Origin of the sequence: Inhella gelatinilytica (assembly GCF_016093295.1) — a bacterium.
Taxonomy (GTDB): Bacteria; Pseudomonadota; Gammaproteobacteria; order Burkholderiales; family Burkholderiaceae_C; genus Inhella; species Inhella gelatinilytica.
In genome coordinates this window covers 1-114,317 of record NZ_JAEDAL010000008.1, presented here as the reverse complement: position 1 = coordinate 114,317, position 114,317 = coordinate 1, and the positions used below count along the sequence as shown (strand labels likewise).

At 61.4% G+C, this 114,317-nt stretch carries 103 protein-coding genes, 1 rRNA gene and 1 pseudogene (1 of these 105 running past the window's edge); 67 read left to right on the top strand and 38 right to left on the bottom strand.

All coding sequences use genetic code 11. The features are described from left to right. The 7 genes from I7X43_RS14175 to I7X43_RS14145 form a co-directional block, all read left to right on the top strand. A protein-coding gene (locus tag I7X43_RS14175; protein WP_198101609.1) for a hypothetical protein crosses the window boundary here: on the top strand, positions 1-679 show its 3' portion. Its footprint begins 5 nt before the window's first position; 679 of the gene's 684 nt are visible here — the last part of the coding sequence; its start codon lies beyond the left edge, outside the window; it ends in the stop codon at positions 677-679. 260 nt (positions 680-939) lie between these two features. Then, positions 940-4,194 (top strand): helicase-related protein, encoded by a 3,255-nt coding sequence (locus tag I7X43_RS14170; protein ID WP_198101608.1) that lies wholly within the window; start codon positions 940-942, stop codon positions 4,192-4,194. Continuing rightward, entirely contained in the window at positions 4,191-4,961 is a 771-nt protein-coding gene (locus I7X43_RS14165) for a DUF4391 domain-containing protein (RefSeq protein ID WP_198101607.1), read from the top strand. The genes I7X43_RS14170 and I7X43_RS14165 overlap by 4 nt, the downstream gene beginning before the upstream one ends. Then, on the top strand, positions 4,954-5,679 hold the full coding sequence (locus tag I7X43_RS14160) for a DUF6988 family protein (protein WP_198101606.1): 726 nt from the start codon (positions 4,954-4,956) through the stop codon (positions 5,677-5,679). The genes I7X43_RS14165 and I7X43_RS14160 overlap by 8 nt, the downstream gene beginning before the upstream one ends. 22 nt (positions 5,680-5,701) lie before the next feature. Continuing rightward, the gene (locus tag I7X43_RS14155) at positions 5,702-7,606 is read left to right on the top strand and encodes a site-specific DNA-methyltransferase (protein WP_198101605.1); all 1,905 of its coding nucleotides are present in this window, start codon (positions 5,702-5,704) and stop codon (positions 7,604-7,606) included. Further along, complete coding sequence (locus I7X43_RS14150; protein ID WP_198101604.1) at positions 7,603-8,661, top strand: hypothetical protein; 1,059 nt, start codon at positions 7,603-7,605, stop codon at positions 8,659-8,661. Before I7X43_RS14155 ends, I7X43_RS14150 begins: the two co-directional genes overlap by 4 nt. 38 nt (positions 8,662-8,699) lie before the next feature. Beyond that, the gene (locus tag I7X43_RS14145) at positions 8,700-11,786 is read left to right on the top strand and encodes a type III restriction-modification system endonuclease (protein WP_198101603.1); all 3,087 of its coding nucleotides are present in this window, start codon (positions 8,700-8,702) and stop codon (positions 11,784-11,786) included. Between the two features lie 427 nt (positions 11,787-12,213). On the opposite strand, the gene I7X43_RS14140 is transcribed toward I7X43_RS14145, so the two are convergent. The 3 genes from I7X43_RS14140 to I7X43_RS14130 all read right to left on the bottom strand — a co-directional run bounded on the left by I7X43_RS14140 (position 12,214) and on the right by I7X43_RS14130 (position 16,295). Next, positions 12,214-13,725: a DUF3482 domain-containing protein gene (locus I7X43_RS14140; protein WP_246480443.1), complete on the bottom strand. Its 1,512-nt coding sequence runs from the start codon at positions 13,723-13,725 to the stop codon at positions 12,214-12,216. After that, on the bottom strand, positions 13,694-15,166 hold the full coding sequence (locus I7X43_RS14135) for a DUF2868 domain-containing protein (protein WP_198101601.1): 1,473 nt from the start codon (positions 15,164-15,166) through the stop codon (positions 13,694-13,696). The genes I7X43_RS14140 and I7X43_RS14135 overlap by 32 nt, the downstream gene beginning before the upstream one ends. Before the next feature lie 247 nt (positions 15,167-15,413). Then, positions 15,414-16,295, bottom strand: coding sequence for a hypothetical protein (locus tag I7X43_RS14130; RefSeq protein WP_198101600.1), 882 nt, complete (start codon positions 16,293-16,295; stop codon positions 15,414-15,416). Between the two features lie 392 nt (positions 16,296-16,687). Between I7X43_RS14130 and I7X43_RS14125 the strand changes: the two genes are divergently transcribed. The 3 genes from I7X43_RS14125 (at position 16,688) to I7X43_RS14115 (ending at position 18,486) form a co-directional block, all read left to right on the top strand. Next, a complete protein-coding gene (locus tag I7X43_RS14125; protein ID WP_198101599.1) occupies positions 16,688-17,086 on the top strand; it encodes a hypothetical protein in 399 nt (132 codons plus the stop codon). A 269-nt stretch (positions 17,087-17,355) separates the two neighbouring features. Then, positions 17,356-18,027, top strand: coding sequence for a DUF8840 domain-containing protein (locus I7X43_RS14120; RefSeq protein WP_198101598.1), 672 nt, complete (start codon positions 17,356-17,358; stop codon positions 18,025-18,027). 102 nt (positions 18,028-18,129) lie between these two features. Next, positions 18,130-18,486 (top strand): hypothetical protein, encoded by a 357-nt coding sequence (locus I7X43_RS14115; RefSeq protein ID WP_198101597.1) that lies wholly within the window; start codon positions 18,130-18,132, stop codon positions 18,484-18,486. Positions 18,487-18,667: 181 nt separating this feature from the next. On the opposite strand, the pseudogene I7X43_RS16655 reads toward I7X43_RS14115, so the two are convergent. Continuing rightward, a pseudogene (locus tag I7X43_RS16655) lies at positions 18,668-18,788 on the bottom strand (helix-turn-helix domain-containing protein); the annotation flags it as partial. Positions 18,789-18,947: 159 nt separating this feature from the next. On the opposite strand from I7X43_RS16655, the gene I7X43_RS14105 reads away from it, so the two are divergent. After that, positions 18,948-19,583 (top strand): GIY-YIG nuclease family protein, encoded by a 636-nt coding sequence (locus tag I7X43_RS14105; protein WP_216860154.1) that lies wholly within the window; start codon positions 18,948-18,950, stop codon positions 19,581-19,583. Between the two features lie 915 nt (positions 19,584-20,498). Here I7X43_RS14105 and I7X43_RS14100 read toward each other — a convergent pair. After that, positions 20,499-21,104 (bottom strand): transposase, encoded by a 606-nt coding sequence (locus tag I7X43_RS14100; RefSeq protein ID WP_310737578.1) that lies wholly within the window; start codon positions 21,102-21,104, stop codon positions 20,499-20,501. A gap of 38 nt (positions 21,105-21,142) precedes the next feature. Here I7X43_RS14100 and I7X43_RS14095 point away from each other — a divergent pair, with 38 nt between their 5' ends. From I7X43_RS14095 to I7X43_RS14065, 7 genes are all read left to right on the top strand, one after another. Next, the gene (locus tag I7X43_RS14095; RefSeq protein WP_198101595.1) at positions 21,143-21,517 is read left to right on the top strand and encodes a DUF1810 domain-containing protein; all 375 of its coding nucleotides are present in this window, start codon (positions 21,143-21,145) and stop codon (positions 21,515-21,517) included. 22 nt (positions 21,518-21,539) lie between these two features. Continuing rightward, complete coding sequence (locus I7X43_RS14090) at positions 21,540-21,749, top strand: DUF1902 domain-containing protein (protein ID WP_198101594.1); 210 nt, start codon at positions 21,540-21,542, stop codon at positions 21,747-21,749. Positions 21,750-21,881: 132 nt separating this feature from the next. Then, positions 21,882-22,451, top strand: coding sequence for a thermonuclease family protein (locus tag I7X43_RS14085; RefSeq protein ID WP_310737577.1), 570 nt, complete (start codon positions 21,882-21,884; stop codon positions 22,449-22,451). Continuing rightward, on the top strand, positions 22,448-22,828 hold the full coding sequence (locus tag I7X43_RS14080; RefSeq protein ID WP_198101592.1) for a hypothetical protein: 381 nt from the start codon (positions 22,448-22,450) through the stop codon (positions 22,826-22,828). The genes I7X43_RS14085 and I7X43_RS14080 overlap by 4 nt, the downstream gene beginning before the upstream one ends. 378 nt (positions 22,829-23,206) lie before the next feature. Further along, complete coding sequence (locus tag I7X43_RS14075; RefSeq protein ID WP_198101591.1) at positions 23,207-24,067, top strand: hypothetical protein; 861 nt, start codon at positions 23,207-23,209, stop codon at positions 24,065-24,067. 264 nt (positions 24,068-24,331) lie between these two features. Then, on the top strand, positions 24,332-24,751 hold the full coding sequence (locus tag I7X43_RS14070) for a hypothetical protein (protein WP_198101590.1): 420 nt from the start codon (positions 24,332-24,334) through the stop codon (positions 24,749-24,751). 111 nt (positions 24,752-24,862) lie between these two features. After that, positions 24,863-26,503, top strand: a complete 1,641-nt coding sequence (locus I7X43_RS14065) for an NERD domain-containing protein (protein WP_198101589.1) — start codon at positions 24,863-24,865, stop codon at positions 26,501-26,503. A gap of 49 nt (positions 26,504-26,552) precedes the next feature. Here the strand turns inward: I7X43_RS14065 and I7X43_RS14060 are convergent, their stop codons facing one another. From I7X43_RS14060 to I7X43_RS14045, 4 genes are all read right to left on the bottom strand, one after another. After that, on the bottom strand, positions 26,553-27,032 hold the full coding sequence (locus I7X43_RS14060; RefSeq protein ID WP_198101588.1) for a thermonuclease family protein: 480 nt from the start codon (positions 27,030-27,032) through the stop codon (positions 26,553-26,555). Positions 27,033-27,176: 144 nt separating this feature from the next. Further along, the gene (locus I7X43_RS14055; protein ID WP_198101587.1) at positions 27,177-27,854 is read right to left on the bottom strand and encodes a hypothetical protein; all 678 of its coding nucleotides are present in this window, start codon (positions 27,852-27,854) and stop codon (positions 27,177-27,179) included. After that, positions 27,851-28,840: a helix-turn-helix transcriptional regulator gene (locus I7X43_RS14050; RefSeq protein WP_198101586.1), complete on the bottom strand. Its 990-nt coding sequence runs from the start codon at positions 28,838-28,840 to the stop codon at positions 27,851-27,853. The genes I7X43_RS14055 and I7X43_RS14050 overlap by 4 nt, the downstream gene beginning before the upstream one ends. 3 nt (positions 28,841-28,843) lie before the next feature. Continuing rightward, the gene (locus I7X43_RS14045) at positions 28,844-29,647 is read right to left on the bottom strand and encodes a hypothetical protein (protein WP_198101585.1); all 804 of its coding nucleotides are present in this window, start codon (positions 29,645-29,647) and stop codon (positions 28,844-28,846) included. Positions 29,648-30,003: 356 nt separating this feature from the next. Here I7X43_RS14045 and I7X43_RS14040 point away from each other — a divergent pair, with 356 nt between their 5' ends. Together I7X43_RS14040 and I7X43_RS14035 are read left to right on the top strand one after the other, a co-directional pair. After that, on the top strand, positions 30,004-31,215 hold the full coding sequence (locus I7X43_RS14040) for a GTPase (protein ID WP_198101584.1): 1,212 nt from the start codon (positions 30,004-30,006) through the stop codon (positions 31,213-31,215). Further along, positions 31,212-32,735 carry a GTPase family protein gene (locus I7X43_RS14035; protein WP_198101583.1) on the top strand — a complete coding sequence of 508 codons (1,524 nt, stop codon included), beginning with the start codon at positions 31,212-31,214 and terminating at the stop codon, positions 32,733-32,735. The genes I7X43_RS14040 and I7X43_RS14035 overlap by 4 nt, the downstream gene beginning before the upstream one ends. Positions 32,736-32,858: 123 nt before the next feature. Here the strand turns inward: I7X43_RS14035 and I7X43_RS14030 are convergent, their stop codons facing one another. After that, entirely contained in the window at positions 32,859-33,335 is a 477-nt protein-coding gene (locus I7X43_RS14030; RefSeq protein ID WP_198101582.1) for an SHOCT domain-containing protein, read from the bottom strand. 464 nt (positions 33,336-33,799) lie between these two features. Between I7X43_RS14030 and I7X43_RS14025 the strand changes: the two genes are divergently transcribed. The 6 genes from I7X43_RS14025 to I7X43_RS14000 all read left to right on the top strand — a co-directional run bounded on the left by I7X43_RS14025 (position 33,800) and on the right by I7X43_RS14000 (position 41,255). Next, positions 33,800-34,726 carry a hypothetical protein gene (locus I7X43_RS14025; protein WP_198101581.1) on the top strand — a complete coding sequence of 309 codons (927 nt, stop codon included), beginning with the start codon at positions 33,800-33,802 and terminating at the stop codon, positions 34,724-34,726. Between the two features lie 15 nt (positions 34,727-34,741). After that, entirely contained in the window at positions 34,742-36,655 is a 1,914-nt protein-coding gene (locus I7X43_RS14020; RefSeq protein ID WP_198101580.1) for a DEAD/DEAH box helicase, read from the top strand. Between the two features lie 80 nt (positions 36,656-36,735). Then, positions 36,736-38,283 (top strand): MotA/TolQ/ExbB proton channel family protein, encoded by a 1,548-nt coding sequence (locus tag I7X43_RS14015; RefSeq protein ID WP_198101579.1) that lies wholly within the window; start codon positions 36,736-36,738, stop codon positions 38,281-38,283. Positions 38,284-38,300: 17 nt separating this feature from the next. Continuing rightward, entirely contained in the window at positions 38,301-39,011 is a 711-nt protein-coding gene (locus I7X43_RS14010) for an OmpA/MotB family protein (protein WP_198101578.1), read from the top strand. 2 nt (positions 39,012-39,013) lie between these two features. Next, the gene (locus I7X43_RS14005) at positions 39,014-40,096 is read left to right on the top strand and encodes an HNH endonuclease signature motif containing protein (RefSeq protein ID WP_198101577.1); all 1,083 of its coding nucleotides are present in this window, start codon (positions 39,014-39,016) and stop codon (positions 40,094-40,096) included. 94 nt (positions 40,097-40,190) lie between these two features. After that, complete coding sequence (locus I7X43_RS14000) at positions 40,191-41,255, top strand: hypothetical protein (RefSeq protein WP_198101576.1); 1,065 nt, start codon at positions 40,191-40,193, stop codon at positions 41,253-41,255. Between the two features lie 139 nt (positions 41,256-41,394). On the opposite strand, the gene I7X43_RS13995 is transcribed toward I7X43_RS14000, so the two are convergent. Further along, positions 41,395-43,128: a DUF8808 domain-containing protein gene (locus I7X43_RS13995; RefSeq protein WP_198101575.1), complete on the bottom strand. Its 1,734-nt coding sequence runs from the start codon at positions 43,126-43,128 to the stop codon at positions 41,395-41,397. Between the two features lie 616 nt (positions 43,129-43,744). Here I7X43_RS13995 and I7X43_RS13990 point away from each other — a divergent pair. The 3 genes from I7X43_RS13990 (at position 43,745) to I7X43_RS13980 (ending at position 47,612) form a co-directional block, all read left to right on the top strand. Continuing rightward, positions 43,745-45,508 (top strand): exodeoxyribonuclease VII large subunit, encoded by a 1,764-nt coding sequence (locus I7X43_RS13990; RefSeq protein ID WP_198101574.1) that lies wholly within the window; start codon positions 43,745-43,747, stop codon positions 45,506-45,508. Further along, positions 45,505-45,771, top strand: a complete 267-nt coding sequence (xseB, locus tag I7X43_RS13985) for an exodeoxyribonuclease VII small subunit (protein WP_216860159.1) — start codon at positions 45,505-45,507, stop codon at positions 45,769-45,771. Before I7X43_RS13990 ends, xseB begins: the two co-directional genes overlap by 4 nt. Before the next feature lie 314 nt (positions 45,772-46,085). Further along, positions 46,086-47,612: an IS3 family transposase gene (locus tag I7X43_RS13980; protein ID WP_198101573.1), complete on the top strand. Its 1,527-nt coding sequence runs from the start codon at positions 46,086-46,088 to the stop codon at positions 47,610-47,612. Positions 47,613-47,789: 177 nt separating this feature from the next. Here the strand turns inward: I7X43_RS13980 and I7X43_RS13975 are convergent, their stop codons facing one another. From I7X43_RS13975 to I7X43_RS13950, 6 genes are all read right to left on the bottom strand, one after another. Then, on the bottom strand, positions 47,790-49,385 hold the full coding sequence (locus tag I7X43_RS13975) for a DUF3482 domain-containing protein (protein WP_246480439.1): 1,596 nt from the start codon (positions 49,383-49,385) through the stop codon (positions 47,790-47,792). Further along, positions 49,354-50,826: a DUF2868 domain-containing protein gene (locus I7X43_RS13970; protein ID WP_198101571.1), complete on the bottom strand. Its 1,473-nt coding sequence runs from the start codon at positions 50,824-50,826 to the stop codon at positions 49,354-49,356. Before I7X43_RS13970 ends, I7X43_RS13975 begins: the two co-directional genes overlap by 32 nt. A gap of 247 nt (positions 50,827-51,073) precedes the next feature. After that, positions 51,074-51,955: a hypothetical protein gene (locus I7X43_RS13965; RefSeq protein ID WP_198101570.1), complete on the bottom strand. Its 882-nt coding sequence runs from the start codon at positions 51,953-51,955 to the stop codon at positions 51,074-51,076. A gap of 1,604 nt (positions 51,956-53,559) precedes the next feature. Then, a complete protein-coding gene (locus I7X43_RS13960) occupies positions 53,560-54,354 on the bottom strand; it encodes a hypothetical protein (RefSeq protein ID WP_198101569.1) in 795 nt (264 codons plus the stop codon). Beyond that, on the bottom strand, positions 54,354-57,008 hold the full coding sequence (locus I7X43_RS13955; RefSeq protein ID WP_198101568.1) for a tyrosine-type recombinase/integrase: 2,655 nt from the start codon (positions 57,006-57,008) through the stop codon (positions 54,354-54,356). The genes I7X43_RS13960 and I7X43_RS13955 overlap by 1 nt, the downstream gene beginning before the upstream one ends. Next, positions 57,005-58,984 carry a hypothetical protein gene (locus tag I7X43_RS13950; RefSeq protein ID WP_198101567.1) on the bottom strand — a complete coding sequence of 660 codons (1,980 nt, stop codon included), beginning with the start codon at positions 58,982-58,984 and terminating at the stop codon, positions 57,005-57,007. Before I7X43_RS13950 ends, I7X43_RS13955 begins: the two co-directional genes overlap by 4 nt. Before the next feature lie 637 nt (positions 58,985-59,621). Here I7X43_RS13950 and I7X43_RS13945 point away from each other — a divergent pair. Beyond that, positions 59,622-60,284, top strand: coding sequence for a ProQ/FINO family protein (locus I7X43_RS13945; protein WP_198101566.1), 663 nt, complete (start codon positions 59,622-59,624; stop codon positions 60,282-60,284). Here the strand turns inward: I7X43_RS13945 and I7X43_RS13940 are convergent, their stop codons facing one another. The 3 genes from I7X43_RS13940 to I7X43_RS13930 form a co-directional block, all read right to left on the bottom strand. Then, entirely contained in the window at positions 60,285-60,491 is a 207-nt protein-coding gene (locus I7X43_RS13940; protein WP_198101565.1) for a hypothetical protein, read from the bottom strand. It abuts the gene before it with no gap. Positions 60,492-60,632: 141 nt separating this feature from the next. After that, positions 60,633-60,875 carry a hypothetical protein gene (locus tag I7X43_RS13935; protein ID WP_198101564.1) on the bottom strand — a complete coding sequence of 81 codons (243 nt, stop codon included), beginning with the start codon at positions 60,873-60,875 and terminating at the stop codon, positions 60,633-60,635. Between the two features lie 147 nt (positions 60,876-61,022). Beyond that, positions 61,023-61,784, bottom strand: a complete 762-nt coding sequence (locus I7X43_RS13930; RefSeq protein WP_198101563.1) for an enoyl-CoA hydratase/isomerase family protein — start codon at positions 61,782-61,784, stop codon at positions 61,023-61,025. Positions 61,785-61,879: 95 nt separating this feature from the next. Here I7X43_RS13930 and yajC point away from each other — a divergent pair, with 95 nt between their 5' ends. The 4 genes from yajC (at position 61,880) to I7X43_RS13910 (ending at position 67,566) form a co-directional block, all read left to right on the top strand. After that, positions 61,880-62,203, top strand: coding sequence for a preprotein translocase subunit YajC (gene yajC, locus I7X43_RS13925; RefSeq protein ID WP_198101562.1), 324 nt, complete (start codon positions 61,880-61,882; stop codon positions 62,201-62,203). 78 nt (positions 62,204-62,281) lie between these two features. Continuing rightward, positions 62,282-64,180, top strand: a complete 1,899-nt coding sequence (gene secD, locus I7X43_RS13920) for a protein translocase subunit SecD (RefSeq protein WP_198101561.1) — start codon at positions 62,282-62,284, stop codon at positions 64,178-64,180. 12 nt (positions 64,181-64,192) lie between these two features. Further along, positions 64,193-65,227: a protein translocase subunit SecF gene (gene secF, locus I7X43_RS13915; RefSeq protein WP_198101560.1), complete on the top strand. Its 1,035-nt coding sequence runs from the start codon at positions 64,193-64,195 to the stop codon at positions 65,225-65,227. 35 nt (positions 65,228-65,262) lie between these two features. Next, positions 65,263-67,566: a DUF1631 family protein gene (locus I7X43_RS13910; protein ID WP_198101559.1), complete on the top strand. Its 2,304-nt coding sequence runs from the start codon at positions 65,263-65,265 to the stop codon at positions 67,564-67,566. A 46-nt stretch (positions 67,567-67,612) separates the two neighbouring features. Here the strand turns inward: I7X43_RS13910 and I7X43_RS13905 are convergent, their stop codons facing one another. The 3 genes from I7X43_RS13905 to I7X43_RS13895 all read right to left on the bottom strand — a co-directional run bounded on the left by I7X43_RS13905 (position 67,613) and on the right by I7X43_RS13895 (position 70,342). Further along, complete coding sequence (locus I7X43_RS13905; protein WP_198101558.1) at positions 67,613-68,065, bottom strand: Smg family protein; 453 nt, start codon at positions 68,063-68,065, stop codon at positions 67,613-67,615. Between the two features lie 64 nt (positions 68,066-68,129). Next, the gene (gene dprA / locus I7X43_RS13900) at positions 68,130-69,203 is read right to left on the bottom strand and encodes a DNA-processing protein DprA (protein WP_198101557.1); all 1,074 of its coding nucleotides are present in this window, start codon (positions 69,201-69,203) and stop codon (positions 68,130-68,132) included. Beyond that, the gene (locus I7X43_RS13895) at positions 69,200-70,342 is read right to left on the bottom strand and encodes a LysM peptidoglycan-binding domain-containing protein (RefSeq protein WP_198101556.1); all 1,143 of its coding nucleotides are present in this window, start codon (positions 70,340-70,342) and stop codon (positions 69,200-69,202) included. Before I7X43_RS13895 ends, dprA begins: the two co-directional genes overlap by 4 nt. 209 nt (positions 70,343-70,551) lie before the next feature. Between I7X43_RS13895 and def the strand changes: the two genes are divergently transcribed. The 9 genes from def (at position 70,552) to pyk (ending at position 78,119) form a co-directional block, all read left to right on the top strand. Continuing rightward, the gene (def, locus tag I7X43_RS13890; RefSeq protein ID WP_198101555.1) at positions 70,552-71,085 is read left to right on the top strand and encodes a peptide deformylase; all 534 of its coding nucleotides are present in this window, start codon (positions 70,552-70,554) and stop codon (positions 71,083-71,085) included. Further along, on the top strand, positions 71,085-72,044 hold the full coding sequence (gene fmt / locus I7X43_RS13885; protein WP_198101554.1) for a methionyl-tRNA formyltransferase: 960 nt from the start codon (positions 71,085-71,087) through the stop codon (positions 72,042-72,044). Before def ends, fmt begins: the two co-directional genes overlap by 1 nt. A 67-nt stretch (positions 72,045-72,111) precedes the next feature. Further along, a complete protein-coding gene (gene htpX, locus I7X43_RS13880) occupies positions 72,112-72,963 on the top strand; it encodes a zinc metalloprotease HtpX (protein WP_198101553.1) in 852 nt (283 codons plus the stop codon). Positions 72,964-73,034: 71 nt separating this feature from the next. Beyond that, positions 73,035-73,382, top strand: a complete 348-nt coding sequence (locus tag I7X43_RS13875) for a hypothetical protein (RefSeq protein ID WP_198101552.1) — start codon at positions 73,035-73,037, stop codon at positions 73,380-73,382. A 149-nt stretch (positions 73,383-73,531) separates the two neighbouring features. Further along, a complete protein-coding gene (locus I7X43_RS13870) occupies positions 73,532-74,290 on the top strand; it encodes a head GIN domain-containing protein (protein WP_198101551.1) in 759 nt (252 codons plus the stop codon). A 65-nt stretch (positions 74,291-74,355) separates the two neighbouring features. Further along, the gene (locus I7X43_RS13865) at positions 74,356-75,072 is read left to right on the top strand and encodes an AzlC family ABC transporter permease (RefSeq protein WP_310737576.1); all 717 of its coding nucleotides are present in this window, start codon (positions 74,356-74,358) and stop codon (positions 75,070-75,072) included. After that, entirely contained in the window at positions 75,059-75,388 is a 330-nt protein-coding gene (locus I7X43_RS13860) for a branched-chain amino acid transport AzlD family protein (protein ID WP_198101550.1), read from the top strand. Before I7X43_RS13865 ends, I7X43_RS13860 begins: the two co-directional genes overlap by 14 nt. Before the next feature lie 39 nt (positions 75,389-75,427). Then, a complete protein-coding gene (locus tag I7X43_RS13855; protein ID WP_198101549.1) occupies positions 75,428-76,621 on the top strand; it encodes a phosphoglycerate kinase in 1,194 nt (397 codons plus the stop codon). 67 nt (positions 76,622-76,688) lie between these two features. Then, positions 76,689-78,119 (top strand): pyruvate kinase, encoded by a 1,431-nt coding sequence (pyk, locus tag I7X43_RS13850; RefSeq protein ID WP_198101548.1) that lies wholly within the window; start codon positions 76,689-76,691, stop codon positions 78,117-78,119. Positions 78,120-78,147: 28 nt separating this feature from the next. Here pyk and I7X43_RS13845 read toward each other — a convergent pair whose 3' ends face one another. Further along, positions 78,148-79,227: an acyltransferase family protein gene (locus I7X43_RS13845; protein WP_198101547.1), complete on the bottom strand. Its 1,080-nt coding sequence runs from the start codon at positions 79,225-79,227 to the stop codon at positions 78,148-78,150. A 199-nt stretch (positions 79,228-79,426) separates the two neighbouring features. Between I7X43_RS13845 and I7X43_RS13840 the strand changes: the two genes are divergently transcribed. From I7X43_RS13840 to I7X43_RS13825, 4 genes are read left to right on the top strand one after another with little or no spacing between them, the layout of a single operon-like run. Then, positions 79,427-80,551 carry a hypothetical protein gene (locus I7X43_RS13840; protein ID WP_198101546.1) on the top strand — a complete coding sequence of 375 codons (1,125 nt, stop codon included), beginning with the start codon at positions 79,427-79,429 and terminating at the stop codon, positions 80,549-80,551. Continuing rightward, complete coding sequence (locus I7X43_RS13835) at positions 80,548-82,206, top strand: vWA domain-containing protein (protein ID WP_198101545.1); 1,659 nt, start codon at positions 80,548-80,550, stop codon at positions 82,204-82,206. Before I7X43_RS13840 ends, I7X43_RS13835 begins: the two co-directional genes overlap by 4 nt. After that, positions 82,206-82,868 (top strand): hypothetical protein, encoded by a 663-nt coding sequence (locus I7X43_RS13830; RefSeq protein ID WP_198101544.1) that lies wholly within the window; start codon positions 82,206-82,208, stop codon positions 82,866-82,868. Before I7X43_RS13835 ends, I7X43_RS13830 begins: the two co-directional genes overlap by 1 nt. A gap of 19 nt (positions 82,869-82,887) precedes the next feature. Further along, positions 82,888-84,090, top strand: a complete 1,203-nt coding sequence (locus tag I7X43_RS13825; RefSeq protein ID WP_198101543.1) for a toxic anion resistance protein — start codon at positions 82,888-82,890, stop codon at positions 84,088-84,090. 30 nt (positions 84,091-84,120) lie between these two features. Here I7X43_RS13825 and I7X43_RS13820 read toward each other — a convergent pair whose 3' ends face one another. The 3 genes from I7X43_RS13820 to I7X43_RS13810 are packed head-to-tail and all read right to left on the bottom strand — an operon-like array spanning position 84,121 to position 87,618. After that, complete coding sequence (locus I7X43_RS13820; protein WP_198101542.1) at positions 84,121-84,879, bottom strand: hypothetical protein; 759 nt, start codon at positions 84,877-84,879, stop codon at positions 84,121-84,123. A 5-nt stretch (positions 84,880-84,884) separates the two neighbouring features. After that, positions 84,885-86,603, bottom strand: a complete 1,719-nt coding sequence (locus I7X43_RS13815; protein WP_198101541.1) for a putative bifunctional diguanylate cyclase/phosphodiesterase — start codon at positions 86,601-86,603, stop codon at positions 84,885-84,887. Beyond that, on the bottom strand, positions 86,596-87,618 hold the full coding sequence (locus I7X43_RS13810; RefSeq protein ID WP_198101540.1) for an STAS-like domain-containing protein: 1,023 nt from the start codon (positions 87,616-87,618) through the stop codon (positions 86,596-86,598). The genes I7X43_RS13815 and I7X43_RS13810 overlap by 8 nt, the downstream gene beginning before the upstream one ends. Before the next feature lie 99 nt (positions 87,619-87,717). Between I7X43_RS13810 and I7X43_RS13805 the strand changes: the two genes are divergently transcribed. Both I7X43_RS13805 and I7X43_RS13800 read left to right on the top strand, forming a co-directional pair. Then, positions 87,718-88,512 (top strand): enoyl-CoA hydratase-related protein, encoded by a 795-nt coding sequence (locus tag I7X43_RS13805; protein WP_198101539.1) that lies wholly within the window; start codon positions 87,718-87,720, stop codon positions 88,510-88,512. Continuing rightward, positions 88,505-90,007, top strand: coding sequence for a 3-hydroxyacyl-CoA dehydrogenase (locus I7X43_RS13800; RefSeq protein ID WP_198101538.1), 1,503 nt, complete (start codon positions 88,505-88,507; stop codon positions 90,005-90,007). The genes I7X43_RS13805 and I7X43_RS13800 overlap by 8 nt, the downstream gene beginning before the upstream one ends. On the opposite strand, the gene I7X43_RS13795 is transcribed toward I7X43_RS13800, so the two are convergent. Further along, positions 89,995-91,263, bottom strand: coding sequence for a glycerate kinase type-2 family protein (locus I7X43_RS13795; protein WP_198101537.1), 1,269 nt, complete (start codon positions 91,261-91,263; stop codon positions 89,995-89,997). The two genes, I7X43_RS13800 and I7X43_RS13795, sit on opposite strands and share 13 nt — an antisense overlap. A gap of 3 nt (positions 91,264-91,266) precedes the next feature. Further along, entirely contained in the window at positions 91,267-92,469 is a 1,203-nt protein-coding gene (pcaF, locus tag I7X43_RS13790) for a 3-oxoadipyl-CoA thiolase (protein ID WP_198101536.1), read from the bottom strand. Positions 92,470-92,544: 75 nt separating this feature from the next. Between pcaF and I7X43_RS13785 the strand changes: the two genes are divergently transcribed. From I7X43_RS13785 to I7X43_RS13775, 3 genes are all read left to right on the top strand, one after another. Then, positions 92,545-93,825, top strand: a complete 1,281-nt coding sequence (locus I7X43_RS13785) for a cyclic di-GMP phosphodiesterase (protein ID WP_198101535.1) — start codon at positions 92,545-92,547, stop codon at positions 93,823-93,825. After that, on the top strand, positions 93,819-94,151 hold the full coding sequence (locus tag I7X43_RS13780; RefSeq protein WP_198101534.1) for a DUF1840 domain-containing protein: 333 nt from the start codon (positions 93,819-93,821) through the stop codon (positions 94,149-94,151). The genes I7X43_RS13785 and I7X43_RS13780 overlap by 7 nt, the downstream gene beginning before the upstream one ends. A gap of 121 nt (positions 94,152-94,272) precedes the next feature. Beyond that, positions 94,273-95,190: a porin gene (locus tag I7X43_RS13775; RefSeq protein WP_198101533.1), complete on the top strand. Its 918-nt coding sequence runs from the start codon at positions 94,273-94,275 to the stop codon at positions 95,188-95,190. 84 nt (positions 95,191-95,274) lie between these two features. On the opposite strand, the gene ruvB is transcribed toward I7X43_RS13775, so the two are convergent. From ruvB to I7X43_RS13755, 4 genes are read right to left on the bottom strand one after another with little or no spacing between them, the layout of a single operon-like run. Then, complete coding sequence (ruvB, locus tag I7X43_RS13770; RefSeq protein ID WP_198101532.1) at positions 95,275-96,327, bottom strand: Holliday junction branch migration DNA helicase RuvB; 1,053 nt, start codon at positions 96,325-96,327, stop codon at positions 95,275-95,277. Next, positions 96,327-96,902: a Holliday junction branch migration protein RuvA gene (gene ruvA, locus I7X43_RS13765; protein ID WP_198101531.1), complete on the bottom strand. Its 576-nt coding sequence runs from the start codon at positions 96,900-96,902 to the stop codon at positions 96,327-96,329. The genes ruvB and ruvA overlap by 1 nt, the downstream gene beginning before the upstream one ends. After that, positions 96,899-97,552: a response regulator gene (locus tag I7X43_RS13760; RefSeq protein ID WP_198101530.1), complete on the bottom strand. Its 654-nt coding sequence runs from the start codon at positions 97,550-97,552 to the stop codon at positions 96,899-96,901. The genes ruvA and I7X43_RS13760 overlap by 4 nt, the downstream gene beginning before the upstream one ends. Before the next feature lie 11 nt (positions 97,553-97,563). After that, the gene (locus I7X43_RS13755) at positions 97,564-98,337 is read right to left on the bottom strand and encodes a sensor histidine kinase (protein WP_310737575.1); all 774 of its coding nucleotides are present in this window, start codon (positions 98,335-98,337) and stop codon (positions 97,564-97,566) included. A gap of 54 nt (positions 98,338-98,391) precedes the next feature. Between I7X43_RS13755 and I7X43_RS13750 the strand changes: the two genes are divergently transcribed. Together I7X43_RS13750 and ybeY are read left to right on the top strand one after the other, a co-directional pair. Further along, complete coding sequence (locus I7X43_RS13750) at positions 98,392-99,348, top strand: PhoH family protein (RefSeq protein ID WP_198101528.1); 957 nt, start codon at positions 98,392-98,394, stop codon at positions 99,346-99,348. Further along, the gene (gene ybeY, locus I7X43_RS13745) at positions 99,345-99,809 is read left to right on the top strand and encodes an rRNA maturation RNase YbeY (protein WP_198101527.1); all 465 of its coding nucleotides are present in this window, start codon (positions 99,345-99,347) and stop codon (positions 99,807-99,809) included. Before I7X43_RS13750 ends, ybeY begins: the two co-directional genes overlap by 4 nt. Here ybeY and I7X43_RS13740 read toward each other — a convergent pair. Then, positions 99,788-100,852: a magnesium transporter CorA family protein gene (locus I7X43_RS13740; RefSeq protein WP_198101526.1), complete on the bottom strand. Its 1,065-nt coding sequence runs from the start codon at positions 100,850-100,852 to the stop codon at positions 99,788-99,790. The genes ybeY and I7X43_RS13740 overlap by 22 nt on opposite strands. Position 100,853: 1 nt before the next feature. Next, positions 100,854-101,858 carry a porphobilinogen synthase gene (gene hemB, locus I7X43_RS13735; RefSeq protein WP_198101525.1) on the bottom strand — a complete coding sequence of 335 codons (1,005 nt, stop codon included), beginning with the start codon at positions 101,856-101,858 and terminating at the stop codon, positions 100,854-100,856. Between the two features lie 381 nt (positions 101,859-102,239). Here hemB and I7X43_RS13730 point away from each other — a divergent pair, with 381 nt between their 5' ends. The 8 genes from I7X43_RS13730 to lipA all read left to right on the top strand — a co-directional run bounded on the left by I7X43_RS13730 (position 102,240) and on the right by lipA (position 107,861). Further along, a complete protein-coding gene (locus tag I7X43_RS13730; protein WP_198101524.1) occupies positions 102,240-102,668 on the top strand; it encodes a CopD family protein in 429 nt (142 codons plus the stop codon). A gap of 71 nt (positions 102,669-102,739) precedes the next feature. After that, entirely contained in the window at positions 102,740-103,837 is a 1,098-nt protein-coding gene (locus I7X43_RS13725; protein ID WP_198101523.1) for a VanZ family protein, read from the top strand. 9 nt (positions 103,838-103,846) lie between these two features. Continuing rightward, positions 103,847-104,173 (top strand): (2Fe-2S) ferredoxin domain-containing protein, encoded by a 327-nt coding sequence (locus tag I7X43_RS13720; protein ID WP_198101522.1) that lies wholly within the window; start codon positions 103,847-103,849, stop codon positions 104,171-104,173. Further along, positions 104,170-104,787 carry an alpha/beta hydrolase gene (locus I7X43_RS13715; protein ID WP_198101521.1) on the top strand — a complete coding sequence of 206 codons (618 nt, stop codon included), beginning with the start codon at positions 104,170-104,172 and terminating at the stop codon, positions 104,785-104,787. Before I7X43_RS13720 ends, I7X43_RS13715 begins: the two co-directional genes overlap by 4 nt. Positions 104,788-104,800: 13 nt before the next feature. Next, complete coding sequence (locus I7X43_RS13710) at positions 104,801-105,967, top strand: D-alanyl-D-alanine carboxypeptidase family protein (RefSeq protein ID WP_198101520.1); 1,167 nt, start codon at positions 104,801-104,803, stop codon at positions 105,965-105,967. Positions 105,968-105,972: 5 nt separating this feature from the next. After that, positions 105,973-106,239, top strand: a complete 267-nt coding sequence (locus tag I7X43_RS13705) for a YbeD family protein (RefSeq protein WP_198101519.1) — start codon at positions 105,973-105,975, stop codon at positions 106,237-106,239. After that, entirely contained in the window at positions 106,240-106,902 is a 663-nt protein-coding gene (gene lipB / locus I7X43_RS13700; RefSeq protein ID WP_198101518.1) for a lipoyl(octanoyl) transferase LipB, read from the top strand. Continuing rightward, positions 106,899-107,861 carry a lipoyl synthase gene (lipA, locus tag I7X43_RS13695; protein WP_198101517.1) on the top strand — a complete coding sequence of 321 codons (963 nt, stop codon included), beginning with the start codon at positions 106,899-106,901 and terminating at the stop codon, positions 107,859-107,861. The genes lipB and lipA overlap by 4 nt, the downstream gene beginning before the upstream one ends. A 47-nt stretch (positions 107,862-107,908) precedes the next feature. Here the strand turns inward: lipA and I7X43_RS13690 are convergent, their stop codons facing one another. Genes I7X43_RS13690 through I7X43_RS13680 form a run of 3 tightly spaced genes read right to left on the bottom strand, consistent with a single transcriptional unit; the run spans position 107,909 to position 110,816 of the window. Further along, positions 107,909-108,418, bottom strand: coding sequence for a TlpA disulfide reductase family protein (locus I7X43_RS13690; RefSeq protein WP_310737574.1), 510 nt, complete (start codon positions 108,416-108,418; stop codon positions 107,909-107,911). A 29-nt stretch (positions 108,419-108,447) separates the two neighbouring features. Continuing rightward, positions 108,448-109,560: a response regulator gene (locus tag I7X43_RS13685; RefSeq protein ID WP_198101516.1), complete on the bottom strand. Its 1,113-nt coding sequence runs from the start codon at positions 109,558-109,560 to the stop codon at positions 108,448-108,450. A 17-nt stretch (positions 109,561-109,577) separates the two neighbouring features. Beyond that, complete coding sequence (locus I7X43_RS13680) at positions 109,578-110,816, bottom strand: CaiB/BaiF CoA transferase family protein (protein WP_198101515.1); 1,239 nt, start codon at positions 110,814-110,816, stop codon at positions 109,578-109,580. A 24-nt stretch (positions 110,817-110,840) separates the two neighbouring features. Between I7X43_RS13680 and I7X43_RS13675 the strand changes: the two genes are divergently transcribed. The 5 genes from I7X43_RS13675 to I7X43_RS13655 form a co-directional block, all read left to right on the top strand. Then, complete coding sequence (locus I7X43_RS13675; RefSeq protein ID WP_198101514.1) at positions 110,841-111,392, top strand: hypothetical protein; 552 nt, start codon at positions 110,841-110,843, stop codon at positions 111,390-111,392. A gap of 10 nt (positions 111,393-111,402) precedes the next feature. Continuing rightward, a complete protein-coding gene (locus I7X43_RS13670) occupies positions 111,403-111,777 on the top strand; it encodes a PTS sugar transporter subunit IIA (RefSeq protein ID WP_198101513.1) in 375 nt (124 codons plus the stop codon). 35 nt (positions 111,778-111,812) lie between these two features. Next, positions 111,813-112,082 (top strand): HPr family phosphocarrier protein, encoded by a 270-nt coding sequence (locus tag I7X43_RS13665; RefSeq protein ID WP_198101512.1) that lies wholly within the window; start codon positions 111,813-111,815, stop codon positions 112,080-112,082. A 23-nt stretch (positions 112,083-112,105) separates the two neighbouring features. Beyond that, the gene (gene ptsP / locus I7X43_RS13660; protein WP_198101511.1) at positions 112,106-113,866 is read left to right on the top strand and encodes a phosphoenolpyruvate--protein phosphotransferase; all 1,761 of its coding nucleotides are present in this window, start codon (positions 112,106-112,108) and stop codon (positions 113,864-113,866) included. A 367-nt stretch (positions 113,867-114,233) separates the two neighbouring features. Beyond that, positions 114,234-114,317: ribosomal RNA gene (locus I7X43_RS13655) — 16S ribosomal RNA — on the top strand; the annotation flags it as partial.

Genomic DNA, 114,317 nt, shown 5'->3' with positions numbered 1-114,317 from the left:
GGTTGAATTGCTGCCAAAAGAGGGGGCGGGGCGACGCAGCCTTTATTACCCTTGCGCCGGACTGGACTGGCTGGCAGTGACAGAGGTTCTCGGGCAATCCTTCGATGTCTTGAAATTTTGCGACCTTCATTACAGCTTCGCCTCACTGCCTGCTGTGTTGCCCAACGGCTGGCGGTACGAGGCCGATAGCTGGTCCCTAGACGGTTCGGCTCATGGCGCGGTGAGCGCTCTGGCTGTTAACGGTAGGTTTGTACGAGACGTGGAGACCGCGACGGCAAGATTCAAGCTGCGGAATGAGAGCATGGGAAAGTCAGTTGAAATATGGCTGAGGCGTGGATTTGGTCAGTATGGGCTCCACGAAATTAAAGATGGAACGCTTGATTTGTTCTTGCATCGCGGCGACAGCTCAGGGGAGGGGGGCAGCAATGTTTGGTTCTTCTCAAATTGGCGCGCACGCCACCAGCCACTCTCCCGCCTTTTCGACGTGGTCAAGGAAAAACTTCGGTATCCAGCGGTCATAGGAACAGATGGGTCTAACTGCGAATTCCGGGAGGTGCGCCTCGCCGCTGGCGTGATAGGGCGCGCCGAATTCGCCTGTCAAGGGCTTCATTGGCGACTCATCGGATTCCTGCCTGGCGGCCCAAGTTTGACGGCGCTTTGGCAAGTGGAGCCAGCCTGAAATGGCACGCTGGTTTGCGCCCCTCCTCTGGTGTGAGTCTTGCTGCGAAAGGCGCGTTGCAGTCGTGAGGTGGTGCAGACGCGTCGCCGCCAAGCTCGGGGCCGGCAGGAGTGCTGCGGGTAGGGGTCTTTGACCTCTCCTCTTTTCGATGTGAAAGCTTGAACAGCTTTTATATAAAAGAGGAAGCTTGATTCCGTCGATCTGTCAGCGGCGGGATGCATGTCCGCTGCGTTAAATTGGCAGCAGGGAGACAGATATAAATGAAACTGGTTCGGAATGCTGGGGGAGATCGCGTTGTCGATCTCATCGAATCGACCATCGTTGCTGGTGGGCAGCTGGATCTACTGACCGGCACCACCTCATTATTCGGGTTTGAAGAGCTGCAGGGGCGAATCGGAGACATCCGGAGCGCACGCGTGATCGTTCCTGCTGATTCAGCGCAGACAAGTTTGCTCGGTAATGATGCCGATAGGCCAGCTCGCAATCGACTTACTGCTCCTTATCTGGCGAGGCAATTTGCGAGTTGGCTGCTTGAGCGTGCCGCACTTCGGTGCGCCCCCGGCACGGTTCCTCAAGGTCTGGCGGTACTCCGCGGAGTAGAGGGCCAGCCCTTGCAAGCTGTTCATGGATCCTTCGGTTTGTCGACCGATGGGCTTGGCATCACACCCGGGAATCCACTGAATTTCATCCAAGCCTCCGAGACGCCGTCTGAAGCCGAGATGTTGGCGCAGTGGTTCGATGCGCAGTGGTCGGGGCTGGGTGCGCAGTCTGAAGGCAAGGCCGCAATCCTGGCGAGCCTGGAGGCGCTGGCACAAGCCCGCGATCCGATGAGCATTTACACCGCCGTGCTCTTCAACCTCTTCCAGTCCGAAGAGCAGGACATGGACGAGGAGCGGATCGTCAAGTCCGCCACCGGCATTCGCAACACCACGGTCTGGAAGAAGCTCTACAAGTTCCAGCGGGATGGCGTGGTCGGTGCCATCGACAAGCTGGAGCGATTCGGCGGCTGCATCATTGCCGACAGCGTGGGCCTGGGGAAGACGTTTGAAGCGTTGGCCGTCATCAAGTACCACGAGCTGCGGAATGACCGCGTATTGGTTCTGTGCCCCAAGCGGCTGCGCGAGAACTGGACCCTTTACAAGGCCAATGACCAGCGGAATGTGTTGGCTGCAGATCGTTTCAATTACGACGTCCTGAATCACACCGACTTATCACGCGATGGTGGATTTTCGGGCGACATCGATTTGGCGAATGTGAACTGGGGCAACTACGACCTAGTGGTAATCGATGAGTCACACAACTTCCGGAACAAGAAGGCCCCGAAACAAGGTGGGGAGACACGCTACGACCGGCTGATGCGCCGCATCATTCGTGAAGGGGTCAAGACCCGGGTGCTGATGCTTTCGGCCACGCCGGTGAACAACCGGCTTGCCGACCTGCGCAACCAGATTGCCTTCGTCACCGAAGGCGACGACACCGCGCTGAGCGAGCACGGCATCGCCAGCATCGACAGCACCACGCGCCGGGCGCAAAAGGCCTTCAACCGGTGGCTGGACCTGGCTGAAGAAGAACGAACCCCGCAGCTCCTTGTCGAGATGTTGGGTTTCGACTACTTCAGCCTGCTGGATCACCTCACCATTGCCCGCTCTCGCAGGCACATCGAGAAGTACTACGGCACCAGCGAGACTGGCCGCTTCCCGAGCCGCCAGCCGCCGATCAACATCAAGGCCGATGTCGACACAGCGGGCGAGTTCCAGTCGATCAAAGAGATCAACCTGGAGATCCGTCGTCTGAAGCTCGCCAGCTACGCGCCGCTGCGCTACGTCAAGGAGAACCGCCTGGCGGCCTACGACGAGAAGTACAGCACAGCCATTCGAGGGGGAGAGAGCATCTTCCGGCAGGTGGACCGTGAAGAGAGCCTGATTCACCTCATGCGGGTGAACCTCCTCAAGCGCATGGAAAGCTCGGTGTCTTCCTTTGGGTTGACGGTGGGGCGCCAGCTCAAAGACGTGGAAGCGACCCTTGCTCGCGTGCAGTCCTACAAGGCTGGCAGCCATGGCGTAGAGGACGAATTCGACGAGATCGACATCGCCGACGTGGACATCGACGATCCCGCCTTCGAGCCCTTGCTGGTGGGCCGCAAGGTCAAGGTCCTGCTCAGCGACATGGACCTGGCTCGCTGGCGACAAGACCTCACCGAGGATCGGAACCGCCTGGCCACCTTGCACGCCGCCGCCAACCAAGTCGGTGCCGAACGCGATGACAAGCTCTGCAAGCTGCGGGCCCTAATCGCTGAGAAAGTGCGCAACCCGATCAACGCCGGCAACCGCAAGATCATCGTCTTCACAGCCTTCGCGGACACGGCCAGCTACCTGTATGAGCACTTGCACCACTGGGCGCGCAGTGAGCTGGGTATCGAGTCAGCCCTGGTGACGGGGGCGGGCTCTAACAGAACGACCTTGGGCGGACTGCGCAAGGACCTGTCTTCGATCCTGACCTCGTTCTCGCCCCGTTCCAAGGAACGTCCAGCCGCACTGGCTGAAGAAGGCGAGCTGGACCTCTTGATCGCTACCGACTGCATCAGCGAGGGCCAAAACCTTCAAGACTGCGACTGGCTTGTCAACTACGACATCCACTGGAACCCGGTTCGCATCATTCAACGTTTCGGCCGGATCGATCGTATCGGGTCCCAGAACACCAGTATCCAGCTCGTCAACTTCTGGCCCAACATGGAGCTAGAGGAGTACATCGGCCTGGAGCAGCGTGTCAGCGGCCGCATGGTCTTGCTCGACATCTCCGCTACTGGCGAAGAGAACATCATTGAGCAGCAGTCCGGCGACCCGATGAACGATCTGGAGTACCGCCGCACGCAGTTGCTCAAGCTGCAGGACTCGGTCATTGACCTGGAAGACCTATCCAGCGGCGTTTCCATTACCGACCTCACGCTGACAGACTTCCGCATTGATCTGGCACGTTACGTGGCGGCACATCCAGGCAAGCTAGAAGCCATGCCCTTGGGGGCCATGGCCGTCACCTCCACCCAAGAAGCTGACATTCCGCCGGGCATCCTGTTCTGTCTTCGTGGTGTTGGCGAGGCGGCGCAGAAGGCCATCGATCCGAGCTACCCCTTGGCGCCGATCTACTTGGTGCATGTCGGTGATGACGGCTCCGTGCTGCTGCCTTACTCCCAGGCCAAGCACACATTGGATCGCTTCAAGCGCCTCAGCGTGGGCCGTGAATTGCCGGATGCCGGCTGCGTGGCCCGTTTCGGCAAGCAGACCCGCCAAGGCCAGGACATGCGCCACGCGCAAGACCTGTTGGCCGCTGCCGTAGCCTCGGTCGTGGGCAAGGGTGAAGAGCGCGCGGTTGCCAGCTTGTTCTCGCCGGGCGGCACACACGCCATGAAGGGCGAATTCGCTGGCATGAACGACTTTGAGGTGCAAGCCTTCTTGGTCGTGCTGCCGGGAAATGGCACCGTGCCGCATAGCCCGTCGATCGAGTCTGAGGCCGCATGAGCCTGGAGCGGGTTGTTTCGGCGCTGGAGTTGCCAGCATCCACGCGAGTCGATCAGAGGGTTCCAAAGAAGCTCCTGACGGAGCACGCCGCGGCCACGGCCGCCGACAAGCGCCAGATTCAGGATGGGGTCGCTGAGATCCAGTGGTTGGCGTCCCTGAAGCCGCACCTGGTCGGTGTGCCGATGTTCAAAGACGAGCATCGTGAGTACGTAGAAATTGCGGTGCTCTCTCTCGCCTTGAAACCCGGCGCCAAGACGGTGCGCCTGGTTGAGCTGCTGCATCGGGCGGTGCCGTACCCCATGCTCCTCATCACCCAGTCGGACGCTGGAGTGAGCCTCTCGCTGGCACATTTGCGTGCTGCTCAGAACGAGCGCGACAAGGTGGTGCTCGATGGCCCCGTGCACACCGTGGCGCTCGATCTTGAGGCAAATGCGACGGCTCCGCTGGCTGCGCTCTCACTCAGCCGGCAGCGGCGGGACGATCTGCGGTCCTTGTACGAAAGCTGGATCCACACCCTGCAAGCCTTCGGTATTGCGTACGAGGTCGGTCAGTTCCGGCTGAGTGGCTCGCCCGAACAAGCTGGCGAGCGCCACGAAGCCGCCAACCGCGTGCGGGCGCTGAAGCAGCAGCTGGCTCAGCGGCGCGCAGAGGCAGGCAAGGAGAAGCAACTGCCAAGGCAAGTGGCCTTAAACGTCGAGATCAAGCGCCTGCAGTCTGAGATCCAGCAGCAAACCGCCCGCATGCTCGGAGAGGCGAACCATGGCTGAAGCCCAAGCCGACGCAGACTTGGCCGCTTTGGAACGCGCCCTGCAACGAGCCGATTCACTGGAGCAAGCCCTGATACAGGCGCTGGACGCCGAGAACTACCGTCCCTTCGATCAATCCAACCGCATCTTGACCAGCGTGGCGGCGGCGTCTCTCGCCATCGAACATGGCCGGGCGATGCGCGTCTTGGTGGCCGAGGGCATGCTGACCGCCGCGCTGAGCCTGCTTCGGGTTCAGCACGAGGCCCTGGTCCGCGCCGTGTGGCTGCTCTATGCCGCCAGCGACGTGGCCATCGGCAAGCTCACCGCCCCACTGAGCAAGGACGCCGAAGCGGCGGCCAATAAGCTCCCCATGATGGCCGACATGCTCAAGCAGCTGGAAGGCAAGCCGCAAGCGGTTGCCCCCCTTATTGCGCTGCGGGCCTTCAAGGAAAACAACGCCCCAGCCTTGAACTCGTTTGTGCACGGCGGCCTGCACGCGCTGACGTGCAGCCGATCCGGCTACCCCGTGCCGCTGCTAGTTGCTGCCCTGCGCAACGGAAATGGCCTGATGCTGATGGCTGTCATGATGTTGGCCATCTTGGCTGGGCGTCAGCCACTGGTTCACGCAGTGAGCCACCTGCAGGCTACCTTTAGTGCTGACCTACCGCCGCCCATGCCCACCACGGAGCCGCCGGCTGGCATAAGCGGCAGCACTTCGGCATCTAACGCCCCAGTTTGAACCTTTAGAAGAAGCTTTCCCCATGACCATTGAACCCATTCAGCCCGGTGCACCCGAGACGCAAAGTGCCAACCTCACCGCCGAAAACATCGCGCGGCTGAAGGCGCTGTTCCCGGAGCTGGTGACCGAAGGCGCGCAAGGTGCTGCCATCAACCTGGACGTACTCAAGGCTCTGGTGGGCGATGCCACCGTGACCGATGTCGATGAGAAGTACGGCCTGAATTGGCACGGCAAGCGCACCGCCCGCCAGTTGGCGCTGACGCCCAGCACGGGCACGCTGCTCCCCTGCCCGGCAGACAGCGTGGACTGGGACACCACGCAAAACCTGATGATCGAAGGCGACAACCTGGAGGTGCTCAAGCTCCTGCAGAAGAGCTACGCCGGCAAGGTCAAGCTCATCTACATCGACCCGCCCTACAACACGGGCAAGGACTTCGTGTACCCCGACAACTTCCACAACGGCATCCAGAACTACTTAGAGCTGACGGGACAGGTGGAAGGCGGACGCCGGATCAGCAGCAACACCGAGGCCAGTGGTCGGTTCCACACCGACTGGTTGAACATGATCTACCCGCGCTTGAAGCTGGCGCACAGCCTGCTCAAGGACGACGGCGTCATCTTTGTCAGCATCGCGGACCACGAGATCCACAACCTCAGGGCCGCAATGAACGAAGTCTTCGGTGAAGAGAACTTCATCGCTTCGGTCATCTGGCAGAAGGTCTACTCGCCAAAGAACTCTGCGAGGCACTTTTCAGAAGACCATGACTACATCGTCGTCTACGCCAAGAACGCGGAGGTCTGGCTGCCAAGGCTGTTGCCTCGCACTGAGGAGATGGAAGCGCGCTATCTAAACCCAGACAACGATCCAAGAGGCCCCTGGAAACCTGGCGATCTGTCGGCCCGCAACTACTACGGCGAAGGAACCTACCCCATCACCTGTCCTTCCGGTCGTCAGCTTTCAGGTCCGCCACCGGGGACCTACTGGCGCGTATCGAAGTCCAAGTTTGACGAGCTGAACGCCGACAACCGCATTTGGTGGGGAAGTGATGGCAGCAACGTTCCAGCGATCAAGCGCTTTCTTTCGGAGGTGAAAGACGGCCGCGTCCCTCAAACGCTATGGACCTACCAAGAGGTTGGTCATACGCAGGAGGGAAAGAAGGAGCTGATTGCTGCCGTTGATTTCCCGAACTCCGACGTCGTCTTCGATACGCCAAAGCCGACTCGCTTGATGCGCCGGATCCTTCAGATCGGCACCTCGCCAGATGGCGATGACATCGTCGTGGACTTCTTTGCGGGAACAGGCACCACGATGGACGCCCTGTTTGCCCAGAACGCAGAGGACGGAGGCAAGCGGCGCTGCATCCTCGTGCAATTGCCCGAGCCTTTGGCTGGGGCTGAATCCGCAGGGTGGACGACCATTGCCGACATCACGCGCGCTCGCATCAAGAGTGCAGGCCAGCGTCACAAGGATGCCGACCCAATGTTCGCTGGGGATGTGGGGTTCCGTACGTTCCGGCTCGACAGCTCCAACATCACGGCCTGGGCACCCAAGCGCGATGAGTTGGCGCAGTCGCTGTTCGACCACCTCGAACATGTCGCGGGCGACCGCAGCAACGACGATGTCCTCTACGAACTGCTGCTGAAGCTGGGACTCGATCTCTGCGTCCCCATCGAGTCCAAAGTTGTGGCGGGCAAGACCGCGCAAAGCATCGGTGGCGGCGTTCTCCTAGCCTGTTTGGATGAGTCGATCAAGGCTTCCGAAGCGGAGGCCTTGGCCCTCGGCATCGTGGCCTGGCATCGGGAGCTTCAAACAGCCGGTGACGTGACCTGCGTGTTCCGAGACAGCGCATTCGAGAACGACGTGGCCAAGACCAACCTGGCAGCCATCCTGGAACAGCACGGCATCGCCAAGGTTCGCAGCCTATGAGCCTCGATTTCGACGAGTACGCGGACGGGCCACCGAACCTGCTTCAGGATTTCACGGCTGTAACAGCTGCCCTTCGAACCCAGGCACGTATCGCGAAGCTGGCCGTCCAGATGGATGAGGCCATCAGTTCGCGTCCCACCGAGCAGTTGTGGATGTCTATCCAAAACACGCTCTTGGAGCGAGCGCTGCTGGGCGAGACCTCGGCCTTTATGCCGCTCCGCTCAGACATGGGCGTCCGCCTAAAGGACCTGGGCTATCGACTCCGGTTTCATCGCCGGGATCTGGAGCAGGAGACCTATCTACGGGAGCGGGTGACGGAAGACGGCCATCGTTTCGCACGCGCTTTGGAAGTGTTGGATCAGCGTTCTGATGTGATCAAGGCGCTGTTCAACCAAACGCCGCAATCTTGTCCTGCATTCATCCAGCAAGTGGACGCGTGCTTGCAGGAGCCTCGTGCGAGTGAAGTGCTGATCGGGCGCTTGTCGGGCTATCAACTAGCGAAGCATCTAACACTGAGCCGATTCGAGTACCTCTTCGAGGACGCGATTCAGGCGCGTCGGAGCATGTTTGCCAATCGCGCCCGTTTGAATGAAGCCGTTGAGCTGAGTGCGTACATGCCTCCAGACGTGGCAGAAGGCTACATCGTGGACTGGGAGGACATCCAGCCCAAGTGTGAGCGGGCGCTGTCGGACTTTTGGTTGGCCAGTCACATGGCCTATGTCGCTGAGATCGCACCAGGTTTGGTGGAAGACCTGGCGAATGCGATGCAAGCCGCGGGCCATGAGGGCCTTTCGCATGTAGCGCTTTACCTGCTCCACAAAGAAGGCGAGTGGTTCTTGTTGTGGGATGGCTCTCCTGAAGTCTTGAGCTCACCCTCATTGGCCCCCCCAGCACTGGCTTTTGTGCTGCGCTGTGCGGGATACGGCGTGCTTGAGAAACCGGTATTTCCGTTCGGAAAGCCCAATCAAGCAGCCGCCAGTGCGCAGCACACCGTCATTCTCTATTGGCAGCCAGCTAAGCAGGATCGGCGGCACCTGCTTTACAGACACTTTTGACAGCGCCTTGTTCGCCCGGAACGCGCGGAATCAGAACAATGAAACTTCACTTCGAGTCAGATCTCACGTACCAGACCGATGCCGTGCAGGCGGTCTTGGACCTGTTCAACGGTCAAGAAATTTGCCGAACCGAGTTCACCGTCACGATGCGTGCCGCCAGCGACGGCACATCGCCCTTGCAAGGGATGTTGGAGGGCATGCAGGCCACCGATCAAGGCGGAATTGGAAATCGACTCACGCTGCTGGATGAGGAGATTGAAGGCAATCTGCGAGCGGTTCAGTTGCGCAATGGCCTGCCGCCCACGACGCAGCTGTCGCCCGACTTCACGGTGGAGATGGAAACGGGAACCGGAAAGACTTACGTTTACCTGAAGACCATCTTTGAACTGAACCGAAGCTACGGGTTCACGAAGTTCGTCATCGTCGTGCCTTCAGTGGCCATCAAAGAGGGCGTCAATAAAACGCTGCAGATCACGCGCGAGCACTTTGAGACGCTGTACCCCTCCATCAAAGGCTACGAGTTCTTCCAGTACGACTCGGCCAAGTTGGGCCAGGTGCGCAATTTCGCTACCAGTCCGAACGTGCAGATCATGGTCGTCACGGTTGGCGCGATCAACAAGTTTGGCGATGAGCAAGCAGCTGAGGCTGAAGAGGCTGATGAATCTTTGCGCCGTGAGAGAAGCAGAAACGTGATGTACCGGGCCAGTGAGAAGACGGGCGGTGAGAAGCCCATCGACTTGGTCCGGGCAACGCGACCCATCCTCATCGTGGACGAACCGCAGAGCGTGGATGGCGGCATGGATGGCCGTGGCAAGAAGGCCATGGCGCGCATGAACCCGTTGTGCACCCTGCGCTACTCAGCCACCCACGTCGACAAGCACAACATGGTCTACCGCCTGGATGCGGTGGATGCCTACGAGCAGAAGCTGGTCAAGCAGATCGAGGTAGCAGCTGCCACGGTGGAACAAGGCTTCAACAAGCCCTACGTGAAGCTGCTGGCCGTGAAGAGCACGCGCGGAACGATCACCGCCACGGTGGAGCTGGATGTGATGACCCGCACCGGCGCGATCAAACGCGAGGAGCGCCAGGTGCAGGACGGCTTTGACCTGGAGCAGGAGACTGGCCGCGACATCTACGCAAATCTGCGCATTGGCTCGCTGCGCGTGGCAACCAAGAGTCCCAAGTCAGAGGCTCTGATGGAGCTTCATGTGCCAGGTGGCCAGGAGTTCTTGCGGGTGGGCGATGTGTGGGGCGGCGTGGAGCCGTTGGTCGTGCAGCGGGAAATGATTCGCCGAACCATCAAGGAACATCTGGACAAGGAGAAACGCCTTCGTCCCATGAAGATCAAGGTGCTCAGTCTTTTTTTCATCGATGAGGTCAGCAAATACCGCATCTATGACGAGCAAGGCAACGCGCAAAAGGGCGTGTACGCGCAGATCTTCGAAGAGGAGTACCAGCGTTGGGCGCGCCACCCGGACTACCAGAGCTTGTTTGGCGAAGTGGACCTGCGCGCGGCAGCACATGAGGTGCACAACGGCTACTTCTCCATCGACAAGAAAAAAGTGGCAGGAAAGGTGGTCGAGGTGCTCAAAGACACCAGCGGCAGCACGGCCGCTGACGACGACACCTACAACTTGATCATGCGCGACAAGGAGACACTGCTGAGCTTTGCGTCGCCGCTGAAATTCATCTTCAGCCACTCGGCACTGAAGGAAGGCTGGGACAACCCGAACGTCTTCCAGATCTGCAACTTCAGCACGCGGGAAACGGAGCGTTGGCGCCGCCAGACCATTGGTCGTGGCCTACGACTCTGCGTGAACCAGCATGGGGAGCGCGTGCGTGGTTTTGAGGTGAACACGCTGACAGTGATCGCCAACGAGAGCTACGAACAGTTCGCTGATAGCTTGCAGAAGGAGATTGAGGCCGACGGCTATCAATTCGGTGTCGTACCAGACCACCTGTTTGCCGGCATTCCCGTGCAACAAGCGGACGGCACCCAGCAACCGCTGGGTTTTCAGGCGTCTAAGGTGCTGGCTGAACACCTGAAGTCGGCCAATCTGATTGATGCCAAGGGGCGTGTGCAAGATGCGCTCAAGCCGCTTATCAAGGACGGTTCGCTGCCCTTGCCATCCGCCTTGGAGGCGCACCGTGCTCAAGTGCTGGCCCTGCTCAAAAAGGTGGCCGGCCGCTTGGAGATCAAGAACGCCGACGAGCGCCAAACCGTGCCGGTGCGACGCGCCGTGCTGGACAGCGAGGAGTTCAAAGCACTCTGGGATCGCATCAAGTTCAAGACGACCTACCGTGTCGACTTCGACAACGACAAGCTGATTGACGATTGCACCAAGGCGCTGAAGGAAATGCCGCCAGTGAGCCGGACCCGACTGCAGTGGCGCAAGGCGGACATGGAAATCGGTCAAGCGGGCGTGTTGGCACACGAAAGACGTGGGGCCGAGCAGGTCGCACTGAGCGAGGACAACATCGATTTACCCGACGTACTGACCGAGCTGCAGAACCGCACTCAGTTAACCCGTCGAAGCATTGCCAGGATCTTGGTGGACAGCGGTTCACGCTTGAACGACTTCAAGCGCAACCCGCAGCAGTTCATTCATACCGCTGCCGAAGCGATCAACCGATGCAAGCGAACGGTCCTGGTCGAGGGGATCCGCTACCAGCGGCTGGGCGATGACGAGTTCTATGCGCAGGAGCTGTTCGAGCGGGAGGAGCTGACCGGCTACCTGAAGAACATGCTTCTGAACACCGAGCGGTCGGTCTATCAGCACGTGATCTATGACTCCGAGGTGGAGCGTGATTTCGCAGACCAATTGGAGAAGAACGACGCCATCAAGGTGTACGCGAAGCTTCCGGGATGGTTCAAGGTGCCTACCCCCCTAGGAACCTACAACCCGGACTGGGCGGTACTGGTCAACACCTCGGAGGGGGACAAGCTGTACTTTGTTGTTGAGACGAAGGGCAACCTTTTCGAGATGGCACTACGGCCTGAGGAGGTAGCCAAGATCGCCTGCGGAAGTGCCCATTTCGCAGCCTTGTCGAGCGAAGACGCTCCTGTGATTTACGACAAATTCAAAAATGTAGATGGACTGATCGCGCGTGCTCAAGCTGAGTGAACCGTTGCGCGTTCACCCGATTTGGAGAACGACCAGCCGTTCGAACTTCTAAGGTGGCGCTGCGCTGCCTCAAGGACCGAGATGGATCTGGAAGACGAAACGGCGGCCCTGGACTGGCTGTCGAAGGCCTAAGCCAGCAGCGGTGAGCTGCTGGCAATGGTTGCAGAGATTAGCGGCCGGGCATCCAAAGGGAGTTCACCTTGAACTTCGATGGATAACGTAGACCATCAAATAGGCAGGGCGAGCGATGTGGCTCGCCCTATGAGTCACCCGCCCGCTAACTTGAACCGTGTCAGCGCGCAGATCCCTTCGCTCTGGGCTCGCGCGGGCAGTGTGTTCTATCGATACTGCTGGCGCCGATCCAATTTTTTGTCCGCACCCCCCGGAGGTCAAAATTGGATCGGTGCCAAAAAGATCAGGGACTATCTCATTTCGGGCCCTCGGATTTCAAAGCAACACTCTCGTTTGGGTAGAGGTGAATCAAAACTTCCTGCAGTAAACCCCGTACCACCAGTGTGTACTCTCGCCGATCACTCTGCGCATTCGCCATCAAGCCGTCAGCGCTACATAGTTGATCTAAGCGATATTGGTAGCGTCCTCTTGCATGGAGTACGGCCGATGACCATTGCGATGGGGCATCCTTCTTCCGCCAGTCTCCCTGACCCCGACCGAAGTGGGCGACGCTTAAATACAGCAGGATGGAGTTGTCGAGCGCGTCGAAGATGGATTTGGGGCTCCAGCGGATCACCTTCTTGTCCTTGCTCGTGAGCACGTTGTACCCCTGGGCGATCACTGCGCCGCCCAGAGCACCCATTACGCCGCCAACCAGCGCGCCTGTGCCAAGGGTCAAGCCGCCGGACATCAAGTCCGCGCTCAAACCGGTCAATACCCCGGAAACTACGCTACCGACTAGTGATACGGTCGATGCATTCAACGGGCCATCCACGCGCATGTGCGTCGCTGCTACGCGGAGTACGTCTGCGGAGGTCACGCCATTTAGGCGATTGATCTCGACCAACCGATTGGCGAGGTCGCTAACGCGCGTTGCCAGTCTTTGCGCTAAATCCTCCATGGCGCGCTCCTGCGGGCGTTGCTCTTTGGATTTCCCCCAGGGCAGCTTGTTGCGAACTAGATCTATCGCTTCGGCCACGCCGCTAAACCATGTTGTGTCCAATTCGGCGCGATCTCCAGCGGTCTGCATCAGGTGGTCAACGATGGCGGCGATCGATTCATCGAATCGTTTCAGATGCTCGCTTGATAGGACTTTTGCAAGTCGCTGGTAACTCTGATGCGATGTATCGGGAAGCAGGCGACCGATCTCCTCGAAGAGCTTCAGCTCTTGAAGCCAGCACCGTGTGAATGCATCAAGGTCAATCACTGACCTCACGGCAGGGAAGCCACCCAGAAACTCCCGCCACTCGGCGATCCTGCTGATGGTGTCACCTCTTGAGCCGCCTTGATTCAGGATTGCAACCACTGGCTTTCCGGTCCAGCTCAGCACTTCAAGTTCCGGGGCAACATAGACAGCTTCAGCAGGGCGTTCTAGCAAGTTCACGGGATAGAGAACGATGTCCGCCTGCTTCTGCAGGTCAAGCACAAGTCGCTGGCTACGCCAAAGGGATGGCTGGAACCTTCGGTCCCATACTTCGCACACCAGCCAAGTTAGCCACCGATATCGAAACCGAAATCTGCGAGCCAGTCGAAAGCTGTCGCCAAAGCCTGGCGAATCCCAGATCAGCAGTGCGCTTCCATCGGCATCTACCGCAAGTTTGTGGGACGCCGTTACGGTCGTGACATCCGGGGCATCTTCAATGACGCCGACATCCTTCCCAAGGATGGTGCGCAGCAGTGCAGTCTTACCAACATTGGTGTGCGCTGCGATGAAGATGTGGATGCTCTTGTCCTGCTCAACTTGGCTGGTGCTGCCGGGTTGAATCATCACGGTTCATCCTGATGTGGAAGGTGGAAATATCACCTTCGGTGCCACTCTCGAGATCCAGAAAAAGTGGCTCTGCATGCGCTTTGTCCAGAATCCGTCTCCACTGCGCTTGGCGCTCAGGGAGACGCCTAGGGTCCTCCTGTGTGAAAGCCGCCGTATCAACGATGGGGACCAGGGGAGTTTCGGCGTCGATTGCAGATCGCAATCGAGTCAAAAAGACCCCATGAGTATTGGATTCGGCAGTGGCGGCGACATTGAAGACTGGAATGACGGCAACGTGGCCTTGTTTGTTCAGCGACTGCTTCCAGTCGGCTGGGTTGTCTCCCATCAGTACCGGTTGCTGAATCGAAATGTCAACCGAGAGGCCGAAGCCTCGTTCCAACATCTTTTGGAGGTTAAGTCTTGCCTGCTGTGACATCTCGTATCGAAAGGGGACGATCGACACGGCGATCTTTTGACCGCGCCAAACGGATCGAAGCGCGGTGAAGTAGGCAGCAGTGATTGGTAGGGGAAACGCTCGGCGTAGCCGCCAAAGATTGATCAAACTGATGAGGGCCAGTAGGGTCCGTGGAATCAGAACCCACACCGCCAAAGAAGCAGCATGCAGGTGAAATAGTCCCCGGGCTAGCTCGAGGCTGTTTTCGTTGGCGTGCAGCGTTGCCACATCCTCGGGGCTGGGGATCTGAAGGCCAAACAGTCGTGCGCCAGGAGTGACGATGAATGTGAAGACTTGGTAGGTGACCTCGATATCTAGCCAAGTGCTGCCGGCGACACTAGCTTGGTACTGCGTAGGCAGACCGCGCCAATACAACATAGCCAAGACCCCTAACGCAAAGCAGACGGCTGCTCCGTGGAATGCAGCGTTCGTTCGGCAGGTGCTCAATGTTCGCGACAGCTGAATCCAGCGTTCCTGGCACGCCAACAACCAACCGCGCGTCCGCTGGCCGCTGATCTTGAGCGCTGACCTGAAGCGGAGTTTTGCGATCGATTCGCTGATCACACTGGGTGACCTAGGGGCACCGAGAAGCAACGTGCGTGCGAGGCCAGCGAGAACAAAAAAGTAAACGAAGATATTCCAGAGGAATAAACCGACGAGACTGTATTCAACGACGTTCACTTGCTTACCTGATGCAAGGTGGTCCGTCGCGCAACCGGCGAGAAACGCAGCAGCGCAAAGGAGCCATGCGGCGGCGCCAAGCCACTTGGGATCTTTAATCCGAAGAGCCTGTTCGGGTGAGCGCTGTGCCAGATGATTGATCGCCCACTGTGCTCGGCGTGCAAGCATCTCACTAAAGCTGGCGCGTGCCTCCGTGAGGTCCAGGGCTGCCTGGGTAGCCTTCGTGGCTTCAGTCTTTGTCCAAAGTCCGCTGCTTTGAGCGGACTGCTCGATGCTTCGAACGACACAGATCGCCAGGGCTTCTTGTTCTGAAAGTCGTGCCATGTTTCGTGGACCTCACGGCAAGCTCATGAAGCCTGCCTTTGGCGAAAGAACCCTGCCAACTGATAGCAGTCGATACGCCATCCGCTTCTCCCCATTCAGTGCGGCCGAACTAGATGCGCTGCCTTGGAGACAGCGGATGCGCATTTTCGGAGCCTGCTTCGACGGTGTGCTCCATTCGCTGATGCTGGACTTGATCTTGTCGGGGGCGGCACCAGAAGACACCGACGCATATCTTGCTGGGAACTGGTTAGGAAATATGTGCCGCCTGCGGCGGGCGAGTGGGCTCGCGAGCGCTACTCGGCTGTGCGAGCGTCGACGCTATCTTGTAGAGCGTCCAAAGCAACAGAAGGGGGATGATGATGGTTTGCATCAGAAAGACGACGATCAGCTTGAGGACTCTCTCGGGGAGTTCCTCAACCGTTTTTTTGATTGCTTGTAGATCGATGCTTGGCGTTTTGATAGATGCTTTTGCACGCTCTTTGAACCGATCAAAGAGCCCCTTCTCCTCGCTTGGGTCTTCTGGGGGAGGCGTCACAGGAGCGGCGGACGGCGGCGTCTGCTTGCTCAAGTTCCCATTGGTTTCATTTAGGGCGACTTGGTTCTGGTCGTAATCCTTGACCAGGAACTGATGAAAGGCCCAATCGCTCCCCACCACGACAACCGGGATGGCGAACCGAATCATCAGAAGGATGACCAGCATGCGTGACAGCCATGAAGGTGCCTTTTCTCGGTAGAAGAAAGGGGCCCAAATCAATGCCATGCCGGTGACTGCAATCGAAATGGCGGAGTGAGATCCGATGGCGAGAAGCGTCTTTTGCACGCCAAACGCTACGCTGGCGAGCAACATGATGCTAGAGAACTGCTCGACCAGATCATTAACCGGATCGAGGATTTGACCTGGCGTCAAAGTGACGCCAACACCAAGCGGTTCTATCGAGAGCTCGGTGCCTTGGAAGACCGAAATCACCGCGTTAAGTGCGCGGGCCGATGCGAAGCTAATCAATGCACGCTTCAGGCCGGCATCGACTTGAGCGTCGGCAATTTCTTGAAGTGGTCTGTACCACGCGGTAAGTGCAGCTAGAACTACAAGTATGGCGATCACAAGCCGTTGGATGCTCCGCAGCTTCATATCTTCTCCCTTTGTTTTCAGCCTCTACCTCTCGAGCCAGCGCCTGACGGTGCGGTTCAATTGGAGGGCGCATCCTAGGGTGTTGCCAGGCAATTCCCACACGTCTGGCAATTTAGGTCCTGCGCATTGAGGAAAGCGCTCATGAGGCCTCTCGCATCAGCCGCGATCTAGATGCCTCGAATGCTCGGGCTTCTCGTTAGATGACGATGGGGAGGATTTCCAGTGCAGGAGCACCTTAGCGCGCGCCGGAACTAAGAACGCGCAGGATTCTCGAGATGGCTCGCGCCATGAGCCACCAGGACGATATCTTGAGTCTTACCAGTGCACTTGATTCCTCCACGAGAGTAGTGCGTTGGCAGGTCATTCCATCGATACCGACTCAGGAGGTGAATGTGTTTCGTGCGTCTAAGTTCTTGGCCGTTGTGCCTGTCTTGTTGTGCTCCCTGATGGCCTCTGCACAAGTCTGTCCCTATGACAGCCGTTGCCTTAGCAATCCCTACGGCGCGGGCAACCCCTACAAAGCGGACGGTCTGATGAATCCATACAGCCGCTATGGCAGTGCCTATAGCAATCAGTCATGGCGCAATCCCTACGCCACCGACGCGCCGCGTCTCTATGACGCCCAAGGCAATTACCGAGGCCGATTGAGCGCCAATCCGTACGACGCCGACTCCACCTCCAACCGGTATGGCCGTTATGGCAATCCGTACTCGCCAGACAGCATCAACAACCCCTATGGGGCCGGCAACCCCTATGCCGGACGTCCGATCTACGTGGTGCCTGCTCGCTAATGCCTGTCCCGTCTTCACGGCCAGCCTTGGGCTGACCCATTGAGGTGAGGTCACCGCGACGGGGCGTGCGCGAGCGGTGACCCATGTGTCGAGGTGTGGTCCGTCGCTGACGACGGGCTTCATCGACTTGAGCGCGCACGGGATCCGCCACGTGGCGGACCAACAAGGGAGCAAATATGTACAAGATTGAGTCAGAACCGATGAGCTCGGCGTTTTTCGGGTGTTGGAGCGCCGCGGGGAAACATTTGGATCGCCAGGTCATCGGGGGCATGCAGTCATGGATTCGGTCACACCCCCATCCGCCTTACCAGGAGCATCTGTCGTTCCGACTGGGCAATCAGCTGTTCTTTGTGCGCGTCATCGATGCGGATGACGAGGTTGCCGGACTGGGCAGCGTGCGGGGACTGTTTTCGGTGGCGGAGCAGGCCAGCGGCCATGCGTGCACCATGGGTATGCGGCGGCAGGGGCTCGCCGGCCGCTGGCAACCTGTCGATCCAGGGTGGGGGCTGCGTAATGCCACCACCGGGGCGTTGGTCGACCCCGTGGCTTTGGTTTCAGATGAGTCCACACCCATGAGCGCTTGGGAAATGCACCACCTGGCTGTCCAAGTCGTGGAAGAGAACCTCATCGCCGATGGCTACTCCGAGGTCTCCATGCAGCCCAACCCCCGGGTGAGTCCATCGATTTGGTTTGTGGGCGATTCCGGGGAACTCGAATGGGTGGTCGTACGGTGCACACACGATCTCCGCGCTGATCCGGTTCGGCCGCACGATTGGGACGCTATCGCGGAGGCGTGCGCAGCCAAGAGTGAGGTCGGCCACTTTGCATGGGTGGTGGTCCAGGAATCCGCCCCGGATCGTCCGGGCATCGAGGCGGGCCTGTCGCGACCACGTCGCGGGCATGAACTGAGCGTGATCTATTCGGGATTTGAAGATGAATGAGCGGTCGGAACCCGTCGACGCTACCTTCAGCTTGTGACACCCTGGACTCCTATGGCTAAGCATCCTTCAGCACTAGAGACACCGGCCCAACTGTCTTGCTTCATGCTGCAACAGTTGATGGTCACGAAGTACTCGGACGCAACGGCCGAGGCGCGTCGTGTGGCGAGCCATCTACGCTACGGACACATTCGGGACTTTGATGTCCAGGGTGCCTGGGATCAGGAGGACCCGACACCATTGGCAGACAGCCCGGCCGGCCTTAGTCGATCTTTGCTGAGTGCGCTATTCGATCCGACTTACTGGGAAGATCAGGTGGAGGCAACTCAGGATGCCATGCCGGGGCTCGATGTGGTGGAACTACCCGCAAGTGCCTGGCCCAAGGAAGCAATCGACACCCATGGGCGCGACCTTGATCCGACTGAGTCGTCGGATGGGGCGACACCCATTCAACGTTTGTGAAAGCCAGCGAACCTTTGCCATGACGGACCCTCACGAGGCGATCTGCTGGGGCGAAGAGAGCCAGCCCAGCATGTGGCTGACGACGGACCAAAGCGGGCCATACGGGATGAGCTGGGGAAGTGGCCGTTCGCACAGCAACACTGTGCGCAAGACTGCTGCGAAGAATGTCCTGCCCCGCCGCCATTGCGCCGGACTTCGGGACTCAGGGTGCTCGGACTGCGCCCCAACTGCTTGGCAATCTGGCGCAGACTGTGTCCCTGCAACTTCAGCGCGGCCAAGGCCACGCGCTCTTCAGCGGCCAACTAGTGGAAACTTCTGGTCATCTCGACACCTTACAGGGGTGGCGAGGTGTTGCACTTCAATCTTGAATCCGCCCAGTGTATTCTGATGCCAAGGGTTGCAAGCAAGGCCCTGAATACCGATTCTGCAATGTTGTGCCTTGCCAAGAACTGCAGCGCACCATGACCGACGAGGTGAATCGTTTGAAAAACCTAAGCATCGTCTACGTTCTTTCTAATCCCGCCATGCCGGGTCTTATCAAAATCGGAAGAACATCTCAGGAAGACGTAGCCGTTCGTTTGGCGCAGCTCTATACAACCGGCGTCCCGGTTCCTTTTAAGCTTGAATTTGCGTGCAAAGTTGAGAATCCAGAGGAGGTTGAAAATGCGCTTCACATTGCCTTCTCTTCATCCCAGCCAAATCCCAAGCGTGAGTTTTTCGCGATTGACCCTAGTCAGGCCATTGCCATTCTGAAGTTACTTCACACTGAGGATGCCACGCAAGAGGTCGCAATGCTTCCGAGTGGCATCGATGTTCAATCAATTGTTGCTGGTGAAAAGCTTAAATCTAAGCGTCCACCCCTAAATTTCGAAGAAATGGGTATACCTAGTGGTGCGAAACTGGATTCGACTAAAGCAGACATTTTTGTTTCCGTCGTCGGACCAAAAAAAGTTTCGCTCGACGGCGAGGAATTGTCGCTTACTGCAGCCACGCGCAAGGTCCTCCAGATTGATTACAGCGTTGCGCCAGGCCCATTCTGGACTCACAATGGCAAGCTAATTCAGGACATTTACAACGAAACCTATGCAGAAAGCTAGTGCATATCCAGATGCACACTGATTCAAAGAAGGCAACCTTGATTGGGGCCTGGCGCCAATCAATTTGATACCCGGCTCAGAAAATTGCAGCCTAATCAGCACTCGGTCATTTAAGATTTTTTATGGAAAACACTCCGCAACATTGGTCAACAGATCCATACTGGGCCGAAGCACTAGAAAAATACTACGAACTACGTGAGAGCGGTCTTACGGAAATAACGCTTGACGTCAGTGCGCTTGAGGAGCAACTATTCACGGGAGATGGCCCTGCTTATAGGCTTATTAATGCGATGTGTTCCGTGAAGGAGCACGAGCGTTTTGAAGGATATCGAGGCGCCCCTCGTTTGATTTTAGCACTCATAACAAAACTAAGCGAGAACCCTGCAAGCCATGATAAATGACTCTTCTCGTTCAGACTGGTACGGTTGGGATGGTGCAGATTAACGCAGCCGTACCGTGTGCCAGATATAGGGCGGAAATGCTATATTTTCCGAGGCTTCAACGCCGCGCATCACTAGGGTTAAAAGCCCAGGTCCTGGGGATGTTCTGCAAATCGGACTGGTTTACGCGTATTGCCACCTAAAGTGATCCGCAATGGAAAGCTGAAGCCAGTCGCAGAGGCTGCGCAAGGACCACATCGAGGATGGCCTTGGCCTTGGCCCTGGGCGGTCAGGAGCCATGGAGCAAAGTCTCACAGGAGACGCCAAAGCATCTCCTAACGCCAAAGGATTGCGCACAAGGGACGCTAAAGGGCACTTCGCGTAACCCCGTTTTCGCAAACTGACCTTGCCTGATCTCGTCCAATGCCGCCAGATCGGGCATTTCGAGCCCTGCCGGACACGCACGCGAGACCTTTCGTGGCGCTCGGCGCTCTGCAAAACCCGATTTCCGGGCTCTGCGGACGCACCTCGGCTCTCATCGCGCCCATTCCAGCGGGTCGTTGCCCACCAACCAGACCAAACGCTTGGCGTTGTACGCCGCGCACTTGATCAGGATCGCCAACTCGTTCCGGGCCAGCGTCAGTGCCCGCACGCATTTGCCGCCGAGTTGTTCCAGCCCCGCGAACACATGTTCGCCTCTGGCGCGGATGCGGTTGATCGCTTTGTTGCGCGCGTCCAGGCGCTGGCGCCGCTCTTGGCCGGGCTTGGCACGGCGCGCGATGCCGTCTTTGATTTGCCCGGCCTCAAGCAGGTCGCGGTTGGCCTGCGCGTCATAGCCTCGATCCGCCAGCAGACGGTTGCAGGTGTTGCTGCTGTCCAGCATGTCCTTCAAGGTCTGGCCATCGTCGACGTTGGCTGCCGTGACCTTGACCCGGCGGATCAGCTTGTAGCGTGCGTCGGCATTGGCATGCAGCTTGTAGCCGTAGAAGCTCTTGCCATGCTTCTTGGTCCAGCGCGCGTCGCGGTCGGCGTGCGTCAAACGCTTGGCGCTCCAGCCGTCGGGCGCCTGGCCTTCGTTGAGGGCCTCTCGCTCCGTGCTCTTGGTCTGGGTGATGGGCGCCTGCACGATGCTGGCGTCCACGATCTGCCCCCCGCGCGGAATGTAGCCATGAACAGGCTTTGGCGGAGATCCGTGCGGGCCGCAAGCAGACCCACTGGATGTGGTTCGTGTTCCCGCAGATCGATGGCTTGGGATTCAGTACCACAGCCCGCTACTACGCCTTGGGTGACTTAGAAGCCGCCCGCGCCTTTCTGGATCACCCTGTTTTGGGTGTTCGCTTGTTGGCATGCATGGACGCACTGATGAGGCACCGGGGGCGTAGCGCGTTTGAGATCTTTGGCTCCCCTGACAACCTCAAGCTCCACTCCTGCACCACGTTGTTCGCCCAGGTCGCCGGACCGGGGTCGGTGTTCCATGCCGTGTTGGATCGATATTTCAGTGGCAGGCTGGATACCCAGACCCTGCAGATCCTCAAATTGCCAATGCCACGTTGAGCCCAATCACTGGGGGAGTTCGATGAGTCGATACGTTTGCGTGCGCGTGCAGTGGGACGCAGAGGCGAGGGTCTTTGCCGCAATCTCGAATGAGGTGCCGGGTTTGGTCACGGAGGCTGAGTCACTCACTCAGCTCGAAGCGAAGCTTCAAATCATGGTGCCCGAGTTGCTGGAGGCCAATGGCTTCCCGGCCACAGGCGAGCGGGTTGCCATCAAGCTGTTGACCGAGTGAGTCGCGCCAAAGAGCGGTGATGGGCCAGGGCCTGTCTAACCAAGAAATTTTCATTTGGCCCGTTCAGGCTCACGTGATGAGCCACGGTGGGCCTATGGTTCTTCCCATCGTCACATCTCGCTCTAGGTCGCCATGACATTCAGAAACGTCCATCGATACGACACACCAGCCCCTAGTCGGACATTGAAGTGGGCTTCAACGGCTTGGCAGATGTGTGTTGTGGCTTGCCTAATTGGGGGCGCCCAAGCGAAGGCCGGCCCTTTTGAACTACAGGGCCGCATCGTGGGTGTTCATGACGGCGACACAGTCACCCTGCTGGACGCAGACAACCGGCGGCACAAGATACGGGTAGACGGGATCGACGCCCCCGAACTGGGGCAAGCATTCGGAAAGGCGGCGAAGGTGCGACTATCTGAGCTCGTGGCTCGTCGCAATGTCGTTGCCACCTGCAGCAAGACAGACCGATACAGGCGTGAGGTCTGCCTGGTGCAGGTAGATGGGGTCGATGCCGGCGGAGAGATGCTCCGCCATGGGATGGCTTGGTACTTCAGGCGCTACGCGAGAGAGCTGTCCCAAGACAGGCGCACCCAATACGCCTTCCTGGAGGAGCAAGCCAGGATCACGCACCGAGGTCTGTGGGCCGAGACGGCTTCGATTCCTCCCTGGGAATGGCGCGCATCAAAGAAACAGGAGCACTTATGAGCCGACTCTTGGATGTTCAGCCCAAGTCGTACGTCAAACAACTGACGTGCGACCGTTGCGGGCGAACGGCGTCAGTGGATGACCACGAGTTCCACAGTTTCGTGTCGCTGGATTTCGACTGCACCTGGGGCTCGGCTCTGGGCGATGGCAATCACGTCGATCTGGACCTGTGTCATGAGTGCGTGAAGGCGGTGCTGGGCCCCTGGCTGCGCATCAGCGCTTCGGGATGGACCAAGCCCGCTGTAGGCGAGTGGCCCGACTTTCAATCGATGGTGCGTCACGGCTCGTCGACCCCTGAGAGTTCACCTCAGTCACGCACCGTTGACGCTCCAAATAGCCAGCCGCGATCATCAATCGTTGGCGACGGGCAGAACTAGGCTGGCGAATCTGAACTGGTCTACGAGATCAGTTCGATTCTGCTATTTATCTAGGCATGAGATTGAGCTTGGGCCCGCGCCCGCGCCCGCGCCTTTGGATGACCCTGACGCATGGAGTGGTCTGGTTCACTCGCGCTCCAATCAGACTCCGACAAGCACGTCGTTTCAGGTGCCGGACGAGGCGAAGCCCTATGGGGCGGATCGTTCGCGATGCGAGGTGCAAGCAGCGCGCATCGCTGAGTTTGATGCCGCTGTGAGGGCGAATTGACCGAGGAGATCTGGGATGAGCCGTGCTTCGCGCCCCTCCGCTATGCCACATGAAACGCGCGAGCCTGCGCCCGCTTGGGTCACCAGCTCGAGCCATTGCCAGGAGTTGACATGACAACGCTCTCGGAACGTATCTCCGCCCTCAAAGCTGCCGGCCTGCTGCTCGAACAGCTGGCACTGGCTCCTCATGGGACCGAGGCCTCACGGGTGGGGCATTGGTACCTGCAGGCTTATCCCCAAGAGGTCGACTTCAGCCGTCGTCTGGTTGACTATGAGGCCTATCGCTTGCTGCTGGCAGTCCGGCGAATAGAAAGAGTGAGGGCGCTCATCGACGATTTGCAGTCGGCGATGTCCGGCCGATGGGCCGATGCGGATCCTGCGTGGATCGCCGAGGCGCAGCGAATCGCGCCCCATTTCCCACGGCGGCACGAGTTGGTGGAAGCCGTTCGCTCGCCGCACAACGCCCGGGCTTGGGCCGACTTTTACTTGGATCGACCCACTCAAGAGCGGCAATGGCGCCAGGGGGTGGGTCTGATAGGTTGCATCGGGCTTGCCGCGCAGCGGCGAGAGGCATTGCGTCGCTTACCCTACGTCATCGGCCGACTGGAAAAGGATGAAGGCTTCCCGCCGTTGGGCGTGGCCGAGGCCCGCCGAGTGTTGCGGCTTCTTCCCAGCCAAGGCGAGATGGGGCGTCGGCTGTCGGGGCTCAGCAACCAGCGATTCCACGAGATCGAGGGTGCGTTGGAGCAGGGTTGCCAACTGATCGAGGCGGTGGTCGCGGGGACCTTGCCGGCCAGTGCGCGGCCGCGAGCGTTGGCTCGAGCCATTGGCAGACACCTGCCGCACAGCGAGACGTTTCCGCTGTACGGCCTTGGTCCCTATGAGCGCCCGATCTGGCTGAGGTGGCTGTTCCTGTCCAAGAGGCCCTTCGGGCGGCAACGTCCAAGCTGCGAGGTGCGAGCGGCGCTGTAGATGTTGGAGTAACAACTGCGTAGGGGAGAAGCGGGTTGCCGAGCGCGCGGTTGACGGACCGTCGACCATTGAGCGTCCACCGCAGTCATTCACTGATGAATGCAGCACTGGTTCGAAGTGAACGCCGATCGTTGGCGGCGGGACACGCTGGGTCGGCGAATCGGAACCAGTTGACGCGACAAGCAAGCCGATTTTGATTCTGATAGCTGGGCGAGGATCCCAACGCCCTAACCACTCTCAATGAACCCTAGGAGGAATTGATACATGGAGCACATGGAATTCGTCGACGAGCCCAGTGCAGAGGCTTGGTGCGGTGCGGTCTTAAAGCTCTGCGATGAACAAATTGAGGGCGAAGGGCTCGACGCCGTCAAACACCCGGAGCAGTGGGCCTTCGTGCTGTGGTGCCCCGACGGAGCTAACTTGCCGGCCAGAAGGCCGGACGCATGGGGCCTGGATACGCAGCACCCGGTCGCACGCATCGCTGGCATCCTCAAAGGCGCACCGATTTACGAACTCGAGGACCACGAGACGTTGTGGTCCAGTTGGTTGCGGATCTTCCTGGTTTGCCAAGAGGCCGATGCCCGGATCGCCGAGGCCCTTCAGGACGGCCTGCTTCAAGCCATTCAAAGAGAGGATGCCGAGTTTGTCGCGCGATATGGAGCGACTGGCAGTCCGGCGCATTGAGCTACGTCGCTTTGGCGGGCAGTGTCTACCGTGAGTAAGCTGAGCGTGCGGTGAGTGGGCCGTGCCGTCATTGGCACTAGAGTTGTGCCGTCTGACCGTTGACCTCCCTCTATGGCCCGCATCGTCCCGGATCTACCGCTCCCACACGCCACCAAGCTTGGCATCCTTGTCGAACACACCCTGCTCAAGCGCATCGAGAAGGAATTGCCTGACGCCTACTGCGTGTTCCACAACGTCGAGTGGAGCCTGGGAGACGGTGCCGAAAAGCAACGGGGCGAGGTGGACATCGTTCTGATGAATCAGTCGGGCGACCTGCTGCTGCTTGAAGTCAAGTCCGGTGAAGTGGAAGTCGAGGAAGGGCGCTTCTACAAACGGTACGGGGCTGTCCGCAAGGACGTCCTGGGACAAGCCAAGCGGCAGATATCTGCCATGCGGGCCCGTCTGGAGGCAGAGCACCTCCAGGTGAACGTCCGACAATTGCTAGTCTTTCCGGATGCACGGCTGGTGGCCGGATCCGTTCTGTTTCCGTGCGAACAGATCGTTGACGCCACGGACATGGACAACTTTGCCCACCGCGTCGACCGGGCCATCGGTGGCGTCGGCCTGAACAAGCCGGACGTAGCTCAGCGCGTTCAGGCCTTCCTTGAAAACCGTTTCGAGGTGGCTCCCTGTGTGGAGGCCGTCATCGGTCACGTGCAAGGGGCCAGCCGTCACCTCGGCGAAGGGCTCTCCACCTGGGTGCCGCGCATCGAAGCGGCCTCGGGTGTCATTCGAGTCGATGGCACTGCCGGGTCCGGCAAGACGCAGCTGGCTCTCACACTCTTGCGCAACGCCCGCATGTCGGCGCACAAAGCTGCGTACCTCTGCTTCAACCGCCCGCTCGCCGATCACATGGCCAAACTGGCACCGGGCAGCGCGCAAATCGAGACCTTTCATGAGCTGGCGGTGCGGATCCATGAACGACAGGAATCGACTTGGCCGGCCCATGAAGCGGGCGCCTTTGATCGAGCGGCCGCAACTTTGATGGCCGTACTCCCCGAAAGCGCGCCCGACTTGGACGTCTTGATCCTGGATGAGGTGCAGGACTTTCAGCCGGAATGGGTGGGAGCGCTTCTCAAACGCTTGAAGCCCGATGGCCGTGCGTATTTGCTCGAAGACCCGGATCAGCGGCTTTACCAGGACCGTGAGGATTTCGACATTGAAGGGGCCGTCCATGTGCGCTGCCCGGATAACTTCCGAAGCCCGCGGCAACTGGTCCACGTCATGAACGCGTTAGGGCTCACGCGCCAGGCTGTGGTTCCGAAGGGGCCCTACGACGGGGAGTTCCTTGATCCATGGGTGTACTCCGATGAGCGCGAGTTGCTCCGGAACACGGAGGCTGCGGTCAAGCGATGCTTGGATCGGGGCTTCCAACTCAAGGACATCGCGGTGGTGACCTACCGAGGGCGCGAGCGCTCCAAACTGCATCACAGGACGGAATTGGGTGCGTGGGGTATCAGGCGCGCGACAGGTGCCTTTGACGCCGCGCGCAATGCGATCTGGACCTCGGGAGACCTGCTGCTGGAATCCGTGCGCCGCTTCAAGGGGCAGTCGGCACCGGCGGTGGTGTTCACGGAGTGCGACTTCGAGCGCCTCGACACGCAGGCCAAGCGAATGCTCTTTGTTGGAATGACGCGGGCCCAGTTGCACCTGGAGTGGGTGATGAGCCAGAGTGCCGCCCGCGCCGTCGAGTCCACATTGGGTGCCGACTGACGTCAGCCCATTGAAGGATTGGATGCGGGCGGCGGGGCTTGCGTAGCGCTCAGCTCTTCTTACGCCACTGCCATGGCGGAACTGGATGAGGGTCGCTCCATAGGCCGCGCCGCTCAGATTGAGCAATTCCCTCGAGCTCGGCGTAGTGACTGCGTCGGTTGAGGGGGAGTTCTCTGGCGTACCGCTTGTAGAACCAGGCCATTCCAGCCCGAAGCATTTCTCCTCCGGCGTCGACACCGTCGATCAGAACTCGGCAGATCTCGCGTCCGTAGCGGTCGGACTTGCCACAATCGGCCGAAACTTCGCGATGCACCACGAGGGTGGCCAGCGTTGTCTTCGCCGACCGACCAAAGGGCTGGCCCAGTTCGGGTGCGTCGATCCCGTCCAAACGAATCTTGTGGCGACTTCTGCTCGTGTCCAGGAGGGTGATGGTGTCGCCATCATGGACGCCCACAACTTGCCCCACGATGGTGTAGGCGTGTGCTGAATTTATCGATGCCCACATGGCGAGGGTACCGACGAGAAACATTCAGACAAGAGCGGATCTCAAGGGGAGCCGATATTCATTTGGACGATCTACGGAGATCCAAGAGGCTCAAGCAGGCCGCAAGAAGAAGCACGTGATTTGCTCGCGATCCATCAGGGTAGATCGCACGCTTCCCGGGCGGCGGGCTCAGGACTTTTTGGGTTGTTCACCAGGGAACAAGACTTCGATCTCCTGTTTGTCAGACTTCTGCCAGTGATGCTCTTTGAGCATCCAGGTGCGGACGAAGTCTGCGATCGAAGTGCGCGCCGAGTCCAGGGCCATCTTCTTGTACTGCTCAGCGAGCTTTTCAAGTTCAGGGCTCAACTGCCGCTCGAGCGCTTTCAGGTTCTCATGCTTGTCGAATCTGGCCCATCCGCTTTGGGTTTCTGTTTCAAGAGTCCGGGTATCGAATGAAACGGGAAGCGTCGACTTGAGGGGGCCTGCCATCACGCGGGCTCCGTCCTGGGTGATTTGGATGGGCCACTTCTTTTCCATATCGATGTGGAAACGATAAACAGCCTTGACGCGAACGCTCGAGACCGTTCTGCCGAGATCCACCCCGAGAAATTCCCTTTTTGCTGCCTCAAGCTTGAAGTCTTGGGTGGCCGTCACCGTCGCCACTTCAAGTCGGCCTCCATTGGTGTGCATGTAGATGGGAACGTCCACCGATGCCGCTGTGACCTTGGGCGGCTCGGGTGCTTTTTCAGGAAGCAGTGCGCCGGTGATTGCAAGGCCAGCAAAGAGAACTGCAGCGATGCCGAGTGCCAATTTGCGTTTGTCGGTGCCGAGCCAATTGGACGCGTCGTTGAAATTGGATGAGCTCATTGAGGTTCAGCGTTCGGAGTTGTAGTCGGGAGCAAGTGATTGCGGGAAAGTTCGTCCGACTGATCGGCGAGTGGTGAGTCCGAGAGGCTACTTAGGAAGGCCTGGACGTCGCGCCGCACGGCCTCAAGGAGGCTTGCTGGCGCACTAATTCCCACATGTGGCATCCAGTACTTGATCACAGGAATGACTTCGAGCGGGTGCGAGTACTGACACTTGACCAGTAAGCTGCCGTCGGAGTTCTCTTGGGTGATCTCTTGATGGGGCAGGAGCGGCCGCCGGGTAAAAAACGGCGCGGCGCTTGCGGATATGGTCAATGTGGCTTCTGTTTTTGGTCCATCGCCAATCCAGATGCCTTGGGCTGCTTGGAGTTTTTCTCGGGTGCCAGACTCGCGGACGAAAGTTTCGCTGCCGACCAACAAGCCTTCCAATCGGCCCACCGAGAAGGTTTTGACTTTGTCACCGTGGCTGGCAGCCAGGTACCAGATCCCGTTGTGATTCACCAATTGATGCGGCTGGACAGCGTCGAACACTGTCGACTTGACGCCTTTGGTGTAGCGAAAGCTGATGAGCCGGCAGGCGTTAATCGCTCCCTCAAGGGCGCGGAACTCATGCGACTTGCCCCCCAGATCCTCGAGTGTCATACCCTTGACGAGCCATGCGCCCGACTGGCTTGCCGAGAGCGCCGATCGCATGAAGTCTGTGTCAAAGGATGGAAAGAGATCCCGAACTCCGGCCATCACTGCAAACTGCTCGATGTCTTTCGCACCGAACTTTCCAAGCGCTGCAGCATTGAGCCGGTATTTGCCGTTGACCTTCTCGATGGGCAGTGCAGCCAGTCGATCATTCAGGTCGCGTTGAATCGTGCGAAGGTTGACGCCAAATTCATTGGCTAGATCTGAGGGACTGAGAGCCTCCCCGCTATTGAGCTTGATCAGGATGCCAGCTAGGCGGCGAACGAGAACCTCATGAGAGGCGGCTTCTTGCATGGCTCAGCTGGGCAGGATCTGATCGCGTGCGGTCGGTACGGTGTCTGGACGGGTGGAGTCATCCGGAAGGGCTGCGCTTGGTGGGGCGGATTTGCCATCTTTGCGCCAAGTGCGCCACTTCCGTCCAACCGATTCGCTTGCGACTGCAGCCGCGCTCGCTGTAGATGCCAGCGCCAAGTCTGCTGCACGCCGCGCGGCAAGCGCAGAATCGCTGAGGGTATCCAGTGCTTGGCGAGTCACATCGGAGAGTCTTCGGCCAAAAAGGGTGGCCTTCTCAGCAATGAAGCTCTTGAATTCTTTAAGCGCTTCAGAGTCCAACAGCTCTTTGGTCGTGCGAATCACAAAAGCAATGATCGCCTTGATCAGTTCGATCCCGATGTCTAGTCCCGCACTGAGATTGGCGAGCACGCCTTCTCTCTCGGCGTCGGACAGGGCATTCCAGCCGTAAACAATCGCCCCAACGGCTGCACAAGTCATCGCGATTGGGTTGGCCATGGCCGTCGCAGAGGCGACTGTCGTGGCCGCGGCCAAAGGGTTGCCCAACAGGAATTGGCCGACGGCGATGATGGTGACTGAGCTGAGATAGCCCAAGCCAAATCCGAATTTGGCGCTCTCGAGAACACGCCCTGTCGCACTGATCGTTGCGTTGGCTGACGCCTTTAGTGAGTCAATGTGGCGGTCAATGAATGCATTGAAATCGACCACTTCTCCGTAGAGCGACGCAACGGCCGCCGCAACCGGACTGAGTCCCATTCCCTGATTCCTTGTTTTGTTATTGAGTGACGTCGGATTTTTACCGCGTTGCATTGCCGCTTAGCCTCGGTTTCGACCCCTAAAGCGATTCCAAATGGCAACGCAGCCGACTGCGACCAGGGCAAAGAACGCAATTTGGAGCGCGATGGCCAGGATCTTTGTGGTCACGATCAAAGCGCCCAGCTTGGTGAAAGCGGCCGCTGCGAACAAAACGAGCAGGACACGTGCCATTTGCAGAACCTCCGTATGTGTGGACGGAAGCGAGTCTGCAAAACCAAAGCGACAGGGCGTGTCGTGTCTTGTGGGGTGTTGTTTTGGGTGCTCCCCTCCGATGTTCCATGCATCCAGCGTCGAGAATTTGCGCCTCAAAGGGGGTAGTCGATTTCATCGAGTCGGCAGATCAACAGACGATGTTTTCATTCTTGAATGGTTGGGCCCAGAGGTGGAACTGGGCGAAAGACGGCGAGCCGAAGCCAGCGCTCGATGAGTCTCAGATCCGCGAAGCGGCCCTGGCCTCCGCGCCTGTGGTGTGGCTGCTTGGCAAGACCGGGTCAGGAAAGTCCTCGGTCGTCGAGGCATTGACCCAGGCCGATGCCGCCACGGTCGGGAATGGATTTGCTCCCTGTACGCAAACCGCGCAAGTGTTCGACTTCCCGACGGAGCGGCCGGTTCTTCGCTTTTTAGACACGCGAGGGCTGGGTGAAGCGGGTTACGACCCTGCGCAGGACATGGCCGTCAATAAAGACCGGGCACACCTCGTCATTGCCACGATGCGGGTGTCCGACATGAATCAAAGCGAACTGATCCAGTCGCTACGCGCAATCCGGGAGAGTCACCCTGAGTGGCCGATCATTGTTCTGCACACCTGCCTTCATGAGTTGTATGCCGGCGTGGGCGCTGATCATCCTGTGCCCTCCATTGACTTTTCAGACGTCGACTCTCCTGTCCCGGATGCGTACGCTGGACTCCAGCGCGCGGTTCGCCATCAGCAAGCTCTCTTTAGCGGCCTCAAGGGGGTGGCGCCGCGATTTGCCGCAATTGATTTCACCCGGCCCGAAGATGGATATGCGCCAGTGCAATATGGGAGGGAGTACTTGCATGGCGCCATCCTCGATGAAGCGCCGACGGCAATGTTCAACATTGCGCGCAGCTTTTTTGCAGACCAGGAGGCGACCGGATCTGCGGGTGTCGATCGCGAGGTCAATCGCCTGATCCTTTATTACGCGGGGGCTGCGGCGAGCGTGGGTGCGATACCGCTGGTCGGTGTTGTGTCGATCCCGGGCGTGTCAATTGCGATGTTGTGGCATCTGGCCCGGGTGCACCAGGTCGAGTGGTCTAACAAGGACATGGCCTCTTTGATTGGCATGTTTGGTGGCGCTGTCGCGGTTCGTGAAGGATCCATGCTCTTGCTGCGCCAGTTCACTAAGTTGGGTCCTTGGTTGATTCCTATCGCCGCAGCGCAGGACTACGCAGTCGCCTTTGCGCTGGGGAAGGCAGCCTGCGTTTACATGCGAAGTCGCCGTAGTCGGGCGGAAGTAAATGCTGAAGAGGTTAAAGCCGCATTCATGGCGGGCCTCAAGGAAGCGGTCCGAATGAGCGCTGCGAAAGGCGACAGCAAATGAACATGGTTTGGCGGACGTATTGGCGTCAATTGCTTCCCATTGCTGTCGCGCTGTTGTCGGTCCTCTTCTTGGCTGTGCCCGGGGTTCTGTACCTGATTGAGCAAGGTTGGTTTGTCTGGTGGGCCCTGGGTTTTGGCGTCCTCGCTTTGGCCGTGTTGGCTGTGCTCAAGCGCTTTCCCGTCCCTCAGATGACAGCCGCCGACCATGAACGAGAAAGGGCGCAAGGGGATGTAGGTTGGAACCCGGCTGAAGCGGAGGCGTGGGAGCAAGTCGTTCGTCTGGGCGATAGCGTTGCCAGTACTCCGCCAATGTCCGTGAATGCGGCACGTGAATTGGCTGAGGAAACGCTGATCACGGTGGCCACGGCACTGCATCCAAACAAGCAATTTGCCGCTGCGCACTTCACCGTGCCCGATGTGCTGTTGGCACTTGAGACCGGCGCGCGCGAGCTTCGCACCCAGATCGTCCAGAAAGTACCTGGTGCCGAGGTGATCAAGATCTCGCACCTTCAAGGGTTACAGGCTGCGCATGAAAAGTATGGCGCGGGGTTGAAGGCTCTCGTCGCGGCCTATCGGATGTTCAGGATCTACGCCAATCCGGCGGGTGGGGCGGTCGCTGAGTTCAAGTCGTTCTTTCAAGATAAGGCGCTGGCAAGCGGAACCGAACAAATCTACGGTCGTATCTGTCGCGAGTTGGTTTTGGAATTGGGCCGCTTGGCCATTGATCTTTATGGCGGTCGCCTTCGCGTCGATGTCGCAGAACTTAAGCAGTCCGTCTTGGATGCGGCACCCGATGAGCCTGAGTCGGTGCCGGTTCGAATCTTGGTTGCTGGTCAAGTCAACGCGGGTAAATCGTCGCTGGTCAATGCTCTGGCACAGGATGTTCTGGCTGCTGTCTCAGAGCTACCCGCCACGCCTGGTGAAACAGAGTACCGATCGAAGGCCAGCGATCGGCCCGATGTGATCTTGATTGATACGCAGGGGCTCGATGACTCGGCTGACGGTCTGGATAAGTGGTCTCGGTTGGCTCAGACCAGCGACTTAATCTTGTGGATAGCCTCGGCCGCGAATCCGGCGCGAGAAGTCGATCGCAAGGCCATGGCTCGCCTGCATCAGGACTTCCAGGATGGACGCCGTCCAAGACCCAAGATGGTTTTGGTGGCAAGTCACGTTGATCATCTCTCGCCGCGTAGGGAGTGGAGTCCCCCCTACAACGTGGATGCGCCAGCGACGCCAAAGGAGGTGAACATTCAGGCGGCCATGAGCGCACTGATGGGCGCCATGAATGTGGCTGAAGCACCTTGCGTTCCAGTGTCCCTGAGGCCAGATGCACCAGCGTACAACTTGGAAACGCTTTGGGCCGTTTTGGAGGAGCAGCTCCCCGACGCGCAGCGTGTTTCGCTGCGCCGTGCCCTGGACGCGCGACACACAACGAGCCTGAAGCGCGTGGCCACCCAGGTCGCAGGGGCGACCATCAGCGTGGGCAAGTTGTTCTTGCGACCTGAATCGAAGAAGGGTTGAACGGCTCGGTATCAATCGGTAAGCAACTGACCAAGGGGTGCTCCAGTATTCCCTTGGTCTCTGGCAGCGGATTCCTGAGGTACGCCGCTACACGTGGGTCAAAAGGGATTCTTCCGCCTCGGATCAAACGCGCGATGCCAGCAGCTTTGCTTTTTCGGACTCGAATTCGCTGGACGACAGGACTCCTTTCTGTCGGAGGTCGTCAAGTTTCAGAAGCTCGGCGTGGACGTCGACTTGTGCTTTCGGGTCTGTATTGGATCCAGGAGTCGAACCCTTCTTGGTGAGGTTTTTGTAGACACCAATTCCAGCGCCGATCGCCGCGCCGGCCATGGGGCCGACGAGTGGAACAGGCACAGCAACGACGGCGCCGACCGCAGCGCCAGCTGCCGCATCTTTGGCCATGTCAGAGCGCAAAGCTTCTTTGGTCAACCGCCCAGCCTCGGTCGCGACGGTTGAAGCGGTTAGTTTTGCCCATTCGGCGGCAATGCGTGCATCCTCTTCGTCAACCTTGCCGTCTCCATTCAGGTCGCCAACAAGTGTGGTGGCAGAAGCGACGGCGGTCTTCGCCTTGCCGCCAAGGTCCTTCAATTTGTCCCACATGATTCTCTCCCTCGTCTTCTCAAATCGTGCAAAGCGGATGGGAATGGTACGTGTGGCTCGGTTGAATGCGGAATGCCACGATTGACTTCAGTCAGACGAGGCGATTGCTGTGAATTCGCATCGCCAAAAACCTGGCTGCGAACCCCCACTCAATGCTAGGCCTGCGATCTGGGCGAACCGCCCCAGGGGGGCCCCATGACCTGCTAGGTCAATGCATTGCTCAAAAACGTTAGCGACCGATAGTCCGGACAGCGGCTTGCACGTATACGCCCGGCTCGTAGCTAGCAACCAATCGACGTGTGCCGCCGTGGTGCCCGTGGCCAGCAAGATCGGCTAGCAGTACCGGTGAGCGGCGATCCTCGGATACGATGATTTGCGATGGTTCACTCGAAAACCTCGAGGTGAGAAGTAGAAAAGAACCGCATAAGAGGCAGTCTTGCGCACTGCTCGAGGGGAGGAAATTTATGGGTTTTTTGAAAGACCTGTTCAAGCTGTTGATTGAAATCGTCACGCTAGGTGGCGCCGGCAGATTGGAGGATGCGAAGCGGGGATACGAGGAGGCGAACGCCAGACTCCAGTCTCTGATTGGCCGGGCGAACGCATGCAAGAAAAGGATCAATGCGGCAGTTGTTGCGATCGGCAGCGCTCTGAGACGGACCAAACCCCATCTTGAAAGTGCCGAGCGTATGCTCAAGTGTCGTATCGAAAATCAGCGCGCGCTGGATGTAGCCGTAACGACGCAAACGTTACACAAGATGGAGCGGTTCAACGCTGGAATGAACTCCGCGCTCACAGTCGGAGTCGGAACCCTTACCGGTGGGACCATGGCTGTCGGGGCTTGGTCGCTGGTCACTCTTTTCGGCTCGGCATCCACTGGCGCCGCGATTTCCGGCTTGTCCGGCGTCGCAGCTACGAATGCGACCCTAGCCTGGTTCGGCGGAGGAGCGCTAGCTGCAGGTGGAGCGGGCATGGCTGGAGGTATGGCTGTTCTGGGGGGGATAGCTGCAGTTCCACTCGTGTATTTCACACACAAGAAGGCAGGGGCACTCGAAAACGCCAAGGTCAAAGTCGAGGAATCCATCGCCGCGGTTCTGAGGGAGCTCGAGAGCCTTCCATTGAGGGTCAAAGTGGTCGAAGCGAGGCAGCGTGAGGCTGAACGACATTGCAACGAGATCATCGCGACGATCACGAGACTCAGGAGGGTCATTCGGCCTTATGGGATGTTTAACGTGGCGAAGGAGAAGCTGTTGTCGATGCTCGGCAAACAGCCTTACACCAAGGCACAACTGGATGCGATGACTGAACTGACAGAAGCGCTGGCGATATTCCTCGCTGCCTTTGATGGCCATGCATGTGGCGCTGCGTCGGGGACGCAGGGAAAGTCAAACTAGAAGTCGTCCGCCGTCATGCAAGCCGCCACGCGCCTCGATTCGGATCTGCAGTCAAGTGCCAGCATTCGAGTAATCGACCCTCCGTTGGCAGCGTTGCCCAGCTTGCGGCAGCCTTTGAACGATGGCGAGCGCAGGGTACTCGAGTGGTTTATCGAGATTCTTCCGGCTGGGTGGGAGATCTACATCCAGCCGCATCTCAATGGGCTTAGGCCGGACTTTGTGCTCTTGCACCCCCAACGCGGCATTGCCGTGTACGAGGTTAAGGACTGGAACCTGCAAGGACTTGACTATTTCATCGACTACGAGAGCGATGTCCCGAGGTTGATGGGGCACAGGGACGGGAAGACTTTTTCTCTCAGTCGGCAGGACCCCGTCGCCGCAATTGACCTTTACAAACGCGAAATTCACGGACTGTACGTTCCGAGCTTGCCGGCGAAGGACGGCTTTGGCTCAATCATTGCTGGCGTGATCTTTACAAGTGCAACGACGCGAGACGCCGAAGATCTTCTTTTACCTTTGCGGGAGGCCAAGGGCCACACGAAGTACTCGAGGCTTTATCCGGTCATTGGTGCCGAGTTGCTTGGGCGGCACGACGACGGAGCCTTACGAGCCCTCCTTAGTTCTGCGCGCAGGATCGACGACCGAATGAACGACCGGGTGGCCGCTGACCTGAGGCACTGGCTGGTCGAACCTGGGTTCTCGCGGGATCAGCGCATTCCGCTAGCGCAGCTGTTGACTCCCAAACAGAGAGCGCTCTGCATCAACAAAGAGCGTGTGCAGTTTCGGCGCATCAAGGGGCCGGCAGGTAGCGGAAAGTCGCTTGTGCTTGCTGGGCGTGCCGCAGAGCTCGCGAAGCAGGGGCTACGGGTTTTGGTTGTAACGTTCAACGTCACCTTGGTCAACTACTTGCTCGACCTAGCGGTGCAGTACGCGCAGTCCGGCGAGGTTCGCAGGCAGATCACCGCTCTCAATTTCCATTACTGGTGTCGACGGGTCGCCGAAATCGCCGGCAAAGAGCACGAATTCAGAGCCCTCTGGTCAGAGGGGAGCGACCATGATGCCGAAGAGACGCTGCGAACGGTATTGCCATCAAAAGCCGCTCAGTGGGCCGCGGCCCTAAACGAAGATGACCGCTGGGATGCGGTGTTGGTGGACGAAGGCCAGGACTTTTTGCCGACTTGGTGGGAGGCAATGTGTGCGGCCCTCCCGGCAGACGGAAGCGGCGAGGCGCTTCTAGTCGCGGACCGCCAACAAAACATCTACGGGATCAAGCCATGGACTGACCTCGAGATGAAAGGGGCTGGCTTCAGAGGTCCCTGGGGGGAACTCGATCGCTCGCATCGCATGTCGCCCAGCCTATGCCGGCTGGCAGCCGATTTCGTGGATCGTTTTCAGCCCGACGTTGACGAGCATCGGCCCATTCCCGCGCAGGGCGAGCTTGAATTTAGGACGGAACTGCGCTGGCGGCAGTTGGACCCGATGCAGTCCGTAGCGGCCGAGTGCGTCGACGCCATGCTCGGAATCCTGTCGGCATCAGATGATGATCCGGTCGCTGCGGCCGAGTTGGTCTGTATCGTGGATCGGGAAGACATCGGACTAGAGGTTGTTGGACTTCTCTTGGACAAGAATATTAGGGTCTTGCATACCTTCGGTATTGGGCAGACAAAAGAGGAAAAGGACAAGGACCGACGCCGTAGGAAGACGGCCTTCTTCAAGGGCGATTCGAGAGTCAAGGTAACGACGATTCAGAGCTTTAAGGGTTGGGAAAGTCGTGCGCTCGTCGTCCAGATCACGGATGCGGCAGATCCAACTGCCTTGGCCGTGGCTTATGCCGCAATTACTCGGCTTAAACAGGATGACCGAGGCTGTTTCTTGACAGTTGTCAGCTCAGCACCGCAGTTGCGGGAGTTCGGGCAGACGTGGTCTTGACAATGCGGCGATGCACTGTCCATGTTCGCGATAGTGCTTTGCAAACAACTGAAAAACTTACATCGAACTAGGTAGAAACAATGGGCATCTTCGGCACCCCAGCATTCACGTGGGCTCTGAACTTCGTCTTCTTTATCGCAATTCTTTATGCGTTCGTGACGGCTAAAGCTGGCCTCAAGTCGGACAGAAGCAACTACGTCGAGTACGCCCCTTCGCTCATGACGTCTTTAGGCCTGTTCGGTACTTTTCTGGGTGTCTTCATTGGCCTGCTGCAATTCGATACTAAACAGATTGATGGCAGCATCGAACAACTGCTTGGTGGTCTCCAAACAGCGTTTGTGACTAGCCTGATCGGGATGGGCTTCGCCATCTGGTTCAAGATCATCCAAACCAGTCACCTAGATAAAACCAAGCCGGTTGATGGCGCGCCGTCAGCGGATGACATTGAGCCAAAGGACATCCATGCGATTCTGACAAAGCAACATGCCGAACTGACCACCATCGCCAAGGGTATTGGCGGCAACGACGAGCGCTCAATGGTCGGTCAGATCCAGTTGCTCAGAACAGATGTCAATGACTTCCGCTCGGGTCTGTCCAAGCGCCAAGATGCCTTCGAGGAAAAGCTATGGGCACAGATGAAGGACTTTGCTGAGATGCTCTCAAAGTCAGCTACACAGCAGGTGATCGAGGCCCTCAAAGAGGTCATTGTCGACTTCAACAAGAACCTGACAGAGCAGTTTGGTGACAACTTCAAGCGTCTAGACGAATCGGTCAAGAAGCTCGTTGAATGGCAGGCCAACTACATGGTGCAACTTGAGGCTATGGCTCGGCAATATGAGCGAGGGGTTGTGTCCATCAGTGCGACCAAAGTGGCAGTCCAGGCGATCAGAGAGGAAACAGCCCGCATTCCTAGCGACATGCAAGCCTTGGGTGAAGTCTTGGCTGTGAATCAGCACCAGATCGCAGAGCTGGACCGTCATCTCGACGCGTTTGTGAAGATGCGTGAACAGGCTGTGATGGCCGTACCTCAGATCCAATCGAAGCTCGAAGAAGTGGGGCAACAACTTCTGAACGGTGCGGAACAGGTAAACGTGAATTTGATCAAGGGGTCTCAAAACTTTGAGGACTCGGTGAAGCAGACCAATCAGGCGATGCTGGAAAACGCGAAGGTGATCGCCACACAGTCTGAAGACATCTCCGAAGAGCTTAAAAACGCCATGGAATTGCTGGGTCTGAACACCGAGCGGATTCGTACGGGCATCACTGCCGTCATCTCGTCTGCCATGGAGTCGGTTCAAGAGAGCTCGCGCGCGATGCTGGCGAGTGCACAGCAGTCCGTTCAAACTTCGATCGACCAGAGCAACCAAGCCCGAGCCGAGTCGGTGCGTTCCGCCGAAGAAACCAGCCGGGCGATCGTTCAGAGCGCTGACCGCACCCTGCAAGCCGTTGATCGCCAGGTTCAAGAAGCCGTCAATCGAACCAACGATGCGGTAAATGCCCAGCTGCGGCAACTGGATGAAGCCTTGAGCAGGCAGTTGAACGCAGCGCTTCAGGAGCTGGGGGCTGCACTTGCAACCATCGCTCGCCACCTGACCGACTCCTACAACCGGAATAGTCAGCCTAACTGAGTCAGAGGTCTGTTGCCATGGACAAATTCCTCGGCTCACGTAAGAGCAAGATAGACCATGAATCGTCCGAGCATTGGGTCAGCGTGTCTGACCTAATGTCCGGACTGATGATGGTCTTCTTGTTTATCAGCATCGCACTGATGCGACACGCCCTGATCGAAAGAGACAAGATCAAGGAAGTGGCGGTTGCATATCAGAACAACCAGGTGGCACTCTATGAGGCCCTCAAAACGGAGTTCGAACCGGACCTTCAGCGCTGGAACGCTGAGATCGACAAAGAGGCCCTGTCGTTCGAGTTCAAGTCACCAGATATCCTCTTTGGCCTGGGGTCCTCCGCGATGCGTCCCCAGTTCAAAGAAGTGCTCAGCGATTTCTTCCCCCGCTATATGAAGGTGCTCAACCGGTTCCGCGACTCGATCAATGAAGTGCGGATCGAAGGGCACACCAGCTCGCAATGGAATGTCGGCGTCAATCCAGAAGAGGCGTATTTCCGGAACATGGAACTTTCACAGGCTCGCACGCGATCAGTTCTGCTATTCGTCCAGGGCCTGAAGGCCGCGACAGAAGATCAAGCGTGGGTCCGAAGAAACATTGCTGCAGTTGGGCTTTCATCCAGCAGGCTGGTGCTCGACGGAAACGGCAATGAAGACTCCGAGCGCTCCCGGCGGGTCACGTTCCGTGTTATTTCCAACGCAGAGACCCAGATTAAACGATTGATTCAGGACTGATCATGCGCATTGCACATGATTTCTCCGAACTTTGGAAAATTGCCAACCTCCTGGGGGCGGAGCGACAGTCATTCTCGCTAAGTAGGGTCAGTACTATCTCGGCGATCGAGGCAGAGCTCATTCATGGGCGTGAAGTAAAACTCGACGAGCTAGAAACCATTTCGGGGCTGCTGGCCTTCCAGGGTCGGCAAATCCTGTTGTACATACCTGACCAAGGTCAACGCATTGAAGAGGTGTTGAACGGCAACCGTGACGCTGGAAAGAAATTCCATGTGGCTTACTGCGCCACGTTGGATTCAATGAAAAACTCAGGTCGGTTTGAGCGTTACATTGCCACCACAGACATCAGTGGCACTTTTGCGCTCAGCGGCACCGACATGGCTTTGAGAGAAATGACGGGCCATGGCAAGCTCTACGTTTGTCAGAACTGCCTGAATATGCTCAATTACAAGCAGGCCAAAGTGAACCGGTCTGCCAAGGTGATCAGGCAACACTTTGACCTAAGCGAGTTTTTCGAGACCTTCTCCTCTTGCTTCAGGTTCTTGCCTATTCGAACCAAGGTCGACCCAGGCTCATCCGTCTACGCTGCTAACTGGCGCGAGATTTCAGACAGTCTGCGCGAGGCCTTGCGCTGGACATGCGAAGGCTGCGGTATCCACCTTGCCAATGCCAAACAACTGCTCCATGTGCACCATGTTGATGGGGTTAAGAGCAACAACGCCAGTTCCAACCTCAAGGTTTTGTGCAAGGCCTGCCATCGGATGGAGCCTCTGCACGATCACATGTATGTTCCCCGCGACGAAATGAAAACCATCAATCGTATGCGGCGTGATGCTGGCGTGTTTGACGGGTCATGGGAATCAGTCATGCGCTTTGCCGACCCTGCCATACAAGGCGCGCTGGGGATGGCTCGAAATCAGGGCTGGGAAGCGCCTGAAATCGAACACCAAGTGCCGGGTACAGACAGGCAGGTGGAAGCTGCATGGCCTAGTCGACGCATGGGCATCACGCTTGAACACCCGACACCCAGTGCCCATGGCTGGCGAATAGTTGACCTGTTTGGGTTCGCCAACATTTGCACCTGAAAACATTCGCAGCGAACGTCAGCTTGACCTGCGCTCCCACCCTCTGATGTTGAGGCTTAGGTCGAAGAGGGTGGCTTGGCATGGATGTCTTCCAATGGCAACTTCTGGCATGTTAATTTTTTCAAAGATTTGGCAGTATTTTTATTGCGAAGAAGCTAAGACCACGCAATCCCAGTTGACCGAGGATTTCGGGTGCTTCCCGCCGACGCCACTCTCTTGTTCAGAAAGGGCGACTTGGTTTACTGTGTTAAAGGTTCGACCGGTTGGATTGATATATCTATATTTCTTGTTCTATGTCGATCTGTTCAAAATGAATGACCGCACGCAAGTTGATCCGGAAATCTGGGAAATTTCCGTATCAATGAAGGAGGTGTGGGTGGAATTTATTGGCTCACTGGCTGCGATACGTCGGGCGTGCAGTCCTGGTGTTTCTGTCCTGTTAACTTTGATATTGATTCCGATGCTATTTTTGCTATCTCCTCTTCTTCTTATATTGGTTATATGGATGTTTTTTAGGTTAATTGTTCTGCCCGGTGCAAAATATGTCAGTCGCGGTTCTGCATTTGTCCTGCCAGCGTCCTCCAGCTCACGAAAGCTAGTAATCAAGCTTAATCATGTCAAGCCCGATGAGATGCGGGCGATAATTTGTCATGAGCACATCCACATTCTTCAGGCTGATGAGGTGATTTTTTTCGATGCGCGGCGGCCGCGAGGCGATGTTTATCTTCATCCTGGCGTTGCTGGAGATTCTCTGATTCTCTACTATTTGGATCAAAAGGAGCTTGAGGCGCGACTGCACGAGATTGTCATTTCCAGCTATCGGGCGTTTCGGAGAGTCCCAGTAACCGTGGCCGAATTTCTCGCGATGTTGATGGCCTGTGAGAAAATTGGCGCGTTAGTGGTTGAGGCAATTGGCTCGGGTGCGGGAGATGGCCTTGAGGTGGAAAGCTCGTTTGCCGTGAGGAGTTCGAGGATTTGCTGGGAGTTTGGTCTGGTTATTCAGTGCGGCAAAGATCTGAAAGCCAAGTACGAATTGATCTCAGAGGTTCTGCCTGTGATGTATGGGAATCTCCTCAGATATTATGGTGATTTGGATGCGTCTGAGGATTTTCTTGGATCGGTCGCCCGGCCAAATTTGTATGATCGTCTATACGGCTAGCTAGGGGCGGAATTCCAGCCATGACAGACAGCTTCGAATATCCTGAGTGGCTGTGATTTTCAGCCGCTTGAATGAGGCGCTGAGGCTGGGCGAGGGTCTTGAGCGATCCGAAGTATCTCGACTCGGTCCGCAGCGAGGTCTACCGATGAGCTATGGACACTGCCTGCGCTACTTCGACCTTTGGCGTCCACCTCTCGACACCACGCTGCAAGGCGGTGACTTCGACCGCTTCGCGCAGTCTGGCAAAGAGTTCGCTGCGCCAGTGGCCCTCGCGTCCGGGTTTTGAGCCGAGCAAGTGCATGGCGTGCCCGTCGAACGCTTCGGGCATTGCATCGCGCAGCAGGCTCCAGCTATCGACGATGTGATCCCGGCGTTCCACAAGTAGTGCGCCCGCCGGAAGCTTGTCCGACTTCTGGCAGTTGATGGCAGCATGGGCCGGAACTAGGTTCCACAGGTCGTTGTTTCCCCAGAGTGCGAAAGGAATGAGATGGTCGACCGCCAGGCTGCGTTCACAGAGCTGGCGCCCTGACCAGACGCAGTGAGCTGGGCCGGCTGCAAGAAAAACTGCCCGCGCCTGTGCCGTGGCGCGTTCGGGTTCGGGCTTGGCTAGGAGCAAAGGCAGGACGTCGCCAGAATGAAGGCCCTGCCGTTGGGCAAACCGCTCGGTCAGGGCAGCCCACCGGACGATCACGGCATCCACGATCCAGTGCCCGAGCAGACTGAGTTCCCTCCAAAGCACGGCCGACATCAGGACGGCCTTCGTCTTCGCGTCGTACTCGAACACGCGGCCGCTCTCCAGCGATCCGCCTGCGTAGGTCACCGGGCCGGATCGGATGGCTCTCGCGATTGACCGCAGTGCCTGCATCTCCAGCGCGACGATCGCTGCTGGCAATCGCCCCGATGTGGAATCAAGGTGCCATGCCGTCAGGCCGCCATGGGTGCCCTGATCTGCGAATTGCTGGATGAGGGCTTGGAGCGGGGCTCGGAACGCTACCGGCTGTTGCAGGTTTCCGGCCCCCTCGGCCAGCGACTGGGGCACAAATCGGTCGTTGGCGATGATCGGCCAGTAGTACCTCAGCCATCGTCTGGCAATGCAATCTATCGGGACGGCGACCCGACCGCCCGGCAGCCATCTGGTCACTCTGGGCTCCTGGGTAGAAATCTCTGCCAAGGCACGGAATAGTGCGAACTTGTAGGTGGCAACCTTTCGGTCCCGGTTCAGGATGCCTTCAATCTGGTCGATGGCCCGCGTCTGGCCGCCTGACCGCAGTTCGAAGAGCAGCGTCACCCACGAGGTGCCACCACGCCGGAGCACGTCCTCGGTGTCCCAGCGTCCAATCAGCTGGAATCCCAGCCGCTCGAAAAGCAGTTGCAGTTCTTCGGGGAGGTAGGGATGGAAGAGACGTCCGTTGTTGTCGCGATGGTTCTGACCTACGTCTGTGCGTGACGCCGGGATGGACATTAGAAGCCGCCCATGGGGATCGAGCACTCTCCGTAACGCAAGGGCTGCATCGAAAAGTTCGGATTCGGGCACATGCATCAGCACGGCACAGCAGACGATGCCGCCGAAGCAGCCCCCGAAGGGTGTGCCAAGAGCAGGAAGCGCGCCGCCGGTCAAGCGCGTTGTCAGCTCCGGGTGGGCTGCAAGCGCCGCATCGCGGAGTCTGGAGCTAGGTTCAACTCCGTAGCCGTCGTAACCGGCCTGCAGTAGTGCAGCGAGGTCCCGCCCTGATCCTGCGCCAACGTCAAGAATTCGTGCCCCAGATGGAAAGGCCAAAGGGTAGTACCGCTCCACGGGGCTTGCAGCAGACTCGTATCGCGCGGCCAGTTCGGCGGCGTTACGTTCATAGAACTCGGCGGTTTCGGCGTCCACGACGTATTGTGTGGGTATGTTTTGCCGCTGATGCCAGGATCTGCATAGGAAAGAGCGACATCTCCCCAAGGCGGGAGACCCAGCATCCTTTCCTTAGAGGCTCGGCACTCTAGGTGGTCGTCGGCTTGACGCGTTGGCTCGATCATGAAAGCACCTCCTTCCGACGGGAACTGTGATGACTACGCGCTGCGATGCTCGGCTTGACGTGCAATTGCGCATCCGCTGCGCCGTAACCGAAGTGCTGCCTGCCGGAGCAAATCACGACCTAGCCGTCAGTCTGGTTCGGCGTGTGGCCGCACGACGTCCTGCTGCCGAGGGGGCCGGCACCGCGGTAGCAGGCGATGTCGCCTGCATCCTGGAGGCGCTTGGATTTTTGCCGTGGATGGGCCGCGGAGAGTCTGCGCTTTGTCTTTGTAGCGTGCCCGCTGTGCGTGTCCCTTAGAAATTTTGTGGTTTGGGTACGAGTACCGAGGTGCGGGCCATTGATATCTAGGTACGCTCAGGCGCACGCGCGGGTTGACCGGATGCTCAAGTCGCCCGTTCTTCGAGTACCCTTTTCCTCATGCCCCAACATTCCCCGCCTCGTGTCCTCAGGAATTAGCCTTCGCCGCCACGCATGACGAAGACCTACCTCACCACTGAGTACAAGGACCGAGAGCAGGTCAAGAACCTTGGTGCGCGCTGGGACCCGGAGGCTCGCCGTTGGTTTGTGCCGCCGGGCAGGGATGTGGCGCTCTTCACTCAGTGGTTAGCTGGAGGCGCGGCGCAGGCGAAGTCCGACGTCACCCTGACGGTACCCTCGACCTTTGTGCTTGCGGATCGTCACGGTGGCGTGATCAGCAACGCGGGGCGTAGCGCAATATCTTTGTCTAGACTGCTCGGCGGCGTGGCCGAAGCCGTTGCTCAGGCGTATCGCGCTGGCGTCTGGACCACGGTTGACGTGGTAAAGGCGGATCTTCGCAAGGGCGTGGTCTATCTAGAGGTCGCCGAGCGCGATGCCGTTGGCTCCCCCAGGGCCCAGGCTCGAGCGCTGATTTGGGGCGACACGGCCCAAAAGATCGTGCCCGCGTTTGAGCGAGCCACGGGTGCTGTGCTCGGTCCAGGCATCAAGCTGATGGTACGTGCGAGGCCGCAAGTCCATCCGCTGTACGGCCTGAGCCTCGTCATCGACGAGATCGATCCGGATTACACGGTGGGTGATCTGGAGGCGCGGAAGCGCGAGATCCGGGCACGCCTGCAAAGCGACGGCCTATTTGAAGCCAACCGGCGCCTGCCATCCCCTTGGGACTTCAATCGGGTGCTGGTCGTGGCTCCCGAGGGGGCTGCTGGACTTGGTGACTTTCAGGCCGAGGCACAGCGCCTAGAGCGTGCCGGAATTTGCGAGTTCACCTACATCCACAGCCGGTTTCAGGGAGAAGGTGCGGCTGCGGAGATCCGCCAAGTACTGCTGCGCCGCCTGCACGATTGGACTGCAGAGCGCAGGCCGCCGCTGGATGCAATTGTCATCATCCGCGGCGGTGGCGCAGTCAACGACCTTGCGTGGCTGAACGACTATGACCTGGCACGCTGCGTCTGCGAACTCAAGGTACCCGTGCTCACTGGCATCGGCCACGAACGGGACAGCACGATCCTCGACGAAGTCGCCAATCGTTGTTTCGATACTCCATCCAAGGTCATCCTTGGCATCGAGGCTGTCATCCGGCAGCGAGCCGGCTCTGCCGAGGCCTTATGGCACGCGATCGAAGACCAGGCGCGCCGCGTGCTGGATGCCGCTCGGCAAAACGTCGAGCGAGCTGGGGCTGTTGTGCGTACAGGCGCACGGCGAGAAGTAATGACTGCAAACCGGCAGACCGATGAGTTCCTCTCGGCGGTCCGGCTCGGAGGCCTATACGCAGTGCGCGCCGCGTCGGACATCACACGCGGCGGACTATTCCTCGTTCGACAGCACGCCTCGAAGCAAGTAACCGAGGCGCGTATGGCGCTCCCTGTTTTGGATGCCGAGATTCGGTCTGGAGTTCGACAGTCAATGCGATTGGCGAGCGAGCAGGCCGATCAGGCATGGGCAGTCATCACCGATCGCACAGAGGTGCAGGTGCGGCGCGCGGAAGATGGGGCGAATCAAGCCATGGTCGCAGTTGGCGCTGGATCCAGGCGATGGATTGCCGACGCGTCAAGCAACGCCACGGCACTCTTTCGCGAGATCACAGGGCAGGGGCCGCAGAAGACCCTCGGTCGGGGATTTGCGCTGGTCAGGTCGCCGGGCGGTGCCGTAATCAGTAGTGCGACCGGCGCGCCTCTGGGCGTACGAATCGAAATAGAGTTCCATGATGGCCGGATGCGAGCCCGGACCGAAGCTTTCAAGGAGGAGACGCCAAAGTGACCGAGCAGACTTTCAAAGGCGCATATGCAGTCCTACAGCGTCACGCCGAGACGCTGCGTACGCAGCGAGAGCCGAATGTCGATGACCTGCTGACTATCGTTACGGAGTCAGTTGATGCGTACAAGGTCTGCAAGGCGCGGATCGACGCGGTCGAGAAAGCCTTGGAGGCGGCCCTTGGCGATGTCGGATTGGATTCGAACATTACAGGCCAGGCTGAGGGAGCAAGGCCGTTTTCAGAAGCGGATGACGACGTGCCGTTCTGAACGCAGCAGTTGCGTCCCCAAGAATCGACGTCAGTAGACTGAGATCGCGGGCTGCCAACACCAGTACCGCTGTCCTGATGGTCTTCGTGGTTTGATTCACCGTCGCGTCCCTTGTGGGTTCATCCGTATCTTCACCTTCGATTCTCTAGGGGTGACCTGCTCGGGATTTCCGAGACAGTCATTCCTAGAAGACGGCGGGATGCAGGTCTTGGCGGCGTTGCTGCTTGAACTCCGTCGGGGTCAAGTGTTGGCGCCGATCTAAATTTGACAATGGGGGGGTGCGGACGATTTCTTGGACTACCAGGAGGTAGTTCATGTATTCATACGAGGATCGGCTCCGTGCAGTGCAGCTGTACATCAAGCTGGGCAAGCGCATCGGGTTGACCATCCGGCAGCTGGGATATCCGACGAAGAACGCACTCAAGGCCTGGTACAGAGAGTACGAGCAGCGCCACGACCTTCCAGCCGGCTACACGCGGCCGGGGAAGTTTTCTCAGGCTCAGAAGGCGCAGGCTGTCGAGCACTACTTCGCGCATGGCCAGTGCATCGCGGCGACGATCAAGTCACTGGGCTATCCCTGCAGAACATTGCTGTCGACCTGGCTGTATGAAGTCCAACCACAACGCACACGCGTTGTTGGCCGTGCTCAGACTTTGGCCCCCGAAGTCAAGCAGTCTGCTGTGGTTGCCTTGTGCACGCGCCCGGCCAGCGCGCAGGCTGTGGCGGATGAGGTTGGTGTGTCGCGTGGCTCGCTGTACAAGTGGAAGAGTCAATTACTCGGCCACGACGCACCCGCATCCATGAGGCGCAAACAAGGCACCCCCGCAAGCTTAGACCGATCGGAACTGGAACAGCAGATCGAAACGCTGCAACAAGACATCCGCCGGCTGCAGCTCGAGAAGGACGTATTGAAGAAGGCGAATGAGCTCGTAAAAAAAGAGCTGGGCATCAATCAGCAGCCCCTGACGAACCGGGAGAAGACGCTGCTGGTTGATGCCCTGAGGTCCACCTACACGGTGACAGAGCTGCTGCGCGAAGTGGACCTTCCGCGCAGCTCCTACTTCTACCATCGGGCCCGACTCGGAGTGGCCGACAAGTACGCAGACGTGCGTCAGGCTATGGCCAACATCTTCGAGAGCAACTATGGCTGCTACGGCTACAGGCGGCTCCACGCTTCGCTGACCAATCAGTGTGTCCGTGTCTCGGAGAAGGTCGTGCGCCGTCTGATGAAGCAGGAATGCTTGGTCGCTGCGACTAGCAAACGCCGTCGGTACGGCTCCTACATGGGTGAGATCAGTCCAGCACCTGACAACTTGCTGAACCGAGATTTCAGTGCCGGCGCGCCGAATGAGAAGTGGCTCACCGACATCACAGAGTTCCAGATTCCGGCTGGCAAGGTGTATCTCTCGCCGATGATCGATTGCTTCGACGGCATGGTCGTGAGCTGGTCGATCGGCACCCGGCCGAACGCGGAGTTGGTCAACACGATGCTGGACTCTGCGATCGAAAAGGTGGCAGTCAGTGTCGAGCGGCCGGTGGTGCACTCCGATCGAGGCGGCCACTATCGATGGCCAGGCTGGTTGACTCGAATCGCTGATGCGAAGTTGATTCGCTCGATGTCACGCAAGGGATGCTCGCCTGACAACGCGGCGTGCGAGGGCTTCTTCGGGCGCCTCAAGATCGAGATGTTCTTCGCTCGCGACTGGCTCGCGACAAGCATCGAGGAATTCGTAGCAGCGCTGGATGCCTACATTCGCTGGTACAACGAGGCTCGGATCAAACGTTCTCTGGGCTTTCGTAGTCCCGCCGAGCATCGGCGGCGCATGGGGCTCGTCGCATAAACAGTCCAAGTTTTTGTCCGCACCCCCGGTGGGTCAAATTTCAGTCGGCGCCAACAAGCCTTGATTCATGCGGACTGGGAGCCAGGCGGAACAGTTTCGATCTGACTTCTCCCGGGCAACCAGCCGAACGTCAAACCTGGAGCGCAACAGGAGATGGCAGTGCCGTTTGGGGCCTGATCAAGTTGGGGTGTGCAAAGGTTCGCCGGAATTTCGTTGAGGGTCTCTTTTGGATCCGCGCGTGTCAAGGCCGTCCCAGTTGGCGTATGCCGGTCCCTCGGAACTCAAGACAGCACTCTCGCTTGGGTAGAGGTGAATCAAAACTTCCTGCAGTAAACCCCGTACCACCAGTGTGTACTCTCGCCGATCACGCTGCGCATTCGCCATCAAGCCGTCAGCGCTACATAGTTGATCTAAACGATATTGGTAGCGTCCTCTTGCATGGAGTACGGCCGATGACCATTGCGATGGGGCATCCTTCTTCCGCCAGTCTCCTTGACCCCGACCGAAGTGGGCGACGCTTAAATACAGCAGGATGGAGTTGTCGAGCGCGTCGAAGATGGACTTGGGGCTCCAGCGGATCACCTTCTTGTCCTTGCTCGTGAGCACGTTGTACCCCTGAGCGATCACTGCGCCGCCCAGAGCACCCATTACTCCGCCAACCAGCGCGCCTGTGCCAAGGGTCAAGCCGCCAGAAATCAAGTCCGCGCTCAAACCGGTCAATACCCCGGAAACTACGCTACCGACTAGTGATACGGTCGATGCATTCAACGGGCCATCCACGCGCATGTGCGTCGCTGCTACGCGGAGTACGTCTGCGGAGGTCACGCCGTTTAGGCGATTGATCGCGACCAACCGATTGGCGAGGTCGCTAACGCGCGTTGCCAGTCTTTGCGCCAAATCCTCCATGGCGCGCTCCTGGGGGCGTTGTTCTTTGGATTTCCCCCAGGGCAGCTTGTTGCGAACCAGATCTATCGCTTCGGCCACGCCGCTAAACCATGCTGTGTCCAACTCGGCGCGATCTCCAGCAGTCTGCATCAGGTGGTCAACGATGGCAGCGATCGATTCATCGAAGCGTTTCAGATGCTCGCTTGTTAGGACTTTTGCAAGTCGCTGGTAACTCTGATGCGATGTATCGGGAAGCAGGCGACCAATCTCCTCGAAGAGCTTCAGCTCTTGAAGCCAGCACCGTGTGAATGCATCAAGGTCAATCACTGACCTCACGGCAGGGAAGCCACCCAGAAACTCCCGCCACTCGGCGATCCTGCTGATGGCGTCACCTCTTGAGCCGCTTTGGTTCAGGATTACGACCACTGGCTTTCCGGTCCAGCCCAGCACTTCAAGTTCCGGGGCAACATAGACAGCCTCAGCAGGGCGTTCTAGTAAGTTCACGGGATAGAGAACGATGTCCGCCTGCTTCTGCAGATCAAGCACGAGTCGCTGGCTACGCCAAAGGGATGGCTGAACCCTTCGGTCCCATACCTCGCGCACCAGCCAAGTCAACCACCGATAGCGAAGCCGGAATCGGCGGGCCAGACGAAAGCTATCGCCGAAGCCTGGCGAATCCCAGATCAGCAGTGCGCTCCCATCGGCATCCGCCACAAGACTGTGGGACGCTGTTGCGCTCGTGATATCTGGGGCATCTTCAACGACGCCGACATCCTTCCCGAGGATGGTGCGCAGCAGTGCCGTCTTACCGACATTGGTGTGCGCGGCAACGAAGATGTGAATGCTCTTGTCCTGCTCAACTTGGCTGGTGCGGCCGGGTTGAATCATCACGGTTCATCCTGTTCTGGAAGGTAGAAATATCACCTTCGGTGCCACTCTCGAGATCCAGAAAAAGTGGCTCTGTATGCACTTTGTCCAGAATCCGTCTCCACTGCGCTTGGCGCTCAGGGAGACGCCTAGGGTCCTCCTGTGTGAAAGCCGCCGTATCGACGATGGGGACCAGGGGAGTTTCGGCGTCGATTGCAGATCGCAATCGAGTCAAAAAGACCCCATGAGCATTGGATTCGGCAGTGGCGGCTACATTGAAGACTGGAATGACGGCAACGTGGCCTTGTTTGTTCAGCGACTGCTTCCAGTCGGCTGGGTTGTCTCCCATCAGCACCGGTTGCTGAATCGAAATGTCAACCGAGAGGCCGAAGCCTCGCTCCAACATCTTTTGGAGGTTAAGTCTTGCCTGCTGTGACATCTCGTATCGAAAGGGGACGATCGCCACGGCGATCTTTTGACCGCGCCAAACGGATCGAAGCGCGGTGAAGTAGGCAGCAGTGATTGGTAGGGGAAACGCTCGGCGTAGCCGCCAAAGATTGATCAAACTGATGAGGGCCAGTAGGGTCCGTGGAATCAGAACCCACACCGCCAAAGAAGCAGCATGCAGGTGAAATAGTCCCCGGGCTAGCTCGAGGCTGTTTGCGTTGGCGTGCAGCGTTGCCACATCCTCGGGGCTGGGGATCTGAAGGCCAAACAGTCGTGCGCCAGGAGTGACGATGAATGTGAAGACTTGGTAGGTGACCTCGATATCTAGCCAAGTGCTGCCGGCGACACTAGCTTGGTACTGCGTAGGCAGACCGCGCCAATACAACATAGCCAAGACCCCTAACGCAAAGCAGACGGCTGCTCCGTGGAATGCAGCGTTCGTTCGGCAGGTGCTCAATGTACGCGACAGCTGAATCCAGCGTTCCTGGCACGCCAACAACCAACCGCGCGTCCGCTGGCCGCTGATCTTGAGCGCTGACCTGAAGCGGAGTTTTGCGATCGATTCGCTGATCACACTGGGTGACCTAGGGGCACCGAGAAGCAACGTGCGTGCGAGGCCATCGAGAACAAAAAAGTAAACGAAGAAATTCCAGAGGAATAAACCGACGAGACTGTATTCAACGACGTTCACTTGCTTGCCTGATGCAAGGTGGTCCGTCGCGCAACCGGCGAGAAACGCAGCAGCGCAAAGGAGCCATGCGGCGGCGCCAAGCCACTTGGGATCTTTAATCCGAAGAGCCTGTTCGGGTGAGCGCTGTGCCAGATGATTGATCGCCCACTGTGCTCGGCGTGCAAGCATCTCACTAAAGCTGGCGCGTGCCCCCGTGAGGTCCAGGGCTGCCTGGGTAGCCTTCGTGGCTTCAGTCTTTGTCCAAAGTCCGCTGCTTTGAGCGGACTGCTCGATGCTTCGAACGACACAGATCGCCAGGGCTTCTTGTTCTGAAAGTCGTGCCATGTTTCGTGGACCTCACGGCAAGCTCATGAAGCCTGCCTTTGGCGAAAGAACCCTGCCAACTGATAGCAGTCGATACGCCATCCGCTTCTCCCAATTCAGTGCGGCCGAACTAGATGCGCTGCCTTGGATACAGCGGATGCGCATTTTCGGAGCCTGCTTCGATGGTGTGCTCCATTCGCTGATGCTGGACTTGATCTTGTCGGGGGCGGCACCAGAAGACACCGACGCATATCTTGCTGGGAATTGGTTAGGAAATATGTGCCGTCTGCGGCGGGGGAGTGGGTTCGCGAGCACTACTCGGCTGTGCGAGCGTCGACGCTATCTTGTAGAGCGACCAAAGCAACAGAAGGGGGATGATGATGGTTTGCATCAGGAAGACGACGATCAGCTTGAGGACTCTCTCGGGGAGTTCTTCAACCGTTTTTTTGATTGCTTGTAGATCGATGCTTGGCGGTTTGATAGCTGCTTTTGCACGCTCTTTGACCCGATCAAAGAGCCCCTTCTCCTCGCTTGGGTCTTCTGGGGGAGGCGTCACGGGAGCGGCGGACGGCGGCGTCTGCTTGCTCAAGTTCCCATTGGTTTCATTTAGGGCGACTTGGTTCTGGTCGTAATCCTTGACCAGGAACTGATGAAAGGCCCAATCGCTCCCCACCACGACAACCGGGATGGCGAACCGAATCATCAGAAGGACGACCAGCATGCGTGACAGCAATGAAGGTGCCTTTTGTCGGTAGAAGAGAGGGGCCCAAATCAATGCCATGGCGGTGACTGCAATCGAAATGGCGGAGTGAGATCCGATGGCGAGTAGCGTCTTTTGCACGCCAAACGCTACGCTGGCGAGCAACATGATGCTAGAGAACTGCTCGACCAGATCATTAACCGGATCGAGGATTTGACCTGGCGTCAAAGTGACGCCAACACCAAGCGGTTCTATCGAGAGCTCGGTGCCTTGGAAGACCGAAATCACGGCGTTAAGTGCGCGGGCCGATGCGAAGCTAATCAATGCACGCTTCAGGCCGGCATCAACTTGAGCGTCGGCAATTTCTTGAAGTGGTCTGTACCACGCGGTAAGTGCAGCTAGAACGACAAGTATGGCGATCACAAGCCGTTGGATGCTCCGCAGCTTCATATCTTCTCCCTTTGTTTTCAGCCTCTACCTCTCGAGCCAGCGCCTGACCGAGCGGTTCAATTGGAGGGCGCATCCTAGGGTGTTGCCAGCTAATTCCCACACGTCTGGCAATTTAGGCCCCGCGCATTGAGGCAAGCGCTCATGAGGCTTCTCGCGATGGCTCGTGCCATGAGCCACCAGGCCGATATCTTGAGTCTTACCAGTGCACTCGATTCCTCCATGAGGGTATGAGATAGCCCCCTGAATTACCGGACACGTTCCATCGCTTATCTTCCAGATAGGCATAGGACTGTGCGTATGATTAGACAAACAGAGACCGTTGAGGTCATCACCCGAGACCAGCGCAGGCGGCGCTGGTCGGCTGCCGAGAAGGCGGCCATCACGAGTGATTGACATTGCCGACGCAGGGAGTGTTGTGAGTGAGTTGGCCGTCAAGTTGAATTGGTCCCCCTGGGTTCGATTTGACGGGGGAGACTTTTCGGCCCTGCCAAATGGGGCGGGTCTCTACCAAGTGCGTGCTGTTGGTGAGTGCTGCCTTGCCTACATCGGCCAGACTGGGCGTGATTTGCGCCAGCGACTGGGTGCGCTCCGATCGAATGCGTTGTCGGAACTGATGCCATACAACGACCCGCACACGGCTGCTCCCGCGCTGTGGGCGTGGCGCGACTTCGCTGGATATTGCTTTGAATGCCGCGCATCGCCTTTTATAGCCCCCGACTCTGTTCGGTTGGCTATGGAATGTTGGCTCCTCTGGCAGCACCGAATCGAGTTCGAGTGTTCAACATGGGCCAACTTCGGGCGCTTTCCGTTCGGCTATGAGAAGTCCCGCAATCGGTCTACTGGTAGGCGAGGGGGGCGTCTCGCAGGTGGGACAAATGCAAAGGCGGAGCGGCAGACGCTAAGACCGTTGCCCTCTCTTAGTCATCCAACTGCCCAGGATTGGATGGGACTCTCCTGGACGGAATGGCAGCCGCTTTCACGACAGCACACGCCCCTTTTGAAGGGTTCAGGTGTGTACCGGATTCGGCTCGTTGACGCTGAGTACCTTGCGTACATTGGGGAAAGTCAGGCTTTGCGTGACCGGCTTCAAGGCCATTCGAGCTGTCTGATTGGGGCTGAATATGAGTTCTCCGCAGCCTTGCTCTCAGCAGGGTGTGAGAAGTTCCATCGGCTCGAAACCGAAAACGACCTCATTGCGAGCTACTTTGAGGCTAAGGGGGCTCCCCCAGAACGTCAGTTCAGGCGCCTTGCAGTTGAGGGCTAGTTTGGATCCTGCCTCCAAACCGCGCCTCCTTTAGGTCGATAGAAGTAGAGTCCGAGGCTGTCGTGCCTCTTTGCCCAATGCGCCAGTGCTGTTGAGTTGTGCGTTTCGGCGTGAGCGGCGGTTGAGCTGACGGCCCTCTGATGTGCAGAGGCCGCGCAAGTCCACTGACCTGCCCCCTCCCAGCCGTACCAACCTGAACGAGAGAAGTCCGTCCCTTCTGTGACCTGCCCCCATCCGCCATCCCAATGAGTCGGAGAGAGTTGGCGGTGAAGCCACATCGTCCCCCAGCAATCACTTACCGCTCCTTAGCAGGGCTACAGGCAGAACTGGTGCTGCGGCCTCATGCCGACTCGCGCAAAACTGCAAGTAACTTGACAGATGCTGATGCGCCGGATGCCCAGTCGAAAACTATCTCGGCCACCAGCGTCAATGCTTTCTTCTCATCCATGCCCTGGAGAAGGCGAATGCTGTCCTCGTGCGACAGCCCAAGTCGGCACGCAGATAGCGAGGCGGGAAGTGTCGGCCGCTGAGTGGTGAGGGGTGTCAGTTCCCAGGCTACTTGTCTCAATATTGCGGTGTGGCTTGGCGACAGTCTTGCCACATGAGCGGTCAGTGACCCCTTGAAGGCAGTCGGTAGGTGTTTTGGGACAGGCGGCAGATCAAATAGAAGTTCGCCGTTCGGCGTGGGTAATACGACCTGCCGCTTACGGCGCCGGAACAAAGACCGTAAGGCTTTAATGTCCAGCGTCGCTGCTGTGTTTTGCGCAAGTTCCTGATGGCCCAGAGCAGGACTGTGGGCCAGCACGAGTCGAGTTCTAACATTGGCGCAGTCGGCGCTGACTTTGGCCACATCGGCCTCGAAGTCCGCTAGGTCATTTGTGCCGCCAGCGGCTGACTCCCCGCTGCCGGTGAAGTCAAACGATGCCTGAGGAGTTGGTGCTAGGTAGTACTCGAGCCTGCAGCCCAGTGGCGAATGATGTCTCTGTAAGACGAGTTCCGATGCACGCAGGCGTCCTGCAGCGGGCACCAGCTTCGTGAACTCGAGTCGCAGGACCTTTTCTCGGAACCTTTCCTGTTCGTCGGTGGCACGCGAATCCAGCGCAGCGAACATGCGGTATCCGATGAAATGCTGCATCAATGCCGCCCTTGAACTTCAGGATGTACCCAGACCGCGAGTGCGAACATAAGGGCGTCGAAGCCTGCGTTCGACCGTCCAGCTGCATCTGCATCGGCTCGGCTTGGCCATATCAAGTAGGCGCGAGATCGCCCGCGCCGGCTGCGCCCCAGGGGTTTCGTTGACCAATGACCATGAAAGACGGCTGCGGCCACGTGAGCCGCGCGTGCAAGTAATTCCGCCACACCGACCGGATCGGAGCCATCGTTTTCATAGGTCAGCTGCAACGCATCCAAGGTAATGCCTGCCTCTTTCAAGAAGCCAAGCAGCGGAACCAATCGCTCAGGTGGGTCCGCATTAAGTTGTCCATCCCACCAAGCTGAGATCCAGGTCTTGGCTGCCGCTGCGGCAAGGTTGGTATCCATCGGTAGCGACATGGCTTTGACCAGCTTGGCGTAGCGCGGTTGAACCACGCGCCCGAAATTGAGCCCGAGGTGCTTGATCACGGAACGTGCGCCGCTCCACTCGACTGGCGCGAGGGCGGAGCGCGCCGCATACAGATCCCGAGCGACACAGACGGCTGCCTTGTCGATAGAAATCAACTCTGAACTCCGAAGTTGCATCCGCCCCTCGATGAGTCGAGGGTCAAGGTTCGTGGTCAGGCAGCCCAATACTGCCAGACACTTTTGCGCCGTGAAGTGGGTGGCAACGGATCCGATGAATGAAGTTGGCTCTGGCTCATGGAGGTCGAGACCGGTGGCCGCGTTGGGCAGCTCACGGACTAGCGCCTGCGCACGCGAACTGGCTAGGTGCCAAAGATGCACTTCCATCGGCACGCGTTTACGCCTTGCCCCGGCCGTCAGCGTGTTGGCTTTGATACCCAACAAGCGTTCGCCATCTGCGTTGGTCAAGCCGACGCCCCTCAGACAGGCATCGATCTGCATCCGCAACGCAACCTCGTAGCGGTGCGTATAGAAGCGCAGTGTGGTCACCGCCACCTCGTGACCGACCCAATCGGCCAACTGGGTCAATCGGTTGTTGTTGGTGACGGCTGCGCTTGATAGCAACTCTTCCATGGCGTTCGATATGACCGTGTGGCGCAGCGCGTGGAATGTCATCGATGGATTGCCAGTGGCCTGTTTGAGCAACCGCAGCAACGCGATGTGAACGGCTCGCCGTCGGTAAGGCGCGGTGTCCTCTCCTGCTGCGGCGAACAATAGCCCGTTGCTCGGAGCGCCCTCTGCTTCTCGGCGAGCTATCAAAGCCCTTAGTCGACAAACGACGACTGGATCTGAGATCAACACACGCCGCTGTGCTGCTGCGGTCTTAAGCCGGTGCACTCCAGCAATGGGCGTGATCTCAACCTCGATGGAGCCGTCCGCCAGTGGAAAGATGTTGGACAGCCTTAGCCATCGAAGCTCATCCAGTCGAAACGGTGCTGCGTGCGCCATGAGAATCTTCAGCGCGCAGATCTCTTTCAGCCGAGGGTCGCCCTTCGTGTCCTCGTCGAGCCACCGGATGGCCCGAAGCACTGCAGATTCCGGTATCCATTGGACCCGGGGAGTTGGCTCTGGGATGTGTTTGTGCAGGCCCAACGGCGAGGTCGGAATCCCAAAGACCTCCTGCAAAAACGCTTGAAAACTTGAGATGGCAGCCCCCAGGCCGCGGAGGTCCTTGCACGAGGGGTCAGACATCATGGAAAGGTAGCCCGCGCTCAAACTGGCTGTCGACCAACGTTGGACGTCTGGTCCCAGCGGTGCGAGCATGCGCCAGAGACGCAGGGACGCGGTGCGCGAGTAGCGTGCCCGAGTGGCCAAGGCTGCATTGATGTCAGTGAGCGTGCCACTTTCAACTAGGTCGAACTGCCAGGCGATGACCACAGCCGAAGTGACGTCGCCCGCTTCTACTTGCCCACGCAGAGCAAGCAACTCTGCAGCCCAACGCCTCAAAGTTTGCTGTTCGGACTCCTTGGCTGGAATGCTGAAGACTTTCATCCCCAGTTCAACCAACAGTGGCGTTGTGGAATCGCGTCCGGCCGAGACGGCGGTATCTAGCATGTCGGCCATCTCCGCGGAGCGTCCCAAAGCGGCCTCGTCAACGCTGATGCGTGGTACGCCGACGCAGTCCGCCAGTGCAGCCATCTCTCGCGGTAACGCTGACATGGGGCTCAATCCTGATACATGCGCCCATAGTGATCTCGGCAATCGCTGGCCCGCCCAGCAGACTAGGTCCCTCTCCAGCTCAACCAGACGCTGTGCCTCGGGGAATTCGCTGTACGCCGGCACTTCTGCCAGCAAGCTTTGTAAGGCCGCGATCTCCAATGGGACATCGATACATCGCTGTTCCAATGCCATCGTTGTGAAGCTGGACAGTGCGCGTCGGTCAATTCTTCTGCCGCAGCGAGAGTGCCAATCAGTGCACTGGTGGTCGCCCAGTCGATAGGTTGGCGCTGAGAGCACGTCCACCAGTTCGCTCGGTCGTACGAGATCGAGGCATACAAGGCGCCCCGCAAAAACACCAGGGGAGGATGCTGTTCGCAGGAGCAGCGACTGGGCGGCAGCGAACCGATTGGCGCGTTTTCGGGTCTGGCCGGTGTAGCGCAGGTGATCGACATCGCCTCGATCTCGATAGCAGCGGAATCCAGCTTCATGTAGCAAGTTGTAGGAGGTGTTCATGTCGCAACACCTCCCGTGCGCAAACCGGTCAGCGGCGATCGAAACAGCTGCCGCGATATCCGATCGAGGATGGGTTTGAGGCGCAGTACCCATTCCATCTCGCAGCTGTCAGCGATTGAAGTGTCTTGCTCTTGTCCAATCACTTCGTGGCGTTGATGACGATCGATGTCTCTGGATTGGGCGCCCGCTTGTCTCAACTGGTTCTCCATGAACTTTCGCCCCCAATCAGCAGGGAGCTGCAAGGCGCCTGGGAGGGTCTTGCGAAGGTCGTTAGTCCCTTGCGGCACCAAATTGTTGCGACCATGGATCGTGCAGAGCAGCGGGACGTCTTCACGCTTGATCACTGCCATAAGCCAGGCCACAACGGGACCACTCCAACCGAAGGTCCTGAGGCGCTCAAGCAATGCCTTGCAGTGCTCGCGGTAGCTCATCAAGGCCGCACGCATGCCATCGCAAATGACGGCAGGTAGTGCACCCACCCGGCCTGCGCTGGACTTTTCAAGCAAATCGACACAGAGATCGAAGCGCTCTTGGATCACGGCTCGAAGCGATAGCTCTGCTGCTGGCCGCAGGCTCACCCAAACGGCAAGGCGGGAGGAGAGCGCGCGAACGAATCGGTTGTGAAACTCAAGCAACAGGGCTTCGTGCCCTAGCCTCTTCGGCGGCCGAACCGCCTCGACCCATCGCCAAGCTGCCTCATCCAGTTGAGCTAAGGCAGAGGCCGTCGGAACGACGGCGGCCCCGAAAGGCAAGCTGCCCGACGGCTGAGCCACCGGCCTATCCCAACCTAGCACTGCATAGAGTCGTGCGGCGCTGCCCCAGAGTTCGTCGGCGCCGATCAGGCAGTAGTGAAGCTTGCTGCGAGCTGTCACGCCCAAATCCCCGCAGATTACGCCTGCAAGTAGGGTGTCCAAGCCAACTTGCAAAGAGAGTGGCGCGAGGGTGCGCGACCATCGTGCAAAGCTTGGACCTAAGTCCGCTAGATCCGGGTGGACAAGGTCGCGTGGCGAAATCTGCCGCAGTGCCGGGATGAGGTCACCGAGTTCATACGCACCAGGGACATCGAGCGCACGGCGCTTGAGTTCCTCAGCCACTCGCGCAGGAGCTGGGGTCGTCGCGATGTAACTCGCGGGTGTTCCGACTCCGGGGCGAGGGCGAGCAGCTTCAGGCACGAGGGAGCTGTAGTCGCGCCGCAGAACTCCGGCGGCGAGGTCGTAGCTGATCACCCAGTCTTCGGGGGCGGCTGTGGCTAGTGGGATGAACTGGGTACTCGTTCCAAACAGGCCGCTCATGCCGATGATCCAGAGTGCGGCTTCTCGCTCCGCTGGGCTTCGAAACACACCCGTTCCGGCATAACCAACGGCTTCCGCAATCTGTCTTCGGCTCAAGCAGGTGTCATCCAGGACGCCAGCCCTGCGTCGGTAGGTAGCGAATGCAGCTCGGCATGCAAGCTCGGTCCGCGCGCGATCCTCGAAAGAGCGTGGCGGTAGCGGCTGGGGCGACGTCTCATCAAACGCGGAAAAGAAGTCCGCATAGATGGTTCGAGCATGCTTGATCCAGTGTGGAGGTTTTTCGTCCTGGTGCGTGCTCAGCAGCGATTCAAGGCTGACTAGGTTCAGTGCCTCTTCTTCCAGCGCCAGCCGCACTCCGTTGCAGAAGCTGGCGGCCATCACTTTTCCTCGATGCAGGGACAGCATCAATTCCATGCCGGCCACGGTGGCCGCCGGATGGCTTATGCCCGGCTGCGGCAGGCCCAATCGACTCAACAGCGACCATGCTGGGGTTGCTCGGAGTCGACCTGCTAGGCCATCTGGTGCATCAACCAGCCCCGATCGCTTGGCGTACTCCTCGGCGCAAGCAGAATGAAGAAGACTCAGTTCCTCCTGCATGCCGATTGCCGTTGGGTTCGGCTGCTTCAAGAGCGCGAAGGCATTGCTCAGCGCACCGAAAGCGCCGGCGATGACGGCCTGAAGCATGGCGTGATCGAGCGGCGGCGGTGAAACTGTGCATAGTCTTGAGAATGACCAGCGCGCCGGGGAATCATTCGCTTTGAGCGATAGGACTACTGTGCTGTGACTGATTGAAGCAAGTGGTGACTCTTGGTTGGGCACAAGACCTCCTTGGGTGAGGTCTTAGAACATATTCGTTCTCGAACTGGGAATGGCGCGGCATAAGGCCACTTTTAGTGCATATTAAGGTTTACCCTGAATCCTGCGCGAGGTTGGAGCAGCTTTGAACGAGGCGGCTTTCGTCCGCTGCGGGTCCTATTAAGGGAGTGTCGACATTCGGGCGGCAAGGGAACCTAACGGTCGCGACTTGGGCGCAGTCACTAGTGGGGTTAAGTGGCTATTCGTCCTGAAGGAGTGACGTTGAAGTTTCTGTCTGGTTCTCCCGAACAGTGCCATGTAACGCCGACTCAACGAAAAAGAGCCCTTGAATCAGCAACTTAGGCGGATTCATGTACACTCTTCGCCGTGGGTTGCCGCAGGGTTAACGCCCGGGCACTCTGATTTGCGTGGGGCTCATAACCCAGCCCCCGCAACCAGAATCCAAAAAGAGGCGCTCCGTGTGAGCGCCTCTTTGCTTTGTGGGTCAAGGTGGTGCGAGGTTCGCATGGATGAAGTCAACGACGAGAAGTCGCTCGAAGGGGCCCAGCCCGCTGGGGTGCCGACGCTGCGGGATGCGGCTGCGGTGGGGGAGTGGTTGAAGCGTGAAGCTGCTGCCCTGTTTTCGGGTACGCCCAAGCCGATCAAGTTGCACATCCAAAAGGATATCGAAGCGCGGTTTCCTGGGCAAATGACCAAGGCGGCGCTCACGGGCTTTTTGCGCCGACACACCAGCAGCACGTCCTACCTGATTGCCTTGACCAAGTCCGCCACCCGGTTCGACCTGGACGGACAGCCGGCGGGTGAATTGAGTGAGGCCCACCGGGCCGCAGCCAAAGAGGCGCTGGCCGAGCGCCGAGAGCGGCACCGTCAGCGCGAGGCTGAAATGGAGCAGGCGCGCCAGTGGCGCGCTGACTTGTTGCGCGATTGGGGTCGCAGCACGCTGTCCCGCACCAACTTCTGCGCCCTCAAAGGCGTTGCCGAGGCGGCCTTGGACGCGCTGCTCGAACAGGCACGCCAAGAAGCGGCGCAAGCCCTGCCGCGTCAGTCGGAGGGCCGCCCGTCTCGAGCTCCCCATGGCCGAGGTGGGGTCCGCGAGGATCGCCCGACGCCTGCGCGCGGGCCCCGTCAAACCTCAGCCAAACCGCGGTCCGACAAAAAACAGGGCTGATCAGCGTTCGACGCTCTTGCAGTCGGGGGCGCACACGCGTTCGGTGCGTCCCAGAATCTTCACGCTTTTCAAGCTGGTGGGCAGGCGATGCTTGCCACACTTAAAGCACGACCGCATGTGACCGCTGCCGAAAAACGGCGAACCGCTGATCTTGGCCTCGTACCGCAAGCCATCGTCGCGCACGGTCGTGTGGGTGTCCTGAAACATGAGCGAGGGCCCTGTCCGGTGAAGATGGATCATCCTAGGGCCCAGCTGCCCGCACCGCTCTAGCGATTTGCCCACCCCTGCCTTGGGCAGAAACGAAAACGCCCAGCGGGGCTGGGCGCTTTCTGGTGCGCTGGAAATCAATCAGGGCTTTTTGGTGGCCAACTGTTCTTCGAGTTCCTTGCACGAAGGCGCACAAACGGGTTGGCTCTTGCCCAGCAACTTGCGTGACTTGAGCATGGCCCGAGGGCGATGCTTTCCGCACAAGAAGCACGACATGGTCGCCGCTCCGAACGATGACGTGGCCGCAAACGGTGAGCCTGGGGCCTTGGACTTGTAGCGCAAGCCATCGGCTTCGATCAAGGTCTTGGTGGTTTCCTTTGCCACGCGATACCTGCCTGTTTTCTGAACATTGGGGGGCCCCGCACGGGGATGCGGCGGCGAACACGCTATTGTCGCTCATGCGGGCGATCTGAGACACCGGGATCGCCCCAAAAAGCCGAAGGGTTCTGTTGTCGAGGCCTCGGGCGGGGATTAACGCCCGGTGAACCGAGGCGGGCGACGGGCTTGCCAGGCCCGCACGCCCTCCTGCAAGTCCGTGGATTGCGCGCAGCGCTGCCGGTCTTGTTCGAGGGCCTCGCGGTCCAGGTTTCCGAAGGCGAGCGTGTTCAAGTGGCGTTTCATCCCCGACAGGGCCAGTGGTGCCAAGCTGGCGATTGTTTGCGCCTGATCTTGGACGCGCGCCCGCAGCGCCTCGACCGAAGGCAGGCACTCGTCCAGAAAGTGGCAATCCCGCATGGCCGCTGCATCCAGGGATTGACCCGCGAGCAGCAGGCGCTTGGCGGGCCCCATGCCCAATCGGGTGACCAATCGCCGCATGCCCCCGCCGTAGTAATGCAGCCCCAACCGGGCGGCCGGGATGGCCATCTGACAGGCGTCGGTGCCGAAGCGAAAGTCGCAGGCCAGCGCCAAATCGGTGGCGCCGCCCCACGCACCGCCCTGGAGGGCTGCCAGACTGATCTGAGGCAGGTTTTCAATGCGATCACACAGCCGCTCGAAGAGGGCTGGTGCGTCGACACCGGGGACGGCATCAATGTGAAAGCCGCTGCAAAAGTGTGCGCCTTGCGCTTGCAAAATCAGAACCCGCACGGCGGGGGACGTCCGCAAGGTCTCCACATGGGATTCGAGGCACTCCAGGTCCACCAGCTCCAAGCGGTTGGCTTGATCGGGGCGGCGCAGCGTGATCGTGGCGATGGGGCCGTCGCAAAGCAATTCAGGGGTGGCAGCACGGGTCATGGGGACATTGTCGGCGCCTAGAATCGCGCGTTTTCCCACCGGATCCGCCGGCGGGTCGTTTTCGCCTGCAAGGCATTCTTTGAAGAGTCGTCGCTGTGTTGATTTCCAATGCTTTTGCTCAAGCTGCCTCGCCGGCAGCCACCCCCGAGTCCAGCCTGATGAGCCTGCTGCCCTTGGTGGCGATGTTTGTGGTGCTGTACTTCATCATGATTCGCCCTCAGATGAAGCGCCAAAAGGAGCACAAGGCGATGATTGAAGCCTTGGCCAAAGGGGACGAAGTCGTGACCGCGGGGGGGCTGTTGGGGCGAGTCTCCAAATTGGGAGAGTCCACGCTGCATGTGGAATTGGCCGCGGGTGTTGAAGTGCAAGTTCAGCGGTCGGCCGTGGTGCAAGTGTTGCCCAAGGGCACCCTGAAGTAAGTTGACGTGAACCTGTTGCACCCGGCAACAGGTCGAACTGCTGCGGGGAATGCTGTCCCCGCGCCCCTGGGAGGGGCCATGAATCGCTATCCGCTCTGGAAATACCTAGTGCTCGCGGTGGCGCTGCTGATTGGAACGGTCTACACCTTGCCGAATTGGTTCGGTGAGGCGCCGGCTGTTCAAGTCTCCAGCGGCCGTGCCACCGTAAAAGTTACCGATGACACGCGTGTGCGCGTTACCAAGGCCCTGGCCGAGGCTGGCATCCAGCCGGACTTTGTGCAGTGGGAGGGAACCTCCGTGCGTGCGCGGTTGGCGGACACGGACCTGCAACTCAAGGCCAAGGACGCCATCGCCAAGGCCATGAATGCGGACGCGGCCAACCCCGACTACATCGTGGCTCTGAACCTAATTTCGCGTTCGCCCCAGTGGCTCACCAAGCTGCGGGCCTTCCCCATGTACCTGGGGTTGGATCTGCGGGGCGGCGTTCACTTCCTCATGGAGGTGGACATGAAGGCAGCCTTGGCCAAGAAAAACGATGCTTTGGTGGGGGATGTGCGCTCGCTGCTGCGGGACAAAGGCATCCGCCACGCTGGGGTGAGCAAAGAACCGGATGGGCTGGTGGTGGCGTTTCGTGACGCCGCGACACTGGACACGGCCAAGCTCTTCTTGAGCGAGAAGCTGGCCGACCTGGACTGGGTCTCCATCAGCCGGGAGGGCGAGCTGCAGCTGCGCGGTGCACTCAAGCCAGCGGCGCGTGTGGCGGTGCAGGAAGGCGCGCTGAAGCAAAACATCAACACGCTGCACAACCGGATCAACGAACTCGGCGTCGCGGAGCCCGTGATTCAGCAGCAGGGTTTGAACCGGGTCGTGGTGCAGCTGCCAGGCGTTCAAGATACGGCCAAGGCCAAGGACATCATTGGTCGCACGGCCACCTTGGAGGTTCGCTTGGTGGACGACAGCGCCGAGGCCACGGCGTCCTTGAGTGGCAACAGTCCCGTGCCTTTTGGTACGGAGCGCTACATGGAGCGCGGTGGCCAGGCCCTTATCGTGAAGCGCCAAGTCGTGTTGACTGGTGACAACCTGAATGATGCGCAGGCGGGCTTTGATGATCAGCAAAACCCAGCGGTTCATCTGACGCTGGATGCCCGGGGTGCGCGCATCTTCAAAGATGTCACCCGCGAAAACATCAACAAGCGCATGGCGATCTTGTTGTTCGAGAAGGGCAAGGGTGAAGTGGTGACGGCCCCCGTCATTCGCGGTGAAATTGGGGGCGGGCGCGTGCAAATCTCGGGGGCCATGACCGCCGAAGAGGCAGCAGACACCGCCCTGTTGCTGCGGGCCGGCTCCTTGGCCGCGCCGATGGAAATCATTGAAGAGCGCACCATCGGCCCGACGCTGGGCAAAGAAAACATTGATCGAGGTTTCCAGTCGGTGATCTGGGGCTTTGCCGCGGTGGCCGCCTTCATGTGCATGTACTACATGCTCTTCGGTTTGTTCTCCTCCCTGGCGCTGGGCTTCAACCTGCTCATGCTGGTGGCGGTGCTCTCCATGATGCAAGCCACGTTGAGCTTGCCGGGCATGGCGGCCATTGCGCTGGTGTTGGGGATGGCCATCGACTCCAACGTGCTGATCAACGAACGCATCCGCGAAGAGTTGCGGGCCGGCGTCGCGCCCCAGATGGCGATTCACCTGGGCTATGAGCGCGCGTTCGCCACGATCTTGGACTCCAATGTCACCACGCTGATTGCGGGTTTGGCGCTACTGGCCTTCGGCTCGGGTCCCGTGAAGGGTTTTGCCGTGGTGCATTGCCTGGGCATCTTGACGTCCATGTTCTCGGCCGTGATGTTCTCTCGCGGTTTGGTGAACCTCTGGTACGGCCGGCAGCGCAAGCTGCAATCGGTGGCCATCGGCCAGGTCTGGCGGGGCGGCACTCCCTCGCCCACTGAACCCGCCAACGTCGATTCGTCGGCCCGCTGAAGGACTCGCGTCATGGAATTTTTCCGAATCAAGCGGGACATCCCGTTCATGAAGCACGCGTTGATCTTCAACGTCGTGTCGTTTTTGACTTTTGCTGCGGCCGTCTTCTTCTTGGCCACCAAAGGGCTGAACTACTCCATTGAGTTCACCGGAGGGACGGTGGTGGAAGTGGAGTACGCGCACCCGGCGGATGTCCAGCACACGCGTGAGCTCATCGAGCCCATGGGCTTTGGCGAGATTCAGGTGCAAAAGTTCGGCAGCTCGCGCGATGTGATGTTGCGTCTGCCGGTGCGGCCAGGCCAGAAGCAGACCGAGGTGGTGGGTCAAGTGTTCGCCGTGTTGTGCAAGGCGGAGCAGGGGAGCATTGAGCAAAAAAGCTACGTGAGTGAGCAAGGCGAGACCATCAGCAAGACGGTCTGTGTGACTGCGCAGGGTGCCGAGCCCATCAAACTCAGCCGTAGCGAGGTGGTGGGGCCCTCGGTGGGCGACGAATTGGCCGCGGATGCAGCCAAGGCACTGGCCTTCACGGTCGTGGGCATCATGATTTACCTGGCCTTCCGTTTCGAGTGGAAGTTCTCGGTGGCCGGCATCATCGCCAACCTGCACGACGTGGTCATCATCCTGGGCTTTTTCGCGTTCTTCCAGTGGGAGTTTTCGCTCTCGGTGTTGGCGGCGGTGTTGGCGGTCCTGGGCTATTCGGTGAACGAGTCGGTGGTCATCTTCGACCGCGTTCGCGAAGCCTTCCGCAAGTACCGCAAGCTCACGACGCAGGAAGTCATTGATCACGCCATCACGTCCACCATGAGCCGGACGGTCATCACGCACGGAAGCACCCAGCTGATGGTGTTGTCCATGCTGATTTTTGGCGGTCCGACCTTGAAGTACTTCGCCGTTGCGCTCACCATCGGCATCTTGTTTGGCATTTATTCGTCGGTGTTCGTGGCGGCCGCCATTGCCATGTGGTTGGGCGTCAAGCGCGAAGATTTGGTGAAGGTGAGTGCCAAGACGGACGACCCGGATGACCCCCACGCGGGCGCTGTGGTGTAAGGTTCCTGCCTGAATATGCTGGTCATACTGCCGCGATGACGTCCCGCCCACCCGCCCACGACTTGGCCCAGGCTGCTCGCCGGGCCTATGTGGACACGCTGGTGAAGGGATCGGCCGCGGTGCCCACGGCGTTGACGCAGGCGCTGAAAAGCCGGCTGCTCAAGCCCGCGCCCGCTCGCCAAGCCTACGCGTGGCGGGATACCCTGGCGTCGATGCAGCAGCACGGCGCTGAGTGGCAGATGGGTATCTTGGTGCGCTTGCGGCAGGCGCTTAAAGGGACACCTCAGCCTTCGGCTCCTGTCTCCGCTACCGAATCAATGTCGCGGTTGGGGCTGGTGGAGGAATCCACCATCGAGCGCGAGATTTCAGGCGCTCGATTGGCGGCGACCCTGCGCGGTGAGCCGCTGGCCCAACTGAGTGATCTACAGGTGCGCATGCAGGCACTTGAGGGGCACGGCGAATTGGCTCCGGACGATTACTTGCGCCCCGAAGCCATGGCCCGGCTGTGGATTGAAGCTTGGGAAGAGGCCAAGCTGACGCCCGCCGATTGGCAAGCGCTCCAGGATGCGTTGGTCGAAGAGTTTGCGCACTGGCTGGGGCAGGGCTACCACCAGGCGAATCGGTGGTTGCTGGATCAGGGCGTGGCGCCCGAAGTGGATCTGCGCCCCTTCATTCGCCGTGCGCCCAACGCCCCCGTGCAGCCCGTGGGGCCGATGGCGCCGATGGGCCCCGACAGCAGCTCCGGACACGCTGCGCCGGTGGCCATGGGTCGCGGGATGGCTGCAGGAGGAGGGGGCGGCGATCGACGCGTGAGCCCGCAGGCCGAGCAGGCCCACATGATCCTGACCCAGTTGCAGGCGTTGGTGCAAGCCCAGGTTCAGCCCGCGGCGGGGCCAACTTTTGAAGCGACCGCGCCGCAAACGGGGGACACCCTCGCGCACGCGGCCCTGGCGGATCGCCCGGTTTCGCCGCGTTTGGGCGCCGCCTTGCAGCGGGCGCAGGGCGCGATGAATCGGGGGGCGCCGTCAAGCGACGCAGGGGCGGGCTCACTGGATGAGTTGCGGGCGCGCAGCCAAGCCTTCAAGCAGGTCTTGAAGCAGGCGGCGGGAACGGCCGAAGAGCGGGCCACCATTGAAGTGGTGGCCATGATGTTCCAAAGCCTGCTGCAGGAAGAGCGGCTGCCCGCCTCCGTGCGCGTGTGGTTTGCGCGCTTGCAGATGCCGGTGCTGCGGGTGGCAATCTCCGAGCCGGACTTCTTTGCCACCACGGACCACCCTGCGCGTCAACTCATCGACCGTATGGGCTGCTGCGTGATGGGCTTTGATGCCTCGGATGCCGCGGGTGAAGTGTTGGAGCGTGAAATCAAACGGGTGGTCCAGGTGGTCGAGGCCTACCCGGATACCGGTCGGCGGGTGTTCCAGACGGTGCTGACCGAGTTTGAACACTTCCTGTCCAATTTCTTCCAGCACGAAAACCCCAACACCCGGGCGGGCGTGTCGCTGGCGCAGCAAATTGAACAGCGTGAGACGCTGGCGATTCAATACACGATCGAATTGCGGCGCATGCTGTCGGACATGCACGTGGATGATCGCCTGCGCGATTTCCTGTTCCAGGTCTGGGCGGATGTGTTGGCGGTGACGGCGGTACGAGAGGGCAGTCAGGCCGAGGTCACGTTGCAAATGAAGCGCGCGGCGGCGGATCTGATTTGGTCGGCCAGCGCCAAGGGCTCACCAGAGGAGCGGGCCGAGGTGATTCGCCGGTTGCCGCAATTGCTAAAAACCTTGCGTGAAGGCATGGGCCATGCAGGGGTGACGGTGGCCAAGCAGGACGCCCACATCCGCACGCTGAATAACTTGCTGGCCACGGCCTTTACGGCGAAGGGGCCCGCCATTTCGCCCGATCGACTGGAAGAACTCAAGGACAACCTGCAGACTCTGGAGTCCATGCTGCCGGGGTTGGAAGGCGTGGAGCTCGACGAAGACCTGCTGCGCGACATTTCCGGGCACGAGACTGCTGGCTTGGATGTGGCGAGCGAAGGCGGTGAGCCGCCCACACCGGCCATGGTGGCTTGGGCGCGCGAGCTGCCCGTGGGCAGTTGGTATCGCCTGCAGTTCCGGGGGCGCGAGGAGTCGGTGCAGTTGGCCTGGGCCGGGGCACGGCACCAGCTGTTGTTGTTCGTCAACCCGAGCGGGCGGGCGGTGCTGTTCCCGCAAAAACGCCTGGCGGCCTATTTGCAAGCCGGTTTGATGAAGGCGGTGCAAGAAGAGTCGCTGACCATCAAGGCGGCGCGAGAGGCCTTGGCGCGCCTGGAAGCCAATCCCGCAGCGCTGCAGGCCTGACGGGGCAACGCCCTTACCCGTTCCCTCTGGGGGAGGCCCTGCGGATTCAGTGGATCTGACGGTCTTCGGTATCGACGAAGAGTTCGTCCAAGATGAGCGCATCGGGCTCTTCACCCAAGCACCAAAACACCATCAAGACCATGATCTTGAGGTCCTCCAGGGGGACGGGCTGGACCTCGAGTGCCAGCGCGCGTTCAAGCACCAACTCGCGCATGGCCGGGCGCAACACCCCTGCGCTGGACAAAAAGCTGATGAAATCAATGCAGGCGCTGCCCAAGTGGCTCCACTCCTGGGCGGTATAGACCCGAACGCTACTGGACTGCACGGGATCGTGCACGGTGTGCCGGGCTGCGGTCAAACCATCCAACCAGTGCAGGGCTTCTTTGATTTCGTCCTGCTCGAACCCCACGGCACTGAGCTTGCGCTGCAATTGGGCCGGCTCGGGGCAGGCATCGGGCCGCCAGTAGGTTTCGTAGAGGTAGACGAGGACGTCAAACATGCGAATGATGATAGCCGAGCGGGCTTCGCCTACAGCGCCTGGGATTGAGGGGGAATTCCCCGTCTCAGGCGCGTGCAAGGCGCCGAAATCGATCGCCGGGGAGTCGTTGAATGCGGCCCTCGAGTTCCAAGCTGAGCAAGCGCCCCAACAGTTCGGGGACCGAGCCCCCGAGGCGGGCGTGCAACGCATCGAATCCGAGTTCGTCCACGCCCAGGGCGACAACGACTGGGTCGGAGGCGGGGCCGGAGCCAAGCACCGGGGCGTCGACGGGCAAGGCGGAGGGCATCACGGTTTGGGGGGATGGCATTTCATCCAGAATGTCTTGTGGGCATTGCACCAGCTTGGCGCCTTGTTGGATGAGCCAATGGCAGCCCTGCGATTGCAGGGAGCGGATGGAGCCGGGGATGGCAAACACCTCGCGGTTGGCCTCGGAGGCCAAGCGGGCGGTGACCAACGAGCCTGACTTCAGGGCGGCCTCCACCACCAGGCAGGCTTGACTGAGGCCTGCAATGATGCGATTGCGCACCGGGAAGTGAGCCGGTATGGGCGGTGTACCGGGCGGATGCTCACTGATCAGGAGGCCGTGCTCGGCGATGCGGGCGGCCAAGGCGCGGTGTCGGGGTGGATAGATTTGATCCAGCCCGGTTCCCAGCACCGCCCAAGTCACACCGGACTTGAGCGCGCCGCTGTGGGCCGCACCATCGATGCCCAAGGCCAAGCCGGACACCACCGCCCATCCTGCGCCTGCCGCCCACTCAGCGTACTCACGGGCCGTCTCGAGACCCGCGGCGGTGGGGTGACGGCTGCCGACGATCGCAAAACCCGGTTGATGGAGTTGGTCTCTCCGGCCTTCCAGAAACAAGGCCAGCGGCGGGTCCGGGCTGTGCAGCAGCGCGGAGGGGTAGTCGGCGTCGGCCAACGTCAACACGCTGCGGTTGGGGCCCCCTTCGAGCCAGTTCCGGCTACGGGACAGGCGGTCTTGTGCATCGGCTGACAGTGGCCCCAAGGCGGCCGCGGCCGCCTCGGGGTCCGAGCCGTGCGCGGCCAGTGAGCGGCGTGCCTGCGCTCGACTCTGCGACAGCGTCAGGCGCAGCCACGCGACGGCGTCAGACCGAGGCGGGTGCCCTGGCGGCGTCATTGCGGGGAACTGAATCGATCTCCGGCGCTCACGGGTTCTTGGACCGAAATGACCAGGGCATAGGCCACGCGCTTAAAGGTTTGGAAGACAAAGAGCGTGCCATGTGCCTCATCGGGCAAGCGCAGGTTGTCATTGCGCTCGTCCGTGCGGTCCTTGACCACCCGGCCCGCGCGCCACAAGCTGAGCACATGGCCCCGCGACAGCCCATCGGCACTGCCGCGGTTGAGGGCCACGATCTGGTTCTGGCCGGCCGTGATGGCGTCCCCGTACACCGAGATGATGCGGCCATCCAGTCGCTTGTCGGGGTGATGGGGAACGTAGCGGGAGTACTGGCGAGCCGGCAGTGGCGCGAGCCGGTCACCCACGCCCACTTCTTGGCGGATGTGGCGAATGCGGATGGTTGCGGGGACCTCCAGCGTGCTGCCGTCCACCTGTGCCTGGCCGGCGGGGCGGGTGACGTCCGCCGTGCCCACGAACGCCGACTCGTAGCCCAGCACCGTGCCGGTGTCCGGATCACGCAAGGGTTTGCCGCTGCGGAACAACCGATAGGTATCGGCCTTGGACTGCAAGCCCCGAACATAGGCGGTTTCCCCCTGGGACACCATGACGCGGCCTTCCTGTGTGGCCACCACCCGTGGCGCGGCTGCGAACTCATCGCCGTCCAGCACCACGGCTTCATTCAGGAAGGGTTCAATCAGATGCTGCGGAATTGCTGCGATTGCGTTGTCGGGCAGATCGGCGATCCGCACACGGGGTGCCAGGCGTTCATCGCCGGAGGGCGCAGCGGCTCCATCGACTTGCAACAGGGCGCGCCCGTCTTGCCGGACCAGCACCAAGGTTTGACCGGGGTAGATCAAGTGCGGGTTGGCAATCTGCGTCTTGTTCATGCCCCACAACTCAGGCCACCGCCAGGGGCTGGTCAAAAACAAGGACGAGATGCCCCACAGGGTGTCCCCCGCTTTGACCACATGGCGCTCGGGCGCATTGGGGGCCAAGTCGGCCAGCGCCACCCCTTTTTGTGCGACCTGCTCGGCGCGAGATTGCTGCTCCGTGGTGACAGGGTAGGAGGCGGCCAGGGCGGTTTGCGCCAAGGTACCCAACAGGGCGGACGCGATCCAGGTCTTTTGACGGTATTTCAAGGGGCTCTCCCGTTGAGTGGCGGCCCAAGGCCGGTCACCAGCAAGGTCAGCAGGGCTGGGCGACAATTCCAACTCTGCGGCTGCTTGGCATTCTGCCGGTTTCGTTGCCCTTTGCAGCGCTTCTGAACGCGGCGAGTCCTTGCGGGCTTTCCCTGCGGCGTTGCGGCTGCCCCACAACCGCTCTCTTGGCGAAACATTCCGACACGTCCATGGCACTCTTGAACATCTTGCGTTATCCCGATCCCCGCTTGCACACCGTGGCCCGCCCGGTGGAGTCGGTGGACGCGAACATCGTCCAGTTGGTCGACGACATGCTGGCGACGATGTATGCGGCGGAGGGGGTGGGCTTGGCGGCAACCCAGGTCGACGTGCACCAACGGGTGGTGGTGATGGACACCTCGGAAGAGCGCAACCAACCCCGCGTGATGATCAACCCCGAGATCATTGAAGCCAGCGCGGACATGGCGGAGGGTGAGGAGGGCTGCTTGTCGGTGCCTCAAACCTACGACAAGGTGCGCCGGCACAAGAAAGTGAAGGTGCGCGCACTGGACCGCAGTGGGCAAGCCTATGAGTTTGAGGCCGAGGGCTTGCTGGCGGTTTGCGTTCAGCACGAGCTGGATCACTTGATGGGCAAGGTTTTTGTGGAGTACCTGAGCCCGCTGAAACGGGACCGCATCAAAAGCAAGCTGCAAAAACGGGCCCGAGAAGAGCAGCAGCATGTCCCGGCCCGCCGGGGTTTCTGATGCGGTTGGTGTTTGCGGGCACGCCGGAGTTCGCGGCGCAGGCGCTGGATGCGCTGGTGCTGGCCGGCCACAAGGTGGTGGGCGTGCTCACGCAGCCCGATCGCCCCGCAGGCCGCGGTATGAAGCTGCAGGCCTCGCCGGTCAAGCAGCGGGCGCTGGCGGCAGGCATTGCGGTTGCGCAGCCTCAGAGCTTGCGCTTGGATGGTCGCTTTGCTGCGGATGCCCAGGCGGCTCGGGCCCAACTGCAAAGTTGGGCGCCGGAACTGATGGTGGTGGCCGCCTACGGGCTGATCCTGCCGCAATGGGTGCTGGACTTGCCGCCCCAGGGGTGCCTCAATATCCATGCCTCGCTGCTGCCGCGCTGGCGCGGGGCGGCTCCCATCCAGCGCTGCATCGAGGCCGGCGACGCGCAGACGGGCGTCACCCTCATGCAGATGGATGCGGGGTTGGATACCGGCGCCATGCGGTGGGTGGAAGCCTTGCCCTTGGCGACGGACGAAACGGCGGCGAGCCTGCACGACCGGCTGGCAGCGCAGGGCGCGCGGCTGGTCGTCCAGGCTTTGGAGCGGTGGCCCACCTTGCCGCTTGAGCCCCAGCCCGAGCAAGGGGTGACCTATGCCGCCAAGATTGACAAACGGGAAGCCTGGATCGATTGGCAGCGTCCGGCTGCAGAGATTGAACGTCGGCTGCGGGCCTTTGACCCGTTTCCGGGCGGGCAGGCTGCGTGGCGCGGGGCGGGCTTCAAAGTATGGCGCGTCCGGGTTGAATCCGGTCAGGGGGCGCCGGGAACGGTGCTGGCCCTGCATGCTGAGGGCCCCGAAATTGCCTGCGGCGACGGCAGCGTGGTGCTGACCGAATTGCAACGCCCTGGCGGCCGCCGGGGTCCCGCCGCGCTCCAGGCCACCAGTCTCGGGCTGGTTTTGGGGGAGCCGCTCGATTCCCAACCGCCCGAGGCTTGATGATGCGAGAGTTGCCCCCAACTGGGGACGCACCGTTCCTTTGGGCTCGCTAGGAGGCGCAGCAGTCATGTTCAATTTGTTCAAAACCGCGGTTTTGATGGCCGCCATCACGGCCTTGTTCATGGTGTGCGGGCGCTTGCTTGGTGGGCAGACCGGCATGATGCTGGCGCTGCTTTTCGCACTGGGCATGAACTTCTTCAGCTACTGGTTCTCAGACCAAATGGTGCTGAAGATGTACAACGCGCAGGAGGTCGATGCCCAGACGGCCCCCCGCCTCTATGCGATGGTTCAGGAGCTCGCGGCCAAGGCGGACCTGCCGATGCCGCGCGTGTATTTGATCGATGAGGCGGCGCCCAACGCGTTTGCCACGGGGCGCAACCCCGACCACGCGGCAGTAGCGGCCACGACGGGGATCTTGCGCTTGCTGTCGGAGCGCGAACTGCGGGGGGTGATGGCCCATGAATTGGCCCACGTTCAACATCGGGACATCCTCATTTCCACCATCAGCGCCACCATGGCTGGCGCCATTTCTGCGCTGGCTAACTTTGGCATGCTGTTTGGCGGCAGGGACTCCGAGGGGCGGCCGGCCAATCCCTTGGTCGGACTGGCGGTTGCGATTCTGGCGCCGCTGGCGGCCAGCTTGATTCAAATGGCCATCAGCCGGGCGCGCGAGTTTGAGGCGGACCGCCGTGGGGCTGAGATCAGCGGCGACCCGCGAGCGCTGGCCAGTGCGTTGGAGCGCATCCAGCAGTACGCCCAAGGGCGCATTCCGCTGGCCGCCGCCGAGGCCCATCCGGAAACCGCGCAAATGATGATCATGAACCCGCTGTCGGGCGGCGGACTGCGCGGTTTGTTCAGCACCCACCCCCAGACCGAAGAGCGCGTGGCGCGGCTGCTCGCCATGGCGGCAGACCGCTGAAGCGGAAGAAAGTCCGTTAAAACCGGGGCTGTTCCCGCTCAAGCTGCGCGTTCAAGCGACGAAAACCGTTCATGCGTGCTCTGTTTCGACTTGTTCCTGTGCTGGCGCTGCTCACGGCCTGTGAGCAACTCGGCATTGAGGATCCCGCCAAAGTGGCGGCCGCCAAAGAGGCCGAAGGCAAGGCCATTGGGTCGGCATGCCGGCATGCCATGCGCGCCATCGAAGACTGCTACACCTTGAACCCCAAGGCCAACAAAGCGGCGGTCTACACCGGCTGGCGGGAGATGGACGAGTACATGCGGGAGAACAAGCTGGAAGGGGTCGCCCCGGTGGTTCCAAAGGCGGAACCGAAGAAGCCCAAGGCGGACGAGGAAGAAGAGCCCGCGCCCAAAAAGTCGGCCAAAACGGCGTCGCACTGAGCCGGTGCCCCGCGTCTTGGGGCGGGGCTCCCCGTTCGTCGACCAAATTGGCGTTTCATCCGCGCGCAGCATCGACTGGTCGCGAGCCCCTTGGCCTCCCCCGATGGCGAAGCGAGGATGCCCCCATCAACAACCTGATGGAGCTTCTCATGACCTTCGCCCGCCGTCTTTTCTTGAGTTCAGTTGCCGCAGCCGCCCTCGTGGGAAGTGCGGCGGCGGTGGCGTGGACATTTCAAACCGGCGACGGCACCGTGGTGCGGGGGGACGGTCAGGTCAAGCGCGAAGCACGGGCGCTCACTGGGTTTGATGCCATCGCCGTTTCGGGGGGTGTCGAGCTCAAAGTGCGTCAGGCGGGCGCCTCTCGGGTGGAATTGGAGGCGGATGGCAACCTCCTGCCGTATGTCGAAACGCAAGTGGTGAATGGCGCCAAGGGCCGCACGCTCGAAATCAAGGTCAAGCGGGGCTACACCGTGCAATCGCGCCAGCCCCTGCGGATTGAAGTGGACCTGCCGGAATTGCGGGCGCTGGCTGTTGCAGGCTCCGGCTCCGCCGACGTGCAAGCCTTTAAAACGGAGGCGCTGAAGATCAGTGTGGCGGGTTCCGGCACGGTGAAAGCGCCGCAATTGGAGGCGGGCTCGGTGCAGATGAACGTCTCCGGCACGGGGGATGTGCACGTCGGGGGGCGCGCCAAGGAGGCTCAGGTGTCGGTGGCGGGCAGTGGGGATGTGGTCGCCGACCAGTTGGCGGCCGACGCGGTGAAAGTGTCCATCGCTGGCAGCGGGGATGTGAACGTTCAAGCGAACAAGACCTTGAAGGTGTCGATCGCCGGCAGTGGCAGCGTGGTCTACAGCGGGACAGCCGAAGTCAGTCAGAGCATTGCGGGCAGTGGGTCGGTGACCCGCCGCTGAGCGCGTAAGGCGCCGCAGCGAAGAAGAAGGCTCTAGCAAACCCGGGCGGCGAGAATGCCGCTCTTGTGCTGACTTCCATTCGCGCGCTGTGGCGCCACCCTGAATTCCGACTCGGCGCCCGGCAGATGGCCGGGCCCGCGTTAGGGCTCGCCGCCTGGGGGCTGGTGACGGGTGTGGCCATGGTCAAAAGTGGCCTGACGGTGGCCCAGGCCCTGGGCATGGCGCTACTGGTCTTTGCTGGCAGTGCCCAGTTGACGGCGTTGCCGCTGATGATGGCCCAGGCCCCGTTCTGGGTCATCGCCGCAGCCGCCTTTTGCGTCAACCTGCGCTTTGTGATCTTCAGCGCCAAGTGGCGCCTTTATTTCGGCCACTTGCCCCGCGCCCGTCGACTCTTGATGGGCTATCTGGCGGGGGACCTGACCTTTGTGAACTTTCTGCGCCGCTTTCCAGTGGCCGAGCCCGGGCCCGGCCAAGCGCCTTACTTTTGGGGCGCGGTGGCCGTCAATTGGGGGGCGTGGCAGGCGGCTTCGGTGGTGGGCATCGTGGCCGCCCACGACATTCCGGCTCACTGGGGCTTGGGTTTCGCCGGGGTGCTGGCGCTGCTGGGCATGGCGTACGCGCTGCTTCAAGAGCGGGCTCAGTGGATTGTTGCGGGCGTTGCGGCGGCGGTGGCCTTGCTGGCCTACCACTTGCCGCTCAAGCTGTACATCATGGCGGCCATCGTGGCGGCGGGCGCCGTGGGGTGGGCCCTCGATCGACGGGGCAGCGATGAGCGACGCTGAGGTGTGGGCCACCATCGCGGGGCTGGCGGCCATTTCGGTCGTCGCGCGCAGCTTTTTCATGATCAGCAACGAGCCCTGGCCCCTACCCGGTTGGGCCCGCGCGGTACTCAAAGTCGCGCCCTTGGCGGTCTTGGTGGCGGTCATCGCGCCCGAGGTGTTCATGACGCAAGGCGAAATCATCGCCACATGGCGCGACCCCCGGTGGCCTGCCGTGCTGGCGGCGAGCGGCTACTTCTTTTGGCGGCGCGGCATTCTGGGCACCATCTTGGTGGGCATGACGGTGATGCTCCTGCTCAAACTGGGCCTCGGTTGGTAAGCTTTCTCCCAAATTCTTTTTTCATTTGCAGTGACTCCCATGAAAGTGATTCGTTTTTCAGACCTCGTCGCTCAAGGCCAAGTGGCCGGCAAGCGGGTCTTCATCCGCGCCGACCTCAACGTGCCGCAGGACGACGCCGGCCGCATCACCGAGGACACCCGGATCCGCGCTTCGCTGCCCGCCATTCGCATGGCGCTCGACGCGGGCGCCGCCGTGATGGTCACCTCGCACCTGGGCCGCCCGACCGAAGGCGAATTCAAGCCCGAGGATTCGCTGGCGCCGGTGGCGGAGCGCATGGCCGAGCTGCTGGGGCGCCCGGTCAAGCTGGTGGCCAACTGGGTGGACGGCGTGCACGTGGCGCCCGGCGAGCTGGTGCTGCTGGAGAACTGCCGCCTCAACAAGGGCGAGAAAAAGAACAGCGAAGAGTTAGCCAAAAAGCTGGGACAGCTTTGCGACATTTTTGTGCACGATGCCTTTGGCACGGCGCACCGCGCCGAGGGCACGACCTACGGCATCGCCCAGTTCGCCCCGCAGGCCTGCGCCGGCCCGCTGCTCGCTGCCGAGATCGATGCCATCAGCCAGGCCTTGGCCAACCCCAAGCGGCCGCTGCTGGCCATCGTGGCCGGCTCCAAGGTCAGCACCAAGCTGACCATCTTGCAGTCCCTGGCCAAGAACGTGGACGGGCTGATCGTGGGCGGGGGCATTGCCAACACCTTCATGCTGGCGGCGGGTCTGAAGATCGGCAAAAGCCTCGCCGAGCCGGACCTCTTGAGCGAGGCCCAGGCGGTGATCGAAGCCATGAAGGCGCGCGGTGCCGAGGTCCCCATCCCCGTGGATGTGGTCTGCGCCAAGGCCTTTGCGGCCAATGCCCCGGCCACGGTGAAGGCGGCCACCGAGGTGGACGATGACGACCTGATTCTGGACATCGGACCCAAGACCGCAGCCCTGTTGGCGGACAAGCTCAAATCGGCCGGCACCGTGGTTTGGAATGGCCCGGTGGGCGTGTTTGAGTTCGACGCCTTTGCGCAGGGCACCGAGACCATCGCCCGCGCCATTGCCGACTCGTCGGCCTTTTCCATTGCTGGGGGGGGCGACACCTTGGCTGCGATTGCCAAGTACGGCATCACGGAGCAGGTGAGCTACATCAGCACCGGCGGTGGGGCGTTCTTGGAGGTTCTCGAGGGCAAAACCTTGCCCGCGTTTGAGATCCTCAGCCGTCGCGCCGCGGGCTGAAACTCCGTTGTACCCCGGCACGGCGTTGTAACCGTATCATCCGCAGATTAAGTAATTGAGTTACATCATGAGCCGTGCCACCAAGATCGTCGCCACCCTGGGCCCCGCGTCCTCTACCCCTGAGGTGCTGGAAGCCATGATTCGGGCCGGGGTGGATGTGGTGCGACTGAACTTCAGCCACGGCAAGGCGCAGGACCACATCGACCGGGCCAGGTTGGTGCGCGAGGCGGCCCAGCGCGTGGGCAAAGAGGTGGCCTTGATGGCCGACCTTCAAGGCCCCAAGATCCGGGTGGGCAAGTTCGCCGACGGCAAAGTGATGCTCGAAAACGGCGCCCGCTTTGTTCTGGACGCCGACCGCACCGAGTTGGGTGACGTGGGTGCGGTGGGTCTGGATTACAAGGAGCTGCCGCGTGACGTCAAGCCTGGCGACACCCTGCTGCTCAACGACGGTTTGATCGTGCTCACTGTGGAAGCCGTGCGCGGTGCTGCGGTGCACACCGTGGTGAAGATCGGCGGGGAGCTGAGCAACAACAAAGGCATCAACAAGCAAGGCGGGGGCCTCACCGCGCCGGCCCTGACCGGCAAGGACATGGAGGACATCAAAACCGCCATGTCGTTCCAATGCGAGTACTTGGCGGTGTCCTTCCCCAAGAGCGCGACGGACATGGAGCTCGCCCGACAACTCGCCAACGTGGCCGGTGAGCCGTATCGCCACAAGCCCGGCCTGATTGCCAAGATCGAACGCAGCGAGGCCATTCCGCAACTGGAGGCCATCCTGAAGGCCAGTGACGGCATCATGGTGGCGCGGGGCGACTTGGCGGTTGAGGTGGGCAATGCGGCCGTGCCGGCACTGCAAAAGCGCATGATCAAAATGGCGGCGGAGATGGACAAGCTGACCATCACCGCCACGCAGATGATGGAGTCCATGATCGTCAACCCGGTGCCCACCCGTGCCGAGGTGAGTGATGTGGCCAATGCGGTCCTCGATGGCACCGACGCCGTGATGTTGAGCGCCGAAACGGCGGCCGGCAAATACCCGGTCGAAACCATCGAACAAATGGCAGCCATTGCGCTGGAGGCAGAACGGGCGGAGTACGTCAGCATTGAAACGGACTTCGCCGATCGCCGCTTTGCCCGCATCGATCAGTCCATCGCCATGGGGGCGCTGTTCACTGCGCACCACCTGGGATGCAAAGCCATCCTGGCGTTGACCGAGTCGGGTTCCACGGCTCTGTGGATGAGCCGCCATCGCATCCACGTGCCGATCTACGCGTTGACCACGCAATTGGTGAGTCAGCGCAAGATGGGCCTCTACCGCAACGTGACCCCGCTCTTGATGCCGCGGATGGATGACCGCGACACCGCGCTGCTGGCGGCCGAAAAATTGCTGGTGGAGCAGGGTGTGCTGATGCCTGGCGACACCTACGCGATCACTTGTGGGGAGCCCATGGGCTACCCCGGCGGAACCAACATGCTCAAGGTGTGCCGCGTGGCCTGACGCCAGAGAATCTGGCGAGCGCAGCGCTTCAGACCAGGTCGAACAGCGACTGCGCGCCGACGACCAGGCTCAAGACGGGCAGTAGCTTCCAGGAGCTCAGGGCACGCACCAGGGCCTCGGGAGTCCAGCGACCGGCAGGCTGTTCAATCCAACGAAAAAACGAATGGGCCGTGCCATACGACAGGCCGGCTGCCAACGTTAGCGTCATGGGGGCCCAGGCGGTCGGACTACCTGCGAGTTCAAAGCCGGCATTGACCAGCAGCAAGACAGGGAAGTGCGTCAAAAAGAGCGCGTAAGCGCGCTGGCCCAGGTACCCTGAGACCGCCGCCATGGAGCCCGCGGGCAGTGATTGCCAGGGCATCCACATCAGCGCCACGGAGGTTGCCAACGCCAGCGCCAAGCGGCCGCGAGGCTCAATGACCCAGGCGGCGGCAACGCCCAAGGTGACCAAGGCGAATGCCGCATGGCCCCGAAACCCGAGCTGGGGCAGACGCTGGGCCAGTGCCCCCAGGCCATAGGCTGCAAAAAAGTAAGGCGCCCAGTTGTCCCAGTCGCTCCAGCGATTGAAGACCAGCGCGGAGGCCAAGGCCAAGCCCGCGATCCAGATCAAGGGGCGCCGGCGCGCCATCAACCACCACAGCATCACATACAACTGGAAGTCGATGGCCACATACCATGCTCCGACAGTCAAGGACTCTTGATCCAAGATGCCGTGTAACAGCAACGCATGCGCCAGCAGTTGCCCCAGATCGAGGTCGGTGGGGGCCAGCTCGGGTAGCCAGCGCAGGGTCAGAACGTGAGCGACGAGCGTGAGTGCGACGGCCGCCATGAAGGGAAGGGTGAGGCGCAGGTACCGTCGGATCAAGGGGCTGCGAGACTCCGGGCGCAGGCTCCCCGCCGCCAAGTAGCCGCCGATCACCAGAAACACGTGCACGGCAAATCGACCAAAGTCTTGTAGCCATGCGGCGGGAGCGGGTGTCACCTCCGTTAGCGCCTGTGCCAGCGGACCATACAGCGCGCCGTGGTGCAGCAAAATCAACAAGGCGGCTACGGCTTTGAGCCCATCCAGGGGCCAAAACCGAGCCGCCGCAACAGCGGAGTGGGCCATAGGATTTGGGGGTGCGGGAGCTCGGCAAGCTCCTCGAGAACGTGGCGGCTTCAGCCGGTAGCGCGCAGGACTAGGGGCCGATTGTCGCTCCTGAGCGATGGCCCCCCCGTTTCAGTGGCAGCTACCGGCTGAATCCCCTGTGCAAGCCCTAGACTGGCTTCGCATCGCATGGCGCGATGGTGGGGGAGTTCCGGGCACGATGAATACTGCAGTTCGCACCGTGGGCACCGTGGTGGTGCTGGCCGTTTTTGGGGCGGCCCTGTTTTTTGCGCTGCGCGACACGCAGCAGAAGAAAGAGGTGGCGCAGGAGCAGGCGGACATCGCCTCCGCCGAGCCCCTCAAGGGCCTGATCGCCGTCGACGCCGAGCCTTTCTTCAAGGATGAGCGTGTGCAGCGCATCCTGTCCGCGCACAAGCTGCCCGTGCAGGTGCAGCGTGTGGGCAGCCGGGACATGGCGGGCAAGGTCCAGGCCAGCGGCGGCCCGGACTTTTTCTTTTCCAGCGGGGTGGTCGCGGCCAACATGATTCTGGACGCCGCGCGCAAGACCAAACTCAACGCCACGCAAAGCTCGCCCTTCCACACGCCTTTGGTGGTGGCGAGTTGGGAGCCCATTGCCAAGCTGCTCGTCGCCAATCAAATGGCGAAGGCGAACCCAGCGGGCTATTACGAGCTCGACATGGCCGCGCTGACCCAGGCCATGCTGGCCAAGAAGCGCTGGAAAGACCTCAAGGGCAGTTCGGCGTACGACGTCTCCCGCAGCGTGCTCGTTTCGACCACCGACATCCGGCGCAGCAACTCGGCGGCGATGTATTTGGCCCTGACCTCGCAGGCGCTGCTGGGCGAAGTGGTCAGTGACCGCGCCACCGCCCAAACGCAGGCGCAAAAGCTGGCCGAACTGTTCAAGCGCCAGGGTTACCAAGAGAACTACGTCAATGGGGCGTTTGACGACTACTTGGCCATCGGCATGGGCAAGACGCCGCTGGCCTTCATTTACGAAAACCAGATGCTGGCGCATGCGCTCAAAAGCGGCATTCGCAAGGAGATGGTGCTGCTGGTTCCGCAACCCACCATCGTCAACAAGGTGGTCTGGGTGGCGATGAATGAGCGCGCCAAGCGGCTGGGGGAGCTGCTGGCGTCGAACAAGGAGTTGCAGGCCGTGGCGCTTGAGCTGGGTTTCCGCACGGGCGATCCGGCCGCGTTTGCCGCCGCGGCCCAGCGGGCGGGTTTGGCCGTGGACACACAACTGAACAACGTGGTGGATCCGCCAGCCTTTGACCTGATGTTTGAAATGATCGACGTGGTGAGCCGGGAGATGAACCAATGAAGCTGGCGCGACGGACCCTGATGGGGTTGGGCTTAGGCTTGGGCCTGGTGCTGGCCGCCTGTAACAAGAGCGAAGCGCCGCCCCCCTCGGCCAGCCCGGCGGTGGCGGACGAAGCCGCCGGGGCGCTGCAAATCCTGGCCACCAGCGATTTGAAAGACCTTGAACCCCTGGCGCCGTTGATTCAGCGCGCCACCGGGGTGCCGGTCAAATTCCGGTTCGGCGGCACCATGGAGAGCACGCAGGAAGTGCTCGCCGGGGACGGTAAAGCCGATGTGGCGTGGTTTGCCAATGCCAAGTACCTGCTCTCCGACAAGACCGGCCAGCAGCGGGTCAAGCTGCAGGAAAAAATCATGCTGTCGCCGATCGCCGTCGGCGTGAGTGAGTCGGACGCCAAGAAATTCGGCTGGGTGGATCGCAAGATGACCTGGGCCGACATCACGGCGGCGGCCAAGGCGGGGCAGCTGAGCTATGCGCTCTCCAACCCCGCCACCAGCAACCAGGGTTTCATGTCATTGCTCGGCGTGGTGGCTGCAGCCAGCGGCAGCCCGGAGGCGCTGACCGCAGCCGACGTCGACCGGCAGGCCATTGCTGACTTTCTGAAGGGCTACAAGATCGTGGGGGACAACTCCACCTACTTGGCCGAGCAGTTCACCAAATACCAGGGCACCCGCGCCAACGCGTTTATCAACTACGAGAGCTGGCTCTTGAGCTTGAATGCCAGCGGCAAGCTGCGCGAGCCTTTGCACCTGATCTATCCGCACGAAGGGGTGAGCACGGCCGATTACCCGCTGATGCTGCTCAATGAGGCCCGTCGCGCCGATTACCTAAAGGTCGTGGAGTACCTGAAAGGGGAAACGGCGCAGCTGTGGTTGGCACGCCAAACCTTGCGGCGCCCCATCAAGGCGGAGTTGGCGCAGCAGGTTGAGAACCTGCTGCCCGCGCGCGGCATGCAGGTGGAGTTGCCGTTCTCACCGGATCGGCAACTGGCGGATGGCCTGATCGACGCCTACCTGAACGAGTTCCGCCGCCCGATTGCCAGCGCCTTTGTGCTGGACACCAGCGGCAGCATGCAGGGCAAGCGGCGCGAGCAGCTGATTGAAGCGCTGCACTACATCGCCGGGGCGGATGCCTCGCTGACGGGCCGCGTGGCCAAGCTCACCAGCCGGGAACGGCTGTGGTTTGTTCCCTTTGCCGGCAATGTGGGCACCCCCGAACTCTTTGAGGTGCCGGCCGCCAGTCCGGTGAAAAAAGGGGTGTTGCCGCAGGCCGACACCGAGGCGAAGCAGGAGGCGCTGCGCCGCGTACGGGAGGCCGCGGACGGGTTGGTGATGGACGGGGGCACGGCGCTCTATGACGCCACCTTGGCCGGATTGCGCCACATGCTGGCGGAGCGCAAAGTCAAGCCGGGCTACCAGTATTCGGTGGTGGTCTTCACCGATGGCAAGCGCACGGCTGGCCGCGATTTCGGTGAGTTCAAGCAAGCCTACGACGCCTTGCCGGAAGACGTGCGCGGCATTCCGGTGTTCATGGTGCTGTTTGGGGATGCGGCCGAGGCCGAGCTCAAGGCCGTGGTGGAACTGACCGGCGGCAAGGTGTTCGACGCGCGCAAGACACCGCTGTATGCCGTGTTCAAGGACATCCGGGCCTATCAGTGATGAATGGCTTGCTGCGTTGGGTGAATGCACCTGCCAACTGGCTGGGCTTGGGGGCGGCGACCGCGGTTCTCGTGCTCAAGGGCTTGGGTTTGCTGGGGGGCCTGGGCCTGGGCGTTGCGGCCTTGGGGTATGGGGCTGGATTCGTGGTCGGTGGGCTGTGGTGGGGTTGGCCCAGCACGCGAGAAGATTTCTTTGAGGCGCTGGACTTCAAGGATGAAGGCGATGCACGCGAAGCCATGGGGCGGGCCCTCAGCGGGGTGCGTCGTTTGACCGAGCACAACCCCGGGCAGCGGATTTCGCCGCCCTTGCGCCAACGCATTTTTTCGCTGTGCGATGCCCTGGAAACCTTGCTCGATCAGTGGGAACGCAGTCGCGGGAATTTGTCGCTGCAAGAGACTTTTCACGCCCGCCACATCGCCATCCGCTACTTGCCTGAGGCCCTGAATACCTACCTGAGCATTCCGTCTGCTTTTGCGGCCACCAAGCTGCTGGCCAATGGGCAGACCGCGCAAGCCACCTTTGAAGGCGTGCTGGGCGAGTTGGAGGGCAAGGTCGTGCAGTTGGGCGACGATCTGGCGGCTCAGGATGCGCAGGCGTTCCTGACGCACAGCGAATTCTTGAAGCAAAAATTTGGCGCTCCCGTCGAGCGTCTGAAGTCGTGATTTCTTGGGAGTCTTGAACATGAGTGTCACCACCACCACCGCCGTCCAGCCCGTCTTTACCCTGGAGCCTCCCGAGGTCATCACCCCGGTGCAACCGGAGGCCGCCACCGAGGTCGTGCCCCTGAAGGCCGAGGTGGTCAGTCAAGTGGATGATCAGGTCCAGCGTTTCATTGAGGCGCTGGAAAAGGAAGACCTGCACAGCGAGCCGTTCAAGCAGCGCCTGGACAGTGCCTTCCAACTCGGCCGCCAGGAGATCAGCGTGGCTGCCAACCTGATGCAGGGCAGCCTGATGCAGCGCAACTTTGTGGGCGCAGAGGACACGCCGGCGTACAAGGCCATTGCCGCCATTCGGGCCCAGTTGGACGAACTCAACCCGGGCAAGGAGGGCGACCTGCTGCAGCCGCGCAAGCTGCTGGGCTTGATTCCGTTTGGCAACAAGCTGGAGGCCTACTTCCGCAAGTTCGAGAGCGCCGCCTCGCAGTTGCAGACCTCGATGACCCAGCTCTACGCGGCCAAGGACGGCATCCAAAAGGACGTGATCGACATCGAGGCCACGCGCGGCAAGCTGTGGGAGGCCATGCAAAGCCTCGCCGCCGCCGCACGTTTCGCCCGCACGCTGGATCAGCGCCTGGCGGAACGGGTCACCGCCCTCAAGGCGAGCGACCCGATGAAGTCCAAAGCGCTGGAGCAAGAGGTGCTCTTTTATGCACGCCAGAACCTGACCGACATCCAAACCCAGCAGGCGGTGTGTGTGAACGGGTACTTGGCGCTGGATGTGCTCAAAAAAACCGGGCGCGAAATGATGAACGGTTGCGACCGCGTGGCCACCACCGGCATGAGTGCGCTGGCCGTGGCCCAGACCGTGGCGCGCGCCACGGGCAACCAGATCCAGGTCATGCAGATGCTGCAGGGCGTCAATGCCACCATTGGCAACCTGATTCAGGAGACGGGCCGTCAATTGAACCAGCATGTGGACCAGACCGCCGAGTTCGCTTCCAACCCCATGCTCGGCATCGAGCAGATTCAGTCCATGTTTGACCAGACCTTCCAGGCCATGGATGCGATGGACAGCTTCCGCTCCAAGGCCATTGAAACCATGGGGCAAAACAACCGCCTGATCGCTGAGCAAATTCAGCGGGCCGAGGCCTACACCGACCGCGTGCGCCAACAACAGGCCAAGGCCGCAGTCGGCGGGGCGGTGGACGGGCCAGTCAAGCTCTGAGCGCGAGGCGCCGACGGGCGTCCGCCGGCCTCACCTGGCCTGAGCGGGGTGGGGGCACGGGCTGTCTTCCGCGCGCCAGGGCTTGGGGCTCGCCTTGGAATCGCGCCGGCGGGCCTCCAGGTCCGCGCGGCGGTTCATCCACTCAGCGGATCGGTCCCGTGGATCGGTGCGGCGCGGTCCGCCGTGGAAGATGATCCAAAGGGCTTCTTGTTGTTCGGCCTCGGATTGGCTCCACCGCCACACGGCTTCCGCCGCGCCCTCACACAGACTGCGGGTGTCTGATGCCTCGGGAGCTGGTGCTCTGCACGCCATCGGGGCCCGAAAGGTGTTTGCGAATTGCGCACGGACGAAGCGCTGTGGCCATGCGGGCACGGTTCCGTTGGCGGCCGGCGGGCGGGCCTGGTAGGCCGCGCAATGCTGCGACCGAAAGTCATTGGCGTAGTGGCTGCCCACCAGCCCCCTCAAACTCTGTTCCATGGGAAGGTGGGGCTGGGCGGCGATCCAGGCTCGGAAGTTACCGGGGGCCACTTGAATCCACCGCAGTGCCAGGACCCGCTCGCAGTGGGTGTCGCCCTGGCACGTTCGCAACCCGAGGCTCACGACCCATTCATCGTCCGCGGTCAGCGCCAGGGTCCACAGCGAGCGTGCGCCGTCGGGCTGCTGGGGCAGGCCCAACAACACCTCCAGCGCCTGATGCTGAGCGGGCGTTAACCGCGGGGCCGCGCTGGGGCTTGCGACCGCGGCGCTCAGTCCGAGTGCGGACAACCACCGGAGCGCGGTGTGGGCCATGGGGCTCAGGGGGCGGGGCGGTGGGCCTGCCACCAGTCTGAAAAGTCGGCTGCCGGCACGGCGGCGGCCAAATGTTGGCCTTGCAGGGCGTCCACACCCAAGCGGGACAACACCTGAACTTGCGCGGCCGATTCAACCCCCTTGGCGATGGTGCGCAAGCCCTGAGAACGCGCCAATTGCACCAGGGCGGAGAGCCAGGCCGCTTCGCGGCTGTGCGGTTTGAGCCCGACGATCAGTTCACGGGCCAGTTTGACTTGGCTGAGTCCTGGGTGGCGCAGACTGTCTAGCCGACTGTCGGCGTTGCCAAAGTCGTCCAGTGCCACGCCCACCCCCGCGGCACGCAGAGCGGGCAACTGCAACAGCCCGCGCAAATGGGTGTCCCGCAAGAGGGACTCGCGCAAGTCCAGTACCACGCCCGACCCCGGGACCCCCAACTGGTGCAAGTGCGCCGTCCAATCGGTGACCTTGCCACTCCATTCGCGCAGTTGCACGCCAGAAATGTTGAGGCTGAGGCTCAGATCCGGATGCAGGGTTTCACGCCACTGGCGAAGCCACCGGGCAGAGTCTCTCAGAACCCAGGAGCCAATGTCGCGGATCAGCCCACTGCTCTCGGCCAGCGCCAGAAATGACCCCGGGCCGAGCAGGCCGAGGACCGGATGCTGCCAGCGCAACAGCACCTCAGCATGCAGACAGGGGCCTGCATCGATGGGCAGTACGGGTTGCACATGCACCCGAAACTCCTCACGATCCAGGGCTTGACGCAGTTCTTGGCCCAGACGGCTGCGCGCCTGGGCGGCGTCTTGCAGGGCATCACCCGCAAACCGGTAGCCCCGGCGCCCCGCGCGCTTGACGGCGTACAGCGCTTGGTCCGCCCGTTTGAAGAGCCCTCGGGCATCGTGGGCGTCGGTCGGAAACAGGGCGATGCCAATGCTGGCGGACACCGAGGCCTTGTGGCCCCCCAGGGTGAACACCTCGTCCAAGCGCGCCACCAAGGCGCTGGCGACCCGCTCGATGCAGCTGGGCTCGCCCTGCACATCGGTCAGCAGCACGATGAACTCGTCACCCCCCAAGCGGGCGACCATGTCCACTTCGCGTATGCAGGCGGCGATGCGCTGGGCGGCTTGACGCAGGAGTTCGTCGCCCGCGTCATGGCCCCACTGATCGTTCACGGCTTTGAACCGGTCCAGATCCAGGGCCATCAGCGCCAGTTGGTGACCATCCCGACGCGCGTGTTTGATTTCGGTGCTCAGGCGCTCCGTCAAGAGCCGCCGGTTGGGCAGGTCGGTCAGGGCGTCGTGATGGGCTTGGCGCCACGTTTGGGCTTCGACCAATTTGCGCGATGTGATGTCGGTGTGGGTGCCCACCATGCGCAACGGGCGGCCGTCCGCCGATCGCGCAATCACCATGCCTCGCGTCAGCACCCATTTGAGGCTGCCGTCTTTGCAGCGCACGCGGTGCTCGTTGCGATAGACGGCGGTTCGGCCTTCGAAATGGGCCTGCCGATCGCGGGCCATCTGCTCCCGGTCGTCCGGGTGAGTGAGTGCGTCAATGGCGTCGGGGTCCGCGGCCAGATCCTCCAGGGTGTAGCCGTAAATGCTCAAAAAACCGGGGGAAAAATGCTCAACGCCCTCTTGGATGTGCCAATCCCACACCCCGTCACCGCTGGCCTCCAGGGCCAACTTCCAGGTCTCTTCGCCAATGATCAGGGGGGGGTCTTTAGCCATTGCGGGCGTTGTCGATCAACGCCAGGATGCGCCGGTTGGCGTTGATGGGCACCAACTCCACGCTGCGGTTGTTCAGGCCGAACACCCGAAACAGCTCGTCGGCGAACGCGTGGCCGATGTCCGGCACGCCGTCGAAATCAATTTCCGCTCGCTTGAAGCGCTCTAGGCGAGCGGTGACTCGGCGGGCCTGGGCGCGGCTGTCCAGGGCTTGACCTTCGCCGGCCAGCAAGCGCAGGCTGATGACCGTGCGGTCGAACGCCACCCCCGTGCCATCCAAGCTCCACGCGCCGAGCACTTGGTCCAAGGTGCGGGTGGTATCCAGTGCCACGGCGAAGTAGATGCTGGTCCCTTGCCGGGGCAGGGCCTTGCCCGGCCGCCAGCCACTGCTGTCCCAGGCCCGGCGAACATAGGCTGTGCCGTTGGCGTGCAAGTCGAACACATCGGCCAATTGGCTGCTGAAGAAAAGCCCGCGCCCCGTGTGTTCCTGCGGCGCCGTGGTGAGTCGGCCCTTGCTGAGCTCCAGCATCGCCAAGCTCGGGTCGGCGATGTCATAGGTGCCGGCAATCCGGTCGAACACGCCACACCCGTCATCGCTGACCAAGAGCTGCACATGGGTGGGCGTTTGACGCAGGCTCACCGTGACGCTGGTGCCCCCGCTGTGGTCGATGGCGTTGTTCAGCAGCTCCGTGAAGGCGTGTTGAACCATGCGGCCCACGTGCGCGGGCAGCGCGAAATTGGGGGCGAAGTCCCGCTGCCAGGGCAAATCTTCCTGCAGCCCGTACAGCGGATAGCTTTTCACCACTTGCCGCAAACTGCCCGGGTGGTAGACCGCACGGCTGAAGCCCCCATCGCGCACCAGCCAGCCCGCCTCAACCAAGCGCTTGAGCATCGCCTGCGCTGCACGCCGGCTGCAGCCTGTGCGCTCGACCACATGGTCGGCCAACTGATGCGAATGTTCCCGGGCGGCCGCCGTGATCCATTGGATGAAGTGGTCGAAATTCAAACGGACGCTCATGGGGCACTCAGAGGCTAAAGGCTGCAAGAGCGTAGCGGCGGCCCGCGGCGGCCGCAAGGGAAGTTCTGCCAGGGCGGGCGGAAGTTCGATACTGACGGCATGAACGACAACTTGCTACTTTCTGTTCGGTCCGATGGCGTGGCGCTTCTGGCGTTGAATCGCCCGGATCGCTTCAATGCGTTTGACGAGGACCTGATTGACGCCCTGAAAGACGCGCTGGAGCGGTGTGCCCAAGACCCCGCGGTGCGCGTCGTGTTGTTATCGGGCGAAGGCAAACACTTTTGCGCCGGGGCGGATATCGGTTGGATGCAGCGGGCTGCCGCGGCGCCCGAAGCCGATAACCGCGTGGATGCGGAGCGATTTGCTGCCATGCTGGCCGCCCTGGCGGGCTGCCCCAAACCGACCGTGGCGCGGGTTCAAGGGTTGGCGCTGGGCGGAGGCGCGGGATTGGTGGCGGCTTGCGATATCGCCATCGCGACGCAAGACGCGGCATTTGCCATCAGCGAAGCCCGTTTTGGCATCTTGCCGGCGGTGATTGGGCCCTACGTCTTGCGGGCTGTCGGGCCGCGGCAGGCCCAGCGACTGGCGCTCATGGCGCATCGTTTTTCGGCCGATGAGGCGCTGCGCCTGGGACTGGTGCACCAGGTGGTGGCCTCCGAAGGCCTGGATGAGGCGATGGAGTCCACGCTGACCGAACTGCTCGCCAGTGGGCCTGCAGCCCAAGCCGAGATCAAAGCCTTGTTTGCGCAATTGCGGGTGGGAGACGTGGGGCCCGCCGTCCAGCAGCTAACGGCCCAAACCATTGCGCGCGTGCGCACCACGCCCGAGGCCCGGGAGGGTTTCGCCGCGTTTACCGAAAAACGCCTACCGACTTGGAACCCTGATCATGAGTGAAACCCTTCACCTGGGCGAAGGCGCCACCATCGGGCTCGTGGGCACCGGGGTCATGGGCATGGGCATCGCCCAGATCGCGGCCTTGGCCGGCCATCCGGTGAAGTTGCTCGACGCCCGTGAGGGCGCCGCCGCGGCGGGCGTGGCGAAGCTGGCTGACACCTTGGCCAGCCTGGTGACCAAGGGCAAATTGACGGCCGATGCCCGCGAGCAGTCCCTGGGCCGATTGAAGCCGGTCGCCGCGGTGGCGGACTTGGCGGATTGCGCGTTGGTCATTGAGGTCATCGTTGAATTGCTCGAACCCAAGCGGGCCTTGCTGCGTGAACTCGATGCCCTGTTGCCGCCCACAGCGGTGATCGCCAGCAACACCTCCTCGATCAGCATCACCGCGCTGGCCAACGGGCTGGCCCACCCGCAGCGCCTGGTGGGCATGCACTTCTTCAACCCGGTGCCACTGATGAAGCTCGTGGAAGTGGTCTCCGGGTTGGAGACGGCCCCGGAGGTCGCCGAGGGCATCGACGCCTTGGCTCGGCGGTGGGGCAAAGTGCCGGTGAAAGCTGCGTCCACGCCGGGGTTCATCGTCAATCGCATCGCACGCCCCTACTACGCGGAGACCTTGGCCTTGCTGCAAGAGCAAGCGGGAACGCCGGCGGAATTGGATGCCTGCCTGCGCTCGGTGGGCTTTCGGATGGGGCCCTGCGAGTTGATGGACTTGATCGGGCAAGACACCAACAACTTGGTGACGCGCTCGGTGTGGGAGTCCAACTTTGGTGACCGTCGCTACCAACCCAGCTTGGTGCAGCAGGCCTTGGTGGATGGCGGGCGATTGGGTCGAAAAGTTGGCAAGGGCTTCTATGTCGGTGAACCCACTCGACTGGCGGCTGCGGTGGCGCCCCCCTCGGAGCCCTCGGTGGTGTTGATGGGGCGTGGCCCCTGCACGGACGCCCTGGCGGCGCGCCTGCCGGGTGTTGCGCGTCAGCCCGAGGCGCAGTGGACTGGCTTGCGGGTGGGCGATGGGGCGGTGGACCTGATGGTGACCGACGGGCGGTGTGCCGTCGAATTGGCGGCGGGGCACAGCAACCCGCTGGCCGTTTTGGACTGGTGCTTACCGGGTACGGACCCGCAAGTGCTGGCGCTGGCCTGGGGCCCCCGGGTTCAACCGCGCGCCCGGCAAGCCGCCTTGGACGCCTTGGCCGCGGCGGGCTTGCTTGGCGTGCCCCTGCGCGATACCCCCGGGCTGGTGGTGGCCCGTACGGTGGCCATGCTGATCAACGAGGGCGCCGACGCGGTCTGGCAGGGCGTTTGCGACGAATCGGGCGCTGACACCGCCATGAAGTTGGGGGTGAATTACCCGGCCGGGCCGTTTGAGTGGCTGAAGCTGCTGGGCGTTGTGCCGGTGTGCGGGCTCCTGGACCGCCTGTGGGCCCACACCCGCAGTGAGCGCTACCGCGTCAGCCCGTATTTGCGCCAACGCTATTGGTTGGATCAGGAACGCTGACTTCCGGGGTCAGGGGGCTCATCGATCCACAGGGCCCGAAAGTCATTGACATTGGTGCCCGTAGGGCCGGTGAGCAGGCTTTCACCCAAGGCGTGCAGCACGCCCCCCGCATCATGACGATGCAGGGCCTCCGCCAGATCCAGGCGCTGCGCTTGCGCGCGCGCCCAGGTGTCTGGCCCAATCTGGGCCCCTGCCCACGGGCTGGCCCCGTCGATGCCATCGGTGTCGGCCATCAAGGCGTAGGCCCCGGGTCGGTCCCGCCATTCGAGTAGCGCCGCCAGCACGCATTCGGCATTGCGGCCGCCTCGACCGGGTGTGGAATGGGTCAGGGTGACCGTGGTTTCCCCACCACTGAGGTAGAGCCCAGGCTGGGCGCACTGCTGGGCCAAGTGGCGTCCAAGCGCCCGCGCTTCGCCCTGCAAGGCGTCGCCCAGCAGGGTGACGTGGAGCCCCCACTGCCGCCCCAGATCTGCCGCGGCTTGCAAGGAGATGGCGGGCGAACCGACCAGTTGCGAGCGGTGGTGGCGGGGCAACTCCTTGGGGGTTTCCCATGTGCCGGCCCGCAGGGCCTGCTCCGCCACGGGCGGCAAGGGGATGGCGAAGCGCGTCGCCACAGCCAGCGCATCCCCGCAGGTGCTCGGGTCGGCCAGCGTGGGCCCCGATCCAATCAGGTCCAGGCGATCACCGGGGATGTCGGAGATGGCCAGCGTCAGGACCGGCGCGCGACCGCAAGCGGCCGCCAACTGCCCGCCCTTGAGCGCGCACAGGTGTTTGCGCAGCGTATTCATGGCGTCGATCGGGGCCCCGCAGCGCAACAGGGCTTGATGAATGCCTTGCAGGTCGGTAAAGCTCAGCCCGGGCTGGGGCACGGTGGCGAGGGCGGATGCCCCGCCAGAGAGCAGGGCGATCACCAGATCCTGCGGGCCCAAGCCTTGCGTCGCCGCCAACAAGGCCCGACCTGCCCGCACACTGCGACGGTCCGGCACGGGGTGCGCACTTTCGAGACGGTGCAAGCGCCCCAAGCCCACCGGACGGCTGCCCGCTGGGGCCACCAGCACGCCGCTGAGCGGGCGATCTGCGGGCCAGGCCGCCTCCAGGGCAGCGCCCATGCCCCAGGCGGCTTTGCCCACGCCCAGCACCACCGTGCGCCCCATCGGTGGCTCGGGCCAATGGGCGGGCAGCACACGCGCCGGTTGTGCGGCCGCCACCGCGGTTTCAAACAGGCGCCGCAGGCCCTCGCGCGGCGCCGGTCGCATGGCTTAAACCCGTTCGATGGCCAGGGCGATGCCCTGGCCGACGCCAATGCACATGGTGCACAAGGCGCGCCGGCCGCCGCTGGCTTCGAGTTGGTTGAGGGCGGTCGTGACGAGGCGGGCGCCGCTCATGCCCAGGGGATGTCCCAGGGCAATGGCCCCCCCATTGGGATTGACACGCGGGTCGTTATCGGCAACGCCCAATTGGCGCAACACCGCCAAACCCTGGGCCGCGAAGGCTTCGTTCAATTCGATCAGATCGAAGTCAGCCAGGGACAGCCCCAGTCGGGCCAAGAGCTTCTGAGTGGCAGGGACCGGCCCGATACCCATGATGCGGGGGGCGACGCCAGCGGTGGCCATTCCAAGGACTCGGGCGCGAGGCGTCAGTCCGTGGACCCGCGCGGCGGTTTCGCTGGCGAGGATGAGCGCACAGGCGCCATCGTTGACGCCGCTGGCGTTGCCGGCGGTGACCGTACCGCCCTCGCGAACAATGGGCTTGAGCTTGGCCAAGGCCTCCAAACTGGTGGCGCGCGGGTGTTCGTCGTGCTCCACCCTCAGTGGGTCGCCTTTACGCTGCGCAAGGGTGACGGGCACGATTTCTCGGGCAAAAAAGCCGCGTTCGCGGGCCGCCAGGGCCTTGGATTGGCTGGCAAGCGCAAAGCGGTCTTGGTCTTCCCGGGAGATGCTGAAGTCGCTGGCCACGTTCTCGGCGGTTTCGGGCATGGAGTCCGTACCGAAGGCCTTGTGCAGCGCCGGATTGACAAAGCGCCAGCCGATGGTGGTGTCAAAGACCGCGTTGCTGCGCGCAAACGCCTCCGTGGCCTTGGGCATGACAAACGGGGCGCGACTCATGCTTTCAACGCCGCCGGCCACCATGAGCGAGGTCTCGCCGGCCGCAATGCTGCGGGCGGCCAAGCCGACTGCGTCCAACCCCGAGCCACACAGACGGTTAACCGTGGTGCCTGGCACGCTCAGGGGCAGGCCGGCCAGCAGCGTGGCCATGCGCGCCACATTGCGGTTGTCCTCACCGGCTTGATTGGCGCAGCCCAGCACCACCTCTTCCACGGCCGCCCAATCCAATTGGGGCTGGCGCTGCTGAAGGCTGCGCAAGACATGGGCTGCCAAATCGTCCGAGCGAACGGCGGAGAGGGCGCCGCCGTAGCGGCCGATGGGGGTGCGCAGAGCGTCACAAAGAAAGGCACTTGACATAGGGGGGGGCTCCAAACGCTTCACATTGTGTCTGGCAGTGCATACTCCGCACCGTTGCCTCCCCTCGTTTGCTGCATGAACGGCGAAGAAGTCATTGATGTCGCCCAGCTGAAAGTGGGCATGTTCATCCACCTGGACGTGGGCTGGATGCGCCACCCCTTCCCGCTGTCCAGCTTCCGCGTGACTTCGGAAGATCAACTGGTGGTGATCCGGCGCTTGGGTGTCAAGCAAGTGCGCTGGAGCCCGGAGAAGAGCCAGTTGGAAGCGCCAGAGGCGGCGAAGCCGGGCGACGTCGGGGCGCCGAGCGCCGTGGGCGAAGTGGACCCGGCGGCCTTGGCGGCCGAGCAAGTCGCGCAGGCTCGTCGGGCGGCGCTGAAGGCGGAGCGCGATTTGCTGGCCATCTGCGAGGCCCAGTACGGGGAGGCTGCCGAGGCGCTCACCAGCTTGATGGGCTTGGTGCTGAAAGATCCGCGCCTGGCCGGTCAGCAAGCGGTTCAATTGACCCGCAGCCTACTGGACAAGATGCTGGTCTCGCAGGAGTTGAATCTGCGGGTCTTGAATGAGGCGGCCGGCGATCGGGCCGCCGCCCATGCGCTCAATGTGAGTCTCGTGTCGCTGCTGTTGGGCCGGGCTTGCGGATTGGGCGACGATGAGTTGCTGGCCTTGGGTACCGGTGCGCTCTTGCATGATGTGGGCAAACTGGACGTGGACAGCCGGTACCGCCATCGCAGTGACCAGTTCAATGCGCACGAAATGCAGGCCTACCAGGACCATGTGGCCAAGGGCGTTCGCATGGCCCAGCAGATGGTGTTGACGCCCGATGCCCTGGCGGTCATTGCGCAGCATCATGAACACGCCGATGCCACGGGCTTCCCGCAACGGCTGAATGGGGAGCGCATGCACGCCTTGGCGCGTATCGTGGCGCTGGTCAATCGCTTTGATGGACTGTGCAATCCGGCGGTCGCTTCCAAAGGTTTGACACCCCACGAAGCCTTGTCCTTGATGTTTGCGCAGGGTCGCAGTCGTTTTGACGCCACCTTGCTCAACGCCTTCATTCGCATGATGGGGGTGTATCCCCCGGGGTCCATCGTGCAATTGACGGATGACCGCTTCGCCATCGTGGTGGCAGTCAATTCCAGTCGACCGTTGAAACCGCGGGTGGTGGTTTATGACCCGGCTATCCCCGCTGACGAAGCGCTGTCCCTGAATTTGGAAGAAAACAGCACGCTGGGCATTCGTCGCAGCCTGCGCAGCGCCGATTTGCCCCGTCCGGCGACCTTCTACTTGCGCCCACGGGCCCGCTTCGCCTATTTCTTTCATGGCGCAGATGCGCCGGCTGGCGCCGCGGCGTGTTGATTCGCTTCTCGTCTAAGGCGGACGCTGACGTGCTCATGCTGGCGTCACATGCCCAGGAGGTGCTGACCGCCCTGGGGCGCCCGTTCGCGACACAAGGGATTTTCCTGGTCGAACAGATTCCAGTCGCCCTGGCTTCGGCCACGGCGACCTTGGATGACTCGCAGCCTCTCGCGCCCACTGCTGCGGTGGTGGCCACGGAGGTGGTGGAGGACTCGGATGCAATCTCTGATGCCGGCGTTTCATTGCGCCAGCGCCTGTGGCCGGTGCAGACCCTCCTACAACGCGCACTGGCGGCCGGTCAAGCGGTCCAGTGGCAACCGCTGTGACCGGGCTGTTGCAATTACGCATCGTTTCGGCGACTCGTGGAAACCCCCTCCCTATACTCGCCTCGCTTTGTTCGGTGCCCTGGGCATCGGGCATGTGTTTAACCCTGTTTGAAGGCTCAAGATGAAGAAATTCGCTCTGTCCGCCGTCGCCCTGGTTGCCGCAGCTGTCGCGGCCCCGGCGTTCGCCCAAAGCTCGGTCACCCTGTACGGCCGCGTGAACACCACGGTGGAAAACCAGAAGGTCAACAATGGGTCGCGGACCTGGGTCGTTCAGAACAACTCGTCGCGTTTCGGCCTGAAGGGCACGGAAGACATCGGTGGCGGTCTGAAGGCCAGTTTCAACCTGGAAAGCGGCTTCAACTCCGACACCGGCGCAGCCGCCAGCACGTTCTGGGGCCGTGAGGCTTGGGTTCAGTTGGCTGGCAGCTTTGGTGCCATCCGTCTGGGCAACATCACGCCCGAGTCGTACTTCGCTACCGCTGACTACGTCAGCATGCACAACCACGACACCGGCCCGTCCAGCGACGCGCTGTACGGTGGCCCGTTCCTGAACAAGAACAAGGTCATGTACATGCTGCCGGCCATGGGCGGCTTCAGCATGTCGGTTGCCATGACCGCTGGTGAAAAAGTCGTGAAGAACGGTACCGACATTGGTGCCAACTACGACGCAGGCCCGATGCACCTGGGCTTCGGCTACAGCAAGCAAGGCGCGCAGAGCCAGTGGGCCGCGCGCGGCCTGTTCGAAATGGGCCCGGTGACCCTGGGGGGTTACTTCCAGCGCAATGATCTGGGTGCCACCACCCAGAACATCTGGCGTTTGGCCGGTATGTACGCCAGCGGCGCCAGCGAGTTCCACGTGAACCTGGGCGCGGCCAACAAGGGCCCCAAGGCCGGCCAGTGGACGCTGGGTTACAACTACAACCTGAGCAAGCGCACCAAGGTCTACACCTATTACACCAAGTACGACCTGAACAAGGACACCGCTGCTGCGGATGCGGAGTTCAGCTCGCTGGCGTTTGGCGTGCGTCACAACTTCTAATCCCTCCGGGATTGAAGCAAAAAGCCACCTTCGGGTGGCTTTTTTATTGCAGTTGCTGGGGGCGGTGAAGGGATTGGGCGCGGGCTAAAAGAGTTCGCCTTCACGTTGGGGTGGTGCAAGGCCCAAGTGCCGATAGGCTTGCTGGGTCGCCATGCGGCCGCGGGGCGTCCGGTGCAAATAGCCTTGTTGAATCAGGTAGGGTTCCAGCACGTCTTCGATGGTGTCGCTGGCTTCGCCAATGGCGGCGGCCAGGTTGTCCAGACCCACGGGACCGCCGTCGAAGCGGTGAATCAAGGCTTCGAGCAGCTTGCGGTCCATCAGGTCGAATCCGGCCTGATCCACATCCAGCAGGCTCAGGGCTGCGGCCGCAACGGCTTGATGAATCCGGCCATCGGCCTTCACGTCGGCCCAGTCCCGTACACGGCGCAGCAAGCGATTGGCAATGCGCGGCGTGCCACGAGCCCGCCGGGCAATTTCCAGTGCGCCTTCGTCGTCAATCGGGGCCCCCAGGAGGTGGGCCGAGCGGCGCACGATGCGCTGCAACTCGTCGGCGCTGTAGAACTCCAGCCGCGCGGTGATCCCGAAACGGTCACGCAAGGGGTTGGTCAGCATGCCGGCGCGGGTGGTGGCGCCGACCAAGGTAAAGGGTTGCAAGTCCAGTTTGATGGAGCGTGCGGCTGGGCCTTCGCCGATCAGAATGTCGATCTGGAAGTCTTCCAGCGCGGGGTACAAGATTTCCTCGACAACCGGCGACAGGCGGTGGATTTCGTCGATGAAGAGCACATCGTTGCGCTCTAGGCTGGTGAGGATGGCCGCCAGGTCGCGCGGCTTTTCGAGCACCGGGCCGGAGGTCTGGTGCAACCGCACGCCCAGCTCGTGGGCAATGATGTGCGACAGCGTGGTCTTGCCCAGCCCCGGGGGGCCGAACAGCAGCACGTGGTCCAGTACTTCCCCGCGTTTCTTGGCCGCGCCGACGAAGATTTCCAACTGTTCGCGCACCTTGACCTGGCCGACATATTCATCGAGCTGCTTGGGCCGCAGCGCGCGCTCCAGCGCTTCTTCCTGGGGTGAACGCGGGGTGGCCGCGATCAAGCGATCCGCGCCGGGCGCTTGGAGGTTGTCGGTCTGGATGGCCATCAGCGGTTCAGCGCCTTCAGGGCGTGACGGATGCCTTCGGTCACGGACAGGCCTGCAGGCAACCCTTTGAGCGCGCTCTGGGCCTCTTTGTCGCTGTAGCCCAGCGCCAAGAGCGCGTCGGCAATGTCAGATAGGGCGTTCTGTCCGTCGGTCTGCGAGGCCTGCGGCAGGGCCTCACCGAGCTTGCCCTTGAGCTCCAACAGCAGTCGTTCGGCCGTTTTTTTACCAATGCCGGGCACCTTGACCAGTCGGCTCGCGTCTTGGCGCGCTACCGCCTCGCTCAGGTCACCCACGCTCAGGCCGGAGAGGAGGGCCAGCGCTGTGCGGGGCCCCACGCCGGAGATTTTGATCAGCAGCCGAAAGGCTTCGCGCTCGTCCGATGCCAAAAAGCCAAAAAGGATTTGCGCATCCTCTCGCACCACAAAGTGGGTGAGCAGACACACCGGTTCACCCAGCGCAGGCAGGGCACAGTACGTGCTCATGGGCACTTCGACCTCGTAGCCCACGCCCTGTACATCCACCAGCACTTGCGGCGGGCGCTTGCCCGCCAGCGCCCCTTGAAGTCGTCCGATCATGGCCGCCCGAACAGGCCCAGGCGCTGGGCTTCCAGCGCGGCTTCGGCGCGCGAAGACACGTTGAGCTTGCGGTAGATTTGCTTGACGTAGTCCGCGATGGTGTGGCGAGATAGGCCCAGTTGCACCCCAATCTCGGGCAGCGTGAAGCCCTTGGCCACCCGCAACAACACTTCGGACTCTCGCTCGGTGAGCGCCACCTCGGGAATGGCGGCGGCGGGTGCCTGGGTCTTGGACGCTGCAAAGTGAGCAATCACCTTGCGGGCGATGGAGGGGGACAGCGGGGGTTCACCCTGGCTGATGCGCTGCAATTGCTCGGCGAGCAGCGCGCGCGCCTGCTCTTTCAGCAGATAACCAAACGCGCCGGCTTGCAGGGCTGGAAACAAGTGTTCGTCGTCATCGTGGATGGTCACGATCACAGACTGCGCGTGCGGTTGGTGTTCGCGCAAGGCCTCCACCACCTTGACACCCGAACCATCGGGCAAACCGAGGTCCAGCAAAGCCAGATCGAAGCGCGTCTGTTGCACCCAGTGCAGGGCGTCCTGAACCTTGGCGCATTCGGTGACGCGCGCCGCAGGAAAGACTTGATGAATCAGGGTTTTGAGCCAGTCCCGAATTTCGGGGAGGTCTTCGAGCAAAAGGATGGAATCCATGGGCACCAGTATCACAGAGGCACGCTCAGGCGCACTTGGGTACCTTTGCCAGGTTGGGAGTGAATTTCGCAGTCGCCCGCGATTTGTTGGGCGCGAGACAGCATGCTGGCCAGGCCATGTCCCCGGTGGGGGGCCGAGCTGGCGGCATCAAAGCCTTGCCCGTCGTCTTGAATCAGCAACTCCAGGTGGGTGGGGGCAATGGCGCAACGCACCTGACACCGCTCCGCGCCACTGTGTTTGATGACGTTGCTGATGGCTTCTCGCAGCACGCGCGTTGCCTGCACGTAACTGCGGGCGGGCAGGGTCTGCGGGCATTCGTCCAATAAGGGGGCCCAGTCGGGTTCAATGTGAGCCTGCATCAAGCGAGCAACCCCTTCCGCGCGCCAGTCGCCCAACGCATCCGCCAGCTGCATGGGTTTGCCCGTGAGCCCGCGCACCGACAGCCGCATGGCTTCCAGCGCCTCCCGCGCCAATCCGGCGATGCGCTCATCCTCGCTGGTGTGAACGATGGTCAACAGCTTGGCGCCGAGGTCATCGTGCAGGTCGGCGGCAATGCGCTTGCGCTCCCGCTCGGTGACGTCCTCCAGGTGTCGCTCGCTCGTTTCGGCTTGCGCAATAGCGGCCTGGGCCAAACGCTGCTCCCATTGGTGGTTCAGCCGAGCGCGTTGGCGCCGTAAGGCGCGGGGCGTTCGCCACACCACAACCAGGGCTCCTAGTGCAGCCCCGGCCAGAAAGACAACCAGCGAGAGCAGCCCCAGCAACAACGGTGGCATGGACGGTGACATCGGGGCATTGTGCAAGACGGACAATGGCGTTTTGCATTCCAACAAGGCGAGCGCGTGGTTCTGCAGCACGAATTTGAAGAAATGGGCAATGACGCCCTCGCGCATCTGTGCGGGGAACTGGACGCGCACCTGAAAGGGATTGCGTCAGCCTTGGGCGTGCGCTTGACCCGTCGGCAGGCCAAGTTCCGCATCGAAGGGCCCGCTGCTGCCGCACGCAGCGCCCTGGATGTCCTGCAGCGGCTGCAGGCCTTGGCGCATCGCCCCATTGCGCCGGAAACGCTGCAACTGCTGTTGGTTCAGGCGGGCGCCCAGCCCGCGGCCGCCCCGACGGCGCCGACGCTGACTTTGCACACGCGCCGGCATGACTTGGCCGCCCGCACGCCGAACCAGCAGGCGTACCTGAATCGCATCTTGTCCAACGACTTGAGCCTGGGTGTGGGGCCTGCCGGCACCGGCAAGACCTATTTGGCCGTGGCCTGCGCTGTGGACGCGCTGGAACGTCATCAGGTTCAGCGCATTGTGTTGACCCGCCCGGCAGTCGAAGCGGGGGAGCGCCTGGGTTTTTTGCCGGGCGACTTGGCGCAAAAAGTGGACCCGTATCTGCGCCCACTCTTTGACGCGCTCTATGACCTGATGGGCTTTGAAAAGGTCAATCGGGCTCAGGAGAAGGGGCTGTTGGAAGTGGCACCGCTGGCCTTTATGCGCGGGCGGACCTTGAACCACGCGTTCGTGATCTTGGATGAAGCCCAAAACACCACACCCGAGCAGATGAAGATGTTTCTGACCCGTATCGGGTTTGGTAGCCGTGCGGTGGTGACGGGCGATACCAGCCAGGTGGACCTTCCGCGGGGCGTGACCAGTGGCTTGATTGATGCGTTGCAGGTCTTGGATGGGGTTGAGGGCATCGGCTTGACCCGCTTCACTCGGGCTGACGTGGTGCGGCACCCCTTGGTGGGCCGCATCGTGGAGGCCTATGACCGCCGCGCGGCCACGACCGGAGGCCGGCCATGACGGCCCGGTTCCAACTCCCAGAACTTCGGTTGTCGCTGCAGTTCGCCGACACCCGGCATCGGGACCAACTGCCGCGACACAAGGTCCAGCGCTGGATTCGTCATGCGCTGGACGGTGACGGTGAACTCACCGTGCGGGTGGTCGGGGCGGAAGAAGGGCAGCAACTGAACCGCAGCTATCGCGGCAAGGATTACGCCACCAATGTGCTGACCTTCGACTACGACACCGAGCCGGTGGTCCTTGCGGACCTGGTGCTGTGCGCAGACGTGGTGGAGCGCGAAGCCCTGGAGCAGGGCAAATCGCTAGAAGCGCACTATGCCCACTTGCTGGTTCACGGCACGCTGCACGCCCAGGGGTGGGATCACGAGGACGACGCCGAGGCGCAGGCCATGGAAGCCCGCGAATCGGCCATTTTGAAACGGTTGGGTTTCGCCGACCCTTACGAGCGCGACCCCAAATAACGCTTGCGCCGGAACCACACCCCCAAGCCGATACCCAGCAGGCCCATCAGCCCCAAAGCCACCCACGCGCCGTGCTGGTTGTGGATGAGGGGAAGGGCATCGAAGTTCATGCCAAAAATGCCCGTGATGAGGTTCAAGGGCAGGAAGACTGCCGTGAGGGCGGTGAGCACTTTCATGATCCCGTTGGTCCGGTGGCCCAAGGCGGCGTAGTGCATTTGCACCGCCGATTCGGTGCTCGCCATGAGGCGCCGAATGTGGGACAGCACCCGCTCGATGTGTTCCAGCACGTCTCGCGCCCGGACCCGGTGGGTCTCGGCTTCCAGATTGGGTTCGGTGCCCGACTGCAGTTCCAACTGCGCATCCAGCCACTCCTGCACCGCCGCCTGCTGATCCTCACAGAGCTCTTCCAGGCGGACCAGGGCGTCTCGGGCGGTTAGCAGTTGCGGCCAATCTTGGAACGGCCGGTGGGTGTCCAGCAATGCCTGCTGCAAGTCACCGATGCGTCGCGTCAGTTGGCGCCGCAACTCCAAGTAGCTGTCCACCATGTGATTGAGCATGCGCAGCATCAGTTCATCGGGACTCAAGGGCAAGCGCACACCCGCGCGGCTTTCCCCCACTTGGACCAGCAGGGGCAAGCGCTCCAAAAAGTAGCTCAAGACCGGGCAGTTCTGGGGGTGGACGCTCAGGAGCAAGCGGTCATAGACCGCAAACCCAACGGCACGGGTGTCGATGGCTTCGGCCCAATCCCAGGTGCCGTCCGGCGTGCGCGCGGCAGCCAATCGCCGCAGCACCATCAAGTCGTAGACGCGCGTCGCCTCAAAGTGAGAGGGCAGTTGCTCGTTGAGCAGGTCTGAAACGTGCAAGTCCATCAACGGGCCGTGCAACTCGTGCATCAGCCGCGTTTGGAGTGCGGGGAACTGGGCCTGCAGGGTTTCACGGGTGGTGGCGATCCAGATGAATCCGTCCGACGGCCAAGCATCAGGCCAATCGGCCAACTCGTGCAGGCCGTCGCGGCGGACGTGCAGGATGACCGGGCCCTCCATATCAAGCCCTTAGCAGTCGGGCAGCGTCGGGGGCAAAGTAGCTCAGGATGGCATCGGCCCCGGCGCGCTTGAAACCGAGCAGCGTTTCCATCATCACGGCGTCGTGGTCAATCCAGCCGTTCGCGGCTGCCGCTTTGATCATGGCGTACTCGCCGCTGACTTGGTACGCAAAAGTGGGAACCCCGTAAGTCTCCTTAACGCGGTACACGATGTCCAAATAAGGCAGGCCGGGCTTGACCATCACCATGTCAGCCCCTTCGGCAATGTCCAGACCCACCTCGCGCAGCGCTTCGTTGCTGTTTCCGGGGTCCATTTGGTAGGTTTTTTTGTCGGCCTTGCCGAGGTTGGCTGCGGAGCCCACCGCGTCTCGGAACGGGCCGTAGTAGCTGCTGGCGTATTTGGCGCTGTAGGCCAAGATCCGGGTGTAGGGCTGCTGCACGGCTTCCAAGGCTTGGCGAATGGCGCCGATGCGGCCATCCATCATGTCGCTGGGCGCGACGATGTCCGCGCCGCACTGGGCCTGCAAGACCGCCTGTTGCGCGAGTAGCGCCACGGTTTCGTCATTGAGGATGCGTCCTTGCGCGTCAATCACCCCGTCTTGGCCGTGGCTGGTGTAGGGGTCCAGCGCCACATCGGTAATCAAGGCCAGTTCGGGCAGGCGCTCTTTGAGCGCTCGCACGCAGGTGGGAACCAAGCCTTCGGGATTGAGTGCTTCGCGCCCCTGTGGATCTTTGAGGGCGGGGTCAATCACCGGAAATAGCGCCAGGGCACGAATGCCCAAGTGCGCTGCCGCTTCAGCCGCCGGTAGCAGCTGGTCGATGGAGTAGCGCACCACGCCGGGCATGGAGGGCACGGGCGTTTCGAGCCCCTGGCCGGCTTGGAAGAACACCGGCCAAATCAAATCGCTGGGGTGCAGGCGGTGCTCCCGCACCAACTCGCGGGTGGCAGCATCGCGGCGCAGGCGTCGCGGGCGGGCGGCGGGAAAGGGGGCAAAAAGCGGGTTCATGAGCGGTCGGATTGAGTTAGCGCAAAGACGGCGAGCGTGCAGGACGGGTGAGAAAAGGCCCAGGAATTCGGTGACTTTTGACACCGAATCTTGCCAATCGCGATCCGCTGCCATTAGACTTGTCCCCGAATGGTAGCCGCGAGGTGGCCGTTCCCTGCTTTTCCTCCCTGAGCAGGAGCCTTGTGTGATGACAGCATCAAGGCTTTCAACCCCGGCCGGTGGCCGGGGTTTTTTTTGCCCTTGGAACTTGCCTACAGCGCAAAGCTGTAGCACGCCGCTGGCGCGGCTGGGTGTCGGCTGCGCAGCCGCGTCGCGCCGTGGTTCCAGCACTGAGGCGCTTATCGCTCGTGTCTGCCGCGAGCGCCTTCGCATAATGCGGCCATGCTCTGGATCAAAGCCTTTCACATCGTCTTCGTGGCCGCGTGGTTTGCCGCGTTGTTTTATTTGCCGCGCATCTTGGTCAACTTGGCCATGGTGCCGCCCACCAGCCATGCGGAGCGCGAACGCTTGCTGTTGATGGGGCGCAAGCTGTACCGCTTTGGCCACTTGTTGATGGGGGTGGCGTTGTTGCTTGGCGGGCTGATGCTGGCCATGGCCTGGGACGCCTATGTGGCCGGCGGGCTCTGGATGTGGATCAAATTGGCGCTGGTGGTGGGGGCAATCGTCTATTACGTGCGCTGTGGCCGCATGCTCGCCGAGTTTGAGCGGTTGCAAAACCGGCGCTCGCACCGCTGGTATCGCGTCTTCAACGAGGTGTCGGTCTTGCTGTTCATGGCCATCGTGATCTTGGTGGTCGTGCGGCCCATTTGAGCGGACGCCAACCAGCGATGCGTGGCTCGCGATCGACCGCATTCAAGCCGAACCGCCCCCTCGCTTCGCCGGTGAGGATCAGCAGCTTGGCTTGGCTGGCCCTGGTGTATGCGGCCAGCGTGGCTTATGCCAGTTTGTACCCCTTTAGCCCGTGGGAACGCCCGGGTGGCATGCCCTGGGGGGATTTGCTTCGCTTGCCGTGGCCGCGCTATTGGTCGGTTTTTGATGTTTGGGCCAACGCGCTTGGGTACCTGCCCCTCGGCTTTTTGATCGCGGCGGCGGCGTGGCGTCACCAGCGATCGCTGGGGTGGTGCGCCCTCTTTGGGGGGCTACTGCCCGCGGGGCTCGCTTTCACGCTAGAGGCGGCGCAGTATGGCCTGCCGGCTCGGGTGCCCTCGTTGGCCGACTGGGCGCTGAACTCGGGGGGCGCCAGTGTGGGCGCGGGCCTGGCCGTCCTGTGCGCCCGAGTGGGCTGGTTGGGGCGCTGGGTTCACTGGCGGGAGGTGTTTTTCCAACCCGGCAGTGCTTGGGGGCTGACGCTGTTGGCCCTGTGGCCGTTGGGCCTGTTGTTTCCGCCCCCTTTGCCTTTGGCGCAGGGCCAGTGGCTGCCGGGTGCGGTGCAGCAGCTTCGGGAATGGGGGGGAGACGCGGGGTGGGTGGCGATGTTGCCCGAGTTGACGGGCCAACAGCCAGGCACGGGACTGGCCAGTCTGCTCACCGCGCTGGGTCTGCTGGGGCCGTGTTTGGTCATGCTGGCCTGCGCCAAACCGGGCGGGCACCGCCTGTTCCTCGTGCTGGCGCTGTTGGGTCTGGGGGTGGGCATGAGCGGGGTGTCAGCTGCGCTGAATTTCGGACCCGCCCACACCTGGAGTTGGCAGACCCCAGGGACGGGCTGGGCCCTGGCTTGGGCCACGCTGGGGGCATCCTTGGCGGCGGCTGCGCCGGCGCGGGTTGCAGCGGTGCTGGTGGTGCCCACGTTGACAGCATTGTTGGTGCTCATCAACGGAGTGGCTCAGGACGCCTATTGGCTGCGCAGCTTGGCGCAGTGGCAGGCCGGTCCGCGCGTCCACTTGATCGGGCTCTTCCAATGGATTGGGTGGCTGTGGCCGGTGGCGGCGCTGATGTGGGCACTGGGTCGGCTGCTCCCGGAGGATCAGGGCAATCCCTAAAATGACGGGATGAGCTACTACCAACGCCATCTCTTCTTTTGCCTCAATGAGCGCGCCGAGGGCGAGGCGTGCTGCACCCGGCATGGGGCTCAAGAGGCTTTTGATCATTGCAAAGCCCGGGTGAAGGCGGAAGGCTTGGCCGGCGTGGGCGCGGTGCGAGTCAACAAAGCCGGATGCCTGGATCGCTGCGCTGGGGCCCCGGTGTTGGTGGTCTACCCGGAGGCCACGTGGTACACGTATGTGGACGCCAGCGACATAGACGAAATCATTGACCGGCACCTGAAGCAAGGTGAGGTGGTGGAGCGTCTGCGGCTGCCGGATTCGGTCGGGCGATGAGGTCGGCCACCACGCGCCAACTCATCTCCGGCCCCGCCGGGCAGCTGGAGTTGGCGTTTGATGATCCGGAGGGCGCACCGCAGGGTGTGGCGCTGCTGCTCCACCCGTTGCCCACTCATGGCGGCACCATGGACAACAAGGTGGTGCAGTCCCTGGCTCGGGCCGCCTTGGCCCTGGGATTGCGAGCCGTTCGGCTCAATTTTCGCGGGGTCGGCGCGTCGGATGGGCAGTTCGACCATGGGGTTGGGGAAGTGGATGACGCTTGGGCGGCCGCCCAAGCCGTGCTGCCGCCCGATGCGCCTTTTTACCTGGGCGGCTTTTCTTTCGGGGCCTATGTGGCCACCCGCTTGGCCGAGCGCTTGCAGACGGCAGGGCAACCCGTGCATCGGTTGGCGTTGATCGGCTTGGCCGCGAGTCGCTTCCCTGCGGAGCAGGTGCCGGCGCATAGCTTTGTGCTGCACGGCGAGCTGGACGATGTGGTGCCGCTGTCCGCGGTGCTGGATTGGGCCCGGCCACAGGCCTTGCCCGTGACCGTGTTGCCAGGGGCTGGGCACTTTTTTCATGGGCAGCAAGTGCTGCTTAAAGACTTGGTGATGCGCGCGTGGTCGCGCTGAGTTTGGAATCGGAATGATGAGTTTTTGTGTCGTGAGGGGGCTGGTTGTTGCCGTGGCAATTGGGGCCGCGAGTCTGCCGGTGTGGGCGCAGGTTCCGCAGGCCCCGGAGGTGGCTGCCAAGCAGTACATGTTGGTGGATGTCAACAGCCAGCAGACGCTGGCGGAGCGGGATGCCGACGTGCAAGCGGAGCCCGCCTCGCTGACCAAGCTCATGACGGCCTATCTGGTGTTCAATGCGCTGAAAGAAAAGCGATTGACGTTGGACCAGGAGTTGGCTGTCTCCAAGCGTGCCTGGGACGAGCGCAAGGGCGGCGCTTCGGTCATGTTCATCGACACCACCATGCGCCCCAAGGTCCATGAGTTGCTGAACGGCATGATCGTGCAGTCCGGCAACGACGCCTCGGTGGCGTTGGCTGAAGGGGTGGGCGGGACGGTCGAGCAGTTCGTCGCCATGATGAACCGGCAAGCCCAGGCCTGGGGCTTGAAGAACACGCAGTTCAAGAACGTCACGGGGATGAGTGAGCCTGGGCACTACGCCAGCGCGCGCGATTTGGCTGTGATTGCGCAGCGTTTGGTCCTCGACCATCCTCAGTCCTACGGGTACTACAAGGTCCGTGACTACACCTACAACAAGATCAAGCAAGACAACCGAAACCTGCTCCTCACCCGAGATCCGAGCGTGGATGGGATGAAAACGGGCTACACCGAGGGGGCCGGCTACTGCTTGATTGCAAGCGCTGAGCGGGAGTTCCCCAATGGCAAGCGGCGCTTGATCAGTGTGGTGCTGGGAACGGCGTCGAAAGAGGCGCGAGCTCAAGAAAGCCAGAAGCTTCTGAACTGGGGCTACAGCGCTTGGGATGGTGTACGGCTTTATGAACCGGGCAAGGTTTTGGCGGAGCCCGAAGTGTGGAAGGGTCAGCGCCAGAAGGTGAAGCTGGGGGCCGCTCACCCGGTCTATGTGACCGTGCCCCGCGGTGAGGGCGCCAAGGTTCAAACCGAGATCAAACGGACGGACCCCTTGGTGGCGCCCTTGCAAAAGGGGCAGGCGGTCGGCAAGTTGTCCATCAAGAGTGCCGGTGGCGCTCCGTTGGCGGAAGTGCCCCTGGTGGTCCAGGAGGCCGTGCCCGAGGCGGGTGTGTTGGGCCGGGTCTGGGATGCCCTTCGTTTGTGGATACGGTAAGCACCATGAAACCTGATGAGAGCCTGATCGAGTACCCCTCGCGCTTCCCCATCAAGGTGATGGGCGCGCAGGTGGAGGGGTTTATCGAAGCAGTCGCGCACGTGGCGCGCCAGTTTGACCCCGAATTTGATGCGAGCACCATTGAGCAGCGCCCCTCCAGCGGCGGCAAGTACCTGGGGCTGACCATCACCGTCACGGCCACCAGCCGTGAGCAGTTGGACGAGCTTTACCGCACGCTGACCACGCATCCTTTGGTCAAGGTGGTGCTCTAAGTGCGGGTGTGTGCGCTCGGTTCAGTGCCGTGGGAGCCGACTGCAGCCGCCATGCAGGCCTTCACGGCGCAGCGCGGGCCCCAGACCCCCGACGAGCTGTGGGTCTGTGAGCACCCCTCTGTGTTCACCCTGGGTCTGGCCGCCAAGCCCGAGCATCTCTTGATGCCAGGGGACATTCCGGTGGTGCAGAGCAACCGAGGCGGGCAGGTGACGTATCACGGCCCGGGACAAGTGGTGGCCTACCCGCTGGTGGATTTGTCACGGCTGGGCATCTATGTCCGCGAGTTCGTGTTCCGGTTGGAGGCCGCCGTGATCCAGACCTTGGACCACTTCGGGCTCACGGGGTTTCGGGTGGGGGGCGCCCCGGGTATCTATGTGCGGGTCGACGCCCCCCGTGCCCATGCAGCGCCGACCGGCCCTGCGCGCGATCCCTTCGAGGGATTGGCCAAGGTGGCGGCTTTGGGAATCAAGGTCAGCCGGCAGTGCACCTATCACGGCTTGGCGCTCAACGTGGCCATGGACCTTGAGCCTTTCCAACGCATCAACCCTTGTGGTTATCCCGGATTGCGAACAGTGGATCTCGCTACACTCGGCGGCCCCCGTGATCCCGAACTTGTGGCTTCGGTGCTGAGTGAGCGCCTGGCCGCCCAGCTTCAGCCATGACAACCGACTCCAACACGCCCTACGACCCCACCGCCAAGCAAAAGGGTGACGCCAAGACGCGGCGTATTCCGATCAAAGTGGCGCCGGCCGAAGTGCTGAAGAAGCCGGATTGGATTCGAGTGCGAGCCGGTTCGCCCAACACGCGGTTCTACGAGATCAAGCAGATTCTGCGGGAGCACAAGCTCAACACGGTCTGCGAAGAGGCCTCCTGTCCCAACATTGGCGAGTGTTTTGGGCATGGCACCGCCACCTTCATGATCATGGGGGACAAGTGCACGCGTCGCTGCCCCTTCTGTGACGTCGGGCATGGCCGGCCAGATCCCCTGGATGTCAATGAACCGGCCAACTTGGCCAAGACCATTGGCGCGCTCAAGCTGAAATACGTTGTCATCACCAGCGTGGATCGGGACGATTTGCTGGATGGTGGGGCCCAGCACTACGTTGATTGCATTCGGGCCACGCGCGAGGCGTCGCCGCAAACGCGCATTGAAGTGCTGGTGCCGGACTTCCGTGGTCGAATGGACCGCGCCTTGGCCATCCTCAAAGGCGCGCCGCCCGATGTGATGAATCACAACCTGGAAACGGTGCCACGTCTGTACAAAGAAGCGCGACCGGGATCGGATTACGCGTTCTCGTTGAACCTGCTCAAGCAGTTCAAGGCAGAGGTGCCGGGCGTGCCCACCAAGAGTGGACTCATGGTGGGCCTGGGCGAGACCGACGAGGAAATCCTGCAGGTGATGCGCGACTTGCGGGACCATGGGGTCGAGATGCTGACGATTGGCCAGTACCTCGCGCCCAGCAGTCATCACTTGCCTGTGCGCCGCTATGTGCACCCCGACACGTTCAAGATGTTCGAGCGGGAAGCTGCGGCCATGGGGTTTAGTCATGCCGCGGTGGGCGCCATGGTGCGCTCCAGTTACCACGCGGATCAGCAGGCCGCCAGCGCCGGCGCCATTTAAAGCGGCATCCCGCGTCGCGCGCGGTGCCGCGTCGGCGGTGTCGCGCCTTAGGCCGCGATTAACGTTTCGATGAGTTGGTGCATCGCCTTGAAATCGGGCTCCCCCAAGTAGCGCTTGACGATGCGCCCCTGCTTGTCGATGACAAACGTGGTGGGGGTCATGCGCACCGCGGGGTCGAAGGCGTTGGCGATGGCGCCGCTGTTGTCGATGGCCACGCCAAACGGCAGCTTGCGCGTCTGGGCGAACGCCGCAACGTAGTCGGGGGGGTCGTAGGCCATGGCGACGGCCAAGGTGTCGAAACGAGGCCCCTTGAATTTTTCGTGAGTGGCCATCAGGGCGGGCATTTCCTTGACGCAGGTGGTGCAACTGGTGGCCCAGAAATTCACCACCATCACTTTGCCGTTCCATTGCTGGCTGCTACGCGCCTGACCGTCCAGTAGCGTGTACTGCACCACGGGGGCCAAGGGCGGAGCGTTCCACTGCCAAGCCACTGCGCCCATTGCAGCGGCACCCATGCCGACCAGCAGGGGCCAAACGATGCGTCGATTCCAAGCCATGCCGCCATTGTCGACGCTGTGCAGGCCCACTACACGCGAAAGGTCAATTCGGGTGCGGCTGGTGCCGGGGCACCGCCAAAGGCGCGTTTGAGCAGGGCTGGAAGGTGCAAGCGCAGGTGGACTTCCGGGCACGGACTGACACCCCGCATGGGCATCTGCGTGGCCCGGCCGGCGGGCACGACTTCGATCAGCGGGAACTGTGGAACGTCCGCACGAATCTCGGCGCACAACCCGGCCATGTCCGGGCTGCGCAATGCGCCATCAACCACGATGAGCTTGGGCAGGCGGTGCCGGCACAAGGCCCTCGCGGCGTCAACGGACTCGGCTCGATCCAAATCCCAGCCCAGAGGGTCCATGACCGCCCCCAGCGCGCTCAGCAACTCGGGCCGCTGGGTGATCACCAGCGCCGGAGCGCCGCCAAACGGCTGGGTGTTGTGCCCTTCATCCACGACCTCGGGTGGCAGCGAAACGGTCGCTCCCAAGGCACTCATGCGAGCAGCGGGGAATCGGAGCACCGCGACCCACACCGGCCCCTCGTCTTCCCGATCCACCTCCACCCCCAGCAGCGCGCCTGCCTCTTGAACGAAGAGCCACGCGAGACTCAGAGGCGAGGGGTCTGGCATCGAGGTTCCGGTCTGGATCTGATCCAAGGGCCGGACCGCAAAACGGCAGGTCAGTTGTGCCCGCACGGGCCAGGGGCTCAACGCCATGCGCAGGTCCACCGAACTGCAGGTGTGGGCCAGAGCCCAGTCCAGCAGGTGACTGAGCAAATGATCCAGCAAGACTGGGTCAGTATCGATGTCGGCCGACAGCCACTCCGTACGCAACTGCAGGCCCCGCGCCTCCGCTTCCCGCCGCCGCTGGGCGCACAGCGCTTGCAGCGTGTCGTGCAGCGGCACGCTCATTTGGCCGGGGCGAACCCGTCCCGAGCTGAGTCGGCCCAGTTGTTGGGCCAGCAAGGCCCCTTCCCGTGCACGCCGCAGGGGCTCATGGAGCCCCGCCAACGCCGCTTTGAGGGCGGGGTCGGCGTGTTGCTGCAAGGTCCTCAGTCGGTCTAGCGCGACCAACAACGGGTGCGCCACCTCGTCGCCCACTTGTTCCAGGGCTTGGCTGAGCGAGACGCTGTCAGGGGCGGAGGGCATCGGGGGCAGGAGTTGGGTCAGCCGAGCGCCCCCGACTCGCGCCAAGCAGTACAGGTGGCGGCGTCAGCGCCCAACCATTCGCGCAGGACTGACTCGCCATGTTCGCCCAAACTGGGCGGGGGCCGCCGGTACTGTATGGGGGTTTCGCCCATTTGAATGGGGTTGCCGATTAGCTTTTGCCCGGGGTTGAGGGGGTGAGCTAGGGAAACCACCATGCCGCGGGCGTGCGTTTGCTCCAGGGCCAAGGCCTCGTTCACCGTGTTGACGGCGGCACAGGGCACCCCTGCCGCCTCCAACCGCTCCAGCCAATGAGCCCGGGGCTGCGACCTGAAATGGGTCTCCAACGCCGCTGTGAGGTCCTGCCGATGAGCGACTCGCTGTGCGTTCGACGCAAAGCGCGGATCGGCTGCCCACTCGGGATGCCCCAGTACCTCGGCAAGGTGTGCAAACTGGCGGTCGTTGCCCACCGCCACGATCAAGTGCCCGTCTTGCGTCGCCAAACTTTGATAGGGCGCGATGCTGGGGTGGGCATTGCCCAAGCGCGTGGGTGTGGTGCCGCCGCAGAGCGCCTGACTGCCCAAGTTGGCCAGCATGGCCAACTGGCTGTCAAAAAGGGACAGGTCAATCCACTGGCCCCGTCCCGTCTGATCTCGGTGACGCAGGGCGGCCAAGATCGCGATGGTGGCATGGAGGCCGGTGTAGAGATCCGTGACCGCGACGCCGACCTTCTGGGGGCCTGCACCGGGTTCGCCGTCTGCAGCGCCGGTCACGCTCATCAAGCCCCCCAAGGCTTGGGCGACAAAATCGTACCCAGGCTTTTCACGCCAGGGGCCGGTCTGCCCGAAGCCCGTGATGGAGCAGATCACCAATCGCGGGTTGAGTTGTAAGAGTTGCTCCGGCGACAGGCCGTAACGCGCCAGATCTCCGACTTTGAAGTTCTCGACCAAGACGTCCGAGACGGCTGCCAGTTCGCGCACCAAGCGAGCCCCCTCCGCCAGGGCGAGGTCGATGGTGATCGATCGCTTGTTCCGGTTGGCGCACAGGTAGTAGGCAGATTCTTGAGAGGGGCGCCCGTCGGCGTCCGGCAGGAAGGGGGGGCCCCATGCGCGGGTGTCGTCACCCCGCCCTGGACGCTCAACTTTGACGACATCCGCCCCCAGATCGCCCAGCATCTGCGTGCACCAAGGGCCCGCGAGAACCCGGCTGAGATCCAGGATTCGAAGGCCGTCCAGGGCTTGCGGTGTGTTCGGTGTCATGGGTGGGGAGCCAATAATGGTGTGATGCATCGATTTGGAATGACCATCCGACAGCGCGCCTGGCGGACGGGTGTCGCGCTGATGGCGGCGGTTGGATGGGTGGCCGCCTGCACCCCGGCGTGGAACTGGCGCCAGATGAGTTTCCCAGCGGCCAACGTACGGGGCAGCTTCCCGTGCAAGCCGGAAATCCGGCAGGAGCGGGGCACCGGCCTGGCGGTATGTGAAGCGCAGGGGTGGACATTCTCACTGGCTTGGCAGGACTTGGAGCGGGGTGACCGGGTGCTACTGGCGCTGGAAGTGAGTGCGTCAGATTTGGCCGGGCGATTGGGGGCCCAGGCCACGCCATTGGGGCCGGAGGCGGGGCTTCAGCCCCCCATCGGGGCGTTGCCGACCGAGCGAGGCGGCGCCTTTCATCTGAAAGCACCCGAGCGACAGGCCGTGTTGCTGACATGGGGGCGGCGCGGGCATGTGTATCAGGCATTGGTTCTGGGGCGGGAAGCGCCCCCACCCACAGCCCTCCAGTTTTTGCGCGAACTGACCCACCTGCCCGACGAGAGCGGTCGGCCGGCGTCTTGATAATCGCGCCATGGTTTACATGCTTGTGGTTGCACATGCCCCCTTGGCCTCCGCCCTTTGTGGCGTTGCCGCACACACCTATCCAGGCTGCGGGGCTCGCCTCAAAGGCTTGGATGTCCATCCCGAATGGGACCTGGAGCGGGCGATTACGGAGGTGAAGGCGTGCCTTCCCTCCGACGGGCCGGTTCTGGTGTTCGTGGATGCCCTGGGTGCGACGCCGGCCAATGCCGCCGGCCAGGCGCTGCAGGGCCGAGAGGGTGCCGCCTTGATCTATGGCGTCAATGTGCCCATGCTGTGGCGCAGCTTGTGCTACGGCCATGAGTCGATCGACGATGTGGTCGCCAAGGCGCTCGAAGGCGCCGTTCGAGGGGTGGGCCAAGCCTGAGGCCCGGTGAGCTGAAGTGCAGCTAATCTTGGGGCATGCAGAAATCCACGGTCAAAATCATCAACAAGCTGGGCCTGCATGCGCGGGCGTCTGCCAAGCTCACCAAGCTCGCCGGCACATTCCGGTGTGAAGTCTTCCTGAGTCGCAATGGCCGGCGGGTCAATGCCAAGAGCATCATGGGGGTCATGATGCTGGCGGCCGGGCTGGGCAGTGAGGTTGAACTGGAAACCGAAGGCGACGATGAAGCGCAAGCCCATGCAGCGCTTGTGGCGCTCATCCAAGATCGTTTCGGCGAAGGCGAGTAGCACGGCATTCAAGGGGCGTTGACATGAGCTTCCAGGTCTTCGGCACCGCTGTAGCGAGAGGCGTGGCCATTGGCCGCGCTGTGCTGGTGGCGTCCAGTCGGCTGGACGTTGCCCACTATTTCATTGCGGATGTCGACGTTGGTGAGCAAAGTGAGCGCCTGCGTACGGCCCGGGAGCGCGTTGCAAGCGAACTGGTTCAGCTGCGCGATGCACTTCCCTCGGACGCGCCCCCGGAACTGGCCGCGCTGCTCGATGTTCACCTCATGCTGGTGCACGATGAGGCGCTTGTTGAGGCGTCGCTGGAGTGGGTTCGCTCTCGTCACTACAACGCCGAGTGGGCGCTGTCGGCCCAACTCGAAGTGCTGGCGCGCCAATTTGACGACATGGAGGACGACTATCTCCGGGAGCGCAAGGCCGATCTCGAACAAGTGGTGGAGCGCATCCTCCGTGTGCTCACCGAGGGTACCGAGGAGTGGCCGAGCGCGCTGCAGTCGGGCGCTCGGGATTTCGCCGGTGAGGATCCGCTGGTTCTTGTCGCAGGCGACATTTCGCCGGCGGACATGCTCCGATTCCGGGATGGCGTCTTTCAGGGCTTTGTGACGGACATCGGCGGCAAGACCTCGCACACCGCGATCGTCGCGCGCAGCATGGACATTCCGGCCGTGGTGGGGACACGGGAAGGCAGTCGACTCATTCAGCAGGACGACTGGGTCGTCATCGACGGTGATGCCGGCGTGGTGGTGGTGAATCCCTCGCCAATCGTTCTGGAGGAATATCGTTTCCGCCAACGCCAAGCTGAATTGGAGCGCGAACGCCTGGCACGCCTACGCTTTACACCCGCCGTAACACTCGACGGCGAGCGCGTGGAAATGCTCGCCAATATCGAGCTGCCGCAAGACGCCGAACCTGCTTTGCAGGTGGGGGCTGAGGGGGTCGGGCTCTTCCGCAGTGAGTTTCTCTTCATGGGCCGCGGGGGGCAATTGCCTTCGGAAGAAGAGCAATACCTTGCCTACCGTCAAGCGGTGCTGGCCATGGGGGGGCGGCCTGTCACCATTCGCACGGTGGACGTGGGAGCGGACAAGCCGTTGGAGCGGGCACTCCCCAACGAGTCCCGACAGGACGCCATCCTGAACCCGGCGATGGGACTGCGGGCGATCCGTTGGAGCCTGAGCGAGCCGGCCATGTTTCGGCAGCAACTCCGCGCCATCTATCGTGCAAGCGCGGAAGGCCCTGTGCGCCTGCTGTTGCCGATGGTGAGCCATGGTCGGGAACTTCGGCAGGTCCGGGATTGCATAGAAAAAGTGTGCGCGCAACTGAAGTCACGCGGGCAGCGAATGGGTTCCGTGGAGTTGGGGGTCATGGTGGAGGTTCCGGCGGCTGCTTTGGTGCTGCGGAGCTTGCTTCCCTGGGTGGACTTCGTGTCCATTGGCACCAATGACCTGATTCAATACACACTGGCGATTGACCGGGCCGATCAATCCGTCTCGCACTTGTTCGATCCCTGGCATCCCGCTGTTCTGGGTCTACTGGCCCGCGTCATCCAAGAGTGTCGCGAACAGAACAAGAGTGTCAGCGTGTGTGGGGAAATGGCGGGCGACCTCGCCTTTACCGAAGTCCTGTTGGGAATGGGACTGCGCAGCTTTTCAATGCATCCGACCCAGATTGCACGGGTCAAGCAGCGCGTTCTTCGCTGTGATTCAGCAAGGGCGGCAGCCCTCGTGCGAGACGTGATCAACGCAGAAGACCCTGCCGCCGCTGCCGCGGCCGTAGGCTGGGGCGGCTGAGTCTTAAATTTCGAACCCCACTTGCGCACTCGATAAATTCAGTGCCATAATGGCGGGCTCCGCTGCTGATTGATGCCTTAGGCGCAAGAGGTGGTTGGGGGGGGTGAGGTCTTTTGAGAGTTTTTGCTGATTGCAAAAAGATTTCGAAAGGTGTTGACAGTCGGATTAAAACGCTGCAATAATCTCGCTTCTGCGCTGTTGATGACGGCGCGACGAACTGAAGAGTTCGAGTTCTTTAACAAGTTGCAGCCAATAAGCGTGGGCATTTGATGCGGGTCGCATCCTGAAGAGATTTAGGATGACTTGCAAAAAATGCTCGCGGAGATAGAAGTGAAGTTCACTTCGATTCCGTTGAGTAAAACAGATCGAACTGTAGAGTTTGATCCTGGCTCAGATTGAACGCTGGCGGCATGCCTTACACATGCAAGTCGAACGGTAACGCGGGGCAACC

Bases quoted from the DNA above. Each gene is read 5' to 3' on its own strand.
- I7X43_RS13785 (WP_198101535.1), top strand. From the start codon at position 92,545: ATGAACGGCGAAGAAGTCATTGATGTCGCCCAGCTGAAAGTGGGCATG.
- I7X43_RS14030 (WP_198101582.1), bottom strand. From the start codon at position 33,335: ATGTGGGACAAATTGAAGGACCTTGGCGGCAAGGCGAAGACCGCCGTC.
- I7X43_RS13815 (WP_198101541.1), bottom strand. From the start codon at position 86,603: ATGGCTAAAGACCCCCCCCTGATCATTGGCGAAGAGACCTGGAAGTTG.
- I7X43_RS14155 (WP_198101605.1), top strand. From the start codon at position 5,702: ATGACCATTGAACCCATTCAGCCCGGTGCACCCGAGACGCAAAGTGCC.
- I7X43_RS13940 (WP_198101565.1), bottom strand. From the start codon at position 60,491: ATGTTTCAGGACACCCACACGACCGTGCGCGACGATGGCTTGCGGTAC.
- dprA (WP_198101557.1), bottom strand. From the start codon at position 69,203: ATGACGCCGCCAGGGCACCCGCCTCGGTCTGACGCCGTCGCGTGGCTG.
- I7X43_RS14010 (WP_198101578.1), top strand. From the start codon at position 38,301: ATGGACAAATTCCTCGGCTCACGTAAGAGCAAGATAGACCATGAATCG.
- I7X43_RS13740 (WP_198101526.1), bottom strand. From the start codon at position 100,852: ATGGAGGGCCCGGTCATCCTGCACGTCCGCCGCGACGGCCTGCACGAG.
- I7X43_RS14145 (WP_198101603.1), top strand. From the start codon at position 8,700: ATGAAACTTCACTTCGAGTCAGATCTCACGTACCAGACCGATGCCGTG.
- I7X43_RS14060 (WP_198101588.1), bottom strand. From the start codon at position 27,032: ATGTTTCTCGTCGGTACCCTCGCCATGTGGGCATCGATAAATTCAGCA.
- I7X43_RS13675 (WP_198101514.1), top strand. From the start codon at position 110,841: ATGCATCGATTTGGAATGACCATCCGACAGCGCGCCTGGCGGACGGGT.
- I7X43_RS13965 (WP_198101570.1), bottom strand. From the start codon at position 51,955: ATGAAGCTGCGGAGCATCCAACGGCTTGTGATCGCCATACTTGTCGTT.
- I7X43_RS13795 (WP_198101537.1), bottom strand. From the start codon at position 91,263: ATGCGACCGGCGCCGCGCGAGGGCCTGCGGCGCCTGTTTGAAACCGCG.
- I7X43_RS13905 (WP_198101558.1), bottom strand. From the start codon at position 68,065: ATGTTTGACGTCCTCGTCTACCTCTACGAAACCTACTGGCGGCCCGAT.
- I7X43_RS13845 (WP_198101547.1), bottom strand. From the start codon at position 79,227: ATGGCCCACTCCGCTGTTGCGGCGGCTCGGTTTTGGCCCCTGGATGGG.
- I7X43_RS14005 (WP_198101577.1), top strand. From the start codon at position 39,014: ATGCGCATTGCACATGATTTCTCCGAACTTTGGAAAATTGCCAACCTC.
- ruvB (WP_198101532.1), bottom strand. From the start codon at position 96,327: ATGGCCATCCAGACCGACAACCTCCAAGCGCCCGGCGCGGATCGCTTG.
- I7X43_RS14165 (WP_198101607.1), top strand. From the start codon at position 4,191: ATGAGCCTGGAGCGGGTTGTTTCGGCGCTGGAGTTGCCAGCATCCACG.
- I7X43_RS14080 (WP_198101592.1), top strand. From the start codon at position 22,448: ATGAGCCGACTCTTGGATGTTCAGCCCAAGTCGTACGTCAAACAACTG.
- ruvA (WP_198101531.1), bottom strand. From the start codon at position 96,902: ATGATCGGACGACTTCAAGGGGCGCTGGCGGGCAAGCGCCCGCCGCAA.
- I7X43_RS13775 (WP_198101533.1), top strand. From the start codon at position 94,273: ATGAAGAAATTCGCTCTGTCCGCCGTCGCCCTGGTTGCCGCAGCTGTC.
- I7X43_RS13860 (WP_198101550.1), top strand. From the start codon at position 75,059: ATGAGCGACGCTGAGGTGTGGGCCACCATCGCGGGGCTGGCGGCCATT.
- I7X43_RS13945 (WP_198101566.1), top strand. From the start codon at position 59,622: ATGGATGAAGTCAACGACGAGAAGTCGCTCGAAGGGGCCCAGCCCGCT.
- I7X43_RS14045 (WP_198101585.1), bottom strand. From the start codon at position 29,647: ATGCAACGCGGTAAAAATCCGACGTCACTCAATAACAAAACAAGGAAT.
- I7X43_RS13755 (WP_310737575.1), bottom strand. From the start codon at position 98,337: ATGTCACCGTCCATGCCACCGTTGTTGCTGGGGCTGCTCTCGCTGGTT.
- I7X43_RS13680 (WP_198101515.1), bottom strand. From the start codon at position 110,816: ATGACACCGAACACACCGCAAGCCCTGGACGGCCTTCGAATCCTGGAT.
- I7X43_RS13960 (WP_198101569.1), bottom strand. From the start codon at position 54,354: ATGCAGCATTTCATCGGATACCGCATGTTCGCTGCGCTGGATTCGCGT.
- I7X43_RS13710 (WP_198101520.1), top strand. From the start codon at position 104,801: ATGATGAGTTTTTGTGTCGTGAGGGGGCTGGTTGTTGCCGTGGCAATT.
- I7X43_RS13980 (WP_198101573.1), top strand. From the start codon at position 46,086: ATGTATTCATACGAGGATCGGCTCCGTGCAGTGCAGCTGTACATCAAG.
- I7X43_RS14015 (WP_198101579.1), top strand. From the start codon at position 36,736: ATGGGCATCTTCGGCACCCCAGCATTCACGTGGGCTCTGAACTTCGTC.
- I7X43_RS14070 (WP_198101590.1), top strand. From the start codon at position 24,332: ATGGAGCACATGGAATTCGTCGACGAGCCCAGTGCAGAGGCTTGGTGC.
- I7X43_RS13800 (WP_198101538.1), top strand. From the start codon at position 88,505: ATGAGTGAAACCCTTCACCTGGGCGAAGGCGCCACCATCGGGCTCGTG.
- I7X43_RS14025 (WP_198101581.1), top strand. From the start codon at position 33,800: ATGGGTTTTTTGAAAGACCTGTTCAAGCTGTTGATTGAAATCGTCACG.
- I7X43_RS13875 (WP_198101552.1), top strand. From the start codon at position 73,035: ATGCGTGCTCTGTTTCGACTTGTTCCTGTGCTGGCGCTGCTCACGGCC.
- htpX (WP_198101553.1), top strand. From the start codon at position 72,112: ATGTTCAATTTGTTCAAAACCGCGGTTTTGATGGCCGCCATCACGGCC.
- I7X43_RS13685 (WP_198101516.1), bottom strand. From the start codon at position 109,560: ATGCCCTCCGCCCCTGACAGCGTCTCGCTCAGCCAAGCCCTGGAACAA.
- I7X43_RS13820 (WP_198101542.1), bottom strand. From the start codon at position 84,879: ATGGCCCACACCGCGCTCCGGTGGTTGTCCGCACTCGGACTGAGCGCC.
- I7X43_RS14020 (WP_198101580.1), top strand. From the start codon at position 34,742: ATGCAAGCCGCCACGCGCCTCGATTCGGATCTGCAGTCAAGTGCCAGC.
- I7X43_RS14035 (WP_198101583.1), top strand. From the start codon at position 31,212: ATGAACATGGTTTGGCGGACGTATTGGCGTCAATTGCTTCCCATTGCT.
- lipA (WP_198101517.1), top strand. From the start codon at position 106,899: ATGACAACCGACTCCAACACGCCCTACGACCCCACCGCCAAGCAAAAG.
- I7X43_RS14150 (WP_198101604.1), top strand. From the start codon at position 7,603: ATGAGCCTCGATTTCGACGAGTACGCGGACGGGCCACCGAACCTGCTT.
- I7X43_RS14170 (WP_198101608.1), top strand. From the start codon at position 940: ATGAAACTGGTTCGGAATGCTGGGGGAGATCGCGTTGTCGATCTCATC.
- I7X43_RS13705 (WP_198101519.1), top strand. From the start codon at position 105,973: ATGAAACCTGATGAGAGCCTGATCGAGTACCCCTCGCGCTTCCCCATC.
- I7X43_RS13910 (WP_198101559.1), top strand. From the start codon at position 65,263: ATGACGTCCCGCCCACCCGCCCACGACTTGGCCCAGGCTGCTCGCCGG.
- I7X43_RS13930 (WP_198101563.1), bottom strand. From the start codon at position 61,784: ATGACCCGTGCTGCCACCCCTGAATTGCTTTGCGACGGCCCCATCGCC.
- I7X43_RS14075 (WP_198101591.1), top strand. From the start codon at position 23,207: ATGACAACGCTCTCGGAACGTATCTCCGCCCTCAAAGCTGCCGGCCTG.
- I7X43_RS13955 (WP_198101568.1), bottom strand. From the start codon at position 57,008: ATGAACACCTCCTACAACTTGCTACATGAAGCTGGATTCCGCTGCTAT.
- I7X43_RS13855 (WP_198101549.1), top strand. From the start codon at position 75,428: ATGAAAGTGATTCGTTTTTCAGACCTCGTCGCTCAAGGCCAAGTGGCC.
- I7X43_RS13870 (WP_198101551.1), top strand. From the start codon at position 73,532: ATGACCTTCGCCCGCCGTCTTTTCTTGAGTTCAGTTGCCGCAGCCGCC.
- secD (WP_198101561.1), top strand. From the start codon at position 62,282: ATGAATCGCTATCCGCTCTGGAAATACCTAGTGCTCGCGGTGGCGCTG.
- I7X43_RS14140 (WP_246480443.1), bottom strand. From the start codon at position 13,725: ATGATTCAACCCGGCAGCACCAGCCAAGTTGAGCAGGACAAGAGCATC.
- fmt (WP_198101554.1), top strand. From the start codon at position 71,085: ATGCGGTTGGTGTTTGCGGGCACGCCGGAGTTCGCGGCGCAGGCGCTG.
- I7X43_RS14085 (WP_310737577.1), top strand. From the start codon at position 21,882: ATGACATTCAGAAACGTCCATCGATACGACACACCAGCCCCTAGTCGG.
- ptsP (WP_198101511.1), top strand. From the start codon at position 112,106: ATGAGCTTCCAGGTCTTCGGCACCGCTGTAGCGAGAGGCGTGGCCATT.
- I7X43_RS14090 (WP_198101594.1), top strand. From the start codon at position 21,540: ATGAGTCGATACGTTTGCGTGCGCGTGCAGTGGGACGCAGAGGCGAGG.
- I7X43_RS14135 (WP_198101601.1), bottom strand. From the start codon at position 15,166: ATGGCACGACTTTCAGAACAAGAAGCCCTGGCGATCTGTGTCGTTCGA.
- I7X43_RS14115 (WP_198101597.1), top strand. From the start codon at position 18,130: ATGCTGCAACAGTTGATGGTCACGAAGTACTCGGACGCAACGGCCGAG.
- I7X43_RS13810 (WP_198101540.1), bottom strand. From the start codon at position 87,618: ATGAGCGTCCGTTTGAATTTCGACCACTTCATCCAATGGATCACGGCG.
- I7X43_RS13825 (WP_198101543.1), top strand. From the start codon at position 82,888: ATGAGTGTCACCACCACCACCGCCGTCCAGCCCGTCTTTACCCTGGAG.
- I7X43_RS13990 (WP_198101574.1), top strand. From the start codon at position 43,745: ATGACGAAGACCTACCTCACCACTGAGTACAAGGACCGAGAGCAGGTC.
- hemB (WP_198101525.1), bottom strand. From the start codon at position 101,858: ATGAACCCGCTTTTTGCCCCCTTTCCCGCCGCCCGCCCGCGACGCCTG.
- I7X43_RS14055 (WP_198101587.1), bottom strand. From the start codon at position 27,854: ATGAGCTCATCCAATTTCAACGACGCGTCCAATTGGCTCGGCACCGAC.
- pyk (WP_198101548.1), top strand. From the start codon at position 76,689: ATGAGCCGTGCCACCAAGATCGTCGCCACCCTGGGCCCCGCGTCCTCT.
- I7X43_RS14105 (WP_216860154.1), top strand. From the start codon at position 18,948: ATGACCGACGAGGTGAATCGTTTGAAAAACCTAAGCATCGTCTACGTT.
- secF (WP_198101560.1), top strand. From the start codon at position 64,193: ATGGAATTTTTCCGAATCAAGCGGGACATCCCGTTCATGAAGCACGCG.
- I7X43_RS14000 (WP_198101576.1), top strand. From the start codon at position 40,191: ATGGCAACTTCTGGCATGTTAATTTTTTCAAAGATTTGGCAGTATTTT.
- I7X43_RS13715 (WP_198101521.1), top strand. From the start codon at position 104,170: ATGAGGTCGGCCACCACGCGCCAACTCATCTCCGGCCCCGCCGGGCAG.
- I7X43_RS13720 (WP_198101522.1), top strand. From the start codon at position 103,847: ATGAGCTACTACCAACGCCATCTCTTCTTTTGCCTCAATGAGCGCGCC.
- I7X43_RS13760 (WP_198101530.1), bottom strand. From the start codon at position 97,552: ATGGATTCCATCCTTTTGCTCGAAGACCTCCCCGAAATTCGGGACTGG.
- ybeY (WP_198101527.1), top strand. From the start codon at position 99,345: ATGACGGCCCGGTTCCAACTCCCAGAACTTCGGTTGTCGCTGCAGTTC.
- I7X43_RS13730 (WP_198101524.1), top strand. From the start codon at position 102,240: ATGCTCTGGATCAAAGCCTTTCACATCGTCTTCGTGGCCGCGTGGTTT.
- I7X43_RS13835 (WP_198101545.1), top strand. From the start codon at position 80,548: ATGAAGCTGGCGCGACGGACCCTGATGGGGTTGGGCTTAGGCTTGGGC.
- I7X43_RS14160 (WP_198101606.1), top strand. From the start codon at position 4,954: ATGGCTGAAGCCCAAGCCGACGCAGACTTGGCCGCTTTGGAACGCGCC.
- I7X43_RS14050 (WP_198101586.1), bottom strand. From the start codon at position 28,840: ATGCAAGAAGCCGCCTCTCATGAGGTTCTCGTTCGCCGCCTAGCTGGC.
- I7X43_RS14065 (WP_198101589.1), top strand. From the start codon at position 24,863: ATGGCCCGCATCGTCCCGGATCTACCGCTCCCACACGCCACCAAGCTT.
- I7X43_RS13830 (WP_198101544.1), top strand. From the start codon at position 82,206: ATGAATGGCTTGCTGCGTTGGGTGAATGCACCTGCCAACTGGCTGGGC.
- I7X43_RS13970 (WP_198101571.1), bottom strand. From the start codon at position 50,826: ATGGCACGACTTTCAGAACAAGAAGCCCTGGCGATCTGTGTCGTTCGA.
- I7X43_RS13950 (WP_198101567.1), bottom strand. From the start codon at position 58,984: ATGCTTCAGGCCGTCATCGCCGGCGCTTTCGGTGCGCTGAGCAATGCC.
- I7X43_RS14120 (WP_198101598.1), top strand. From the start codon at position 17,356: ATGCAGTCATGGATTCGGTCACACCCCCATCCGCCTTACCAGGAGCAT.
- pcaF (WP_198101536.1), bottom strand. From the start codon at position 92,469: ATGTCAAGTGCCTTTCTTTGTGACGCTCTGCGCACCCCCATCGGCCGC.
- I7X43_RS13670 (WP_198101513.1), top strand. From the start codon at position 111,403: ATGGTTTACATGCTTGTGGTTGCACATGCCCCCTTGGCCTCCGCCCTT.
- def (WP_198101555.1), top strand. From the start codon at position 70,552: ATGGCACTCTTGAACATCTTGCGTTATCCCGATCCCCGCTTGCACACC.
- I7X43_RS13665 (WP_198101512.1), top strand. From the start codon at position 111,813: ATGCAGAAATCCACGGTCAAAATCATCAACAAGCTGGGCCTGCATGCG.
- I7X43_RS14040 (WP_198101584.1), top strand. From the start codon at position 30,004: ATGTTTTCATTCTTGAATGGTTGGGCCCAGAGGTGGAACTGGGCGAAA.
- I7X43_RS13805 (WP_198101539.1), top strand. From the start codon at position 87,718: ATGAACGACAACTTGCTACTTTCTGTTCGGTCCGATGGCGTGGCGCTT.
- I7X43_RS13690 (WP_310737574.1), bottom strand. From the start codon at position 108,418: ATGGCTTGGAATCGACGCATCGTTTGGCCCCTGCTGGTCGGCATGGGT.
- I7X43_RS14130 (WP_198101600.1), bottom strand. From the start codon at position 16,295: ATGAAGCTGCGGAGCATCCAACGGCTTGTGATCGCCATACTTGTAGTT.
- I7X43_RS13840 (WP_198101546.1), top strand. From the start codon at position 79,427: ATGAATACTGCAGTTCGCACCGTGGGCACCGTGGTGGTGCTGGCCGTT.
- I7X43_RS13975 (WP_246480439.1), bottom strand. From the start codon at position 49,385: ATGATTCAACCCGGCCGCACCAGCCAAGTTGAGCAGGACAAGAGCATT.